Below are 113,022 nucleotides of genomic sequence, written 5' to 3' on the forward strand. Positions count from 1 at the left end.
TAACTGGTCTCAAAAATGGTGGGTCGTGTGGGATTCGAACCTACGACCAATTGGTTAAAAGCCAACTGCTCTACCAACTGAGCTAACGACCCAAATATGGTCGGGGTAGGGGGATTCGAACTCCCGACATCCTGCTCCCAAAGCAGGCGCGCTACCGGACTGCGCTATACCCCGGTTTGAAATTGGCTCCGTGACCAGGACTCGAACCTGGGACCCAATGATTAACAGTCATTTGCTCTACCGACTGAGCTATCACGGAACTACATATTTCAAAGTTACTGCTGTGTTGCTTCCTCTTCGGCCCTGTCCGTATCGCTACGTTAGCGTCTCTGAGGCGCGCTATTCTACAATCTTAAAAACCCCTGTCAACCCTTTAAATTGCTTTTAAGACAATGATTTGCGCTTCTTTCTGATTTCTTCTTGGGGAGAAGAAACCCGTGGGCTGACGTTGCTGCGGGGCGCACTTTACAAGCCTTTGCCTTACAGTTCAACGCCCTATCGAAAAAAAAGGCCCCGCAATGCGGGGCCTTCTATGGTTGCGCCAAGCGCAGGGCTTAATGGAAGACGATTTCGTCGTCTTTCACCGTCGCCGTGACGCGGGTGCCAGGCATAAAGCTGCCCGACAGAATCAGCTGCGCCAGTGGGTTCTCGATCCAGCGCTGGATCGCACGTTTGAGTGGCCGTGCGCCATACACCGGGTCGTAACCGACCGCGATCAGCTTGTCCAACGCTTCGCCGCTCAGCTCAAGGTCCAGCTCGCGCTCAGCCAGACGGCTACGCAGGCGGCCCAACTGGATCTCGGTGATGCCCGCGATCTGATCCCGCGCCAGAGGCTCGAAGATCACCACTTCATCGACCCGGTTGATGAATTCCGGACGGAAGTGCGTGGTCAACGCGTCCATCACCGCCGCACGCTGAGCTTCACGATCACCCACCAATTCCTGGATCTGTGCCGACCCCAGGTTGGAAGTCATCACGATCACCGTATTGCGGAAGTCCACCGTACGCCCGTGGCTGTCCGTCAAGCGACCATCCTCCAGCACCTGCAGCAAGATGTTGAACACATCCGGGTGCGCCTTCTCGACCTCATCCAGCAGGATCACCGAGTAAGGCTTGCGCCGCACGGCTTCGGTCAGATAACCGCCCTCTTCATAGCCTACATAGCCTGGCGGTGCGCCGATAAGGCGAGCCACCGAGTGTTTCTCCATGAATTCGGACATATCGATCCGCACCATGGCCTCTTCAGTATCAAAGAGGAACTCGGCCAGGGCCTTGCACAACTCGGTCTTACCCACACCGGTCGGGCCGAGGAACATGAACGAGCCGCTTGGACGGTTCGGGTCGGACAAACCTGCCCGGGAACGCCGTACCGCGTTGGACACCGCCACCACGGCCTCTTCCTGGCCGATGACGCGCTGATGCAACAGGCTTTCCATCTTCAGCAACTTGTCGCGCTCGCCTTCGAGCATCTTAGACACAGGAATACCGGTCCACTTGGAGACTACTTCGGCAATTTCTTCCTCCGTCACCTTGCTGCGCAGCAACTGGTTTTCAGGCTTGCCGTGCTGGTCGACCATCTGCAGGCTGCGTTCCAGGTCCGGGATCACCCCATACTGCAACTCGGCCATGCGGTTCAGGTCGCCTTTGCGGCGCGCCGCTTCAAGTTCCTGGCGGGACTGCTCGATCTTTTGCTGGATCTGCGCCGAACCCTGTACTTCGGCTTTTTCCGAGGTCCAGATTTCTTCGAGGTCCGAATACTCACGTTCCAGGCGGACAATTTCTTCCTGGAGTTTTTCCAGGCGCTTCTTGGCCGCTTCGTCTTCTTCTTTCTTCAACGCCTGGGATTCGACTTTCAGTTGAATCAGGCGCCGATCCAGGCGATCCAGCACTTCCGGCTTGGAATCGATCTCCATACGGATGCGGCTTGCCGCTTCGTCGATCAGGTCGATAGCCTTGTCCGGCAACTGGCGATCGGTGATATAGCGGTGGCTCAATTTGGCCGCCGCAATGATCGCACCGTCGGTGATCGCCACCTTATGGTGGACCTCATAGCGCTCTTTCAGGCCACGCAGGATCGCGATGGTGTCTTCTTCGCTCGGTTCTTCCACCAGCACTTTCTGGAAGCGACGCTCAAGGGCTGCGTCCTTTTCGATGTACTGACGGTATTCGTTGAGCGTAGTAGCGCCGACGCAGTGCAACTCACCGCGCGCCAAGGCGGGCTTGAGCATGTTGCCGGCGTCCATGGAGCCTTCGCCCTTACCGGCGCCGACCATGGTGTGCAATTCGTCGATAAACAGAATGATCTGCCCTTCCTGCTTCGACAATTCGTTAAGCAAGGATTTGAGGCGCTCTTCGAACTCACCCCGGAACTTGGCACCGGCAATCAGCGAGCCCATATCCAGAGACAGCAGGCGCTTGCCTTTGAGGCCGTCTGGCACTTCACCATTAATGATGCGCTGGGCCAGGCCCTCGGCAATCGCGGTTTTACCCACGCCAGGTTCACCGATCAACACCGGGTTGTTCTTGGTGCGACGTTGCAACACCTGGATGGTGCGACGAATCTCGTCGTCACGGCCGATCACCGGGTCCAGCTTGCCTTCTTCGGCACGCTTGGTCAGGTCGACGGTGTATTTGTCCAAGGCCTGGCGCGACTCCTCATGGTTAGGGTCGTTCACCGCCTCGCCGCCACGCAGGTTGTTGATGGCGTTTTCCAGGGCTTTCTTGCTCACGCCCTGGCCCAGCAACAATTTGCCGAGCTTGCTGTTGTCGTCCATGGCGGCGAGCAGCACCAGTTCGCTGGAGATGAACTGGTCACCTTTCTGCTGGGCCAGGCGGTCGGCCTGGTTGAGCAGGCGCGCCAGATCCTGGGACATATTCACGTCACCGGTGGGATTCTGGATTTTCGGCAGTTGGTCGAGCTCTTTGCTCAACTCCTTGCGCAGGCTGTTAACGTCAAAGCCCACCTGCATCAGCAAGGGTTTGATAGAACCACCTTGCTGTTCCAGGAGTGCCTGCATCAAGTGCGCAGGCTCAATGGCCGGGTGGTCGAGGCCCACCGCCAAGGATTGAGAGTCGGACAAGGCCAACTGTAATTTGCTGGTTAAACGATCAATACGCATTAGTCACCTTCCTTTTGAGCAGGCCGGAGCTATGAACAAACACATCCTGAATGAAGAAACCTGCCAGATACCCTTATAGATGGGGTGGATTCTGGGCGTTTCAAGCGGCGGACGGTTGATACAGATCAGGACAGTCTAGCGTTCAAGCCAGATAAGGGAGGCGAATCGGCCCGTACGCGGGCTGCGGCGATAAGAAAAGAAACGCGGGTCGGTCACAGTGCACAAACCGCCACCATACACAGCGGAAACACCGCGCACTCCCAGACGCAGACGCGCCAGCTGGTAGATGTCGGCCATGAACTTGCCAGGGTTGTGGCTGGGAACAAAGGCTTCAGCGGTGGCCGGCAGTTGCTGCATGAACACTTCACGCACTTCCGGGCCGACCTCGAAGGCTTGCGGGCCAATGGCAGGGCCGAGCCAGACCAGAACGTCTTCAGGGGCGGTATCCAGGCTTTCGAACGCGGCCTCCAGTACCCCAGCCGCCAAGCCACGCCAACCGGCATGGGCTGCGGCAACCCGGGTCCCCGCCCGATTACAGAACAGCGCAGGCAGGCAATCGGCGGTCATGGATGTGCAGGCGATGCCAGCGGTGCTGGTCCAACTGCCGTCTGCCTCGACAGTACGGCCCGGATCGGCCTCAACCACCTGAGTGCCATGGACTTGACGCAACCAGGCAGGCTGGATATCGAAGGCGTCACTCAGGCGACGACGATTTTCAAGGACGGCCTCAAGGCTGTCCTCGACATGATCGCCCAGGTTGAGGCTGTCGAACGGCGCCAGGCTGACGCCGCCCGCACGGGTGGTGACGCAGGCTTTTACCCGAGCCGGCGCGGGCCAGTCAGGTATCAGCCAGTCATTCATCCGACAAACGCCTCGCGATCCTGCTTGAGAAGCGAAAGCAGCCAGACCAGATCGTCTGGAAGTGGCGATTCCCAGCTCATGCGCTTACCGCTCGTCGGATGATCCAGTTCCAGGAAGCGTGCATGCAGTGCCTGGCGCGGGAACGTCTTGAGCGACTCAACCATGGTCTGGCTGGCCGCCGGCGGAATACGGAAGCGGCCACCGTAGGCTGGGTCGCCGACCAACGGAAAGTTGATGTGCGCCATGTGCACGCGAATCTGGTGGGTACGCCCGGTTTCCAGCTTGACCCGCACATGGGTGTGGGAGCGGAAACGCTCCAGCACACGGTAGTGGCTGACGGCCTGCTTGCCGCCCTCCATCACCGCCATACGCTGGCGCTGCTGGCCGTGACGACCAATGGGCGCGTTGATTTTGCCACCGGCCACAACGACGCCGATCACAATGCACTCATAGATGCGGCTGACGCTACGGCTCTGCAATTGCGTAACCAGTTGCGTCTGCGCCTGAATGGTCTTGGCTACCACCATAAGGCCGGTGGTGTCCTTGTCCAGACGGTGCACGATGCCGCAGCGCGGCACATTGATGATGTCCGGCACGTGGTGCAACAGGGCATTGAGCAAGGTGCCATCAGCGTGCCCGGCGGCCGGGTGAACCACCAGGCCCGCGGGTTTGTTGATGACCAGGATGTCATCGTCTTCATAGACGATATCCAGCTCGATGTCCTGGGCAACCCATTCTCCCTGGGCTTCCTGCTCGGCAGTCAGCTCAAGAATCGCACCGCCATGGACTATGTCTCGCGGGCGGATAACCGCTCCATCCACAGTCAGGCGGCCGTCTTTGATCCAGGCGGAAAGGCGCGAGCGCGAGTGCTCAGCGAATAATTGTGCGGCGACTTGATCGAGGCGTTGGCCGCCCAATTCGGACGGCACCTCTGCGCGAAGTTCAATTTTATCGGACATGCTCAGACTAGGCGTGGCGTAGCCTTTGGTTTCGGCTGCGCGCTTGTGGTTAAATACGGCGTCTTTTGCCCCGAGGCTTTCAACGGGGCGCTCATCATAACAGGACGGCCCCGCCCAAGACAGCGGCCGTCATAGGGACGCAAGCCGCCATGCAAGTGAAACACCTGCTGCTGATCGCCATCCTCGCCATGACTGCTGCTTGCTCGTCAACAAAGGACGTCGTCGACGAAAACCTGAGCGAAGTCGAGCTGTACCAGCAAGCTCAGACAGACTTGGACAATAATAGCTTCACCAGCGCCACAGCGAAGCTGAAGGCATTGGAGTCGCGTTACCCGTTCGGCCGCTATGCCGACCAGGCCCAGCTTGAGCTGATCTACGCCAACTACAAGAACGCCGAGCCGGAAGCTGCCAAGTCCGCTGCCGAGCGTTTCATCCGCCTGCACCCGCAGCACCCGAACGTGGACTACGCCTACTACATGAAGGGCCTGACCTCGTTCGACCAGGATGTTGGCCTGCTGGCGCGCTTCCTGCCGCTGGACATGACCAAGCGCGACCCGGGTGCTGCCCGCGACTCCTATAACGAGTTCGCCCAGCTGACCAGCCGCTACCCCAACAGCCGCTATGCGCCGGACGCCAAGCAGCGCATGATCTACCTGCGCAACCTGCTGGCTTCGTACGAGATCCACGTGGCCCACTACTACCTGACCCGTCAGGCTTATGTGGCCGCAGCCAACCGTGGCCGCTACGTGGTGGAAAACTTCCAGGAAACCCCGTCCGTGGGTGACGGCCTGGCCGTGATGACCGAGGCTTACCAGCGTCTGCACCTGGACACCCTCGCGACTACCAGCCTGGAAACCCTGAAGCTCAACTACCCTGACCACCCTAGCCTGAAAGACGGCCAGTTCGTGCCTCAGGTTGACGAAGCGGACAACCGTTCGTGGCTGAGCAAGTACACCCTGGGCCTGATCGAGTCCCGTCCACCGCTGCCGCCGGGTGAAACCCGCGCCAACCAGGACGTGATCAAGCAGTACCAGGACGCCAAGGACGCCATTCCTTCGGAGCTCAAGCCGCACGACGAGAACGGCGATGTGATCGAAGAAGAAGAGCCGCAAGCCCTGGGCGACAACCAGGACCGTTCGTGGTTCAGCTACATGACCTTCGGTGTGTTCGACTGATTGTTCGACGCAACGCAAAAGGGAGCTCTGAAGGAGCTCCCTTTTTTATGAGCGAGTATTTATTGCCCTGTGCGCCCGTGACCACCTTGGCTAAACTGGCGCATTCCTTTGCGAGAAACTGCCCATCATGCTTCGTCTACTGTTCTGGATTGCCGTCATTGCTGCCGCGGTATGGTTCTGGCGCAAATTCAAAAACCCTGCCTCCCGTCAGCAACGGCCTGCCGAGCCGGATGCAGCCCTGATGGTGCGTTGCGCTCACTGTGGCGTGCACCTGCCGCAGGATCGCGCACTGAGCTCACCTCAGGAATGGTACTGCACCCAGGCGCACCTGGAACAAGGGCCAAAGTCTATCCAGCGTTGAGGCGACCTGCGGGGGCGTAAGGCGCTGGATCGATGATCGGAGCCCGCGCCAGCAGCAAGTCGGTGAACAACTGGCAAGATGCCGGTGCGAGTACCAGACCATTGCGGTAATGCCCACAATTGAGCCACAGCCCCCTGAAGCCAGGGACCTCACCGATAAACGGTATACCTTCGGGTGAGCCAGGCCGCAAACCGGCCCAATGCCCGACCACTTCGGCGTCCGTCAAGGCGGGAATCAGTTCCTGCGCAGATGCCTTGAGGCTTTCAAGCGCGGTGTCGGTCGGCGTCTTGTCGAATCCCTCATACTCCAACGTGCTGCCGATCAGGATGTGCCCATCCCGCCGCGGGATCGCATAACGCCCCTTGGCCAGGACCATGCTGGATAAAAAATCGGACGCGCATTTGTACAGGATCATCTGGCCTTTAACCGGCTCCACGGGTAGCCCCAAGCCCAGCGTATCCAGCAGTTGCCCGCTCCAGGCGCCGGCCGCGAGCACCACGTGATCCCCCAAAACGTGGCCCGTAGCGGTATTCACACCCACCACCCTGCCGCCGCCGAGTACAAAGCCCGACACATCGCATTGCTCGCGAATCGTCACGTTCGGCAACGCCAGCAGCGCCGCCTTCAATGATTTGACCAGGCGCGGGTTGCGAATATTGGCCACGTTGGCCATGTAGATCGCCTGGGAGTAGCCGCCCCCCAGCACCGGCACCGCGTCATGGGCCGCCGATACATCCACCTTGCTCAACGGTCGCCCTTCACGGGCAGCCCAGGCCAGTGCTTGCGCTTCGTCATCCAGGTCGAGCCAATACAAACCCGTGGTATGTACCTCCGGATCGACGCCGGTAGCAGCAAATAGCCGTTGCGCCAGTTGAGGGTAAAAATCCTGGGACCAATGGGCCAAGGCAGTGACCGCCTGGCTATAGCGCCACGGGTACAACGGCGAGACAATCCCACCGCCCGCCCAGGAAGCCTCTTGCCCAAGCCCACCGCGCTCCAGCAGCGTGACCGCCTGGCCCTCACTGGCGAGGTTGTACGCCGTCAACAGCCCGATTACTCCGCCGCCGACAATCACCACTTGCTGTTGCTTAGCCATCATTTGATCCAGCCGATAAACAGGGAAAGGCGCGCCCGGCGCCCACGCTTCAAGTACGCTCATCCTTGCCCCCAGCAGACCTTGGGCGACATTTCAGGCCCTGCTCCCGGGTTGCCGCGCATACCGGTGCTGGTCAAGCTGAATGCTGCGCACGCGTCGTTCGCCATGACCGAGTCCGCAGCGGGTGTGGCGAGCAGGTCAAAATCCTGAGGGTTGAGGACGGCACTGATTCTATAATGATCATTGCCCGCGCTGACGTCGCCTGCATCAATAAAAGTGCCATTCCTCGTATAAGAACGCTCCAGTTGCTGGGCCTGTTCGCTCAACAACGCGACGATCTGCGCCCGATACGCCTTCTTCACCTGGCTGAGGTACCCGGGATACGCAATCCCGGCCAGCAACGCGATGATCGCCACGACGATCAGTAACTCAATCAGGGTAAAACCCTGGCTCTCCTTGCCCATCCGATTGCTCCTTATTGAAGTTGCCGCCATAAGACCCGTCGAAACCTGACGCGGCCGCCCTCCTCTACACGGGCATAGACCGTCTCCAGCACCGTGCGCGATTGCCCCGCGAGACCGACCGAAGTGACTCGAAAAAGCGTGGCCAGGGAATGGGACGGCAAATGAGCCAGCCCTTCACCCTCGCCGAGGGATTGAATGCCATAAAACCCATTCTTCAAGGCAAGCCAGGTGATCGCCGAGACAGGGTTCGTCCCGGCCGCCGTCAAGGAAAACGCTTCAGCAGGCGGCGCACAACGGGTGATCGAGTGGCAGACAGGCATCGCCTGGCCAACCTTTTGCACGGCCGATTCCCCCAACCTCAGGCCGCTTTCGGCAGATTGAAACGATTGATTGCGATGCCAGAGGCTGCTCGCGACTTTTTGCTGGGAGACCGCAGCCTGTATCGAGGACAGCCCCACCTGCGACAGCACCAACAGGAACACCAGACTGATCAGCAGCACCGTCCCGGCCTGCCGCATTTGGATACCGCCCTGCATGGTCATTGCCCCTACCCCAGCCGATTTCGCAGTGCCGCCACGACACTGTAGGTCTGGTCCTTCACCCGCCCAGAGGGATCTTGAAGGGTCATGAGAATGCGCACGCTGCGTATCAGCGACTCATCGGCCGGATGGCTGTCATAGCGCACCACAACTGTCGATACCGAGGTGGCCGCCATGCCGAAGCTGACGTCGAATGCCCGCACGTTATCCATCAATACTGCCTTGGCCGGTGCTGCCGGGGTACTGATCTTCAACTGACCCGATTCGTAGGTGTAGGTAAGTTGGCGTATGCCAAAGCGAAGTTGGCCGGGTTCGGCTCCGGGTGGTGTGCCTGCATAAGCCCTGGCCGCCTCCTTGCAGTCGGACAACACTGTCCAGTCAGTCTTGCCGACGCCATCGCCGACATTCGCGGTCACCAGCGTCAGTGACTTCGCACTCCCCGCAGCTTCCCAGCTTATCGGCCGATCAAAGGCAGCCGGAGCATTGTCGATAGCGGCCACGGCCAAACACCCCAGCATGCCTGCCTGGCGAATATCCTGGGTGATCTTGCTCAGCACAAACCGCGCATCATCCTGCAGCAGCATGGCGGCCTGCTGGCTGGCATGGGTCAACCGCGAACTGATCAGTATCTGGCTCGCCCCCAGTATCAAGATCAACCCGATGGCAAGCGCCAGCAACACTTCCACCAGACTGAAACCTCGCCCAAGACGCTTCATTGCGACACTCCCTGTTCATTACTGATTCGACTGGTCAGGGTGAAGGTTTCCCGCGCCCCTGGGCGGTTTGCTGCTCGGGCATCCGCCCAACTGATGCTGATGGTGACCTCTTGCCCGTTCACCACCACTGAACCTTTGGCATCCTCGCCGGCAAAACCCGTGATATTGGCCTCGAAATCGTGCAGGTCGAGGTCACGCACGCTGGCGGTGGCAGTGTTGGGCGGCGCCAGCTCCGCCCTGCCCCATGTGTAATCGGCGCCAGCATTGGTGCGAATGCGGTCGAGCATGTCATAGGCAATAAAACTGGCTTGGCTGGTCATCCTGGCGCTGTTGGTGTACTTGAGCGCGTTGAGTTGCAGCACCGCAGCGCCCATCAGGCCGATCGCCAAAATCAACAGCGCTACCAGCACCTCGACCAGCGTCATGCCGGATTGGCGCGAGTGCGCAACGCGCAGGAATCGGTTCTGGCAGGCTGGCATTTCCGTCGTCATCCATGTCGAAGGCCGGTGAAAAAAAGCAGGCAAGACCTGCTGTGCGACCCAAGACTAGCGTCGGTTTTCGAGCGGCGCTGCTCCCGGAACAAAGGGAAATACTTTGGACATAAAGGCCATCATCCAGCGCCAACGACCAAGCGCTATACCTAGAAAACCTACTCGTGCCCAAGGAGGGAACGCACATGAAACAACAAGGTTTCACCCTGATTGAGATGTTGCTGGGGCTGATCGTCACCAGTTTTCTCGCGCAACTGGCCGTACCCGGTTTCAAGGGTTTGCTTGAATCGCAGCAACGACAAAGCGCGGCCCAAGCACTTGCCTCCGGGCTGCGCTACGCACGCACCGAGGCCATCGCGCGTAACCGGGCGGTGGTCATTCATGCAAAGGACGAGGACTGGAGCCTGGGATGGCGCGTGATACTGGATGTGAGTGGGCGCGGCCACCTGGATGACGACAATCCGGTATTGCTGGAGCGCGAGAGCAATGGGCGCGTGCCGGTCGCCGGTAATGGCCCGGTTACGAGCCAGGTGCGCTTCAGCGGCCTGGGGGAGCCAGTGTTCGCCGGCGGGGGATTTCGTGCCGGCACCGTGCATGTGTGTGGCAAGGACCAGGCACAAAGCCTGTATCAGATCGTGCTGGCCCCCAGCGGGCGCGTCAGCCTGCGCAATGACAAGACCGAACAGGCATTATGCCGAGGCTATTCCAGCACCCTGGCCGTCAGAGCAACGAGCGGACCCGCAGTTCCTTGGGCATCGAGAACGTGATGTTTTCTTCACGACCCGCCAGCTCATCGGCGCCGGTAGCACCCCAGGCTTGCAACTGTTGGATCACACCGCGCACCAGCACTTCCGGAGCGGAGGCACCCGCCGTGATGCCGATACGCTCAACGCCATCGAACCAGCTGCGCTGCATGTCTTCGGCACCGTCGATCAAGTACGCCGGCGTGGCCATGCGTTCGGCCAGCTCACGCAAGCGGTTGGAGTTGGAACTGTTAGGGCTGCCGACCACCAGCACAACATCACACTCATTCGCCAGTTGCTTGACCGCATCCTGACGGTTTTGCGTGGCGTAGCAGATGTCATCCTTGCGTGGGCCGCCAATGGCCGGGAAACGCGTGCGCAGGGCATCGATGACGCGGCTGGTATCGTCCATGGACAAGGTGGTCTGGGTAACGAAAGCCAGGCGGTCGGGATTGTGCACCTGCAAGTTGGCGACGTCTTTTTCGTCTTCAACCAAGTAGATGGCGCCGCCGTTGCTGGCGTCGTACTGGCCCATGGTGCCTTCGACTTCCGGGTGACCGGCATGGCCGATCAGGATGCATTCGCGACCGTCGCGGCTATAACGCGCCACTTCGATGTGCACCTTGGTTACCAGCGGGCAAGTGGCATCGAACACTTTTAGGCCACGGCCGGCCGCTTCGGTACGTACGGCCTGGGACACGCCATGGGCACTGAAGATGACGATAACGTCGTCGGGTACCTGGTCGAGTTCTTCGACAAAGATCGCACCGCGTGCGCGCAGGTCTTCGACCACGAACTTGTTATGCACGACTTCGTGGCGCACATAAATCGGCGGCCCGAAGACTTCCAGGGCGCGGTTGACGATTTCGATCGCCCGGTCCACGCCAGCGCAGAAGCCACGGGGGTTGGCGAGTTTGATTTGCATGCTGTGCCTCGTGCCTTGCAGGCCAAGAAATTGGATCAACTCAGCTCTATAGAATAAGCGTCTGTATGAGCGGGCTTGCCCGCGATGCAAACGTCTCGATGTATCAGGTACACCGAGGTGATGCTATCGCAGGCAAGCCAGCTCCCACACAAGCCAGCCCCACAGGAACCGGTTTCGTCAGTTAGAGCGCTTTAACGTCGATGATTTCAACATCAAACGTCAAGGTTTTACCGGCCAACGGATGGTTGAAGTCGATGGTCACTTGCGTGTCATCGAAAGCTTTTACCACGCCGGGCAGTTCAGTATTCGCCGCATCATTGAAGATCACCAGCAAACCTTCCGACAGGTCCATACCCTCGAACTGCGAACGCGGGATGATCTGCACGTTTTGCGGGTTGGGTTGGCCGAAGGCGTTTTCCGGCAGGATCTGCAGGTTGCGCTTGTCGCCCGCCTTGAACCCGAACAATGCCGCTTCAAAACCAGGCAGCAGGTTACCGTCACCAACCTTGAAGGTCGCCGGGGCTTTGTCGAAGGTGCTGTCTACCGTGTCGCCATTCTCCAGGCGCAATGCGAAATGCAAAGTGACTTCCGTGTTCTGGCCGATGCGTTGCTCAGCCAATACCTGATCAGTCATTGACGGTTTCTCCGGTTTTCTTGCTCTTGAACATATCCAGCGCCAGCATGATTGCACCAACGGTGATGGCGCTGTCGGCAAAGTTGAACGCCGGGAAGTAGTGGCGGTTCTGCCAGTGCACTAGGATGAAGTCGATCACATGGCCCAGGGCGATGCGGTCATACAGGTTACCCAGCGCGCCGCCCAACACCAGGGCCAGCGCGATAGCCAGCCAGGTGTCGTCGCGACCCAGGCGCTTTAGCCACACCACCAGCACGGCACTGACCACCACGGCGATCACCGCGAACAGCCAGCGCTGCCAGCCGCCGCCGTCAGCGAGGAAGCTGAAGGCGGCGCCAGTGTTGTAGGCCAGGGTCCAGCTGAAGTAATCCGGAATCACCACGATTTGCTGGAACATTTCCAGGGAGCCCTCGAAGTGAGCCTTGCTGACCTGGTCAATAACCAGCACCAGCAGGCTCAGTACGAGCCAGCCCAGACGTCCGAAACGACTGGCTGCATTAGGCATAGTGGCGAACCTCGCCTTCACCGCTGATATTGTCGACACAACGACCGCAGATTTCCGGGTGCTCAGGGTTCACACCGACATCTTCACGGCAGTGCCAGCAACGGGCGCATTTAGGGAAGGCCGATTTCACCACCTTGAGCTTCAGGCCCGGTACCTCGGTGACCACGGCATCTGCCGGGGCCTGGGCGAAAGGTGCCAGGCTCGCGGTGGAGGTGATCAGCACGAAGCGCAGTTCGTTGCTCAGCTTGGCCAGGTCGGCAGTCAGGCCATCCTCGGCAAACAGGGTGACTTCGGCTTGCAGGTTGCCACCCACGGCCTTGGCCGCACGCTGGACTTCCAGTTCCTTGTTCACCGCAACCTTGACGGCCATGACGCCCGCCCAGTACTCGCGGCCCAGTTCGAAGTCGGCCGGCAGTTCGGTCAAGCCTTCGTACCAGGTGTTGAGCATGACGGACTCGTTACGCTCGCCCGGCAGGTATTCCCACAGCTCGTCGGCGGTGAACGCCAGGATCGGTGCGATCCAGCGCACCAGCGCTTCGCTGATGTGGTACAGCGCGGTCTGCGCCGAACGGCGAGCTTTGCTGTTGGCGCCGGTGGTGTACTGGCGGTCCTTGATGATGTCGAGGTAGAAACCGCCCAGCTCCTGCACGCAGAAGTTGTGGATCTTGGAGTAGACATTCCAGAAGCGGTATTCGCCGTAGTGCTCTTGCAACTCACGCTGCAGCAACAGGGTACGGTCCACGGCCCAACGGTCCAGCGCGAGCATGTCTTCGGCCGGCAGCAGGTCGGTGGCCGGGTTGAAACCGGTCAGGTTCGACAGCATGAAGCGCGCGGTATTGCGGATACGACGATAGGCGTCGGCGCTGCGTTGCAGGATCTGCTCCGAAACAGCCATCTCACCCGAATAGTCAGTCGAGGCCACCCACAGACGCATGATGTCGGCGCCCAGGGTGTCATTGACCTTTTGCGGCGCAATCACGTTGCCCAGGGATTTGGACATTTTGCGGCCGTTCTCGTCGACGGTGAAACCGTGGGTCAGCAGTTCGCGGTACGGTGCGTGGTCGTCGATGGCGCAACCGGTCAGCAGCGACGAGTGGAACCAGCCACGGTGTTGGTCCGAACCTTCAAGGTACAGGTCGGCACGCGGGCCGGTCTCGTGGCCCATCGGGTGCGAGCCACGCAGCACGTGCCAGTGGGTGGTGCCCGAATCGAACCACACGTCGAGGGTGTCGCTGATCTTGTCGTACAGCGGCGCTTCATCGCCCAACAGCTCGGCGGCGTCCAGCTTGAACCAGGCTTCGATACCTTCCTGCTCGACACGCTGGGCCACAAGCTCCATCAGTTCGACGGTGCGAGGGTGCAGCTCGCCGCTTTCCTTGTTCAGGAAGAACGGAATCGGCACGCCCCAGTTACGTTGGCGGGAGATGCACCAGTCCGGACGATTGGCGATCATCGAATGCAGGCGCGCCTGGCCCCAGGCCGGAACGAACGTGGTGTCTTCGATGGCCTTGATCGCGCGGTTACGCAGGGTATCGCCGCTGGTCGGCTCTTTGTCCATACCGATAAACCACTGCGCAGTGGCGCGGTAGATCAGCGGGGTCTTGTGGCGCCAGCAGTGCATGTAGCTGTGCTTGATGGTTTCGGTGTGCAACAGCGCGCCGACTTCCGAGAGCTTGTCGATGATCGGCTGGTTGGCCTTGAAGATGAACTGGCCGCCGAAGAACTCCAGGGACGGCGCGTACACGCCATTGCTTTGTACTGGATTCAGAATGTCGTCGTTGACCATGCCATAGGCTTTGCAGGTCACGAAGTCGTCTACGCCATAGGCGGGCGCAGAGTGAACGATGCCAGTGCCGGCGCCTAGCTCCACGTAGTCCGCCAGGTACACCGGCGACAGACGGTCATAGAACGGGTGACGGAAGTTGATCAGCTCCAGCGCAGAACCCGTGGTGGTAGCGATCACCGAACCTTGCAGCTCGTAACGCGCCAGGCACGACTCGACCATTTCCTCGGCCAGCACCAGCAGGCGATCACCAACGTCCACCAGGGCGTAGGTGAATTCCGGGTGCACGTTCAGCGCCTGGTTGGCCGGGATGGTCCACGGGGTGGTGGTCCAGATCACGATGGCCGCTGGCTTGCTCAGGCTTGCCAGGCCGAAAGCCTCGGCCAGCTTGGCGTCGTCGGCGATCGGGAAGGCTACGTCGATGGTCGAGGACTTCTTGTCTTCGTACTCCACTTCCGCTTCGGCCAGGGCCGAACCGCAGTCGAAGCACCAGTTCACGGGCTTGAGGCCCTTGAACACGAAACCGCCCTTGACGATTTCAGCCAAGGCGCGGATTTCACCGGCCTCGTTCTTGAAGTTCATGGTCTTGTAGGGATTGTCCCACTCGCCCAGTACACCCAGGCGGATGAATTCGGATTTCTGCCCTTCGATCTGCTCGGCGGCGTAGGCACGGCACAGTTCGCGGGTCTTGTCCGCGCCCAGGTTCTTGCCATAAGTCACTTCGACTTTGTGCTCGATCGGCAGGCCGTGGCAGTCCCAACCCGGGACATACGGCGCGTCGAAGCCCGACAGGGTCTTGGAGCGCAGGATCATGTCCTTGAGAATCTTGTTCAGCGCGTGACCGATGTGAATCGTGCCGTTGGCATAAGGAGGGCCGTCGTGCAGGACGAACTTCGGACGATCCTTGCCAATTTCGCGCAACTTTCCGTACAGGCCAATACTGTCCCAGCGCTGCAGGATCTGCGGTTCGCGCTGTGGCAGGCCGGCCTTCATTGGGAAGGCGGTGTCCGGAAGGTTTAGCGTGGCTTTATAGTCGGTCATTTAAGGCTCTTCGGTTAGCGATGGGCGCTAGGTGCGGCTAGTGCACGGGCGGCGGCGACATCCGCATTGATCGCCGTTTTCAACGCCTCCAGGGAGGCGAAACGCTGCTCTTCACGCAGCTTCTGGTGGAAAACCACCGTCAAACGCCGGTCGTATAAATCACCGGCAAAATCCAAAAGGTGAACTTCCAGGTGGGCCTTGCCATCACCTGCAACCGTGGGTCTGACGCCTATATTGGCGACTCCCGGCCACGATTGGCCATCGATGTCGACACTTACCAGGTAAACCCCGGTCAGCGGCACACGACGGCGCTTGAGTTGCACGTTGGCGGTTGGCGTGCCCAATTGGCGCGCCAGCTTCTGGCCGTGCAATACCCGTCCGGCAATGCGGAACGGGCGGCCGAGCAAACGCTCGGCCAGGTCGAAGTCGGCGGCGGCCAGGGCGTTACGCACCTGGGTGCTGCTCACGCGCAGGCCGTCCAGTTCGACGGTTTGCGCGGCCTCGACAGTGAAACCCTGATTCACACCGGCATGTTGCAGGAAATCGAAATCCCCGACCCGGTCACAACCGAAATGGAAGTCGTCGCCGACCTCCAGGTGCTGCACACCCAAGCCGTCCACCAGGATGCGGTCGACGAACTCGGCGGCGCTGAGGCTGCGCAAACGCTGGTTGAATGCCAGGCAGAGGACACGGTCCACGCCCTCCTCCGCCAACAGCTGCAACTTGTCCCGCAAGCGCGCCAAGCGTGCCGGCGCCGTTTCCGGGGTAAAGAACTCCCGCGGTTGTGGCTCAAAAATCACCACGCAGCTGGGCACGCCCAACTCGACCGCACGCTCGCGCAGCCGAGCCAGGATAGCCTGGTGGCCACGGTGAACACCGTCAAAGTTGCCAATAGTGGCGACGCAGCCCCGATGCTCGGGGCGCAGGTTGTGGAGACCTCGAACCAGCTGCATAACGCGCTTCTTGCTCATAAAGTGGTCGATTATAACCACACCCAGCCCCGGACGACAGGCAACAGCGCAGGCCAAATGGGTCGAATCGATAAAACAACTGTTTTATCGCGGCAAACTCGCTATCCCAGCGACTTGCGATTGAAATCGCGCAGGCGGAAGCCCTGCAACAGCAACATCCCGAAGTACACCACCACGCCCGCCACTACCAACGCGCCCAGGCGCATGAAGCGCTCCAGCATATCGCCATCACCCCAGGCCGGCATCACCTGCATCAGCCCCACCAGCACCGCGGACATTGCGGCCACCGCCACAAGCAACTTGAGCGTGAACATTCCCCAACCCGGCTGCGGCTGGTACATCTGCTGCTTGCGCAGCTGATAAAACAACAGGCCGGCATTGATACAGGCACCGGCACTGATCGCCAGCGCCAGCCCGGCATGGGCCAACGGACCGATAAACAGCAGGTTGAGCAACTGTGTGACGATCAGCGTGAAAATCGCGATCTTCACCGGCGTGCGGATGTTTTGCTGTGCGTAGAAGCCCGGCGCCAGCACCTTGATCACGATAATACCGAGCAGGCCGACAGAGTAGGCAACCAGCGCGTGCTGAGTCATCAAGGCGTCATGTGCATCGAATTGCCCGTATTGAAACAGCGAGACCGTCAGCGGTTCGGCGAGGATTCCCAAGGCCAGCGCGCATGGCAACACCAATAGAAAGCACAGACGCAGGCCCCAATCGAGAATGCGCGAATACTCCTGACGATCCTTGCTGGCATAGGTGCGCGCCAGGGTCGGCAGCAGGATCGTGCCCAATGCCACGCCAAGCACACCGGATGGCAACTCCATCAGACGGTCGGCGTAATACATCCACGATACCGACCCGGACACCAGCAACGAGGCAAACGCGGTGTTGATGATCAGCGAAATCTGACTGACCGACACCCCGAGGATCGCCGGCAGCATATTGCGCATCACGCGCCAGACGCCGGTGTCCTTGAGGTTCAGGCGCGGCAGTACGAGCATGCCGATTTTTTTCAGGTGCGGCAGTTGGTACAACAACTGCGCCAGGCCGCCGGCCAGCACCGCCCAACCCAGGGCCATGACCGGAGGGTCGAAATACGGCGTGAGGAACAGCGCAAAAATAATCATGCTGACGTTCAGCAAGGTCGGCACAAAGGCCGGTACCGAGAAACGATTCCAGGTATTGAGGATCGCCCCGGCGAGCGAAGACAGGGAAATCAGCAATATATAAGGAAAGGTCACCCGCAGCAGATCAGTGGTCAGCGCGAACTTTTCCGGCGTGTTGGCAAAACCGGGCGCCGTGGCCCAGATCACCCAGGGAGCGGCGAGCATCCCGACGATGGTTACCAGCATCAGCACCAGCGTCAGCAAACCCGAGACGTAGGCGATGAACGTACGAGTCGCCTCCTCGCCATGCTGGGTCTTGTATTCGGCCAGAATCGGCACGAACGCCTGGGAAAACGCGCCTTCGGCAAAGATCCGCCGCAACAGGTTGGGCAGTTTAAAGGCAATAAAGAACGCATCCGTGGCCATGCTGGCGCCAAAGATGCGGGCCAGCAGGGTGTCGCGCACGAACCCCAATACCCGGGAAATCATCGTGATAGAGCTGACGGCAGCCAACGATTTGAGCAGATTCATTGAAAGAGTTTGCGCCTATAGATAAAGAGCAGGCGAACTACGCGCCCACTTATGCGATACTGCGCGCCTGCAACAGCACAGAGCCAAAGCTCGCGAGTTTACAGGTCAAGCGCCGGAAATAAATCACCCGCCTCTTCAGATCGACCACTCAGCAGTTCGCATCAGCCGCCCTTGACAACCCGTCAAGTCATCGGCATGATTCGCGGCCTATTTTGTTTGCTATTTCCTAAAAAGTCTTTCGAGGAGCTCGACGGTGGCCAACACACCTTCCGCCAAAAAACGTGCAAAACAGGCTGAGAAGCGTCGCAGCCACAACGCCAGCCTGCGTTCCATGGTTCGCACCTACATCAAGAATGTAGTCAAAGCCATCGACACCAAAGACGCTGAAAAAGCTCAAGCAGCTTACGTTCTGGCTGTGCCTGTTATCGACCGTATGGCCGATAAAGGCATCATCCACAAGAACAAGGCCGCTCGCCATAAGAGCCGCCTGAATGGCCACATCAAGGCTCTGAGCGTTCCTGCTGCAGCCTAAGTGGTAACAACTGCAACGCAGCCCAGGCTGTGTAACAGTTAAGAAATGCCCCGTACCGAAAGGTCCGGGGCATTTTTGTTTGCCCCTGAAAACTGTAGGAGCGAGCTTGCTCGCGAAGATCGTTAACGATGACGCGGGAAGCCTGGCGCCCGGCGGGGCTCTCAGGTTTTTCGCGAGCAAGCTCGCTCCTACAGAAAGTTGACCGGGAATATTCTCAAGGCAAAAAAAACGCCCCGAACCAGTCGGGGCGTTTTTGCTACCACCTGATCAAAACATCAATCAATGGTGATGACCGCCTTCACCGTGGACGTGGCCGTGAGCCACTTCTTCCTGGGAAGCGTCGCGGATGGCCACGATCTTCACTTGGAAGTTCAGGCGCTGGCCAGCCAGAGGGTGGTTGCCGTCAACGGTAACGTCGTCGCCGTCCAGGTCGCGGATGGTGACGATCTGCATTTGGCCGTCCGGCGCGGAAGCGTGGAACTGCATGCCCACTTCCAGCTCATCGACACCTTCGAACATGCTGCGGCTCAAGGTGCTGACCAGTTCGGCGGAGTATTCGCCGTAGGCATCTTCAGGTTCTACGGCGACAGTCAGTTCGTCACCGACGTTCTTGCCTTCCAGAGCCTTTTCCAGGCCCGGGATGATGTTACCTGCGCCTTGCAGGTAAACCAGCGGCGCGCCGCCGGCGGAGCTGTCGATGACCTCACCAGCGTCGTTGGTCAGGGTATAGTCGATGGAGACAGCCTTGTTAGCGGCGATCGTCATGGGGCGAGACCTTTTGCATAAGAATGAAGAACGGACAAGTCTAAACAAGGATTTGCCCGAAAGCGAACGGAACCCGGACGGACGGGGCCGATCAACGGTCACGATCACAGGTTTTCATCAGGACGACGATGGGCACTGGGTGGCCGAGCTGTCTTGCGGCCACACCCAGCACCTGCGCCACCAGCCGCCCTGGCAGTCACGCGCCTGGGTGCTCGACCCCGCGCAACGCCTTGAAAAAATAGGCCAGGCCTTTGCGTGCGGCTGGTGTGCGCAAGGGCACGAATAACGATAACCTTGGCGCCTGATTCGCGGTAGGCACTCACCCATGGAGCGCCACCCAAGCCATGCACCTCCAGAGAATTCGCATGCAGACTTTTTTTATCGCGCCCACCGATTTTGGTGTGGGTCTGACCTCCATCAGCCTTGGGCTGGTGCGCACACTGGAACGGGCCGGCCTGAAAGTCGGCTTTTTCAAACCCATTGCCCAGCCACACCCTGGCGATACCGGGCCGGAACGCTCTACCGAGCTGGTGGCGCGCACCCACGGCCTGAAACCGCCGCAGCCCCTGGGCCTGGCTCACGTAGAGCGCATGCTCGGCGACGGCCAGCTCGATGAGTTGCTCGAAGAGATCATCACCCTTTACCAACAGGCAGCCGTAGGCAAAGACGTGCTGATCGTCGAAGGGATGGTGCCGACCCGCAGCGCCAGCTACGCGGCACGGGTCAACCTGCACCTGGCCAAGAGCCTGGACGCGGAAGTGATCCTGGTCTCGGCGCCGGAAAATGAAGTGCTCACCGAGCTTTCCGGCCGTGTGGAATTGCAGGCCCAACTGTTTGGCGGCCCCAAAGACCCGAAAGTGCTGGGCGTAATTCTCAACAAGGTACGCACCGACGAAAGCATGGAAGCCTTCTCGGCGCGCCTCAAAGAGCATTCGCCGCTGTTGCGCAGCGGTGATTTCCGGCTGCTCGGCTGCATCCCCTACCAACCCGAGCTGAATGCCCCGCGCACCCGCGACGTGGCCGACCTGATGGGCGCGCAGATCCTCAACGCCGGCGACTACGAAAGCCGGCGCATGACCAAGATCATCATTTGCGCGCGCACCATGCGTAACACTGTCGAGCTGCTCAAACCCGGTGTGTTGGTGGTAACCCCGGGAGATCGCGATGACATCATCCTCGCCGTCAGCCTGGCCGCCATCAATGGCGTGCCGCTGGCCGGGCTGCTGCTGACCAGCGACACCCTGCCCGACCCACGCATCATGGATCTGTGCCGAGGCGCCTTCCAGGCCGGGTTGCCGGTGTTGTCGGTGAGCACCGGCTCCTATGACACCGCCAACCAGCTCAATAGCCTCAACAAGGAAATCCCTATCGATGACCGCGAGCGTGCGGAAATCATCACCGACTTCGTCGCCAGCCACCTCGATGCGCGCTGGCTGCACCAGCGCTGCGGCACGCCAAGGGAGATGCGCCTGTCGCCGGCAGTGTTCCGTTACCAGTTGATCCAACGCGCCCAGGCCGCCAACAAACGCATCGTGTTGCCCGAAGGTAGCGAGCCGCTGACCGTACAGGCCGCCGCGATCTGCCAGGCCCGCGGCATTGCCCGTTGCGTGCTGTTGGCCAAGCCTGCGGATGTGGAGGCAGTCGCCCGCGCCCAAGGTATCGACCTGCCCGAAGGCCTGGAGATTCTCGACCCCGACCTGATTCGCCAACGCTACGTGGAGCCAATGGTCGCCTTGCGCAAGAGCAAAAGCCTCAACGCGCCCATGGCCGAGCAGCAACTGGAAGACACCGTGGTGATCGCCACCATGATGCTCGCCCTCGACGAAGTGGATGGCCTGGTCTCCGGCGTGATTCACTCCACCGCCAACACCATTCGCCCGGCGCTGCAGCTGATCAAGACCGCGCCGGGCTGCACCCTGGTGTCGTCGGTGTTCTTCATGCTGTTCCCCGAGCAGGTGCTGGTGTACGGCGACTGCGTGATGAACCCGCACCCAAGCGCTGCGGAACTGGCGGAAATCGCCCTGCAAAGCGCCGACTCGGCGGCGGCGTTCGGCATCACGCCACGGGTGGCGATGATCAGCTACTCCAGCGGTGACTCGGCCAGCGGCGAGGAGGTGGAAAAAGTCCGCGAAGCAACCCTGCTCGCCCACGAACAACAAAGTTCGTTGCTGATCGACGGCCCGTTGCAATACGACGCCGCCGCCAACGAAAACGTCGCCCGACAACTGGCGCCCAACAGCCAGGTGGCGGGCAAGGCCACCGTCTTTGTATTCCCGGACCTGAACACCGGCAACACCACCCACAAAGCCGTACAACGCAGCGCCGATTGCGTGAGCCTGGGGCCGATGCTTCAGGGCCTGCGCAAACCGGTCAATGACCTGCCACGTGGCGCCCAGGTGGACGACATCGTGTACACCATCGCCCTGACGGCGATCCAAGCCGCCAACCGACCCATGGATATCTAAATGCTGGATTTTCTACCTGCCGCCGTGCGCGGGGTGATCGCTTCGCTGTTGCTGGCGCTGAACACGATCCTGCTGTGTTCGTTCCTGTTTATCGTGGCGCTGTTCAAGGCGCTGCCGTTCGCCAAGCGCCTGAGCGAATGGCTGATGAACCACACCCACGAAGCCTGGGTTACCAACAACAAGGGCTGGATGAACCTGGTGCGCCGTACGCGCTGGCACCTGACTGGCCTTGAGGGCCTGGACTACCAGCACTCGTACCTGGTGACCAGCAACCATCAGAGCTGGGTCGACATCATGGTGTTGCAGTACGTGCTCAATCGGCGCATTCGCCCCCTGAAGTTCTTCCTCAAGCAAGAGCTGATCTGGGTCCCGGTGATTGGCCTGGCGTGGTGGGCACTGGGCTTTCCCTTCATGAAGCGCTACAGCAAGGCATATTTGGAGAAGCACCCCGAGAAGAAAGGCAAAGACCTGGAAACCACGCGCAAGACCTGTGCGAAGTTTCGCGACAACCCCGTGGGAATTTTCAACTTTGCTGAAGGCACACGCTTTACGCCGAGCAAGCATGCGCAGCAGCAGTCACCGTTTCGCTACCTGCTTAAACCCAAGGCGGGCGGCATTGCGTTTGTACTGGATGCCATGGGCGAGCAGCTCAAATCACTGATCAATGTGACCATCCACTACCCTGGCGGGCGCCCAGGTTATTGGGACTTGCTGTGCGGCAACGTGAAGGACGTGGTGGTGCACTTTGAAGAGGTGCAGATCCCGGCCGAGTTCATCGGCAAGAATTATGAGCAGGATGGGGAATATCGGTTAGCGTTCCAGGGCTGGATCAACCAGTTGTGGCAAGACAAGGATGCATTGCTGGAGCAGCTTCACAAAGACTTTCCGGCCAGCCGCTGATCACATGTCGAAGCAAGTTAATGTGGGAGCTGGCTTGCCTGCGATAGCGGTGGATCAGCTAAGGATAAATAAACTGACAGTCCGCCATCGCAGGCAAGCCAGCTCCCACATTGACCGAGTCCACATTTGAGAATATGTAAAAAGCCCGCCACCGATCACTCGGTGGCGGGCTTTTTTGTGCGGCTATAAAGCTTAGATCGCGCCGCGCTGACGCAACAGTTCCAGCACTTGCTTGACGCTGTCTTCCAGCGACAACGCCTGGGTGTCGATCACAAGGTCGGCATTCAGCGGCACGTCATACGGGAAGGATTCGCCAGGGATGTTATCCCCACCGGCCGCGTACAAACCTTGCGGGTCACGCTCGGCGCACACCAACGGCGATGCCTGCACGTAGACGGTCAGCAGTCGGTCCGCACCAATCAGCGCCTTGGCCTGTTCACGGCCTTCGGCATCCGGCGCAACGAAGGCTGCCAGGGTCAACAGGCCGGCTTCATTGAACTGACGCGCCACATGAGCCGCACGACGCCAGTTCTCGGTACGCCCGGCACGGTCCTGGGGCAAGCCCTTGTTCAGGTCGTGACGCAGGTTCTGGCCGTCCAGTACGAACACCGCCCGGCCCATGTCGAACAGCTTGCGCTCGACCGCATAGGCCAGAGTGCTCTTGCCAGCGCCCGACAAGCCGCTGAACAACACCGTGGCCGGCTGCTGGCCGAAACGCAGAGCGCGCTCTTCGGTGGCCACATGCGCCAGGCTGCCGTGCTGCGCAGCGCCGCCATGACCCACCGGTGGCGCAATGATCATGCCCGCGGCCACCGTGCCGTTGGTCAAGCGGTCGATCACGATGAACGCGCCAGTGGTGCGGTTGCTGTCGTAACCGTCCAGGGCGATGGCGGCGTCCAGGCTGACCTTGACCCGGCCAATCTCGTTGAGCTGCAGCGAACTCGCCGGGCCTTCGGCCAGGGTGTTTACGTCCACGCGGTGCACGATGCTGGTGATGGAACCCGGCACGTAGCTGGTGGCGCGCTTGATGTCGTATTTTTTGCCCGGCAGCATCGGTTCTTCGGCCATCCACACCAGCATGGCGTCGAAGGCGTCGGTCACTTGCGGCACGTTGTCAGCATGCACCAACAGGTCGCCACGGGAAATGTCGATCTCGTCTTCCATGGTCAAGGTCACGGCCTGGCCCGGGCCTGCGTGTTCCAGCTCACCTTCAAAGGTGACGATGGATTTGACGCGGCTGCTCTTGCCCGACGGCAATACCACCACTTCGTCGCCCTTGTGCACGATGCCACTCGCCAGGGTGCCGGCAAACCCACGGAAGTTCAGGTTCGGGCGGTTGACGTACTGCACCGGGAAACGCAGGTCGGTGTAGTTGCGATCATTGGCGATCTCGACAGTCTCCAAGATCTCCATCAGCGACTGCCCGGTGTACCAGGGCGAACGCTCGCTCTTGTTCACCACGTTGTCGCCCTTGAGCGCCGACATCGGCACGAAGGCCAGGGTGCTCGGCTTGAATGCGATACCTTTGGCGAACTTCAGGTAATCGGCCTTGATCGACTCGAATACGCTTTGGTCAAAGCCGTTGATGTCCATCTTGTTGATGGCTACCACGATGTGTTTGATACCCAGCAACGAGGCGATATAGCTGTGGCGACGGGTCTGGGTCTGCACGCCATAGCGGGCGTCGATCAGGATGATCGCCAGGTCACAGGTGGACGCACCAGTGGCCATGTTGCGGGTGTACTGCTCATGGCCGGGTGTGTCGGCGATGATGAATTTGCGCTTGGCGGTGGAGAAATAGCGGTAGGCAACATCAATAGTGATGCCCTGCTCACGCTCGGCCTGCAAGCCATCGACCAGCAACGCCAGGTCGATATCGTCACCGGTGGTGCCGGACTTTTTCGAGTCGCGGGTAATGGCTTCCAGGTGATCCTCGTAGATCATCTTGGAGTCGTGCAGCAGGCGCCCGATCAGGGTGCTCTTGCCGTCGTCGACGTTGCCGCAGGTCAGGAAGCGCAACATTTCTTTGCGCTCGTGCTGGCCCAGGTAGGCGAGGATGTCCTCGCTGATCAAATCAGATTGATGCGACATGACAGCCCCTTAGAAATAGCCTTGACGTTTTTTATCTTCCATCGAGCCTGCACCATCGTGGTCGATGACACGGCCCTGGCGCTCGGAAGTTCGCGTCAGGAGCATTTCCTGAATGATGTCCGTCAGCGTCTCGGCTTCGGACTCCACCGCGCCCGTCAACGGGTAGCAGCCAAGGGTGCGGAAACGTACTTTCTTTTTGACGATGCGGGCTTTGTCTTCCTCGGACAGGTGCTCGAGGATGCGATCGTCGTCGATCATGATCAACGTGCCGTTCTTCTCGATCACGTCGCGCTCGGCGGCGAAGTACAGCGGCACGATCGGGATGCCTTCCAGGTAGATGTACTGCCAGATGTCCAGCTCGGTCCAGTTGGACAGCGGGAACACGCGGATCGACTCGCCCTTGTTGACGTTGCCGTTGTAGACGTTCCACAGCTCCGGGCGTTGGTTCTTCGGGTCCCAACGGTGCTTGCTGTCGCGGAACGAGTACACGCGCTCTTTGGCACGGGATTTCTCTTCATCGCGACGGGCGCCGCCGAATGCTGCGTCGAAACCATGCTTGTCCAGCGCCTGCTTGAGGCCCTCGGTCTTCATGATATCGGTGTGCTTGGCACTGCCGTGGGTGAACGGGTTGATGTTCTGCGCCACGCCATCGGGGTTGATGTGGGTAATCAGGTCCAGGCCCAGCTCCTCGACCATCTTGTCGCGGAACTTGTACATCTCCTGGAATTTCCAGCGAGTGTCGACGTGCATCACCGGAAATGGCAGTTTGCCCGGGAAGAAGGCCTTGCGTGCCAGGTGCAGCATCACGGCGGAGTCTTTACCGATCGAGTAGAGCATCACCGGGTTATCGAACTCGGCGGCGACCTCGCGGATGATGTGGATGCTTTCCGCCTCCAGCTGTTTCAGATGCGTCAGTTTGTCGACCATGGTTACTCACGGAAAAACGATCTTATGGACGGCCAGCGGGCCGTGTTCGAGCGAGGCATGCTAGCACAGCAACTTCTTCTATTTAGGGCGCCAGCTAGACCGAAACGATATATGAATATGCCGCCGAGTTTGGCGCTCAACTCGGTCAATGGGGGAGCTGGCTTGCCTGCGATACAGGCGCCCCGCTCATTCAGGCTGACCGAGGTGATGCCATCGCAGGCAAGCCAGCTCCCACAGTGTTCAATGCTGTGCTTTAGATCGGATTGGGGCAGTCTATGAACAGATGCTCCAGGGCAAAGCGCCGCGCCAGGTAGTCGCCCAAGGCCTGCACGCCGTAGCGTTCGGTGGCGTGATGGCCGGCGGCGATGAAGCTGATGTCGTTTTCCCGGGCGCTGTGGAAGGTCTGTTCAGACGCTTCACCGCTCAGGTACAAATCGACACCCGCGGCAATCGCCTGGTCGATGTAGCCCTGGCCGCCACCGGTACACCAGCCGACGCGGCGAATCATCTCGCTGCCTTCGATCAGCAGCGGTTCGCGGCCCATCACGTCCTGCACGCGACGGGCGAAGTCACGAGGTGACAAGGGCTCGGCCAGGGAGCCGACCAGCCCGACGATTTTTGGGTTGCCCGGGTCCAGCGGGCCTTCGACGGTGATGTCCAGGTGGCGAGCCAGTTGCACGTTGTTGCCGACATCGGCGTGCAGGTCCAGGGGCAAGTGGTAGGCCAGCAGGCTGATGTCATGCTTGAGCAGGGTTTTGAGACGGCGTTGCTTCATGCCGGTGATGCACGGGTTTTCGCCCTTCCAGAAGTAACCGTGGTGCACCAGCACCAGGTCGGCCTTGGCTTCGATGGCGGCGTCCAGCAGGGCTTGGCTGGCGGTCACGCCGCTGACGATGCGCATCACTTGGGGCCGGCCCTCGACCTGCAGGCCATTGGGGCAGTAATCGGCAATTTTGGCGCTGCCGAGGTAGCGGTCGGCTTCCTCGACGAGGGTAGTAAGGGGCACGGCCATAAAAGACTCCTAAATATCCCGTTCGCAGGCGTCACAGCCTCGTATAATGCGCGACATTATGGGCGCTCTCCCGCCCCCTGCAACCTGTCAGGACTTACTTGATGCTCAAGGCACTGCGTTTTTTTGGATGGCCATTGTTGGCTGGCGTGCTGATCGCGATGCTGATTATCCAGCGTTATCCCCAGTGGGTGGGCCTGCCCACACTGGATGTGAACCTGCAACAGGCGCCGCAGACCAACACAGTGGTGCAAGGGCCGGTGACCTATGCCGATGCCGTGGTCATCGCCGCTCCGGCGGTGGTCAACCTGTACACCACCAAGGTCATCAACAAGCCCGCGCATCCGTTGTTTGAAGACCCGCAATTTCGCCGCTACTTCGGTGACAACGGCCCCAAGCAGCGCCGCATGGAATCCAGCCTCGGCTCCGGCGTGATCATGAGCCCCGAGGGCTACATCCTCACCAACAACCACGTGACCACGGGCGCCGACCAGATCGTGGTGGCCCTGCGTGACGGCCGCGAAACCCTGGCCCGCGTGGTGGGCAGCGACCCGGAAACTGATCTTGCGGTACTCAAAATTGATCTGAAGAACCTGCCGGCCATCACCCTCGGCCGCTCCGACGGTTTGCGCGTGGGCGATGTAGCGCTGGCCATCGGCAACCCTTTCGGGGTGGGGCAAACGGTGACCATGGGCATCATCAGCGCCACCGGGCGTAACCAGTTGGGCCTTAACAGCTACGAAGATTTCATCCAGACCGACGCCGCGATCAACCCCGGCAACTCGGGCGGTGCGCTGGTGGACGCCAATGGCAACCTGACTGGCATCAACACCGCGATTTTTTCCAAGTCTGGCGGTTCACAGGGCATTGGTTTTGCCATCCCAGTGAAGCTGGCGATGGAAGTGATGAAGTCGATCATCGAGCACGGCCAAGTGATTCGCGGCTGGCTGGGCATTGAGGTACAGCCCTTGACCAAGGAACTGGCCGAGTCATTTGGCCTGACCGGGCGTCCAGGCATCGTGGTAGCGGGGATCTTCCGCGACGGCCCGGCGCAGAAAGCCGGCCTGCAACTGGGCGATGTGATCCTCAGCATCGACGGCGCGCCGGCGGGTGATGGCCGCAAGTCGATGAACCAGGTGGCGCGGATCAAGCCGACCGACAAGGTGGCGATCCTGGTGATGCGCAACGGCAAGGAGATCAAACTATCGGCGGAAATCGGCCTGCGCCCACCACCGGCGACCGCGCCAGTGAAAGAAGAGCAATAACCGTCGCGATCCTAGCGCCCGTTCGCGGGCGCTGGTAAGGCTACATTTCTTAGCGATTCATTCTCATTAGGCATGTTATATTGTTTCAATATTGCTATTGGAACGCTCTATCATGCCGTCTCGAAAGTTTGTGCCCTTGGCCGGCCTGGCCCTGGGTTTGCTGCTCGACCCTGCCTACGCCGAAGAAAACACCCTGGAACTGGACACCATCAGCGTCACTTCCGACGCCTATGAATCCGCCACCGGCCCGGTCGACGGCTACCGCGCCACCCGCTCTGCCAGTGCGACCAAGACCGACACGGCCTTGCGCGACATCCCGCAATCGATCAGCGTGATTCCTGCCACGGTACTCAAAGACCTGGGCAGTACCAGCGTGGAGCGCGCCCTGGAATTCGCTGGCGGCGTATCCAAGCAAAACAACTTCGGCGGCCTGACCCTCTACGAATACAGCGTGCGCGGCTTCACCACGTCCGAGTTCTACCAGGATGGTTTCAGCGCCAACCGTGGTTACCCCAGTACCCCGGACGCGGCGAATATCGAGCGCATTGAAGTGCTCAAGGGCCCCGCCGCCAGCCTGTATGGGCGTGGCGATCCCGGCGGCACGGTAAATATCGTCACCAAGAAACCCCAGCCCGAGGCCTTCACCACGCTGCAAACCAGCGCCGGCAGTTGGGACCGCTACCGCACGGCGCTGGATGTGAATACGCCGCTGGACAGCGAGGGGCGCGTGCTGACGCGAGTGAACCTGGCCGTTGAAGACAACCACAGCTTTCGCGATCACGTGGACGCCAAGCGTGTGTTTGTCGCGCCCTCCTTCAGTTGGCAACTGGACCCGGACACCACCCTGCTGGTGGAAAGTGAGTTCGTGCGCCACAGCTCCACCTTCGACCGAGGCATCGTCGCCAATACCGGCATGTCCCATTCCACCTTCCTCGGCGAGCCCAACGACGGCAATATCCGCAACCACAACAACCGCATTCAGGCGGCGTTGGAACACCACCTCAACGACGCCTGGAAACTGCGCCTGGCCAGCCATTACAAGCAAGGCAGCCTGTGGGGCGATGCTTCGGAAAGCCGAGCGTTGAACGCAGACGGCCACAGCGTCAATCGCCGCTACCGTGAACGCTCCACCGGTTGGCATGACAGCATCACCCAGCTGGAACTACGCGGGGTGTTCGATATCGGCAGTTGGCAACATGAACTGTTGATCGGTACCGAGTACGAGGATTACCGCAAGAAAGAGCGCGTGACGGCGATCGCAGGCGACTATCCCATCGACATCTACAAGCCGGTGTACGGCCAGCCCAAACCCAACGGCAAACGCTCCGGTACCGACTTCTTCGAGCAGACCAAAAGCCACGCACTGAACCTGCAAGACCAGATCATCTTCACAGACCGCCTGCGCGGCATGATCGGTGCGCGCTTCGAACACTTCGAACAAAGCACCGACGACTTCACCCGCAACCACGCCAAGGGCCGCCAAACCCACGACGCCTTCACTCAGCGCGCCGGCCTGCTCTACCAGCTCACGCCGGAAGTCGGCGTGTTTGCCAACGCCTCCACGTCGTTCAAGCCCAATAGTGGCCTGGATGCCGGTGGCAAGTCCTTCAAGCCTGAAGAAGGCGTGGGTTATGAGGTGGGGGTCAAGAGCGAGCTGTTTGATGACCGCCTCAGCGCTACCTTGGCGGCCTTTCATATCGAAAAGGAAAACGTGCTGACCCTGGACCCGGCGACCAACCTCAACCGCGCCATGGGCAAGGCCCGCAGCCAAGGGTTCGACCTGCAAGTAACCGGGCAAGTGACCGACGCAGTCCGCGTGACCGGCGCCTTGGCCTACATCGACGCTGAAGTGACCAAGGGCGACAAAACCATTCCTACGGGCAGCCGCATTCTGGGCGTGGCCAAGCGCAGTGGCAGCGTGTTGGGCGTGTATGAATTCCAGGACGGCGCATTGCGTGGCTCAGACCTGGGCGCAGCGTTCACCTATGTAGGTGACCGGTCAGGCGAAGCCGGCACAGGCTTCGAACTGCCCGCCTACCACACCGTGGATTTGCTGGCCCATTACAAGGCCACGCAGAACGTGACGGTGGGGCTGAACCTCAACAACCTGTTCAATGAAAGGTACTACGAGCGATCCTACAGCAACTATTGGGTCAACCCGGGTGAGCCGCGCAACTTCACGGTTAGCTTGACCCTCAACCTCTGACAAACATAGAACTAAATGTGGGAGGGGGCTTGCCCCCGATTGCAGTGTGTCAGTCAGCATATCTGTCACTGACCCACCGCTATCGGGGGCAAGCCCCCTCCCACATTTTGATCTTAATCCGGTCCGGGTTACAGCGTCGTCGGCGCCCGTTCGCACAGGGTATTAAGCGCTGCCGCCCACTGCGGCTCGTCATTCAGGCAAGGCACCAACACCAACTCCTCGCCCCCCGCTTCACGAAATTGCTCGCGACCGCGATCGCCAATTTCCTCCAACGTCTCAATACAATCGGCGACGAACGCCGGGCACATCACCAGCAGCTTCTTCACGCCTTGCTGGGCCAATGCCTCAAGGCGCGCCTCGGTGTAGGGTTCGATCCATTTGGCCCGGCCCAGGCGGGACTGGAACGCCACCGACCATTTGCCCTCCGGCAAACCCAGCCGCTCGGCCACATCCCGCGCCACGCTGAAGCACTGCGCGCGGTAACAGGTGGCAAGCACTTCAGGGGATGCGTTCTTGCAGCAGTCGGCATCCTTGAAGCAGTGCTGGCCCGTGGGGTCGAGCTTGGTCAGATGACGCTCAGGCAAGCCATGGAAACTGAGCAGCAAGTGATCGTAATCCTGCTCCACATAAGAGCGCACACTCGCCGCCAGCGCATCGAGGTACTCAGGCTGATCATAGAACGGTTGCAGGATCGAAAACTGCACATTCAGTTGCTTGTCGCGCACCACTCGCTTGGCTTCCTCTATCACCGTGGTGACGGTGCTGTCGGCAAACTGCGGGTACAACGGCGCCAGTGTGATTTTTTGAATACCCTGGGCGGCCAGGCGTGTCAGGACCGTTTCCAGGGACGGCTCGCCATAACGCATCGCCAGTTCCACCGGGCCCTGGGTCCACTGCGCGGTCATCTGCTGCTGCAGGCGGCGGCTCAGCACCACCAACGGCGAACCCTCATCCCACCAGATCGACGCATAGGCATGGGCCGATTGCTCGGGGCGCTTGATCAGGATCAGCGATACCAGCAAGCGCCGCACCGGCCACGGCAAGTCGATCACATAAGGGTCCATCAGGAACTGATTGAGGTAGCTGCGCACATCGGCCACTGAAGTGGACTTTGGCGAACCCAGGTTGACCAGTAACAACGCGTGATCGGTCATGCAACATCCTATCTTTAGAGGCGGCTGGACAAGTCGTCCAGAGCCGCACGCAACTCAGTGAACTGGAAAGTGAAACCTGCGGCCTGCAGCCGTTCAGGCAAAGCCTTTTGCCCGCCCAGCAACAAGCCGGACAACTCACCCAGGCCAACCTTCAACGCAAATGCCGGCATCGGCATGAACGCCGGGCGGTGCAGCACCTGGCCCAAGGTCTTGGCAAATTCGCGGTTGCGCACCGGGTGTGGCGCGCAGGCATTATAAGGACCGTTGGCGTCTTGCTTGTGCAGAAGAAAATCAATCAGGGCGATTTGATCCTTGATATGCACCCAGGGCATCCACTGCCGTCCATTGCCAATCGGCCCGCCCAGCGCCAGTTTGAACGGCAGCAGCAGGCGCGACAAAAAGCCGCCCTCGGCAGACAGCACCAACCCCGTACGCACCAGCACCACGCGAATGCCCAAGGCTTCGGCACGCTGGGCGGTTTCCTCCCAGGCGATACACAACTGGCTGGGGAAGTCATCCAGCACCGGGCCGCTGGCTTCGGTCAGTTCGCGCTCGCCGCCGTCGCCGTACCAACCCACCGCAGAACCGGAGATCAGCACCGCCGGTTTTTGCTCCAGGCTTTCCATCCAGGCCAGCAAGGTTTCGGTGAGGTGAATGCGACTGTTCCACAACAATGCCTTGCGCTTGTGGGTCCAAGGCCGGTCGGCGATAGGCGCGCCTGCCAGGTTGACCACCGCGTCCACCGTGCCAATCACCTCTTGTAGGCGAGCCACTCCGAGCACCTGCGCACCGCACACCTGGGCGACCGTTTCCGGTTGCCGGCTCCACACCGTCAGGCGATGGCCTTGCGCGAGCCAGTGCTTGCAGAGTTGGCGACCGATCAAGCCGGTACCGCCGGTCAGCAAAATATGCATGGGACTCTCCTCATGTAACGTTCGCCGCCGCTCACTGGTCTATTTTATAAGCAGGGATCAATTTGATAATTGAGCGTGACGGGGGTTCAAGCCTTAGCTTAACCATAGGTCACGCCACACAATCAGGCACGCCAAAACTTATACCAAAAAACAATATTGTACAGCTATTGGTGTCGGCGTAGTCTGTACCCAACGGTAAAACGAGGCCTCCCATGACTGTTCCCATCGCGATCATTGGTACCGGCATCGCCGGTCTCTCCGCCGCCCGAGCGTTACAAGACGCCGGGCACGCAGTACAACTCTTCGATAAAAGCCGCGGCAGCGGTGGCCGCATGTCCAGCAAGCGCAGCGACGCCGGCGCGCTGGACATGGGCGCGCAATATTTCACCGCCCGCGACCGGCGCTTCGTCAACGAAGTGCAGCGCTGGCAAAGCAACGGCTGGGCCGAGCAGTGGAAGCCCCAGCTGTATAACTTCAAGTCCGGGCAATTGACGCCCTCCCCCGATGAGCAGATCCGCTGGGTGGGCACGCCGCGCATGAGCGCCATCACTCGCGCCCTGCTCGACGACTTGCCGGTGGAGTTCGGTTGCCGCATCACCGAAGTCTTCCAGGGCACGCAGCACTGGAACCTGCTCGACGCGGACGGCGGCAATCACGGCCCTTTCAGTCACGTGATCATTGCCACGCCGGCGCCCCAAGCCACCGCCCTGCTGGCCGCCGCGCCCAAGCTGGCGAGCGCCGCCGCCGGGGTAAAAATGGACCCGACCTGGGCCATCGCCCTGGCGTTCGACAAGCCCCTGGATACGCCGATGGAGGGCTGCTTCGTGCAAGACAGCCCCCTCGACTGGCTGGCGCGCAACCGCAGCAAGCCCGGGCGCGATACCACCCTCGACACCTGGGTGCTGCACGCCACCAGCGCCTGGAGCAAGGCCCACCTGGACCTGCCCAAGGAAGCGGTGATCGAACACCTGCACGGCGCCTTTGCCGAATTGCTGCACAGCGCCATGCCTGCGCCGTCGTTCAGCCTGGCGCACCGTTGGCTCTACGCGCGCCCATCGAGCAGCCATGAATTCGGCGTGCTGGCCGACGCCGACCTGGGCCTGTTCGTCTGTGGTGACTGGTGCCTCTCCGGCCGGGTGGAAGGTGCCTGGTTGAGTGGCCAGGAAGCGGCGCGACGCTTGATCGAGCACTTGCAATGAACCGCATCAACCCCGCCAAACTGCTGCTGTCAAAATGGACGGCAGCTCATCCCCGCCACAAGGAAAAACACTTCCTGGTCACCGAATTGTTCCGTGACGACGAGGGCACGGTGCTGGACATCGAACTGCAGGCCATCCTTACTCGGCGCGCCGAACGCCTGCCCTGGCAGACCCTGAAAAACGCTGAGGACTGGACAATCGGCTGGAAATAAAGCGGCGGCACAACCCTGTACAAAATATTTGACTTGTACAACATCGAGCCTATGATGAGATTTAGTTGTACAAGATTTGTAGCTTGTACAGGATTCTTGCAGAGGTTTGCTTATGTCCAGCCGTGTAAAACCGAAGATCGCCATCAGCGCCTGCCTTCTGGGTGAGAACGTGCGCTTCAATGGCGGTCATAAACAGTCCCTGCTATGCAGCCAGACCCTCAGTGACTATTTCGATTTCGTCCCGTTGTGCCCTGAAGTTGCCATCGGCCTGGGCATTCCTCGGCAAGCGATCCGCCTGGTCGGGGACCCCAACCACCCGCAGGCCGTGGGCAGCGTAAACCCTGCGCTCAATGTCACTCAGCCACTGGACGATTACGGCCAGCAAATGGCCCGGGAACATACCGACCTGTGCGGCTACATCTTCATGCAAAAGTCACCGTCCTGCGGCCTGGAGCGGGTCAAGGTGTACCGCGACAACGGCACGCCCGTCGACGGTGGCGGGCGCGGCATTTACGCCCAGGCGTTTTGTGCTCGACACCCCAACCTGCCGGTGGAGGAAGACGGTCGCCTGAACGACCCGGTGCTGCGGGAAAACTTCCTCACCCGCGTATTCGTGTACGCCAGTTGGCAGCAACTGTTGGCCGACGGCCTTACCCGTCACCGCTTGCTGACGTTTCACTCGCGCTACAAGTACCTGCTGATGGCCCACAGCCCGGCGCATTACAAAAGCCTGGGCCACTTGCTCGGCAGCATGGGCAAGGGCATTGACCTGCAAGCTTTGGCCGACGGCTATTTCAGCGAACTGATGGCGGGCCTGAAAAAATGCGCGACTCGCGGTACCCATACCAATGTGCTGCAACACATCAGTGGCTATCTCAAGCAAGCCATCAGTGCCGATGACAAACAGGAAATGCAGACCGTCATCGGCCAATACCGCCACGGCATCGTGCCACTGGTGGTGCCGCTGACCCTGCTCAAACACCACTTTCGCCAACATCCGGACCGCTACATCGCGCAGCAGGCCTACCTGCAACCGCACCCGGAAAACCTCAGCCTGCGTAATGCGATCTAACCCATGAAACCTGCCCTGCTCGACGAACCCGGCGAAGACCTCGCCCTGGCCCTGGAAAACGGCTGGCTGCCGATCCGCGAGGTGGCGCGCCAGACCGGCGTGAATGCGGTGACGCTGCGCGCGTGGGAGCGCCGCTACGGCCTCATCGTGCCCCAGCGCACGCCCAAAGGGCATCGGTTGTTCAGCGCCGAACATGTGCAACGCATCCAGGCCATCCTCACCTGGCTCAATCGCGGCGTGCCGGTCAGCCAGGTCAAAGGGCTGATCGACTCCGCCCAAGGTAGCCCGGAGCCGATGGAAAACGAGTGGCAGAGCCTGCGCCAGCATTTGGTGAGTGCCATCAGTGAACTGGCCGAGCGCCGGGTCGATGACGCCTTCAACCAGGCCATGGCGCTTTACCCGCCACGCACCTTGTGCGAGCAATTGATGCTACCGCTGCTCAACGAGCTGGAACAACGCTGGCAGGGCCAGTTCGGCGCGCAGATGGAGCGGGTGTTCTTCCTGTCCTGGCTGCGCAGCAAGTTTGGCGCACGGATCTATCACAACAATCGTCAACTCCACGGCGCGCCCCTGTTGCTGGTCAATCATTCCGACCTGCCCCTGGAACCGCACCTGTGGCTCAGCGCCTGGCTGGCCAGCAGTGCCGATTGCCCGGTGGAAGTATTCGATTGGCCACTGCCGGTCGGCGAACTGGCCCTGGCGGTGGAACACCTGCAACCACGTGCGGTGCTGCTGTATTCGAGCAAGGCGTTGCAAGTGTCGGCACTCAGCAAACTGCTGGGCGGCATCCATTGCCCAACGGTGATTGCCGGACCAACGGTGTGCATCCACCACGCCGAGTTGGGCGTATTAACCCAGGACATCCCTGAGTTGTCCGTGGCCGAGGACCTGTTGTCGGCCCATCAATTATTGATCCAGCGTGGAATTGTCTAAATGCATCTGATCTGGCTGCGCACCGACTTGCGCCTGCACGACAACACTGCCCTGGCGGCCGCGTGCCAGCGCGGCCCCGTCGCGGCTGTTTACCTGATCACGCCCGAGCAATGGCAGGCGCATGATGACGCGCCGTGCAAAGTCGATTTCTGGCTGCGCAACTTGCAGCACCTGAGCCAGGCACTGGGCAACCTCAACATTCCGCTGTTAATCCGCCACGCCGCGACCTGGGACCAGGCGCCGACGGTACTGAGCCAACTGTGCCGCGAGCTGTCGGTGGAGTCGGTACACGTCAACGAGGAATATGGCGTTCACGAGAGCCGCCGCGACCGCGCCGTGGCCCAGGCCCTGGAAGCTGACGGCGTGACCTTCCACAGCTACCTGGACCAACTGTTTTTCCAGCCGGGTAGTGTGCTGACCAAGACCGGCACCTACTTCCAGGTGTTCAGCCAGTTCCGCAAGGTCTGCTACAGCCGCCTGCACAGCGCCCTGCCCCGCGTGGTGCCGACGCCAAAGGCCCAGGCCAAGCCTGGCGTGAAAAGCGACCCTGTGCCGACGGCAGTCGAAGGGTTCCAGACACCCAGCGAAAACTTGCGTGCGCTCTGGCCCGCTGGCGAAGACGAGGCGCGCCGTCGCCTCGATGCCTTCGTTGATCAGCAGATCAGCTATTACAAGGACGAACGCGACTTCCCGGCCAAGCCCGGCACCAGTCAGCTTTCTGCCTACCTGGCCGCCGGAGTGGTTTCGCCGCGCCAGTGCTTGCACGCCGCGCTGCAAGCCAACCAGGGCGAGTTCGAAAGCGGCGACATCGGCGCCATCACCTGGATCAACGAGCTGCTGTGGCGCGAGTTCTACAAGCACATCCTGGTCGGCTACCCACGGGTTTCCCGCCACCGCGCGTTTCGCCCGGAAACCGAAGCGCTGGCTTGGCGCAAGGCGCCCGAAGACCTGGCCGCCTGGCAACAGGCGCGCACCGGCTTGCCGATCATCGACGCGGCCATGCGCCAATTGCTGGAAACCGGCTGGATGCACAACCGCCTGCGCATGGTGGTGGCGATGTTCCTGACGAAGAACCTGCTGATCGACTGGCGCGAGGGCGAGCGCTTCTTTATGCGCCACCTGATCGACGGTGATCTGGCGGCCAACAACGGCGGCTGGCAATGGAGTTCGTCCACGGGCACCGACTCGGCGCCGTATTTCCGGATATTCAGCCCGCTGAGCCAATCGGAAAAATTCGACGGTGACGGCGTATTCATCAAACGCTGGCTCCCGGAACTGGCCGCGCTGAATAAAAAACAAGTGCACAACCCCGAAGCGGCTGGGGGCCTGTTCGGCGTGGCGGATTACCCGCGTGCCATCGTCGATTTGAAACAGTCTCGCGAGCGCGCCTTGGCCGCATTTCGCCGGCTGCCTTCGCGTCAGGAGATGGCCGAACATGAGTGACTTCCTGCACCAGTTTGCCCACACCTTCGCCACGCTGGACAAGCACAACCTGCACCTGCTCGGCCGCCTGTACAGCGAGGACACCGCCTTTGCCGACCCCCTGCATGAAGTCCAGGGCCTGCCAGCGTTGCGGCGTTACTTTGCCGACTTGTACAGCAACGTCAGCGAGCTGCATTTTGACTTCCACGGCTTCGATACCGTGGCCGAAGGCGAGGGCTACCTGCGCTGGACTATGCGTTTTCGTCACCCACGCTTGGCCAGCGGCCAGGTGATCGAGGTGCCAGGCTGTTCTCATTTGATGTGGCACGACAAGGTTTACCGCCATCGCGACTATTTCGATGCCGGCGCCCTGCTCTATGAACATGTCCCCCTACTGGGTCGCGTTATTCGTTGGCTGAAAAGGAGAATGGGATGAGCCTTACACCGCCCCGTCGTTATTGGCTGACCGGCGCCAGCAGTGGTATCGGTGCGTCGCTGGCCGTGGAGTTGCTCGAGAGCGGCGCCCAAGTGGCCCTGAGTTCCCGCACCCAAGGCCCGCTGGATGCCCTCGCCCTTCGATATCCAGGCCAGGTTCTGGTGGTGGCCGGCGACCTGACCAACAGCCAGACCGTGCGCGAGATCGGCGAGCGTATCAGCGAGGTCTGGGGTTCGCTGGACACGGTGATCCTCAACGCCGGCACTTGTGAATACGTCGACGCCCGGCAATTTGACGCCTCGATCATCGAGCACGTGGTGCGTACCAATCTGCTGGCCAGCAGTTATTGCATCGAGGCCGCGCTGCCACTGTTGCGCGCAGGGCGCACCCCGCACCTGGTGGGCGTGGCCAGTGCCGTGACCTACCTGCCCATGCCCCGCGCCGAAGCCTACGGCGCGTCCAAGGCCGGCCTGCGTTACTTGTTCGAATCCCTGCGTATCGGCCTATCGCCGGAAAACATCGATGTCACTGTGATCAGCCCAGGCTTCGTCGACACGCCGCTGACCGAGCGCAATGATTTCCCGATGCCCCTGAGCTGGCCGGCCGACAAAGCCGCGAAACACATTTTCGCCAAGCTGGAAAAACGCCCGCTGGAAATCGCCTTTCCGGCCCTGTTCATTGCCACCTTGTGGCCGCTGTCGAAGCTGCCCAACCGCGCGCAACTGATCATCGGCAAACGCATGCTGCGCAGCCCGCCACCGAAGAAGGACGACCTGTGAAGATCGCCATTATCGGCAGCGGCATCGCCGGGCTGACCAGCGCCTACCTGCTCAGCCGTCGCCACGACATTACGCTGTTCGAGGCCAATGACTGCATTGGCGGGCATACACACACGGCCAACGTGACGGTCGACGGCAAAAACTATGCGGTGGACACGGGCTTCATTGTGTTCAACGACTGGACCTACCCGAACTTCATCCGTCTGCTGGAGCAGATCGGGGTCAGGTTCAAACCCACCGAGATGAGTTTTTCGGTGTGCGACCAAAGCACAGGCTTCGAGTACAACGGCAACAACCTCAACAGCCTGTTTGCCCAGCGCCGCAATATTCTGTCGCCGGGATTCTGGGGCATGTTGCGCGATATCCTGCGCTTCAATCGCCAGGCGCCCCTGGACTTGCAAGAACAGCGCATCAGCGCCGACATGACCCTGGGCGATTACCTCACCGCTGGCGGCTATGGCCCCAGGTTTATCCGGCATTACATCGTGCCGATGGGCGCTGCCATCTGGTCGATGTCCCTGGCCGATATGCTCAAGTTTCCGCTGCAGTTTTTTGTGCGCTTCTTCAAGAATCACGGCTTGCTCTCGGTGAGCAACCGCCCGCAATGGTGTGTGATCGAGGGCGGCTCCAGCTGTTATATCGAGCCGCTGACCCGCAGCTTTCGCGAACAGATACGGCTCAACTGCCCTGTGCATAAGGTGCAACGCAACGACGAGGGTGTGGTTATCCACAGCCCGGCCGGCAGCGAAACCTTCGACCGCGTGGTATTCGCCTGCCACAGCGATCAGGCCCTGGCCTTGCTCGATGACCCCAGCCAGGCCGAACAGCAGATCCTCGGCGCCCTGCCCTACGCCGAAAACGACGTGGTGCTGCACACCGACACACGCCTGCTGCCCGACCGCAAACTGGCCTGGGCCAGCTGGAACTATCGGCTGACGGGCAACGTGCAACAACAGGCCGCCGTCACCTATGACATGAACATCCTGCAAGGCATCGACAGCGCCACTACCTTTTGCGTCAGCCTCAACCAGACGCCGATGATCAACCCACTGAAGATCCTGGCGCGCTACACCTACGCCCATCCGCAATACAGCCTGGCCGCAGTCGCCGCACAGGCACGCTGGGAAGAATTGAACGGCGTGCGCAATACCTTTTACTGCGGGGCCTACTGGGCCAACGGCTTTCACGAAGACGGCGTGGTCAGCGCTCTGCGCGTGGCCCAGGCGTTTGGGGAAACCCTGTGAACAGCGCCCTCTACAGCGGCTGGATCGCCCATCGCCGGTTTACGCCCAAGGCCCACGCCTTTCGCTACCGCATCGGCCTGTTGTATCTGGACCTCAGTGAAGAGGATGAAGTACTGGGGCTCTCGCCGCTGGCCGGCACGGGTCGCCTGGCGCCTTTCGGTTTCCGCCAGCAGGATTACCTGCGTGAATTCACGCGCCACGGCATGAGCCTGAGCGATGCCGTGCGCCAGGAAGTCGGCAAGGCCCTGGGGCAAACACCCCAGGGCGCTATCTGCCTGCTGACCCAGGCCCGCAGTTGGGGCCTGGCTTTTAACCCGGTGAGTTTCTTCTACTGCTTCGAGGCTGACGGGCAACTGGCCGCGATCCTGTGTGAAGTGACCAACACCCCATGGCGCGAGCGCTATCACTACGTGCTGCCCGCCCAGGCACTGGGCGCCGATGAGCACCAGCATTTCGCCGTGGCCAAGGCCTTCCATGTGTCGCCGTTTTTGCCTCGCGAGCTGGAATACCGCATGAGTTTCAGCCCACCCGCCGCCAGGCTCGGCGTGCACATGGCCGATTGGCAAGGCACGCAAAAAGTCTTCGACGCCACCTTGAGCCTGGAAAAACAGGCACTGAACCGCGCCAGCCTGCATCGCTATTTGTGGCGCTTTCCCTGGATGACCGCCAAGACCGGCCTTGCGATCTACTGGCAAGCCTTGCGCCTGCTGCTCAAACGCACACCGATTTTTTCCCACCAGGCCGCCGATGGCGCCTCTCGCACCGCAGTCGGGTATACCAAGGATCGCCACCATGAAATCCCCTAGCTTATCGGTCAAGGCTAACCGCCTGAACGTCAACGGCATGACCGCTGCGCTATTGCGCAAAGGCGTGTTGCGCCAGCTCAGCCAATTGCGCCACGGCCAGTTGGTGATCATCGAGGATGGCGAGCGGCAAGTCTTCGGCGCGCGGGAAGCGCACCTGCTGGGCGAGATCCAGATTCTCGACGCGGCGGTATGGGGGCTGGTGGCGGCCAATGGCTCGATCGGCGCCGGCGAAGCGTTTATCCATGGTTATTGGACCAGCCCCGACCTCACCGCCGTGGTGCGGGTGATGGTCAGCAACCTGGAGGTGCTCGACGCCATGGAGGGTGGCTTGGCTCGCCTGGCCCGGCCGTTCACTCAGGGACTGCACTGGCTCAACCGCAACACACGCAAAGGCTCGCAAAAAAACATCGCCGCCCATTACGACCTGGGCAACGACCTGTTCGAAGAATTTCTCGACCCCACCATGATGTACTCGGCGGCGCAGTTCCTGACCCCCGATGACACCCTGGAACAGGCACAACTGAACAAATTAGCGCGCATCTGCCAGAAACTGGCGCTCAAGCCCAGCGACCATCTGCTGGAAATCGGTACCGGCTGGGGCAGCATGGCGCTGTATGCGGCGCAGCATTACGGCTGTCGGGTCACCACCACGACCCTGTCCAAGGAGCAGTTCGCCTACACCGCGCAGCGTATCCAGGCGGCGGGCCTGCAAGATCGTGTGACCGTGCTGCTGAGCGATTACCGCGACCTCACCGGTGAGTACGACAAGCTGGTGTCGATCGAAATGATTGAAGCGGTGGGCCATCGTTTCCTGCCCACCTATTTCAAACAATGCGCCCAGTTGCTCAAGCCCGACGGCCTGATGCTGCTGCAAGCCATCACTATTCGTGAACAACGCTTTGAGCAGGCCAAACGCAGCGTCGACTTTATCCAGCGCTACATCTTCCCTGGTGGCGCGCTGCCCTGTGTACAAAACATGCTGCAGATCGTCAGCCGTGACACCGACATGAACCTGCTGCACATGGAAGACTTCGGCCTGCACTACGCCCGCACCCTGCGCCTGTGGCATGAAAACTTTCGCCGCGCCCATGGCCGTCTTGCCGAACTCGGTTATGACGAATACTTCCTGCGCCTGTGGGAGTTTTACCTGTGCTACTGCGAAGGTGGCTTTATGGAGCGCACCATCGGCACCGCGCAGTTGCTGCTGGCCAAACCGGCGGCCATCAATCCGCCGCTGCTCGGGCGTTTCAGTGCTTAAATCCCTGGCCAACGCCGTGCTGTTTCAGTGCGGCTGGTTTGCCTGCGTACTCGGCGGCGATAGCCGTTGGTTGCTGATCGGCGTCGCGGTACTGGGCGCACACTTGCTGTGGATAAGTTCTTGGGCAAGAGAGGGGCAAGTGATTCTGGCCGTGACGGTGCTGGGAACACTGGTCGATACGGCACTGCGTGGGCTCGGCGTGTTTGAGTTCAATACGCCGGGGCCACTGATTCCGCTGTGGCTGATACTGTTATGGGCCTTGCTGGCCACCACCTTGCGCCATTGCCTGGCCTGGAGCGCACGGCCCTGGTGGCTCGCCAGCCTGCTAGGCGCGGTGGGCGGGCCGTTGTCTTATTACGCCGGCAGTCAATTGGCAGGCGTGAGTTTTGCGTACGGCACCGCCCCAACACTGATCGGCCTGGCGCTGTTATGGGCCATGCTCTTTCCGCTGTTACACGGGGTTGCGCAGAGGCTGGAACACTGACGCCCGTCCGAGCATTCATACGCATCTGACGCACTTGCCTTACACTGCGCGCCTATGACCAACATCCCTCACATTCAAATCACCGAACCCGTCACGTGCTCGACGTGCGCGGCTTGTTGCTGCCAGCTGGAAGTCATGCTGATCACCGACACCGGCGTACCACAACGCTTTATCGATACCGACGATTGGGGGGGCGAGGTGATGCTGCGCCTGGACGACGGCTGGTGCGCAGCGCTGGACCGCGACACGATGATGTGCACGATCTATGAGCTTCGGCCGTTGATTTGCCGGGAGTTCGAGATGGGGGCGCCGGAATGCCTTGAAGAGCGTGAAGGCATTACCACGGCCTACCGCTGATTCTGTAGGAGCGAGCTTGCTCGCGAAAACCTGAGAACGCCGCGTTAAACCTGATTCGCTGCGTTATCGTTGAGGTTCTTCGCGAGCAAGCTCGCTCCTACAGTGCATTACAGCGGCATGGTGTAGTGCAGCGAGTAACTCTCTACACCATCGTTATTGCTGCTAATGCCGGCGTTGGAATAATGCGTGGCACGAATGCCCACTTCATGCCCGCCGTTGAACCGCAGGCCGAAACCCAGGCGGTCTTCGAACTGGAAGGACTGGCCGATGTTGTTGTCTTCCAGCCGAGTGCGAGAGAACAACGCCACGCCGATACCGGCTTCGATGTAGGGTTTGACCGACTCGCCGGCAAACTCATACACAAACACCGGCGAGAACGACAGGCTGCTGGCGCCCGCACGATCATCCCCTTCCCAATAGGTATAGGCGCCGCTCCAGTAGCCGGTCAGTCGGCCGACATTGCTCTGCATCCAGCTCTTGTCCCAATCGGAGGTCAGGCCTAGGCGGTAGGTCAGCGTCGAATCGCTGGTGCTCCCCAAGCCGAACTCCAGGCCGGCGGCCTGGGCTGAAACAGAGTGTCCCAACATAGCGGCCGCAATCGCAGCCAAACAGAACAAGCGCTTCATGTGAAACATCCTTTGCAAACGGAATAATTGGGTTGTGTACAGGCTAACGGGCTATAGAAGCCGACGCATAGCCAGAAGTTCAGCTTTTTTCAGGCTGATTTCACGAAATTTTCACGAGCCAAAGCTTCGCACAACTCCAGGATGTTTCCAAAGTGTCGGTAGGATATTTCTTAGGTGACACAGATCGCCGCTGGTCCAGAACTGTGCAGGTTCAGGTTCGCCAATGGCCAGCAGGTCGCGCTCACCCAGCAAGCGCTTGAGCTGGCGCGCTACGGCGGCGCCGGTATCAATGAGGATGATGCTGGGGGGCAGCATCTGCGCCAGGAGTGGCTTGAGGAAGGGATAATGAGTGCAACCCAGGATGATGGTGTCGCAACCGGCGCTAAGCAGCGGCTCAATATAGCCTTGCAGCAGGGAGTGCAAGGCGGGGCTGTTGAGGTCGCCGGCTTCAATCAGCTCCACCAGGCCCGGGCACGGCTGGGTAATCACCCGCACATCGGTGGCAAAACGGTCGAGCAAGGCGGCGAACTTGGCGCTTTGCAGTGTGCCCGTAGTGGCGAGCACACCCACCACACCACTGCGCGTGGCCGCGGCAGCAGGTTTGACCGCAGGCTCCATGCCTACCAGCGGCCAGTCGGGGTAGTCCTGGCGCAAATCGGCCACCGCGGCGACCGTCGCCGTGTTGCAGGCAATCACAAAGGCCTTGGCGCCCCGCTCGCGGAAAAACTCAGCGACCGAGCGAGAACGTTCAAGAATGAACGCCGGCGTTTTCTCACCATAGGGAATGTGCCCGCAGTCCGCCACGTACAGCAGTGACTCGTGGGGCAACAACTGCTGGATTTCTTCCAGCACCGTCAGGCCGCCGATACCGGAATCGAACACACCAACAGGCGCGCCCTTAACCATGCTTTGCCCCGCAGACGCTGCAGCCTGGGTCACGCTTGACGCGCAACTCGCGAAAACGCGTGGTCAGCGCATCGATCAACAACAGGCGCCCTACCAACGACTCACCAAAACCGGCCAGCAGCTTCAAGGCTTCCAGCGCTTGCAGGCTGCCAACCACACCGACCAACGGCCCGACAACGCCGGCTTCGCTGCAGGTCAGTTCAGTGTCGCTGCCGTGCCCATACAAACAGTGGTAGCAGGGACTGTCAGCGCGGCGGGGGTCGAATACCGACAATTGCCCCTCAAGGCGAATGGCCGCGCCACTGACCAACGGTTTGCCGGCGGCAACGCAGGCTACGTTGACCGCCTCGCGGGTAGAGAAGTTATCGCTGCAATCGAGCACCAGATCCACTGCGTTGACCGCAGCAGCCAGCGAGTCGGCATCCAGCGCAGCACGATGGGCGACCAGGGCGACTTCAGGGTTGATCGCTCTCAGGCGCCCCATGGCCGAATCGACCTTGGTCTGCCCCACGCTGTTAGTGTCATGGATGATCTGGCGTTGCAGGTTGGTCAAATCGACCGTATCGAAATCCGCCAGGTGCAATTCGCCCACCCCAGCAGCGGCCAGGTAAAGCGCCACCGGAGCGCCCAGGCCACCCAGGCCGACGATCAACGCGCGGCTCTGTTTCAGGCGTAATTGACCATCAATGTCGACATGCTGCAACAGAATCTGCCGGCTATAGCGCAACAGCTCCTGGTCGGTCAGCACGGGCGGCGCCCCAAGGTGATGCGTTCGTGACCGCCGAGGTCGATGCGACTGTGTACGCCGTCAAAGCCTTGGTTGAGTAACAAATCGCGCACGACCTGGGCCTGATCGTAACCGTGTTCGAGCAACAGCCAGCCGCCGTCGTTCAGGTGAGCAGGAGACTTTGCAATGATGAGGCGCAAATCGTCCAGGCCATCGTGCCCCGCCACCAGCGCACTGGCCGGTTCGAAGCGCACATCGCCGGCCACCAGGTGCGGGTCATTGTCGGCAATGTAGGGCGGGTTGCTGATGATCAGGTCGAAGCGCTGGCCTTGCAGGGCGCTGAACCAGTGGCTGTTGAGCACCGTGGCGTTAGTGAGGTGCAGGCGTTGACGATTGCGCTCGGCCAGGGCCACGGCCTCCAGCACACGGTCGACCGCCGTGACCTGCCAGGCCGGACGTTCGCTGGCCAAGGCCAAGGCGATGGCGCCGCTACCGGTGCCCAGGTCCAGGACCTGGGCGGGCGTGGCGGGCAGCAATTCCAGGGCAGCTTCCACCAGCAACTCAGTTTCCGGGCGGGGGATCAAAGTGTGCGGTGCTACTTCCAGGTCGAGTTTCCAGAAGCCTTGCTGGCCGAGGATATAGGCCACCGGCTCGCCGCTGCGGCGGCGCTGCAGGTAGCCGGAAAAGGTCAGCGCGTCTTCGCTGCTGACGATCTTTTCCGGCCAGGTATGCAGATAGCTGCGTGATTTGCCCAGGGCAGCGGCCAGCAGCAACTCCACGTCCAGGCGCGCCGTCGGCGAGTCGGGCAGGTCAGCGGCGCGCAGCAGGCTGGCGATGATGGTCATTTAGTCACCTATCGCCGCCAGTTGGTCGGCCTGGTATTCGGCGAGCAACGGCTCGATCACCGCATCCACGCCCCCGGCGAGAATTTCGTCGAGAGAATACAGGGTGAGGTTGACCCGATGGTCCGTGACCCGGCCCTGGGCAAAGTTGTAGGTACGGATACGCTCGGAGCGGTCGCCGGAGCCCACCAGCAGCTTACGTTCGCTGGCAATTGCGTTGGCCGCGGCGCTGGTCTGCTGGTCGTTCAACTTGGCCGACAACCAGGACATGGCCCGCGCACGGTTCTTGTGCTGGGAACGTTCTTCCTGGCACTCCACCACAATGCCCGACGGCAAGTGTGTGATACGGATCGCCGAGTCGGTCTTGTTAACGTGCTGGCCACCCGCGCCGGATGAGCGGTAAGTGTCGACACGCAAATCCGCCGGGTTGATCTCGATGGCTTCCTGTTCGTCCGGCTCAGGCAACACGGCGACGGTGCACGCCGAGGTGTGGATGCGGCCCTGGGATTCCGTCGCAGGCACCCGCTGTACGCGGTGCGCACCGGATTCGAACTTCAGCTTGCCGTAGACATTGTCACCTTCAACCCGGGCGATGACTTCTTTATAACCGCCGTGCTCGCCCTCGTTCTCGGAGAGGATCTCCACGCGCCAGCCGCGACGCTCGGCATAGCGCGAATACATGCGGAACAGGTCACCGGAAAAAATCGCCGCCTCGTCGCCACCGGTACCAGCGCGGATTTCGAGGAAAACGTTGCGTCCGTCGTTAGGGTCCTTGGGCAGCAACATGCGTTGCAGGTCACCCTCAAGCTCAGCGAGTTTTTCCTTGGCTTCGCGGACTTCTTCCACGGCCATTTCGCGCATGTCCGGGTCGCTGTCCTTGAGCAGGGCCTGGGCGCCTTCGAGGTCGGCCTGGACTTTCAGCAGGTGTTTATAAGTGGCCACAATGGGCTCAACTTCGGCGTATTCCTTGGAATAAGCACGGAATTTGGTTTGATCGGAAATGACCTCGCCATCGCCGAGCAAGGCGGTCAGTTCTTCGAAACGGTCCTGGAGCACGTCCAGTTTATTGAGCAGTGACGCTTTCATTGCGGTTTTTTATCCGAAGAGCTGTCTGACGCGCCCTCACCGAGGGCAAAGAGTTCCTGGGCCATGGCCAGCGCATCGAGGCGGCCTTCGGCGGTAAGCTTTTTCAACTGGACACTAGGCGCGTGGAGCAGTTTGTTGGTCAGGCCACGGGCCAATTGCATCAGCACTTCCTCGGCGCCGCTGCCGTTGGCCAGCATGCGTTGGGCCTTGAGCAACTCTTCATCACGCAGGCGTTCACCCTGCTGACGATACGCCTTGAGCACATCCACTGCCGCCAGCTCACGCAGGCGCACCATGAAATCTTCGGCGCCGGTGCTGACCATTTCCTCGGCGGCCTGGGCGGCACCCTGACGACTCTTGAGGTTTTCAGCGACCACTTCATGCAGATCGTCGACGCTATAAAGGTAAACGTCGTCCAACTCGCCGACTTCGGGCTCGATATCCCGTGGAACGGCGATATCTACCATGAAGATCGGCTTGTGCTTGCGCAGCTTCAACGCGCTCTCGACCGCGCCCTTGCCCAGAATCGGCAATTGGCTGGCGGTGGAACTGATGACGATATCACTGCGCACCAGTTCAGCGGGAATGTCCGACAGCAGCACCGCATGGGCACCGAACTGCTCGGCCAGAATGCTGGCGCGCTCCAGGGTGCGGTTGGCGACCACGATGCGCTTCACGCCAAGATCGTGCAGGTGACGGGCCACCAGGGTGATGGTTTCACCAGCGCCGATCAGCAGGGCCTGGCTGCGCTGCAAGTCGCTGAAAATCTGCTTGGCCAGGCTCACTGCGGCAAAGGCCACGGACACCGGGTTTTCGCCGATGGCCGTATCGGTACGCACTTGCTTGGCGGAATTAAAGGTGGCCTGGAACAGGCGGCCCAGCAATGGGCCGACGGTGCCGGCCTCACGCGCCACGGCGTAGGCAGACTTCATCTGGCCGAGAATCTGCGGTTCACCCAACACCAGCGAGTCGAGACCGGCCGCCACGCGCATCATGTGACGAACTGCCGCATCCTCTTCATGCACATAAGCGCTGGCACGCAGGTCATCGAGGCTCAAATGGTGATAATCGGCCAGCCAGCGCAGCACCACATCCGCCGAGAGATGTTCCTGCTCTATATAGAGCTCGCTGCGATTGCAGGTCGAAAGGATCGCAGCTTCGCGGCTGTCGGTAAGTCGGCAGAGCTGCTGCAAGGCCTCAACCAACTGCTCTGGCGTAAACGCCACGCGCTCGCGCACGTCTACGGAGGCAGTCTTGTGGTTAATACCGAGTGCGAGGAAGGCCATTCAATATCGCTGATGATGTCGGGAAGCCGACAATTGTCCTACTTCGAAAGATTCAGAACAACCACCGTCGTCTATTGTCCCTATACCTTATGCCTATCAATGCACTTTTGCAGGAGCGAGCTTGCTCGCGAAAATCGTCAACGATAACGCGGCAAGCCGGGCGCCCAGCGGCGCTCTCAGGTTTTTCGCCAGCAAGCTCGCTCCTACAAAGGAAAGGCAAAAGGCAGCAATAGTCGTATTCCGAGTGCCCCGGTTATGTTTGGCCGAAGGCTTGTGTCATGATGATCCGACCGCAGGTTAGTCGTCCTCTTCCTATATGAATAGATCTTCCGCGTTGCTCCTCGCTTTTGTCTTCCTCAGCGGCTGCCAGGCCATGGCACCCGTGTCGCCGGACGCTACGTCGCCGGTGGAAGACAACACTCCCGCCCCTGAAAAACCCAAGGTTTATTCCTCGTTCAGTGAAGAAACGATCTACAGCCTGCTGACCGCTGAACTGGCCGGCCAGCGCAATCGCTTTGATATTGCACTGGATAATTACGTGACCCAGGCCATCAACACCCAAGACCCCGGGATTTCCGAGCGAGCGTTTCGCATCGCCGAATACCTGGGCGCCGACCAGGCAGCGCTGGACACCTCGCTGATCTGGGCCAAAAATGCCCCGGATGATCTGGAAGCCCAGCGCGCCGCAGCCGTGCAACTGGCGCGTGCCGGGCGCTATGACGACTCCATGGTTTATATGGAGAAGGTCCTGCAGGGCAAAGGCGACACACATTTTGACTTTCTTGCGCTGTCGGCCGCCGACACCGACCAGGACACGCGCAACGGCCTGATGAAGAGTTTCGATCGCCTGCTGCAAAAGCACCCGAAGAACAGCCAGTTGATTTTCGGCAAGGCCCTGCTGCTGCAACAGGACGATGAAGCCGACGCCGCGCTCAAGCTGCTGGAGCAGAACCCGCCGGAAGAAGGTGAAATCGCGCCCATCCTGTTGCGTGCACGCCTGCTGCAAAGCCTTAACCGCGGCAAGGAAGCGATTCCGCTGCTGGAAAAAAGCATCAAGAAATACCCCGGCGACAAGCGCCTGCTCCTGACCTATGCACGTATGCTGGTTGAGCAGGACCGTATGGAAGACGCCAAAGTGCAGTTCGCCAACCTGGTCCAGCAATACCCGGACGACGACGAACTGCGTTATTCCCTGGCATTGGTGTGCCTGGAAGCCAAAGCCTGGGACGAGGCCAAGGGCTACCTGCAAGAGCTGATCGAACGTGACAGCCACGTGGACTCGGCGCACCTGAACCTGGGCCGCATCGCTGAAGAGCGCAACGACCCGCAGGCGGCCCTGCTTGAATACGCCCAGGTCGGCCCCGGCAATGATTATCTGCCAGCGCAATTGCGCCAGGCCGATATCCTGATGAGCAACGGCCGCACCGACGAAGCGGAAAAACGCCTGGCCGCGGCCCGCGATGCCGAGCCGGATTACGCCATCCAGCTGTACCTGATCCAGGCCGAGACCTTATCGGCCAACAAACAGGGCGAACGCGCCTGGAAACTGTTGCAACAGGCGTTGCTGCAATACCCCGACGATTTGAACCTGCTGTACACCCGCGCCATGCAGGCAGAAAAACGCAATGACCTGGCGCAGTTGGAAAAAGACCTGCGGCTGATCATCAAGCGCGACCCGGACAACGCCATGGCACTTAACGCCCTGGGCTACACCTTGTCCGACCGCACCACGCGCTACGCCGAAGCCAAGGCGCTGATTGAACAAGCCCATGCGCTCAACCCGGAAGACCCTGCCGTGCTCGACAGTCTGGGCTGGGTGAATTACCGCCTGGGCAACCTCGACGAGGCCGAGCGCTTGCTGCGCCAGGCCCTGGAGCGTTTCCCGGACCAGGAAGTTGCCGCACACTTGGGCGAAGTGCTCTGGGCCAATGGCAAGCAGCGCGAAGCCCGACAAATCTGGGAAAAATTCCTCAAGGAACAACCCGACAGCCCCATCCTGCGCAGCACCATCAAGCGCCTGACCGGATCCGAGACCCTTTAAATTTATGTTCTTGCGCCACGTTATCGTTTTCAGCTTCATCGCCCTGCTCGCCGGTTGCGCGGGTATTGGCAGCCGTGAATCCGTTGAAGGCCAGGGCAACCCGGCACAATGGAAACAACACAAGGACCAGCTCAGCAGCATTGATGGCTGGCAGATCGAAGGCAAGGTCGGGGTGCGTGCGCCGAAAGACTCTGGCAGCGGCACGCTGTTCTGGCTGCAGCGCCAGGACTATTACGACATTCGCCTCTCGGGCCCCCTGGGCCGTGGCGCGGCCCGCCTGACTGGCAGGCCAGGGCAAGTGAGCCTGGAAGTGGCCAACCAAGGCCGCTACGAGGCAACCTCCCCGGAAGAACTGCTGGAGCAGCAGATTGGCTGGAAGTTGCCCGTCTCGCATCTGGTCTGGTGGGTGCGCGGCTTGCCGGCGCCTGACAGCAAGAGCCGTCTGAGCCTCAATGGCGACAGCCGCCTCGCCACCCTGGAGCAGGATGGCTGGCAGGTCGAATATTTGAGCTACGTGGAGCAAAGCGGCTATTGGCTGCCCGAACGTATCAAGCTGCATGGCACCGACCTTGATGTCACGCTGGTGATCAAGGACTGGCAACCGCGCAAGCTGGGGCAATAACGTGTCCGTACAAAAATTGACCCTGCCCTCCCCGGCCAAGCTCAACCTGATGCTGCACATCCTTGGCCGCCGTGAAGATGGCTACCACGAGTTGCAGACGCTGTTTCAGTTTCTCGACTACGGCGATGAGCTCACCTTTGCCGTGCGTGACGATGGCGTGGTTCAGTTGCACACCGAATTCGACGGTGTGCCCCACGACAGCAATCTGATTGTGCGGGCGGCCAAAAAACTTCAGGAACAATCCGGCTGCCCACTTGGCATTGATATCTGGATCGACAAAATCCTGCCCATGGGCGGTGGTATCGGTGGCGGCAGCTCAAATGCCGCGACCACTTTGTTGGGCCTCAATCACTTATGGCAACTGGGCTGGGACCACGATCGCCTTGCTGCGCTGGGCCTCACGCTGGGCGCCGACGTCCCGGTTTTCGTGCGGGGGCACGCCGCATTTGCTGAAGGCGTCGGGGAAAAACTCACCCCTGTAGAGCCCGAAGAACCTTGGTATGTCGTGTTGGTGCCGCAAGTATCTGTAAGTACAGCAGAAATTTTTTCAGATCCGTTGTTGACACGTAACTCTTCTCCCATTAAAGTGCGCCCCGTTCCCAAGGGAAACAGTCGAAATGACTGCTTACCGGTTGTAGCAAGGCGTTATCCAGAGGTACGTAACGCTTTGAATTTGTTAGGTAAATTTACCGAAGCAAAATTAACCGGAACTGGAAGTTGTGTGTTTGGGGGCTTCCCAAGCAAAGCTGAAGCTGATAAAGTCTCGGCCCTTCTTACAGAGACCCTTACAGGGTTTGTAGCAAAAGGAAGCAACGTTTCGATGTTGCATCGCAAGCTGCAAAGTCTGCTCTAAAAGGAACCGAGTGTTAGGCACTCGTTGCAACAGATACAGGGGCGTCGCCAAGCGGTAAGGCAGCAGGTTTTGATCCTGCCATGCGTTGGTTCGAATCCAGCCGCCCCTGCCATTTTCTAATACTCATCCAGGTTACCCTCAGCCTCTAGGTACTGCGCGTGTCCAAGATGATGGTCTTTACGGGGAATGCCAACCCCGATCTGGCTCGACGTGTCGTACGTCAGCTGCATATCCCTCTCGGTGACATCTCTGTCGGTAAATTCTCCGACGGCGAAATTACAGCCGAGATCAATGAAAATGTCCGCGGTAAAGACGTCTTCATTATTCAGCCGACCTGCGCTCCGACCAACGATAACCTGATGGAACTCGTCGTGATGGCTGATGCCTTCCGCCGCTCCTCAGCGACTCGAATCACAGCTGTAATCCCTTACTTTGGTTATGCCCGTCAGGATCGCCGTCCGCGCTCCGCACGTGTAGCTATCAGCGCGAAAGTCGTTGCTGACATGCTGACCGTGGTAGGTATCGACCGTGTGCTCACGGTTGACCTGCACGCTGACCAAATCCAGGGGTTCTTCGATATTCCAGTAGATAACATCTACGGCTCCCCCGTCCTGGTGGATGACATCGAAGACCAGCGCTTTGAAAACCTGATGATCGTGTCCCCGGACATTGGTGGCGTCGTGCGTGCACGGGCTGTTGCCAAATCCCTGGGCGTGGACCTCGGGATCATCGACAAACGCCGTGAGAAAGCCAATCACTCTGAAGTGATGCATATCATCGGTGATGTCGAAGGGCGCACCTGTATTCTGGTTGATGACATGGTCGACACCGCCGGCACCCTGTGCCACGCGGCGAAAGCCTTGAAAGAGCACGGTGCAGCAAAAGTCTTCGCCTACTGCACACACCCTGTGCTGTCGGGCCGAGCGATCGAGAACATCGAGAACTCCGTGCTGGACGAACTGGTGGTGACCAACACCATCCCGTTGTCCGCCGCAGCTCAAGCCTGTGCACGTATCCGCCAACTGGATATTGCACCGGTCGTTGCCGAAGCGGTTCGCCGCATCAGCAATGAAGAATCGATCAGCGCGATGTTCCGTTAAGGGTCAAACCAACGGATCACCTCACTGACGAAAAGCGCCCCGCCCCAGCATTCCGCTGGGGCGGGGCTTTTTTGCCCATATCGAGTTCGGCGCTGGTCGCAAACGCCCCTCGATGATGGCTATTTTGGAGATACAACATGAACGAATTTACTCTGAACGCCCAAGCGCGTACTGACCTGGGGAAAGGTGCGAGCCGCCGCCTGCGTCACGCCGCCAACATCCCAGCCGTTGTCTACGGTGGTAACAAGCCTGCTGAATCCGTGACCATCCTGGCCAAGGAAATCGCCAAGCTGTTCGAAAACGAAGCTGCCTACAGCCACGTTATCGAGCTGAACGTCGACGGCGCCAAGCAGAACGTCATCGTTAAAGCAATGCAGCGTCACCCTTCCAAGCAGTTCATCATGCACGCTGACTTCGTTCGCGTTGTAGCTGGCCAGAAACTGACCGCCATCGTGCCTGTGCACTTTGTGGGTGAAGAAGCTCCGGTCAAGAAAGGCGGCGAGATCTCTCACGTCCTGAACGAAATCGAAGTGACCTGCCTGCCGAAAGACCTGCCTGAGTTCATCGAAGTCGACCTGTCGGCTCTGGAAATCGGCGCCATCGTTCACCTGTCCGACCTCAAGGCCCCTAAAGGCGTTGAGTTTGTTGCACTGGCTCACGGTGATGACAAAGCTGTTGCCAACGTTCACGCTCCACGCGTTGCTCCAGAAGAAGCTGAAGAAGGCGCTGCAGAGTAATTCACTCTGTATTGCCGGAGCTTGAGGAAACATCGCGGACCGAAACGTAGCGAGAAAGCGGGCGATAACGCGGCGTTTACTCTTGAGTAAATGATGTAGTGTCGTCCACTTTCGCCGCATCTGGGTACGGCGATGTTATCCACAACTCCAAAGGAAGGGCCCCTGTCGTGACTGCCATTAAACTGATCGTTGGCCTGGGAAATCCAGGCGCCGAATACGAACAGACCCGGCATAACGCGGGGGCCCTTTTTGTTGAGCGTATCGCCCACGCCCAAGGCATCAATCTGGTGGTCGATCGCAAATATTTTGGCCTGACCGGGCGCTTCTCGCATCAGGGTCAGGATGTTCGTCTGTTGATTCCCACCACCTACATGAACCGCAGCGGCCAGGCTGTCGCGGCGCTTGCGGGCTTCTTCCGGATCAAACCCGAAGAAATCCTGGTGGCCCATGACGAACTGGACCTGCCACCCGGCGTAGCCAAGCTCAAGCTCGGCGGCGGGCATGGTGGGCACAATGGCCTGCGTGACATCATCGCGCAGTTGGGCAATCAGAATAATTTTTACCGTCTGCGGCTCGGCATTGGCCACCCAGGCGTTGCCAGTATGGTTTCAAATTTCGTCCTGGGTCGTGCGCCACGCGCCGAACAGGAAAAACTCGATGCCAGCATCGATTTTGCCCTCGGCGTGCTGCCGGATATCTTCGCCGGTGAATGGAACCGTGCGATGAAAAACCTGCACAGCCAGAAGGCTTGACTCTTATCCGAGGGGAAACACCATGGGATTCAATTGCGGCATCGTCGGCCTGCCCAACGTCGGCAAGTCCACCCTGTTCAACGCCCTGACCAAGTCCGGTATTGCGGCGGAGAACTTCCCCTTCTGCACCATCGAACCCAACAGCGGCATCGTACCAATGCCGGACCCGCGTCTTGACGCACTGGCGGCCATCGTCAATCCCAAGCGCATCCTGCCGACCACCATGGAGTTCGTCGACATCGCGGGCCTCGTCGCCGGCGCCTCGAAAGGTGAAGGCCTGGGCAACAAGTTCCTGGCCAACATCCGCGAAACCGATGCTATCGCCCACGTGGTCCGCTGCTTTGAAGACGAGAATGTGATTCACGTCTCCAACAGCGTAGACCCCAAGCGCGACATCGAGATCATCGACCTGGAACTGATCTTCGCCGACCTCGACAGCTGCGAAAAGCAACTGCAGAAAGTCGCGCGTAACGCCAAGGGCGGCGACAAGGATGCAGTGGTCCAGAAGGGCCTGCTGGAGCAGTTGATCGCGCACTTTACCGAAGGCAAACCGGCGCGCAGCCTGATGAAGAATATGGGGGCCGATGAGAAGGCCGTGATCAAGGGCTTCCACCTGCTGACCACCAAGCCTGTGATGTACATCGCCAACGTTGCCGAAGACGGCTTTGAGAACAACCCGCTGCTCGACGTGGTCAAGGCCATTGCCGACGAAGAAGGCGCCATCGTTGTTCCGGTGTGTAACAAGATCGAAGCGGAAATCGCCGAGCTTGATGACGGCGAAGAAAAAGACATGTTCCTCGAGGCCCTGGGCCTGGAAGAGCCGGGCCTGAACCGCGTGATCCGCGCCGGCTACGAAATGCTCAACCTGCAGACCTACTTCACCGCCGGTGTCGAAGAAGTCCGCGCCTGGACCGTCAAGGTCGGTGCTACCGCGCCACAGGCGGCTGGCGTGATCCACACCGACTTTGAGAAAGGCTTTATCCGCGCTGAGGTGATCGCTTACAACGACTTCATCCAGTTCAAGGGTGAAGCCGGTGCCAAGGAAGCCGGTAAGTGGCGCCTGGAAGGTAAGGATTACATTGTCAAAGATGGCGATGTGATGCACTTCCGTTTCAACGTGTAAGCGTTAGCTGAACCTCTGCCCGATACAAAAAAACCGACGCATTGCGTCGGTTTTTTATTGCCTCCTGTTTCTACCTGCCACCCAACTAAAAGCCCCACACATAGAAAACTTAATCACTCATAACCCTTGATCGATTTAAACGATGAATCCTTCAAGCCTTAAGTCTTCTCCTACACTAAAGATTCAACAACCATCAAGAATGCACTTGAACAATACAGCGCCCTGACATAGTTAATATTTGACACGCTCTCGCGCAGTGTTTTCATACTAATAAGCACGATGACATTTTTGATTATTTGCGCTCTACTGACCGCACGCCAACAGCGTTCTATCAACAGTGAAGTGATAGCGATAGTGGAGCACCCTGACTATGTCAGCCTCTTACAAGACAACAAATGAGACATACTTCCCTTCTGTTGAAACCTTGGATATCGAACGTACGCTCAAGAGTACCGCAGCGCTCGATATCGATATTTTGTTGTTGGGGGAGACGGGTACTGGCAAGGATACCCTGGCCCAACGAATCCATCGTTTGTCGAGGCGACGAGGTCATTTTGTCGCAGTGAACTGCGCCGCCATCCCGGAAAGCCTCGCAGAGAGCCAACTGTTCGGCGTCAACAGCGGCGCCTATACAGGAGCAGTGCAATCACGTGCGGGTTTTATCGAAACCGCACACCTGGGCACCTTGTATCTGGATGAAATCGACAGCATGCCGCTTTCCATGCAGGCCAAACTGCTACGTGTGCTGGAGTCACGTGGCGTCGAACGCCTGGGCTCAACCCGGTTTATCCCGGTGGACATGCGAGTCATCGCCTCTGCGCAACAATCCCTGCATGAGATGGTCGAGCAGGGAAAGTTCAGGCGCGACCTGTATTTCCGCCTGAACGTCGTAAATATCAATCTGCCTGCGCTGCGCAATCGCCGTGACCGAATCGTCCCGTTGTTCCTGAGTATGATTCAAGAGGAAGCCGAGCACTATAAGTGTCTCGCCCCAAACCCTTGCAGTGAGCTAGTCCAACAGTTGCTGTGCCATCCATGGCTGGGGAATGTGCGTGAACTGCGCTCGACTGCCAAACGTTTCGTGCTGGGTCTGGCGCCATTATCAAGCTCGCCCTCGAACGCTACAAACCAACCCACCAACCTGAAAGAACGCCTGCAACAAATCGAGAAAGCTCTGATTGAAGAGTCGCTGCGGCGTCATACCTACTGTGTGGATGAGGTGGCTGTAGAGTTGGGCATGGCAAAGAGAACGCTTTACTACCGAATGAAACAACTAGATATACAGTAGCCCGCTGCTCAGCCCACACCGAAGACACCTTCAGACACACCCTTTAAGTAAAAGCGGGAACCATATTCGAGCCTGAACCACACAAGGATGAGCCTGATATATTTAGTGCCTATCGGCAGCAACACTATTGCAACTACGCATCAAGGCTCAAATGTCATTTCTTAGATAGCGGAGCATCACTATGAGTATTTCTGGCATCAACCCGCAAAGCTACCACCCCCCGGTCACCGGTGGCGAGAACGCAGACCTTAAGGCAGAAAGGAAGCAACTGCTTCGCGAATCCATGAAAGAAAGCAATGAGGCGTTCAGGATCAGTGAGCAGAAAAAGAACAACGACGCGCTGCGTTAAATAGCTTCACCGCCCTTGGTCATCAAAGGGCGGGTTTCCCCTTAGAGGTCCATATGCAAATAGAAGAAGTCGACGTATTACGCGAATATCAAAACGGCCTTACAGCCCACAGGTCCCCTACCCAACCTACGCACCACAGCGAAGATGCGAGCTTTTTCAGCGCGTTATTGGCCCCCTCGATGCAACGGGTTACCGCCACGCCATCCGCGAACGCACTGACCGACGCTTTGCAGTATTTGGACAAGGCTAAAAGTGGTATGAGTCGAGGTCTCAAGGACTTCAACAATGAGTTCAAAGAAAAAAATCGGCTCAACTACACCCCCAATCTTTCAGACTCCATTCTACTGACCCAAACCCTGGTGAAGTGCGTCGGCAAGGGCGCGCAATGCCTAGAAAAAATCAGCAACCTGCAGTAGGAAAAAATGACTCGTTTTCTATCCGTCGGATTAGTTTTCTCGCTGGCGCTGATGCTGGGCGGCTGCGGCGAAAGTGTCGAACTGCATCGCCAACTCTCCGAGCAGGATGCCAATGAGGTCATCGCGGAACTGGCTGACAAACACATACGCGCACAAAAAGTGCCTGCCAAGGACGGCGTCGTGGTGCGTGTCAATGCAGCCGATATCAGCCGCGCCGTTCGCACACTGGAAGCGGTCGGATTGCCCAAGGTCGCCCGTGCCACGATGGGGGACACCTTCCGCAAGGAGGGCGTCATCTCTACGCCACTGGAAGAGCGTGCCCGGTATATCTATGCCCTGTCCCAGGAGTTGGAGGCGACCCTGTCAAACATCGATGGGGTCATCGTCGCTCGTGTGCACGTGGTGCTGCCCGAACGCGTGGCTCCCGGTGAGCCCGTCCAACCCGCCTCCGCCTCAGTGTTCATCAAACATGACCCACGACTGGAGCCCGACAGCATCCGCGCGCGCGTACGCAGGATGGTATCCAGTAGTATTCCTGGCATGACCACTGCACTGGATAACGCGCAGAAGCTCACGGTGGTTTTTGTACCGGCAACGGCTTACCAGGAACAACAACGCCTGAGCTACTTCGGTCCGTTCCTGATCCCTGAGGAAGACGTCGGTTTTTGGCGTACCGCTATGAGCGCTCTGGTTATCGGCGCGATACTGACACTCGCCTTGGCGCTGTTCTGGCGCATACGAAGCCAACGATCCAGGCAGGAACCTGTCGCCCCAGCGCCTCTAGCGAATGAGTGATCATCTGGCCTGGGCCCAATGGTGGGCCAGTCCGTGGCAGTTTTCGCACCCGGACGCGACCAGCGCTCACGCCTACCACGCAGTACCCGCCTTGTGCCGCAGCCAACCCGCGCTGGCGTGCGCAGCGTTGGGCATCGAGCCATGCCTGCCTCCCCCTCCCTGTGCAACGGTGCTTGGTTTGGCCCTGGCTTCACGGGAGCAGTTCGATCTGGCGATAGCACTGCTGGAGCTTACGTGCCATCCCAACCTCGACAGCCCCTTGTGCGATGAACACCGCAAGTGGTGTGAGCGCCTTGCCAAGGCGCTACACCCTGACGCCCTGTTGCAGCCGGAGGATGATCCAATGCAATTGCTGAGGGCCTGGGTCGAGCCTGCTGTCTGGCAACGCCTTCGTCTGCGCTTGCCGCCTGACCGGGTGCAGGCACTTGAAACCACACACCTGCCATTTGACGATGCGCATGGCCGGCTCAATACGCTGTGGCAGGCGATTGTCTGGCGTATCGACGCAACGGGTAGTGAAACAACTCGTCGTTAACGGCAACACACCAGAGCATTGTCTATGTTGACCCAACGTAAAATCGAATTGCACGACGGCGCTTCCGGGCAGCCAAAAGTACTGATTACCCGGGAGATGCTCGCCGATTGCTTTCAGTCCGCGCAGTTGCTAGATAGCGCACGGGCCCAAGCTGAAGAGCTGCTGCGCCAGGCGGTTGAGCATCGTGAAGAAATGCTTGAGCAGGCCCGCCTCGACTTCTGGTCACGCGCCCACGCGCAACTCAGTGCGTGGGAGCGCCAACGCAAGGCGATGTGTGACAACCTCGAACACTACGCAACATCCATCGCCAACCGAGCCTTCCACTGCCTGTTGGAGGAAGTGCCTCCCCCAAAGCGCCTTTCGGCATTGGTCAAACAGTTGGTAACGACGCAAATTCCACCTATGAAGGCCACCCTGGTTTGCAACCCGCTCGAGCATGAGCAGATAGCCCAAGCCTTGGTCCAGCTGGGCTCTACACCTTGGAAGCTTCGCCCCGATGACCAGGTCAAACCTCAATCGCTGTTACTGGAAACAGATGAAGGCGATTTTCGGATCGACTGGGCCTCGATGCGAGAAATATTGTTTACAAACGTGTAGGAACATAGCGGTAGAGGCAGGCGATATCTTTAAAAAAATTTCTTCCGATGGAACTGGTGGCAATCAACCCGCCACACAGTTCAGACACATCTGGAGTAAAAATCATGGACTTTCACGGAAACCTGAAAAACCATCTATTGAGGCAAGTTCAGGCTGATATCAAGCGGGTGAATACGGCCTATAAAGATCCGGAAGCGCTCGATGCAGATATCGATTACTTCAGCAACCTCATGAAACAACAGAAGCTCTCTGTCATCGCGTTCAACGAACACACGCGCTCCAGACATACACTGCTCAAAACAGCGCTGGATGGCGTGCAATAAGTTGCAAGCACTCCTTGCCGGTTGGCTGAATGGCCACGAAGAGCAGCTCACCTTGTTTGAGAGCGACGACGAAATCATCTTTCAACGCGTTTCGAACAGACTGCTGGTAAAGGTCCAGTTGACCCAGGCGGGTGACCACAAAGCCCAGTTGCGCACCTGGATGCGCTTGGGAGGCCCTAGCCTGAGCTATTTTCACGGTGCAGTTGCATTGGCGCCGACCACCGGTGCGCTTTGGCTTATTCAATGCGTGGAGAGGGGGCACGGCGAAGCGCTGGCGAAGTGTCTCGAGTCCCTCCTCAACCAACGCGACACCTGGCGCGCCGTCGTCGCGCGCCAGGCGCGGCCTGTACGCACATTCATATCCACGTCGCTGCGCTCGACACCGTACTAACCAGAGACTTTCCCATGCCTGATAAAAACGACAAGCACAAACGCTTGCGCCCTCACGTACCTGCTTTTACTCCCCGCGCCGCCTGGTGTTGGCTCATTATGCTGCCTGGGTGGCTGCTACCACTGGATAGCGCGCTGGCCGCAATACCTCCTGAGTGGAAGAACACGGCCTACGCTTATGAAGCCCAGCACAAGCCAGTGCGCGAAGTGCTGGAGGATTTTGCCCAGACATTTGGTACTCAGCTCCAGGTCGAGGGCCTGCTCGAAGGTAACGTCAACGGCAAGATACGCGCAAATACGCCGCAATCATTGCTCGACCGGTTGGGGGTCGAACACCGTTTCCAATGGTATATGTATAACAACACCCTCTATATCAGCACCCTGGACCAGCAAGAATCCGCGCGCCTGGAAGTCTCCTCCGAGACCATCGCGGACCTCAAACAAGCGCTGACCGATATAGGCTTGCTCGACAGTCGTTTCGGCTGGGGCGAGTTGCCGGAAGACGGTGTTGTGCTGGTCTCCGGCCCGAAGGTTTATATCGAACAGATCAAGCGCTTCAGCAGCCAGCGCCGTTCTACGGATGAAAAACAGAGCGTGCTGAGCTATCCACTGAAATTCGCCAGCGCGGCGGATCGCCAAATGGAATACCGCAACGAAAAAATCATCATCCCCGGTGTAGCCACCATGCTAAGAGGGCTCCTAGAACCGCGCTCACCCTCATCGTCTTCGGCGCAGTCTCAACGCTCCATCACCCAGCCCCCGTTCATCACACCGGTGGTGCCACGCTTGAGCAACCCGTTGCTGGGGCAAATGCTCGGCTCCACGCCGACAACCGGGTTGAACGACTCGACCGATACGGGCATGTCAATCACCCGGCGGGTCCCCCTCAGCCCTGCCCGTATCCGCGTCGAAGCCGACTTGCGCAATAACGCCATCCTGATTTATGACGTGCCGGAACGGCAGGCAATGTATCGCGAACTGATCACCCAGCTCGACGTGGCACGCAAACTGGTGGAAATCGATGCCATCATCCTCGACATCGAGCGCACGCAACTGCGAGAATTCGGGGTGAGATGGGGCTTTCAGAACAGTCGCTTCAGTGGCGCAGCCAACATGATTTCCGGCAACGCTCAGCTGACAATTGAAAACCGCGGTCGTTTCGACGCGGAGATACGCGCGCTGGAAGCCAAGGGCCTGGCAACCATGGTGTCCAATCCGTCAGTCCTGACACTGGAAAACCAGCCAGCGGTAATTGATTTCAACCGGACCCAATACCTGACTCGCGGTCGGCAGAACGCTACGATTTTACCGATCACCGTGGGTACCAGCTTCCAGGTCGTGCCCCGCGTCATCACGAGCCGTGGTGGCCATCAGATTCAGCTGTTGGTAGATATCGAGGACGGTAACTTCGAAGAGGCCAACCCTACTCCCGGCAGCTTCGATGTACGCCGAGGCAAAGTCAGCACCCAAGCCATCATGGCCGAAAAACGTTCGCTCGTGGTCGGTGGTTTCCATGTCACCGAAAGCACCGACAAGCACAGCAAAGTACCCCTGCTGGGGGATATTCCGCTGTTGGGCAAGGCGTTGTTTTCCTCCACTGAACGACAGAACAATCGGCGCGAACGGCTATTTATCCTCACGCCACGCGTTATCGGCGACCAGACCGACCCGTCACGCTACCTGCCCCAGGCAGACCAGGTCGAATTGCAAGCCGCTCTCACCCCCCTGGCCAGGCGCTACGACCCTCACCAGCCAGTGATCAAGCGCAGCGACATTATCAGTACCCTGGCGCACCTGGTCACCGGGCAAGTGCCCAAAGCCTTCAAGGTAGCGCCGATGCCCCTGGGGCTGAACACCTTGTGCAGTACCCGCAACTTGCTGGCGCTGAACACCGAGCGCAGCCAGTGGTACGCCGGCCCGCAGTACAACGTAGCCGTGGTGGTGCTGCGCAACCAGTTCAATCGCAATGTGCGCATCGACGAAAAGGAATGCAGTACTTCGCAAACCCTGGCCGTGAGTGTCTGGCCCCGCGCCTGGCTCAAGCCGGGCGAGGAAGCAGAAGTGTTTATCGCCATGCGCCCGGTGGTCAAGGATGAACACATCAGCGTGCCCCGTCCCTCCCTGATCACTCCAACTCAAAAGGCCAAGCCATGAAACATCGCTCGCTGTACGTCACCCTGATCGGCGCGGCGCTGCTCGTCGCCGGTTGTACGCCCACGTGCAAGGGCGACTCCTGCTCACGTCCGCAATCGTCCAAGGACAAGCTGGTGATTTGGTGGCCCTCACAAACGCGCGTCGAACCCGGCCCTGCCGGAGAGCGTCCGGACTATCAGACGGTGTCGCTGGAACGATGAGCGCCCAGGGAACCCCGGCCGATGAACGCCAGGTCTTCCTCGACAGCCTGGTGGGCGGCTCTGCCGCCCACCTGACGCTTGGCCCGGGGGTAACAGCCAGCAACATGCAAGCCGGAACCCGTCAGGGTCTGGCCCTGCACGTGGCTCGCGAGGCGCTGCAAGCCTCACAATTGCAGAACGCGCTGGAGCGGCGTTTCGAGCAGGCCGTGGCATTCGATGGCTGCTTTATCTACATTGACGCACAGGACGCGCTGGTGATCTGGCATGCACTGCCCCCACAGCCCAACCTGCTCGACAGGCTCCTCAGCCGAATGTTGTCGTTGGCCAACCTTGAAACCCTGGATGCGCGTACCCGGCGCTGATCAACGCAGATCAAGCTCCGGCAATTCCAGGGTTTCACGCTTGGCCTCATCATCAAGCTCGCGCAGGGTGCGGTAGATCAATGCCACGGCCTGCAGGGTTTCACGAGGAATTGTCGCCCCCAGCTTGTTCGTATACAGCGTACGGGCCAGCCACACGCACTGGATCACCGGTACATCAGCCGCTTTGGCGCGAGCGATCAACGCACGGGCGTCATCATCAGTCCCTTTGCTCACCAGCAGGGGCAGCGGCGTTTTGCCGGGGCGGTAATACAAGGCCACGGCAAAGTGCGTCGGGTTGACCACCAGCATATCGGACTCCTCCAGCTTGGGCAGCTTGACCTTCGGCTCCTCCTGGGCCAATTGCTGCGCCAGGGCGCGGCGCTGCCCCTTCACGTGGGGATCGCCCTCCATGTCCTTGTACTCTTTCATGACCTCGACCTGGGTCATGCGCATGCGCTTGGCAAAGAAGTATTTCTGCATCGCCAGGTCGATAAGCGCCAGCACCAGCAATAACCCGAGACAGGCATGCAGCAGATAGCGGAACAGGGCGATCAATCCCAGGAGGTAGCTTTGCAGATCGCTGGTGGCCATATTGATCAACGCCCCCAGGGAAGGCCAGATCACCACGTACAGGATCAGGCCCAGCAGTGTTGCCTTGACGATGCTCATCAACAGGTTCATTACCGACTGGGCAGAAAACATTTGCTTGAGTTGGCTGAGCGGGTTGAGACGATTGAAGTCGAGCTTCAAGGCGTCCGGCGCGAACAGAATCCCGAACTGTATCCAACTGCTGACCAGCTTCGTGATAATCGCCACCGCGGCCATCAACAGGGCGAAGGAGAAAAACAACATCAAACCTTCGACCATCACTTCTTCCAGCGCCTGCGGGAAAGGCAAGGACAGACGCGTGATCGGCAGCAGCATCAACTGCTGGAAACGTTGCAGGCTGCTCTCGGCGGTGAACAAGGCGATTTCGCTGATAGCTGTCAGCACCAGTAGCTTACCCACATCCTGGCTTTGGGCGACTTGGCCTTTCTTACGCTGATCACGCAGCTTCTTGGCTGATGCGGGGTGCTTCTTTTCCCCCGAATCACTCATGACAGCGAGACCTTGAAGAACACGCCCAGGGAGTGCTTGAGGTCTTTAAGCAAGCCCATGCGCCCGACGATCAGGTCCTGCAGCAACGCAAAATACAACAACAGCACACCGATACCCGCCAGGCTCTTGAGGGGCGGCGCCAGCGTACTCACTTGCAATTGCTGACTGTAGACCCCCAGCAGCGCGATGCCGAACTCCAGCAACAGCAGCACCGCAATAAAGGGGGCAGCGTAGAGCATCATGTGCGTGAAGGTATCGCCAAGCAGGCCGACAAATACATCGAACCCATCGGCAGCGGGCAGTGGAAACCACACCGTCGGTGGCCAGAGCAGATAGCTGTCCCAGATCACCTGCGTCAACGCCCCGAGGCCCATACTGGCCATCAGCAAAAAAATCGCCAATTGTTTGAACAGATGCCCGGCCGGCGTCGCGTCTGGCCCAAGCGAGGGGTTGAGCTGACCACCGGCCAAAGCGCCCCGCTGGTTATCCAGCAACGCCCCGACCGACTCGAACAGCCAGAACGGCATCGACAGCAACACGCCCAGCAATAACCCCAGGGCCAACTCTTTGAGGACCAGCCCTCCGAGCATCAGCGCCGAGTGTTCCTGGCCCTCCAGCAAGACATGAATGGCAGGTGCAGGCAGCAGTGCCATGACCACCACAATGGTGTGCCGCAGCATGCCGCGTATATGTTGAAAACAGAATGCCGCCACGAGGAAAGCGCAGGGGTAGATACGCGCCATGGCGACCAGCAGGGAGGGCAAATATTCAAGATATAACAGCACAGGCAGACCTCAGTGCAGGGCCGATCGACCGATCATGTCAAAGGTCAAGTTCATCAACTGGATCAACTCCACACCGATCCAGCGACCGGTCATGATCAGGGTGATCCCCACTGCCACCAGCTTGATACCGAAGGGCAACGTCTGGTCCTGGACCTGCATCAGTGCCTGCACCAGGGAGGTCATGACCCCCACCACCACCGCCACGATCAGCGGCGGCGCCGTCAGCATGACTACCAGCAACATGCCCTGCTTGAACAGTACGATGGGTTCCATAGGTCACTCAGAGATAGGAAAAGAACAGGCTGTCGAGCAACCGCGACCACCCGGAGACCATCACGAACAAGAGCAATTTGAGCGGCAGGGAAATGGTCATGGGCGAGACCATTTGCATACCCAAAGCCAAGAGGAGATTGGAAACGATCAGGTCAATCACGATGAAAGGGATATAGATCAGGAAGCCGATTTCGAACCCCGCCTGCAACTGTGACAGCACAAAGGCCGGCGCCAGCAGGATCAGGTCCTCACGTTGGACCTCCTGCACCATCTGCGCCGGCCACATGCGCATGGCATTTTCCAACAGGTGGGTAAGAATATCCGGGTCACTGTTGCGCAGCATGAAGGTGCGCAATGGTTTGATCGCCTCCATTCCCGTCTGTTGGAGTGCGCCTACGCTGGTCAGGTCCAGGGGCGACACCTTGACGATCTCGGCCATCTCATAGCCTACAGGCGCCATGATGAACAGGGTTGCCGCCAGGGCAATACCATTGATGGCCATGCCCGGAGGCACCTGCTGCACACCGATGGCATTGCGGGTGATCATCAGCACAATCACGATCTTCAGGAACGCCGTGCAGACGACCAACAGCATGGGCATCAACGACAGTGCCCCAAGAAATATTGCCAGGACGACCGGATCTATTCCCTGGAAACTATTCATCGAGAAAAGATCACGCGAGACATCTGCAGCCCCAGTCGCCCGTCCACTTCAACCAACTGGCCCAGGCCGAGGGGGCGGTCGCCGTAATAGAGACCGGCAGTGCCGGGGGCATAGCCGGCAACCCCCAACACCGCGCCGGGCGCAAGGTTGCGTAATTCGCCGAGGGTCAGGTTCAGCGTACCGCACCGTACATTGAGCGCCATGCTCAGCTCGTCGAATGGTTCATGCCCGAACACATCCATCACCGCTGTTTCATCCTCATGCTCTGAGTAGGGCTGTGTTGCAAAATCCTCATCCACAAACATATCCTCGATAGAAGTAAGGGTCAGGCGCATCGGCCCGGATTCAGCGTCGATCCAGCCCACCAGGCGCTGTTTGCCAACCTGCACGTGGCCGGTTCCCGACGCACTGAAAAAGGCTCGCTCAAGCACCAGCACGTCACCAGTCCGCAAGCCGCGCAGCTGGTGCATGGACAACCGCAGGTGCCCAAGCGTTACGTCAACCGCCAGCCGAAACTGCGCCGGCATCGGCTCAGCCCTGGATCGCCACGGCCCCGCCTTGCATAGCGCCAGAAAGCTCTCGACAGACAGCCACAGATAGCCCGCCACGCGAGAGGCCCCAAGCGTCACGCAGAGTCGACAACCAAAGTTCATGGGGCGAGCGCCTGGCAGCAAACGCAGGTACCCAAACAACGCCTGCACCTGAGGGCTCAGATGATGCTGGAACAACTCCCAGAACCAGGCGTCCGGATCATTCCCGGCCTGCTCGAGCGTCACGGGGCATTCACCCATCAAGCTGAACTGTGGTCCTGGCTCACTGAAGGCCAAGACGCCACAGGCGGTTTCGAAGCAGAGCGGCTGGATGCCCACAGGAGCAGTACCAGGCTCCATTCTCAACTCGCCACTCGACCCAGCGACCTCGAACGGCATACACAACCCTTGCCCCAAGCGCTGCCGGGCAACCGCAATATCGGTTTTGAATCTGGGAAGTATCAAAGGTGGCAGCATCATGCCTACGTCGATTTTGCCAGATACAAACTGACAGGCTGGCGCAGGCTCTGCGCCAACCGTTGCTCACATTGTTGGCGTACACCACTGAGCCAGTGCACCGTATTGTCTTGCTCTGCATGCAGCTCGACGTTCCAGCCCCCCTGCTCCCGGCGGATACTGGCGTTGATCCGCCCCAGGCGGCCCAGGTGAAAAACAGCCATCAACGGCCATTGCGAACCAACGAGCATTCGCGGCGCCAACTGCTCGGTCAGTGCCCCGATCATGGCGACATCGCCCGAGGCTTTGATTCCATTCAGAGACGCTCCATATCCCCCGCTGTCCTGGCCCCCATCGTCAAACAACCGGGCGAACAATCGCCCTTGCTCCCAAGGCACCAGGGTACCGAATTCAGGTGCACGATCATCGCGAGACTCGCGCGGACGCTGACGTTCAGGCGGACTAACTGAAACCTGTTTCATATCGGCTCCTGCCTCAGTAACTCAGATAACTCTTGTATTTTTTCTACCTGGCGCAAGCACAAGGTGACGTGTTTCTGCGCCTGGCCGACCCGTGCAGCCCGCTCTTGCTGCTGCTCTTGGAGTTGCAACAATTGGCCTTCTTCACGCCGGGTACCCGCCGATAATTGCCGCTCCTTGGCACTCCAGTTTTTCAGCGCCTTGAACGTCACCACCTGCCCCTGGTGCTGACTCAACAGCTGCGCGCATTGCCGGGCCTCTTCCAGGCGGGTTTGCTCGAGGATTTCCTGCGCTTCCCGGATATGCGCGACCAGCGCTTGCTGCGCCCTTTTTGCCTCACGCAGCGCACGCTCGGCGCGGTCTGCACGGTGTCGGCGCAAACGTCGCAGGGTATCGATTTCAGCCGGTAACACTTCAGAATGGGACATGGGCGGTCAGCTCAGCCAATTGGTCCATGGTGGCGGCAAGCGGCGAAGGTTCGCGCAAGTCCTGGCGCAGAAAGCCATCTACCGCCTGCCGACTGTCAACAGCCAGGTCGGTGAGTGCATCGTTGCCGGGCTGATATTCCCCCAACTTGAGCATCAGCTCGATCTGCTGGTAAGCCGACAGCAAGCGTCGTAGCGCCGTGCCGGCACGGATATGCACGGGCTCGGCAACATTGCTTAGAATCCGCGAAAGGCTGGCCAGGACATCGACCGCCGGGTAATGGCCGCGCTCGGCCAGCTTGCGCGACAGGACGATATGACCGTCGAGCAGAGAGCGCACCTCATCCGCTACCGGATCGTTCATGGAGTCCTGTTCGATCAACACTGTATAGATGGCCGTGATCACGCCTTCACGGGTCAAGCCGGCACGCTCCACCAGACGTGGCAGCAAACTGTAGACCGACGGCGGCAGACCACCGCGCCCCAAGGGTTCACCGGCAGCCAGGCCGATTTCACGTTGGGCCCTGGCAAAACGGGTCAGAGAGTCGATCAGCAACAGCACCCTCTGGCCCTTGCGCCGGAAACCTTCGGCCAGCGCAGTTGCCGTGAACGCAGCACGCGCGCGCTCCATGCTTGAGCGGTCGGAGGTTGCACACACCAACACGGCCTTGGCACGCAACTGCTCATCCAGTTCATGATCGAGAAACTCGCGCAGTTCCCGGCCCCGCTCCCCGATGAGACCGAATACGATCACATCGCACTCCACGTTACGGGCGATTTCGGCCAACAAGGTGGTCTTGCCACAACCGGCTCCGGCAAACAGCCCGACACGCTGGCCCTCCCCCAGAGTCATCAGGCCATCAATCGAGCGCACCCCCGTAGCCAGTGCGCGGTTGATCCGCGGCCGTTCGGTAGGAAGAGGCGCCTCGCATAACACTGTGGTCGCCCCAGGGGTGTCCGCTTCCACGAACGCGCTCACACCATCGCCCGCAATCGGGCGGCCAAAACCATCCAGCACCTGCCCCAACAACTCATCACCGACCCGGACCTGATGCGGAACCCCCAACCGCTCGACGCTGGCGCCTACACGCACGCCTTCAAGGTTGCCCAGGGCACTGAGCACCGCATCGCGCTGATCGAACCCGATGATCTCGGCGAGCATGTAGTCGCCCGGCCCTTTTTCGACTTTGCATAGGTCACCAATACGTGCCTGCGGCAACCGGCACTGCAGCAGCATGCCGTTCACGCGCTGGATACGACCGAGCATCGTCACCGGCGCGAAACTGCTCAACGCCTGTGACTGGTTCAGTTGCCAGGCCTCCAGACGCTCCTGCAGCGACCCCTTCACCAGCCCACCTCATAGCGTTGCTCGCCGTCAAAAACCACTTTGCTGTTATCGATCAAAACCAGGCGCAGGCCATCCACTTCATCACCCACGAATAAGCGGCTTCCTTCCTCCAGCACCACGTGGCCATTCGGGCCACCCACTATCTGCGAGATCTTGAACGGTAGCCTGCCTTCGCGTACCCGTACGCGACTGAGCACCGGCACCACAGTGTCGAATTGCTCGGCAAAACGGTCGAGCATGCGCGCAATCAGTTCCACTTCATCCTGGGAAACAACACCATTGAGGGCAATCTGACCATTGACGATCTGCAAGCTGACGCGCTGGAGCAATTCACGTTCGTTGAGCATCTTCATGAGTTGCTGACGCACCTCAGCGGGTGAGTCCAGCCCGGGTTTCTGAATGACCGCCGGCATCAGCGATGCCTGGGCCTCACGCTCACCGCTGAAGATAATGCCGACCGCAGCGATGATCACGGCGCATAGCAGAACCAGGCTGACCAAGCGTTTTTGCTGCAACAAGGGAATGGAAGACAGCGTCAGCGGCAATGGCGCCTGGGGCAAGGGCTCCGTTGCCGGCCGGGGCGGCTTGAGCACCGATGCCTGCCGCCAAGGATGATCGGCAGGGCAGACACACAAGCTGACGGGGCCAATCATAAACGGCGTGTTGAGTGCCAGATCGCCGATCTGCGCCAACATTTGCCCATCGCCGTTTTTCAGCAGCCCCGCTTCAGCCTGCACCGACCAGCGCCCTTCGAGCAATAGCAGGCGCGCGTGGTGCTCGGCGATACCGGGATCATCCAGCAAGAGATCAGCGTCCGCGTTGGCGCCAAGGCTCCACTGCTCACCAAACAGAGGCAGCGCGGCCCCTTGATGCAAACCATCCAACACTCGGAGTTCGAACATCAGTACGTCCCCCCGTACTCTGCAAGTAGCGCTGTGTTCATGCCAATGTCCCGTGCATCAACTCATCCTGGCCAAGGTCAAAACGCCCCAGCACCTTGACCTTGGAAGTGCTCCCCAGCTCGGCGAAAGACAACACCGGCACATGGTTGAACTCCTCAAGCAACAAGGTGCGCAAGGGGCTGCGCAAATCCTGCGCCACCAACAACACACTTTTTATTTTTGCCCGTGCGCTGAAGGCCTGGTTGAGCAGGTTGACCAGCGCAGCGCTATTATCGCCGTCGAGTGCAAAGAACACCCCGGTCTGGGTCTGGCGCAGCGCCTCGCGCAGGATGTTTTCGGTATGCGGTGACAACAGCCAGGCATGCAGCCCATCGGCCTCGCTGTACTGGTGGTAGATCTGCGACTTGAGGGCAATGCGCGCATAGTCAGCCAGTGCTTCCGGCTCGCGTTCGTGCTGGCCGTATTCGATCAGCGATTCGACAATCAACCTCACGGCGCGCAGCGGAACCCCTTCGCTGGCCAGGCGTTGCAGCACCGCCGAAAAGCGCGAGATCGGCATGATGCGTTGCAGTTCCTGCACCAGCTCGGGTTGGTTGTTCTCAAGCCAACTGAGGATCGACTTGCTCTCTTGAATCCCCAGGAACTGCGGCCCGCTGAGCATCATCGCCTTCTTCATGCGGTCGACGATCAGGCTCGTCGCCGTGAAGCGCTCCAACTGCGTGTCATTGAGCAGTGGGTCGTCGGGTGGCAGCCAGAGCCAATCCTGTTCATTGCGCTCGGCCAATCCCGGTACGCCATGCTCAGGCTCAACCGTCAGGGCGCTGCGCTCCACGGCAACGTGCTGGACCACCGACGCCTTGACCATGGGTACCTCATGGACGCAGAAGCGCATTTCATCATCGTCCAGCGAGTCATCGATCTCGACTTCAAACGGCGGCAACGTCAGGCCAATATTGGCAACCAGGGAGTTTCGAACCTGACGGATTCCGTGAATAAGATCGGTCACCTCAGGCGTACCGCGCAAAGCCGAGGGAAATTGCAGCAGATAGGGCCGGGACGGATCAAACCCGCGCAGATCCTCTTTGCCATTTTCTTCAGGCCGCACGGCTTCGACGGCTTCGGCTTCTGGCTGCGCTTCACGTCGGCGCCGACGGTCGAGGTAATAACCCAAGGCGCCGGTCATCATCGCCAGCAGAATAAACACCAGGGTCGGCATACCAGGCACGATCGCAAACACCAGCATGGCCACCGAGGCGATCATCCAGCTCTTGGGCTCACTGGTCATCTGGCGTGCGATCTCGGCGCCCATGTTCGTGATGCCCTTGCGCCCTTCCGGCGCCACGCGGGTAATGATCATGCCGGCGGTGAGAGAGATCAACAGCGCCGGTATCTGCGCAATCAGACCATCGCCAATCGTCAGCACCGAATACAGCGCCATTGAATCGGCGGCGCTCAAGCCGTGCTGGAACATACCTGTGGAGAAGCCGCCCAACAGGTTGACCACAACGATGATCAACCCCGCGATGGCATCCCCCTTGACGAATTTCATGGCACCATCCATGGCCCCGAACAGCTGACTCTCGCGGGACAACTGCTCACGCTTGTCCCGCGCTTGCACGCCGTCAATCAAGCCGGCACGCAAGTCACTGTCGATGGACATCTGCTTGCCCGGCATTGCGTCCAGGCTGAAGCGCGCCGCCACTTCGGCAACCCGCTCAGAGCCCTTGGTGATCACCAGAAAGTTGACCAGAGTCAGGATCAGAAAGATCACCATCCCAACAGCCAGGTTGCCGCCCACTACGAAATTACCGAAGGCCTCAACGATATCGCCGGCGTCCTGTTCGAGCAGGATCAAGCGCGTCGTTGCGATCGACAACGCCAGGCGGAACATGGTGGTCAGCAACAAAATCGACGGGAAGGAAGAGAACGCCAAAGGCCCGGGCAAGTAAAGCGCCAGCATGATCAGCAGGCAGGCAATACAGATATTCAGCGCAATCAGAATGTCCACCAGCCAGGTAGGCAGCGGCACGATGAAAATGAACACAATGGCCATGATCACCACCGCGCCCAAGACCTCGGCACGCTGCGCCACCTTGAGCAGTACACCGTTGAGGGTGGACAGCACGCTCACGCCAGGATAGTCGAATTAGGAAAACCAGGGCGTATGCGTTCGAGGCGAGCAAGCTCGTCCATCACCAGCAGAAAATTGTGCAGCGCCTCTTGGCGTGATTTGCTATCCGGCCACAAGGCCTCGGGCAACTTTTGAAACAGCTTATAAAGCGCATTGAGAGACACGAGTTTTGATGTGCTGGCCCCCATATCTTCAGCCAGGCGCATGACTTCATTTGTCACGATGCCGGTGTCTGCATAACCCAGCATGCGTCGCAGCAGGCTTACCGCATGCATTTCGATTGCAAGGTTCTGAATCAGCTCACGACAGCTGCATAACACCCCGCTCAATGCGCCACATTTGCCCAGTCCTGTCAGCAAGGTGCGCAACATTGCCGTAGGGACGGAGGACACATGGGCGGCAATGTCGGCCGTCAGGGCGCTGGACATCATTTTCAACCCATGTGCAAAACGGTCGTCACTGTAGATGCCGAGCAGCGCGTGCATCATGGTCGCCAGGGATTGCCGTGTCACCACACTGGCGTAATAGAGCGCGCGCAGCGCCTGGAGCTCTTCTGGATCGCCACTCTTCTTATGCAAGGCCATGGCAATATTCAGGCCCGCCTGGATCTCCCCTTTGAAGCGGATCTCCAGCTTGGCAATTGCATCCCGCGCCAGGTCGGCTTCGGAGTTGCGCACGTCGGCCTCGGCCTGCCCGCACACCGCCTTGAGTACCACGAAGGTGCGCGCCGGATCACCGCCAGTGAGCTCCAGCAATGTATCGATGCTGGGTTGCGTGAGTAATTTCTGCCTGATTCGACGTACTACCGCGGCAAAGCTTTCCTGGGCCGGATGCCCCAACTGCTCATAGAGCTGCGCGAGCACCTGGACAGGAGGCACACGCACGTCAATTACACGCTTATCCAACGTACGACTGCTGGATTCCACCTCCTGACTGAAGTGCAGAGAAAGATCATCGACACCTTGGCCTGGCTCAGGTTTGGCGGCCGGGCTAGCGGTGGGGAGTTCCACCCGCGGGGTCATTGGCACTTCGTTGGTAGATTCGACTTTCATGGGCAGGCCAGTACAGGAAGAGAGTGTCCATATGTGGTCAGGCCCGCCCAGATGGTTCCACTGAAACTCACTCATCCAACAAGATGAAAAAACCCGCACAGGTCCCTGGTGCCTTTTGCAAATTACTGCACAAAACCACCACGACCATAACGTATTTATTTATATAAATCATATGGTTACACAATGATTCTCCTTTGGCACAGGCAGTGCAAAAGAGGTAACCGCCGAAACTATTTCGACTGCGTCTACCTTAAGGAAAAATCATGAATATCCCTATTGAAGCCCTCGTTCACCTTGGTGGCAGTTCGCCTCAATTCATGCTCCATCTGACAGACGATCAACAGAAAAAACTTCGCCGTTTCATTCACAAACGGGTCCTGAACCCGGAAGACGCGGATGATCTTTTGCAATTGACTTACCTGGAGGCCTGGCGCAATCGCGAACGTTTCAGTGGTACCGCGACACTCAGTACCTGGATGTGCGGCATCGCGCAGAACCTGATCCGCAATCACTTCCGGCGCCTGTATGCCAAGCCTGCACATTGCGAATTCGACGAGTCGCTGTGGCATGGCCATGAAGAAAACCACAGCCTGGACTGGGAGTTCGAAGTCAACCGGCGCTTGGAAAATACCCTGAGTGCGATTGACCACTTGCCGACCGAGATGCGCAGAACACTGTACGCCTCGCTGGAAACCGACGGCAGTTACCAGGACACCGCCGATGTACTGGACATTCCTATCGGCACCGTGCGCTCGCGCTTGTCACGGGCCCGCGAACAGCTCAAGCGCGTCACCCACCCCCCACTGCATCGGTAAGTTGAGTTAGCCAGTCACGTGTTGGGCGACAGGGATATCTGCCCAACACTGTCGGACATGGCCTGCGAGTAAACCTTCGAAAACGCCAAGCGCTTCCACTCCCCTCATCCACAACGCATTCGTCACCGCCCGTCGCCAAAACCAGCGCTTTGGCTTAAACAGTTGAAAGCGTAGAAAAAAATTCTACAAAAACGCTTGACGCATTGCCGTTCCAAGCGAATAATGCGCGCCACTTGGCTACATAGCTCAGTTGGTTAGAGCATAGCATTCATAATGCTGGGGTCCGGGGTTCAAGTCCCTGTGTAGCCACCAAGTACTAAAAACGGCTTACCGAAAGGTAGGCCGTTTTTTTATGCGCGCAAAAAACTCCCTAACTGTATTTTGACGCCCCCCTACCCCACTGTTAGTGTCCAGCCTCCCCTGAACACGGAGTGCCCCCGATGCAACTGGACATCTACCAAGTCGACGCTTTCAGCCACCATCCCTTCGGCGGCAACCCGGCAGCAGTGTGCCCGCTCACCGAGTGGCTGCCCGACGAGCAACTGCAGCAGATCGCGGCCGAGAATAATCTTTCGGAAACCGCATTCTTTGTACCCCGTGGCGAGTTCTATGAGTTGCGCTGGCTCACGCCGGAAGTTGAGGTGGACCTGTGCGGCCATGCCACGTTGGCAGCCGCGTGGGTATTGATCCACAAATTGGCGGACGCCCCGCAGGTTCTTCGCTTTGCCACCCGTAGCGGCGAGTTGCGGGTAACGCGCAACGGCGATGAGCTGGCGATGGATTTTCCGGCAAAGAAACCCGAACGCTGCGAGCCGCCCCACGGCATGTTGAGTGCCCTGGGGCTTGAAACCGCCGAGGTGTTTGGCACCGACGACTATATTGTGCTGGTGGAGGATGAAGCGCAGGTAGCGGCCCTGGCACCGGACTTTGCGCGACTCAAGGGCCTGCCTAAACGCGGCATTGCGGTGACCGCCAAGAGCACGCGGTTTGATTTTGTCTCGCGCTGGTTCGGCCCGAATGTGGGCGTCAATGAAGACCCGGTTACCGGCTCGGCGCACACCTCGCTGGCACCGTTCTGGGCCGAGCGCCTGGGCAAGCCGCAATTGAGCGCCGAACAAGGCGGCCAGCGTAAGGGCCAGTTGCGCTGTGAACTCCAGGGTGACCGGGTGATTATTTCCGGCAAGGCCGTGCTGTACATGCAAGGCACGATTTACCTGTAAAAAACGCAGTAGCCCAAGGACCACAGCACCTTCTCAACATGAACGGAGTTCAGCGCGTGTTTTTGATTTCCCGCCGCAGCCTGACAGTCATCGCCGCAACCCTGGCCCTCGCAGCCTGCCACACGCCCGTCAACGAACAGCCTGCGGCGCCAGAGCTGGGTTCGGGCTATCGCACCGACCTGAGCACCCGCCACGCCGAGCGCCATATGGCCGCCGCCGCCAACCCACTGGCCGCTGAAGCCGGGCGTGAAATGCTGCGTCAAGGCGGCTCAGCCATTGATGCGGCGATTGCCATGCAAGCGGTATTGACTCTGGTGGAACCGCAATCGTCCGGCATCGGCGGCGGTGCATTCATCATGCTGTGGGATGGACAACAGGTGCAGGCTTATGACGGCCGTGAAACAGCACCGGCCGGGGCGACAGAGCGTCTGTTCCTGAAGGCCGACGGTACGCCGATGGCGTTCACGGATGCGCAGATTGGCGGGCGCTCGGTGGGTACGCCGGGCGTACTGCGCGCCCTGGAGATGGCGCACAAAAAGAGCGGCCACCTGCAATGGGCCAAGCTGTTCGAGCCGGCAATTCGTCTGTCGGAGCAAGGCTTTGCCATTTCCCCACGCTTGCACAGCTTGATCGCCGCTGACCGCTTTATCGCGCAATCACCCGACATGGCGGCGTACTTCCTGAATGCCGACGGCTCGCCAAAAGCCACCGGTACACGATTGAAAAACCCGGCACTGGCCGCGGTGTTCAAGCGCATCGCCAAGGAAGGGCCGGATGCGCTATACCAAGGCCCGATTGCCGATGAAATCGCACGCAAGGTACAGGGCCATCGCAATGCCGGCAGCCTGTCCCAGGCCGACCTCAAGGGCTACACCGCCAAGCAGCGCGCACCGCTGTGCACCGACTACAAACAATGGAAGGTCTGCGGCATGCCACCGCCGTCCTCGGGCGGGATTGCCGTGGCGCAGATCCTGGGGACATTGCAGGCGCTGGAAACCCGCGACCCACGCCTGGCCATCGCCCCCATGACACCGGTCAAGAGTGTTTCGCCGGCCGGGCTTGAGCCGACACCCGAGGCCGTGCACCTGCTCGCCGAAGCCGGGCGCCTGGCCTTTGCCGACCGCGCGCTGTACGTGGCCGATGCAGACTTCACCCCCGTCCCGGTCGCCGGCCTCGTCGCGCCAGGTTACCTGGCACAACGCGCCACGCTGATCGGCGAGCGCAGCATGGGCATCGCCAAGCCCGGCCAACCCGCCGGTATTCAGGTGGCGTACGCACCAGACCGCTCGCCGCTGCGCATCTCCACCTCACAGGTAGTGGCGGTGGACGACCAGGGCGGCGCCGTGTCGATGACCACCACGGTTGAAGCGGCATTCGGCTCTCACGTGATGGTCCAGGGCTTTTTGCTCAACAACCAGATGACCGACTTCTCGTTCATCCCCGCAGAAAACGGCCAGCCTGTGGCCAACCGCGTACAACCGGGTAAACGCCCACGCTCGGCCATGGCGCCGACCCTGGTGTTCGACCGCAAGACAGGCGAACTGCTGGCTACCGTCGGCTCCCCCGGCGGCTCGCAGATCATCGAGTACGTGAGTAAATCCCTGGTGGCCATGCTCGACTGGAAGCTCGACCCGCAGGCGGCCATCAGCCTGCCTAACTTCGGCAGTCGCAATGGTGCTACCGAGTTGGAAGCTGGGCTGTTCAGCCCGGCGCTGAAACAGGTGCTCAAGGACAAGGGCCACGCCCTGAGCGAGATCGAGATGACCAGCGGCGTGCAGGCCATCGTGCGCACACGGGATGCCCAGGGCAAGGTGACGCTCAGTGGTGGCGCTGATCCTCGGCGTGAAGGTGAGGCGTTGGGTGATTAAGGTGTTGATCTATCCGTACAGGCTTATAAAAAAAGACCTGCAACCTTACGCCTTAAATCCTACGCGGAGCGCCAAAACTCAAAGTGCCATGTCATCTTTTGCGATAAAAACCTTCTTGAGCAGCCCCATCTCACCTGCGATTTTCTGGCCCGCTCTTTCTTGCCAGAGGCTACGTCAAGGACGTAGAATTTCGCGTGTTCACTCTCATAGAATCCCCTCTCTTCAGCAGGCAATGGCCTGACTATTGGACTGAAGATGAAAAAGGTATCTTCATGGCGTTTCTCGCCAGCCATCCTGATGCTGGAAATGTCATTCCGCGCTCGGGAGGTTGCCGAAAGATACGCTGGAGCATGGAGGGCCGGGGTAAAAGTGGATCAGTGCGGGTCATCTACACCACACAACTGGAGTGCGGAGCAGTCGTCGCGCTACTGATTTATGGCAAGAGCGCCACGGAGAATATTCCGGCACATATCCTGTACAAAATCGCAAAGGAAATGAACCATGCCACTCACTGATAAAGAACTGAAGGAACGTGACGCCAAACGCAATATAGGCGAAGAACTACTCACAGCCATTCAGGATGTCAAAGCGGGACGTTACGGTGCCGTGCAGCACGTTGAGGTCACTCAGGCTGCCGAAGCAAGAAGCAAGACAGGGCTCTCACAACCCAAATTTGCCGAGCTTCTGGGCGTGTCAGTAAGAACCCTTCAAGAATGGGAGCAAGGGCGTCGCGCACCTTCCGGAGCAGCACGTTCGCTACTGCATATTGCGGCCATAAGGCCGGACGTTTTTCGCGAAGTACTCAGTAACGCCTGATCGCGTTACTGCTTCGGGCCAATCACTGGCGGTTGATCTTCAAGCCCTTGCGCCCCGCATGCCGCTCCAGCGCCAGCTCGATCAACCGGCTCACCAGCTCGCTGTAGCTCATGCCTGCCGCCTGCCACAGCTTGGGGTACATGCTGATGCGGGTAAAACCGGGCAGTGAGTTGATCTCGTTGATCAGCACTTCGCCGTCCTGCGTCAGGAACACATCCACCCGCGCCAACCCGGCGCAGCCCAACACTTCAAACGCCTCAATGGCCAGGCTGCGGATCCGCTCGCTGGCGTCATGACTGATCGCCGCCGGCACCACCACCTGGGCGGCCTGGCCATCGATGTATTTGCTGTCGTAGGAATAGAAACCACTGCTCACCACGATCTCGCCACAACCACTGGCGATGGGCTCGTCATTGCCCAGCACGGCGCATTCGATCTCACGGCCCTGGACGGCGGACTCCACCAGCACCTTCTCATCAAACCCCAACGCCAGTTCAACGGCAGCGCGGTACTCGGCTTCGCTGCCGACTTTGCTTACCCCCACCGACGAACCCTGGTTGGCGGGCTTGACGAACATCGGCACACCGAGCTTGCCAGCGGCCGTTTCAAATGAGGTGCGCGCCGCATTAGCTCGCGTAAGGGTGATGAACGGCGTGACCGCAATACCCGCGTCGCGCAGCAAGCGCTTGCTGATGTCTTTGTCCATGCACACCGCCGAGCCGAGCACGTCGGAACCGACGAAGGGCAAGTCCGCCATACGCAGCAAGCCTTGCAGGCAACCGTCTTCACCGAGGGTGCCGTGAACAATCGGGAAGATCACGTCGATGTGTTCCAGCATGCCCTGCCCGGAGGTTTCCACCACTTGCTGGCTGGCCTTGCCGGGCACCACGGCCAATTCACGGTTGGACTGGTTGAGGGCGATGAGTGCCGGGTTTTCCTGGTTGAGCAGAAAGTTCGAGGTGTCATTGAGGTGCCAGTGACCGGCCTTGTCGATACCGATCAAAACCGGCTCGAAGCGTGAGCGATCAAGGGCATCGACAATGTTGCGCGCCGATTGCAGCGAGACCTCATGCTCAGCCGAACGGCCACCAAAAATAATCCCTACCCGCACCTTGCTCATGACCCGGCCTCACTGTTGAAAGTAAGGCTTCTTACCATGGGTGGTTAGCGATTCGCTACCCGATGTGCATTGCCCCACACCTGCACAATCGTACAAGACCCCAGCAGACAACCGGTGCAGACTCAGTTAACGTGTTTCCACTTCCTTTTGTGACAAGTCACCATGGGCAACCCCATCCACTCCCTCGACTGGCTGCACCGCGCGCCCCACGCCAGTGGCCTTGACCGTATCGAGGCGTACTTTGCCGGCTTCGCCTTCGACCCTCATCGCCATGACACGTACGCCATAGGGCGCACGTTGTTCGGCGTACAGAGTTTTCATTATCGCGGCGGCACAACCCACAGCCTGCCCGGCACCACCATGGTGATCCACCCCGATGAAACCCATGACGGCCGTGCCGGCAGCGATGAAGGCTTCAAGTACCGGATGATCTATGTGGAGCCGGCGCTGATCCAGCAGATCCTCGGTGGGCAGCCGTTGCCGTTTATCCCCGGCGGCTTGTCCACCGACCCACGGCTGCACCGCGCCAGCGAAGTGTTGCTGCAAAGCCTGGATTGCCCGATTGACCCGATGCAAGAGCAAGATGCCCTGTTCGACCTGGCCCACGCGCTGAGCGCTGCGTCCGGGGCCATCATCCGCCGTAAATCCTTCGACTACATCGCGGCCGAACGCGCCCGTGAATTCATCCACAGCGCCCTGGGCCGCAGCATCACCCTGGATGAAATTGCCGACCACGCCGGCCGCGACCGGTGGGCGTTATCGCGGGATTTTCGTTTGTTATTCGGCACCAGCCCCTACCGCTACCTGACCATGCGCCGACTGGACCTGGTGCGCCACTTGTTGGCCCAGGGCCAATCGTTGGTGGATGCGGCGATGACCGCAGGCTTCACCGACCAAAGCCACATGACCCGCCAATTTCGCAGCACCTACGGCATGCCGCCATCGCGTTGGGTGAAAATGCTCGGACGCTGAGTACTGGGTTGGAATACGTTCAAACTGTGGGAGCTGGCTTGCCTGCGATGCACACACCTCGGTACATCAGATACACCGAGGTGATGCCATCGCAGGCAAGCCAGCTCCCACAGTTGATCTTCGTGGCTTTGCGCCTCTGTCAGAGCTGGCGCCCGACAATCGGTTGGCCAATGGCCAGGAAATTCCCGCCCGCCACATGGTGCAACGTGCGCAGTTCATCATGCCCGTCAAAATGCCAGCGGCCCTCGCTGAATACCCGCTCATCAGCATAGGCCGCGACCACTTCGCCCAGGAACAGGTCATAGGTCTGCTGATTATGCGGCTCGGGCAGCAGGCGGCATTCCAGCCAAGCCACGCAGCCTTCCAGCATCGGCGCCTCGGTGTGCTCACCGCTGAAAGTGTGCAGGCCGTAGGCTGCGAATTTGTCGGTTTCAACGCCGCGGGTATTGCCCACCGTCTGCACCAGATCAGCCTGCACAACACAAGGCACCTGCAGCACAAAAGTGCCGGCGCCTTCAAGTAGCTGGCGGGTCCAGGTGGCCTTGTCGAGCACCACCGCGACTTTCGGTGGTTCGAAATCCAACGGCATGGCCCAGGCAGCGGCCATGATATTGCGCTGGCCGTTGTGGGCTGCACTCACCAACACGGTCGGCCCGTGGTTGAGCAAACGGTAAGCCTTGGACAATGGGACGGGGCGACGGAACGTAGGGCTCATGGTCGATCAGCTCTGCAAGCGAGAAAAGACCTACGATACCTCAAGCACAAGCCCGACAGGTCAGCTCGACAGCTGATTGGCAAACTGCCCGACCGCACTCACTACTTTTTGCGCACCGTCCTGAATCTCGACGATCACGGTACCCGCCTCCGCCGCCAGGGCCAGGCCCTGCTCGGCTTGCGCACGACCGTCGGCCATCAAGGCCACCGCGTCGCGGGCCATGTCCTGGTTCTGGCGCACCACACCAACAATTTCCTCGGTGGCTTTGCTGGTACGTGACGCCAATTGCCGTACTTCATCGGCCACCACCGCAAAGCCACGCCCCTGCTCACCGGCACGCGCCGCTTCGATGGCGGCGTTGAGCGCCAGCAGGTTGGTTTGCTCGGCAATGCCGCTGATGGTCTTGACGATGCTGCCGATCACTTGGGACTGGGCATTCAACGCCTCGATGCCTTCACCGGCCTGTTGCATGTGCTGGGCCAGGTCGCGCATAACGTCCACGGCCTGGGTGACCACGGTGGTGCCGCGCTGGGCGCTGTCGTCGGTTTGCAAAGAGGTGCTGTAGGCAATATTGGCGGCCTCGGCCACTGCCTGCTCGCGGTTGACCTGGTCGGTAATGACCGTGGCGAACTTGACCACTTTGTACAGCCGCTCATTGGCGTCCAGCACCGGGTTGTAGGTGGCCTCCAACCACACCAGGCGGCCGTGGCTGTCCACACGTTTGAAGCGCGCGGCGACGAACTCACCGGCGTTCAGGCGCTTCCAGAACTGTTGGTATTCGGCACTGTTGTATTCCTGTGGCTCACAGAACATACGGTGATGCTTGCCTTCGATCTGCGCCAGGCTGTATCCCATGGCGCCGAGGAAGCGGTCATTGGCGGTGAGTACATGCCCCTCCAGGTCGAACTCGATCAACGCGGTGGAACGCATCAGTGCAGTGATCAGGTTTTCATGTTCACGCGAGCTCTCGATGGTGCGGGTAAGGTCGCTGGAAAAAATCGAAAACTGCTTGATGCGCCCCTCCGAACTGCGCACCGGCTGCACGATTGAGCGCAACCAGGCTTCCTTGCCATTGCCGCGCATCAGGCGTACGGCGCCGGCAAAGTGTTCGCCGCGGGCCAGCGCGTGTTTGAAGCGCAGTTGGAACTCGTCCTGGCGCACATGTGCCGGCACCAGGTCTTCGATAGCACGCCCGACAATCTCGCCCAGCGAATAAGCCAGTTCCTGCAGGAAGTTGGCATTGGCCCACTCCACACGGCCTTCAGGGTCCAGTGTCAGGCAGAGCATTTCGCTTTCCAGGCTCTCTTTCACCTGGAGCAAGCTCGACAATTCTTCGCGCAGAGCGGTCAGCTCCTGCTTCAGGCGGGTATTGAACATGGGGCACCGTTAGGCAAGTGAGGTAGGTGTACTCACTTGCATCGGCGCTGCCGGGGTTTTCTGAAGAGCGCTTGAGCCCTGGGCCGAACTATATTTTCAACCACCATTGTTACGGCATACGCCCATGACCTGATATTCCAGGGTATTGAGCTTGCCGCTGGAGTCTTCGTAGGTCATGCGCGACGGCACGGCGTTGCACGAGCGGATCGGCGGCGTCACGTTGACGACCTTGGCAATGTCCAGGTCCATGCCATAGCGGTACGCCTGGACCTCAGGCACCGGCTTGCCTTTTTTGATGGCGTACGCGGCCATGGCTTTCTCATTGCGCTCCATCATCAGGGCAAAGGTGCGGTCCCCACCCCCTTCGGCCAGTGCGCCAAATGACAACACAGCCGTTAATACAGCCAAACCTGCTTTATAAAAGTTCATCGCGGTTTCCTCGACTGAAAAGTTCAGTGTCGAGATTAACCAACCCACCCTGACGGCAGGTTCACCAGAACATTACTTATTTGTTAGATGGTCGTTAGTTTCCAGAATTGTAATGTGCAAGCCATGCAGTTGTTATCCGCCATTTGCAACTATCAGCCAGGGCCAGATCAATAAAAACGCCCGCCTCTATAAGAAGCCGATAACTGCCATCACCGAGGAGCGCATCATGAGCATTCGTCATTACACCCTTCCCTTTTCACTGATGGCTGCACTGCCCATGGCCGCCATGGCAGTGGAGGACAAGCCCGAGGGTTTTATAGAGGGCAGCCGCATCAACGTGCTGGCACGCAACTTCTACTTCAACCGCGATGACCGCAAAGGCCAGTCCAGCCCCACTGGCAATGGTTACTCCGAAGCCTGGGCCCAGGGCTTCATCGGCAAATTCGAATCCGGTTTTACCCAGGGCACCGTGGGTTTTGGCCTGGACGCATTCGCCATGTACGGCCTCACACTTGACTCGGGCAGCGGCCGCAGCGGCGGCAAAGGCTCGTTCGGCGTGCTGCCGGTGAACAGCGACAACCAGCCGGAAAACAGCTACAGCAAAATCGGCGGCGCGGCGAAACTGCGCGTGCTGGACACCGTGATCAAGGCCGGCGACGTGTTCCCACTTACGCCGGTGGTGGCCTACGGCGACTCTCGCCTGTTGCCCGAGAGCTTTCGCGGCGTCACCCTGCAAAACACCAGTCTGGAAGGCTTGAGCCTGCAAGGCGGGCGCCTGAGCGGCATGAGCCAGCCCAGCGAAAGCGGCATGAACAAAGGCTTTGCCACCTTCTATGCAGGCAAGGTCGGCTCGCCCTGGATCGCCTACTTCGGCGGTGACTACCAGCTCAACAGCCATCTGGGCTTTAGCCTGTACAGCAGCCGCTTGAAGGACGCCTGGGATCAGTACTACTTCGGCAGCAATGCCAATTACGCATTGACCGACGACGTGTCATTGTTCGGCGACTTCAACTACTACAAGGCCGTGGACGAAGGCCAGAAACGGCTCGGCGAGTTCGACAACAACATCTGGAGCGCCAGGCTCGGGGTCAAGGTCGGTGCCCACAGCGTGGCCGTGTCGCACCAGCGTAACAACGGCGACGATGACTTCGACTACCTGCGCCAATCAGACTCGATCTTCCTCAATAACTCGATCCAGTACAGCGACTTCAACGCGCCCAAGGAGCGCTCATGGATGGTGCGCTACGACCTGGACATGCAAGCGTTCGGCATTCCCGGCCTGTCGTTCATGACCCGCTACGGCAAAGGCACCGGCGCCGACTATAGCAACGCCAATGCCGTGTATATGCGCCGCGATGCAGCGGGTAACCCCTTGACCGATCAACGCCGCTGGGAACGGGATATCGAGGCCAAATACGTGGTGCAAAGTGGGCGTTTGAAGGATTTGTCCCTGCGCTTGCGCCAGGCCACCGTGCGCTCCAGTGCGTTTGAATCAGACCTGGAAGAAGTTCGTCTGATTGCCGAATACCCATTGGTCGTGCTGTAGCCCTTACATTCGCTCGCGATTAACTAACATCTGTTCACAAATAGCCAGTTATCAAAATTGTAATATTGGCCTCAGCTTCTCGTTAAGTGGAACTTTCTATACTCGCTTCAACTTATTCACCCGAGCACATTCATCTCTGAAGCTTTTGTGTAGCTCCTTTGGAAAGAGATGAATTTTTAACGCCCCGCTTGGGGCGTTTTTTTTGCCGGCGACACATGCGACCGACGGTCGCAGTTGACCCTAAAGCTACTTTAGCCTTCAGACTTTTCCCACTTCCGAACCCGCCGCCATAGGGACATGGGCGCCTTCTCTCCCCTAATTCAAGAGGTAACCCCCATGCGTATTCTTGTGGTTGAAGACGAGCAGAAAACCGCCGACTACCTGCAACAGGGCCTGAACGAAAGTGGCTACGTGGTCGACTGCGCCGCCAATGGCGTCGACGGCCTGCACCTGGCCGGGCAACACGCCTATGAACTGGTGATTCTGGACGTGAACCTGCCGGGCAAGGATGGCTGGCAAGTACTGGAAGAATTGCGCCGCAACGGCACCCAGCGCGTGATGATGCTCACCGCCCGTGGCCGGCTGGCTGACAAGATCAAGGGCCTGGACATGGGCGCCGACGATTATCTGGTCAAGCCGTTCGAGTTTCCCGAACTGCTGGCCCGCGTGCGCACCCTGATGCGTCGCAGCGAACACATTCCACAGCCGGAAGTGTTCCGCGTCTCGGACCTGGAACTGGACCCGCGCCGCCACCGCGCTTATCGCGGCACCCGGCGCATCGACCTGACCACCAAGGAGTTCGCGCTGTTGCAAGTGCTCATGCGCCAGGCCGGCGAAGTGCTGACCCGCACACAGATTATTTCCTTGGTCTGGGACATGAATTTCGACTGCGACACCAACGTGGTCGAAGTCTCCATCAGCCGCCTGCGCGCCAAGGTGGATGACCAGAGCGAGGTCAAGCTGATCCACACTATTCGCGGCGTAGGCTACGTGCTGGAAGCGCGCCCATGAAGACCGGCAGCCTGTCGATGCGCCTGGGCCTGACGGTCAGCCTGATGGGCGCGGGCCTGGTGTTGCTGCTGGCGACCCTGGCCTACTTGGCCCTCACCCATGAGCTGGAAAAACTCGCGCGAAAAAACCTGGAAAGCAAGATGGAACAGATCCAGCACAGCCTGGCCCTGGGCCTGGACGCCCATGCCATCCGCGCCCGCCCGCACTCGCTGATGGACCTGGTGATCGGCCACGACAATTTCCACCTGACCATCGTCGGCACCGCGCCCGATAACAGCGTGCTGCTGAACGTCGGCAGCAAGCCCCAGGAACCACTGCTCACCGACTTCAAGCCACGGGAAACCCTGGGCTACCTCAATTGGGTCGACAGCTACGGCAACCAGGTACTCAGTGCCTCCAGCTTGATGCGCCTGGCCAACGGTGAACGTGTGCGGGTGCTGCTGTCCCTGGACCGCATGGACGACCAGGCATTGCTCAGTGCCTACCTGCGCGCCACGCTGATTGCGCTGCCGCTACTGCTGATACTGATTGGCATGGGCGCCTGGTGGCTGGTTCAACGGGGCCTGGCGCCGTTGAAGCAGTTCAGCCAGGTGGCGGCGAAAGTCACCACCCAGGACCTCACCCATCGCTTGTCTGTGGACAACCTGCCCCACGAACTGGGTGAACTCGCCCACGGCATCAACGTGATGCTCGACCGCCTGGATGCCGGTGTGCAGCAACTCTCGCAATTCTCCGATGACCTGGCCCACGAACTGCGCGCCCCCTTGACCAACCTGATGGGCAAGGCCCAGTTGACCCTGTCGCGCCAGCGCCCGCCGCAGGAATACAAGGCGGTGCTGGAATCCAACACCGAAGAACTCGAACGCCTGGCGCGAATTGTCAGCGACATGCTGTTTCTGGCGCAGGTCAGCCATCCGGCGGCGCGGGCCTCATTCACCGAGGTGTCCCTGGCGCAGGAAGCCCAGCGCGTGATGGAGTTGTTTGCCCTGAGCGCCGAAGATAAAGGCGTCACCCTGAACCTGCGCGGCGATGCCTGGGTGACCGGCGACCGCCTGATGATCCAGCGGGCGATTTCCAACTTGCTCTCCAATGCCATTCGCCACACACCCGAGGCCTCTACCGTGTTGCTGTTGGTGGAGACCTACGAGCAGAGCGTATCGCTGTCGGTGGGCAACGCGGGGCGAGGCATTGAAGCGCACCACCTGCCGCACCTGTTCGAACGTTTCTACCGCGCCGACAGCAGCCGTACCCGTGCCGAGGGCGGCACCGGGCTGGGGCTGGCCATCGTGAAATCGATCATGCATTTGCATCAGGGGCATGCTCATGTCACCAGCCAGCCTGGGCGTTTTACGCGGTTCAGCCTGGTGTTTCCTTCAAAGCCAGCCTAGGCCCAATGTAGGAGCGAGCTTGCTCGCGAAAACGTCAACGATAACGCGTGTTTCCTGAATAAACGCGGCGCCTGTGGGTTTTTCGCGAGCAAGCTCGCTCCTACAGAGGGTAAGCCCGCACATTGCGGCGTTTTCGCGGTTGTCAGGCAGCCTCTTCATCGCGGCGATGAGCCCATTGGTACAACGCCGGCAGCACCAGCAAGGTCAGCAAAGTCGAAGAAATAATCCCGCCAATCACCACCGTCGCCAATGGGCGCTGCACTTCGGCGCCGGTGCCGGTGGCGAGTGCCATGGGGATAAACCCGAGGGACGCCACCAGCGCGGTCATCAGTACCGGGCGCAAGCGGGTCAACGCGCCTTCGTGGATCGCCACCGATAACGAGCGGCCTTCCTCGCGCAGGTTTCGGATGAAGGCGATCATCACCAGGCCATTAAGCACCGCGACGCCCGACAAGGCGATAAAGCCCACACCCGCCGAAATCGACAGCGGAATATCACGCAGCCACAAGGCCATGATCCCGCCGGTGAGCGCGAAGGGGATGCCGGTAAACACCAGCAGGCCGTCCTTGAGGTTGTTGAACATCATGAACAGCAACCCGAACACCAACAGCAACGCTACCGGCACCACGATGCGCAAGCGTTCGGAAGCCTCCTTCAACTGTTCGAACTGGCCGCCCCAGGTGGTCCAGTAACCGGCAGGGACTTTCACCTGGGTAGTGATGGCGGCTTCGGCCTCCTCGACAAACGAGCCGATATCGCGCCCGCGCACGTTGGCGCTGACGATCACCAGGCGCTTGCCGTTCTCGCGGCTGATCTGGTTGGGGCCCAACACCAGGTCGAGGCTGGCAACCTGGGACAAGGCGATAAAGCCCAACTGCCCCGAGGTACTACTCGCCAGCGCCGGCACCGGGATCAACAGCCGTGACAAGCCGTCGATATCGGTGCGCAACGTGTCGGACAAGCGCACCACCATGTCAAAACGCCGATCACCCTCGTACAGCGTACCGGCCTGGCGCCCACCGACAGCGACGGCGATGGTGTCCTGCACATCACCCACATTCAGGCCGAAGCGAGCGGCCTTGTCGCGGTCGATATTGATGGTCAGCACCGGCAGGCCGGAGGTCTGTTCCACCTTCACTTCCGAGGCGCCGTTGAGCTTCTGCAAGGTCTCGGCGATTTCCCCGGCAGTCTGGTTGAGCACCGCCATATCATCGCCGAACACCTTCACCGCCACATCGCTGCGCACTCCGGAAATCAGCTCGTTGAAGCGCAACTGGATCGGCTGCGAGAGCTCATACACGCTGCCCGGCACAATCGCGCTGGCCCGTTGGATATCGGCGATGATTGCCTCGCGGGACTTCTTCGGGTTCGGCCATTGGTCCTTGGGTTTGAGCATCACGTAGCTGTCGGAAATATTCGGCGGCATCGGGTCGGAGGCGATTTCCGCCGTACCGGTGCGCGCAAACACCCGCTCGATTTCCGGCACTTGGGCCAGTAAGGTTTTTTCCAGTTGCTGCTGCATCTGCACTGATTGGGTCAGGCTGGTGCCAGGCACACGCAGCGCCTGTTGGGCAAAGTCACCTTCGCTGAGGCTGGGGATAAATTCACTGCCCATGCGGCTGGCGACCAACCCCGACACGACGATGGTCAGTGCGGCCAGGCCGAACACCAGGGGCCGACGCACAATCACCCAGTTGAGCACCGGGCCATACACCCGACGCGCACTGCGCATGACGAAGTTTTCTTCTTCCTTGACCTTGCCGGTGACGAACAACGCAATCGCCGCCGGTACGAAGGTCACCGACAGAATCATCGCGCCGAGCAAGGCAATCACCACGGTGAATGCCATGGGGTGGAACATCTTCCCGGCCACGCCCGTGAGAGCGAAGATCGGCAGGTACACCACCATGATGATCAACTGCCCGAAGATCAGCGCGCGTCGTGCCTCCTTGGCCGCGGCGAACACTTCGTGCAGGCGTTCACTGCGGGTCAGCAACCGGCCGTGGCGCTGCTGTGCGTGGGCCAGACGGCGGATGGCGTTCTCGACGATCACCACCGCACCGTCAACGATAATGCCGAAGTCCAGCGCGCCCAGGCTCATCAGGTTGGCGCTGACTTTGTTGGTGAACATGCCGGTGAAGGTGAACAGCATCGCCAGCGGAATCACCATCGCAGTGATCAGCGCTGCACGGATATTACCCAGGAACAGAAACAACACCGCCACCACCAGCAACGCACCTTCGAAGAGGTTTTTCTTCACCGTGGCGATGGCTTTTTCCACCAGGTTGGTGCGGTCGTAAACAGTGACCGCCACCACGCCTTCGGGCAGCGAGCGGTTGATCTCCTCAAGCTTTTTCGCCACCGCCTGGGACACGCTGCGGCTGTTCTCGCCGATCAACATGAACACCGTGCCCAGCACCACCTCACGGCCATTTTCGGTGGCGGCGCCGGTACGCAGCTCACGACCAATGTCGACCTGGGCCACATTGCGCACGCGGATCGGTGTGCCGTCCGAGGTGGTGATGACAATGTTGGCGATGTCGTCGATAGACGCCACCTGGCCCGGCGCGCGGATCAACAACTGTTCGCCGCTGCGCTCGATATAGCCGGCGCCGACGTTGGCGTTGTTGCGCTCCAGCGCCGTGACCAGATCGTTGAGGGTCAGGTTGTAAGCGGCCAGGCGCTTGGGGTCTGGCGCAATCTGATATTCCTTGGCGAAGCCGCCGATGGTATTGATCTCGGCCACGCCTGGCACGTTGCGCAGTTGCGGTTTGATGATCCAGTCCTGGATCACCCGCAGGTCGGTGGGGGTGTAAGGCGTACCGTCCTCTTTGCGCACACCGTCCTCGGCTTCGACGGTCCACAGGAAAATTTCCCCAAGGCCAGTGGAAATCGGCCCCATGGCGGTTTCGATGCCGTCAGGCAATTGCTCACGGGCCACTTGCAGGCGTTCGTTGACCAATTGGCGGGCGAAGAACAGGTCGGTGCCGTCCTTGAAAATCACCGTGACCTGGGACAAACCGGAACGCGACAGCGATCGCGTCTGCTGCAGGCCCGGTAGGCCGGCCATGGCGGTTTCGATGGGAAAGGTGACGCGCTGCTCGGTTTCCAGCGGCGAAAAACCGGCCGCCGCCGAGTTGATCTGCACCTGTACGTTGGTGATGTCAGGCACTGCGTCGATGGGCAGTTTCTGATAGCTGGCGATGCCGACACAGGCCATCAACAGCACCGCCAGCAACACGATGATGCGCTGCTCGATGGCGAATTGGATAAGGCGCTCAAACATGGGGAATCACTCGCAGGATCAATGGGCGTGTTCGGCCGAGCCTTTGCCCAGTTCGGACTTGAGGATGAAGCTGCCAGCCGTCGCCACCTGCGCGCCGGCCTCCAGGCCTTTGCGCACTTCGACGTAGCCGTTTTCACTGACGCCCAGTTCAAGATGGCGGGTGATAAAGCCGTCCTCGGTACGCACAAACACCGAGGGTTTGTCCTCGACGGTCTGGACAGCGGTTTGCGGCACGGTGACCTTGGCCTGGTAGGTGTCGGTGGCCACTTGCACGGCCACAAACAAGCCCGGGCGCCAGGCGTCGTCAGGGTTGGGGACCGTTACGCGCACGGTGGCGGTGCGCGTCTGCTCACCGAGCAAGTTGCCCACATAGGCCACGGTGCCCAGCACTTCGGTGCCCATTTCCGTCGAGCTGACTTTCACTGGTTTGCCCACGCGAACCTTGTTCAAGTCCTTGGGAAATACGCCGAAGGTGACCCACACCTGGGACAGATCCGAGAGGGTAAAGGCATTGCTGGTTTCACTGACCACCTCGCCCACCCCCAGGTGTTTTTCCACCACCACACCGGCGAAGGGCGCACGCAGTTCATAACGATTGCCGCCGGCCAGTACCGCGCTGCCGCTGAGCGCAGTCATTTTTTGCCGCGCATTGTTCAGGGCGATTTCGGCTTCTTGCAGAGTTTGCCGCGCCAGCAGGTAATCCTGTTCGGCAGAAATTTTGTCCTGCCACAACTGACGCTCGCGCTGGAAGGTGGTGCGCGCCAGTTCGACTCGGCGCTCGCTGGCGGCCAATTCGCTGCGCTGGTCGGAAATCTGCTGGCTGGCGATCACCGCCAACAGCTCACCCTTCTTCACCGACTGGCCCAGGTTGACCTTCACCGCCTCCACCACGCCTGCCGCACGGGGCACGATATGGGAGGTACGGTCTTCATCAAAACGCACTTCGCCCGGCAGCGTCAGCACGGTGCTGATGGCACGCGGTTGCGCCTGGGCCAACTGGATGCCGGCGGCTTGAATCTGCTGCTCGGTGAGTTCGAGCTTGCCTTCTTCTTCCTCGGCGTGGGCGAAGCCGGAAAGCATCAGGCCCAGGGCGACGGCGAGCGCCATGCCATGTTTTTTGTTCATCAGGAGACTCCAGGAAAAATCAAAAGCGGGCGAGGTCGCCGTAAATGCGTTCGATGCGTACCCAGGCCTCGGTGGCCTGGGCGGTGGCCGCAAGGTATTGGGTGCGGGCCGCGATCAAGGTGCGCTGGGCGTCGAGCACGTCGAGGAAGTTGAACTTGCCCATCTCGAAGCCACGGGTGGCGCTGTATACCGCACTTTGTGCGGCGGGCAGGATCTGCTGGTTGAACGCGCGCACTTCGGTATTTGCCGTTTGCCATAGGTCCAGGGCCTGGCGGGTTTCGGTGCGCAGGCGCAGCTCGGCGGCGTTGCGCAGGTCGCGGGCCTGGTCGGCGCGTCGGGTGGCCGCGAGAATGTTGCCCTGGTTGCGGTTGAACAGCGGGATCGGCATCGACACGCCCACCAGGTTCACCCGTTCGCGCACACTGGCGTCGTATTGGCTGCCGATCGACACGTCCAGGTCAGGAATGCGCTGGGCTTTTTCCAGGCCCACGCTGGCTTCGTTCTGCACAATGCTGAGTTCGGCCAGGCGCAATTCGGCAGTTTGCTCAAGACGTGCCAGCAATGGCGCGGCGGCGGGTAACGCCGGTACCGAGGTGCTTGGCGTGGCGACGGCCTGGAAGTCGGTGGCGGCGCTGCCGGTACTGGTGGCGAGGCGACGGTAGGCGTCAGTGAGGCCAATCTGTGCGCGGTTCAATTCCAGACGGATTTGCGACACCTGCACCTGGGCGCGAGTGGCTTCCACCGGCGACGACTTGCCAGCGGTGACGCGCCCATTGGCGACCACCAGGCCGCGCTCGGCAAGCGTCATGGAGCGTTGCGCCAGGTCAAGGCGTTCCTGGGCGCGCAGGGCGCCGTAGTAGCTGTCGATGACCTCGGCACGCAACTGGTTGCGACGCTGCTCCAGGGTCAGCGCGGCGGCATCCTGGGCGCGGGTGGCCACCTCGATGCGTGCACCGCGCTTGCCGCCCAGTTCAAGGGTCTGGCTGAGTTTGATGCTGGTGGTGCGGCTGTTGCGGCGGGTGTCTTCGGCGTCCCAGGAGGCCACCGGGTTGGGGATCAGGCCGGCCTGTTGCCGGCCGCCTTGGGCGATGTCGATTTCCCATTGTGCGGCCGCCAGGTCCGGGTTGTTGGCGAAGGCGGTTTGCAAGGCTGCATCGAGGGTGAGGGGTTGTGCCTGGGCGGCGTTTGCGGATATCCACACTACCAGTGCCGCCGCCCCCAACAGTGTTCTAACGAAAATTGCCATAACGAGAGTTCCACGCCCATGAAGTCGCTGAGGTTTCCCAGCGGGGGCAATGTAGCTTTCGGTACTTATCAGGGCCGTGGGCGAAAGATTACAAATCCGTTAGCCAGGCTCAGGCATGCACTTCGTCGTGATCGTCATGTTGAAAACCCTCGCCCTCGACCTGGATCGTGGCGTGGGAAATATCGAACTGTTCGTGCAGTAACTCCGTCACTCGACTGAGGATCTGTTGCTCAGTGCCCTGGGACGCATCCGCGACCAGATGCGTACTCAGCACGTTCTTGCCACTGGTGAGGGCCCAGATATGCAGGTCGTGCACGTCCCTGACCCCCGGCACGCTGCGGATGGCCTGCTCCACCTGCTCGATGTCCACACCCTCCGGCACACCTTGCAGCAGGATGTTCATGCTCGCCTTAAGCAACGTCCAGGTGCGCGGCAATACCCAAAAGCCGATGGCGGCCGCGACCACGGAGTCAACCCAACCCCAGCCAGTGAACATGATCACCAGCGCGGCAATGATCACGCCGACGGAGCCCAGCATGTCGCTCCAGACTTCCAGGTAGGCGCCCTTGACGTTAAGGCTCTCGCCACTGGCAGCGCTGAGCAGGCGCATGGAGATCAGGTTGACCACCAGCCCCAGCAGCGCAATCACCAGCATGCCGGTGGACTGGATTTCGGCGGGCGCCTGCAGCCGCTGGTAAGCCTCGTACAAGATGTAGAACGCCACGGCGAACAGCAGTAATGCATTCAAGGCGGCCGCCAGGATCTCGAACCGCGCATAACCGAAGGTGCGCTTGCGATCTGCCGGGCGCTTGGCGACTTGGATCGCCACCAGGGAAATCGCCAGGGCCAGGGCGTCGGTCATCATGTGCGCCGCGTCCGACAACAGCGCCAGGCTGCCGGTGATAAAAGCGCCGATGACTTCGGCCAGCATGAAGCTGCCGGTCAGCCCCAGGGCGATCCATAACTTGCGTTCGTGGCCGGCGCGTACTTGGGCGTGGCTGTGTCCTGCGCTCATGAAATGTCCTCGTGGGTTGGGATGGGGCGGATCATAGAGCTATAGGCCAGATCCACTGGCATGGTTTGCAAAATTGTCATCTGAGCGCCAGAGGGTCGTTAGCTTCGGGCGCACCAAAATCGTTCATGCACGCGTTGGGGAAGATGTATCAGGTATGCTTTTCGGGCCGAAACAAAAAGAAACATATTAGCCAACCTGCTCGATAAGGAGTCCCGTCTTGGAGTTATCGACTGCCGCGTGGATGGTTCACGACACCCGCCTCATGCTCTGCGTGCTGTTGGCGATCGCCAGCATCATTGTGCTAATCAGCGCGACCAAACTGCCGCCCTTCCTGTCGATTTTGATCGGCACCTTTATCGCCGGGGTCGGCGCTGGCCTGCCGCCGGAAGAAGTGGCAAAGGCGTTCAGTAAAGGCGCCGGGGCGATTCTCGGCGAAGCCGGGATCATCATTGCCCTGGGTGCGATGCTCGGCGCGCTGATGGCCGAATCCGGCGCGGCCGACCGTATTGCCACCACGTTGCTCGGGCTGGGCAAAGGCAAGTCATTGCCCTGGGTGATGGCGTTGGTCGCCATGGTGATCGGCCTGCCGCTGTTCTTCGAAGTGGGCCTGGTGATGATGGTGCCGATCATCTTTGTGATGGCCAAGCGTTCGAACCAGCCGTTGCTGAAGATCGCCATCCCTGCACTGGCGGGCATGACCACCTTGCATGCCTTGATGCCACCTCACCCTGGGCCGCTGATTGCCGTAGGCGCATTGCACGCCGACCTGGGCCTGACCATGTTGCTGGGCTTTTGCCTGGCGGTGCCGGCAGTGATCCTGGCCGGGCCGCTGTATGGCAACTGGCTGTCCAAGCGCCTGCACGTGGATGAGCCGGCCGATATCGGCGCCTTGTTCAGCGCACCGCCCAAGGCCCCGCGCCAGCCGAGCTTCGGTGTGTCGCTGCTGATCATTCTGTTGCCGGTAATCCTGATGCTCGGCAGCACCTTGGCTAAAGTCGCGTTGGCGCCGGAAAGCACCCTCGCCCTGGCCTTGAAGTTCCTCGGTGAACCGCTGGTCGCCCTCGGCCTGGCCGTAATCGCCGCGGTCGTCTGCCTGGGTTGGGCGGCGGGCATGCCACGCGCCGACGTCGGCAACACCCTGCGCAAAGCCCTGGCGCCCATCGCCGTACTACTGCTGACTATCGGCGCCGGCGGCGGCCTCAAGCAAACCCTGCTGGACGCCGGCGTCAGCCAGACCATCAGCAAAGTCGCCGAAGGCGCGCACATGCCCTACCTGCTGCTGGCCTGGCTGATCGCCGTGGCCCTGCGCCAGGCCACCGGCTCGGCCACCGTCGCCACCACCACGACCGCCGGCATCCTCGCGCCGATGATGGCCGGGTTGGCGGCGACGCAAAGCTCATTGGTCGCCCTGGCCATCGGCGCCGGCTCGGTGTTCTTCTGCCACGTCAACGACGCCGGGTTCTGGATGGTGCGTGAGTACTTTGGCTTGCAGTTGAAACAGACGATCTGGGTGTGGTCGGTGTTGCAGACGATTGTTTCGGTGGTTGGGTTGGTGGGCACTTTGTTGCTCTGGCACTTCCTGACCTGATCCTCAGGCGGCCAGGCTGTGGCGTTTGCCAAACAACGCCACACTCGCCACCCCCACCGCCCCCATCACCACGCAATACCCCACGCAGATCCACGGGCTGGTCGGCATCAGCGCGATCAATAACAACGGTGTAGTACTTGCCCAGAGTGCATAGGCAATGTTGTAGGTGAAGGAAATGCCCGACACCCGCACCTGCGCCGGAAACAGCCCGACCATCACCGACGGCACCGCGCCCACCACGCCGCAACTCAGGCCCGCCACGGCATACGCCGCACCGAGCCACACACCGCCGGCGATCAGGCTGGCGTACAGCAGCGCAATGCCTACCGGCAGCAACAGGCTGTAGACCAATACCGCGCGCCATGCGCCGATGCGGTCCACCAGCAGGCCGGCGAGCACGCAGCCAATATTCAGGAAGACGATGCCCAGGGCGCTGAGAGCGAAGGTGTGGCTGGGGCTCATGCCGAAGGTTTTCTGCATCATGGTCGGGGTGATGACCACCAGCACTACCACGGCAGACGTCAGCACGCAGGTAAGGATCATCGCCGGCAGCAGCACGGCGCGATGGTCGCGCAGCACGGTGCGCAAGGGCATTTCGGCGGCGGCCTGGCGACGCGCCTGCATCTCCAGGAACACCGGGGTTTCAATGAGCCAGCGGCGCAGCCATACGCCGATCACACCGAATACGCCGCCGAGCAGGAAGGGGAAGCGCCAGGCGTAGTCGAGGATTTCGGCAGGGGTGAAGACTTGCGCGAGCAAGGTGGCGGTCAGCGCCCCCAGCAGGTAACCGAAGGTCAGGCCGGCCTGCAAAAACCCCAAGGCATAGCCACGATGGTGACGCGGTGCGTGCTCGGCGACGAAAGTCCAGGCGCTGGGCACCTCGCCGCCCACCGCTGCGCCTTGCAGTACGCGCAACGCCAGCAGGATCAGCGGGGCGAAATAGCCGATTTGCGCGTAGGTCGGCATGACGCCGATCAGCAGGCAGGGCAAGGCCATCATCAGGATGCTCAAGCTGAATACGCGCTTGCGTCCCAGATGGTCGGCAAAGTGCGCCATCAGGATGCCGCCCAGTGGACGGGCGAGGTAGCCGGTCACGAAAATGCCGAAGCTTTGCAACAGGCGCAGCCACTCGGGCATTTCCGGCGGGAAGAACAGTTGGCTGAGGGTCAGCGCAAAGAACACGAAGATAATGAAGTCGTAGATTTCCAGGGCGCCGCCGAGGGCGGCCAGGCCCAGGGTTTTGTAGTCGGAGCGGGAAAAACGCTGCGCCCGTGGGGAAAAGGTGGCAGTCATGTGCAGGCTCGGCAGGCAAACAAAATGGCGTGCAGGTTATGAGCTGAGCCCATCGATGGCAATCGTGACGGATATATTTGTTTTACTCATTGATCGTTGAAGATAACAACATTCCCAAATCAATGGCCGTAGAGGAACATGCCGTAAAACTGCCAAACCCCATAATAACTACAAGAGGAAAGACTCGTGGCCGATGCTATCGAAGACAGCCGCTATGCCCGATTTGCCCTGCGTTGCTCCAACTTCGCCGAGCGCTGGTTTCCTGACTCCTGGGTGTTTGCCGCCCTCGCCGTGATCATCGTCGCCGTGGCGACCCTGGGCATGGGCGCCGCACCGGCCGAAGCGGCCAAGGCATTTGGCGATGGGTTCTGGAGCCTGATCCCGTTCACCATGCAGATGGCCTTTGTGGTGATCGGCGGTTACGTGGTCGCCAGCTCACCGCCGGCAGTGAAGTTGATCGACCGCCTGGCGCGCATTCCCAAGAATGGCCGTTCGGCTGTGGCCTGGGTGGCGTTGATTTCCATGGTGGCGTCGTTGCTTAACTGGGGCCTGTCCCTGGTGTTCGGCGGTTTGCTGGTGCGGGCATTGGCCCGGCGCACGGATTTGCGCATGGACTACCGTGCCGCTGGCGCTGCAGCGTACCTGGGCCTGGGGGCCGTATGGGCGCTGGGGCTGTCGTCGTCGGCCGCGCAGTTGCAGGCCAACCCGGCCAGCTTGCCGCCGTCGATTCTGTCGATCACCGGCATGATCCCGTTCACCGAGACTATTTTTTTGTGGCAATCCGGCGTGCTGTTGCTGGCGCTGATCGTAGTGTCGCTGATCATCGCCTACGCCACCGCGCCTGGCCCCAACAGCGCCCGGGATGCCAAGGCCTGCGGCATTGACCCGGCCTTCAACCTGCCCAAGCCGCAGGCGCCGACGCGCCCCGGTGAATGGCTGGAACACAGCCCGTTGCTGACGATTCTGCTGGCGTCGCTGGCGGCCGGCTGGCTGTTCCATGAGTTCTCGACCAAGCCGGCGATCAGCGCCATCTCGGGGCTCAATACCTATAACTTCCTGTTCATCATGGTGGGCGCGCTGCTGCACTGGCGCCCGCGCAGCTTCCTCGATGCCGTGGCCCGTGCGGTGCCGACCACCACCGGCGTGCTGATCCAGTTCCCGCTGTACGGCTCGATTGCCGCACTGATGACGGTGGTCAAGGGCGGCGACGGCCAGACTCTGGCGCACCATATCTCGACGTTCTTCACCTCCATCGCCTCCCACGACACCTACGCCCTGCTGATGGGCGTTTACTCAGCAGTGCTGGGCTTCTTCATCCCCTCAGGTGGCGGCAAGTGGATCATCGAAGCGCCGTATGTGATGCAAGTGGCCAATGATCTGCAATACCACCTGGGCTGGGCGGTGCAGATCTACAACGCCGCCGAGGCGCTGCCGAACTTGATCAACCCGTTTTATATGTTGCCGTTGCTGGGTGTGCTGGGGCTGAAGGCACGGGATTTGATCGGGTTTTCGTTCGTGCAGTTGCTGGTGCATACGCCGCTGGTGTTGTTTCTGCTGTGGGCGTTGGGAACGACGCTGAAGTATTTGCCGCCTGTGATGCCCTGAATAACGGGTGACCGCAACTGTTGGTAAACAGTTGCGGTCAAGGATTTACAGGAAGGCGTGCCAATAGATCAGGTAATGCACTCTGTACAAGGAATATGTGAATGGCGTGCCGCGAAGTCCGGATGCTGATCCATGATTTTCGTCGACACTTCACCAATGATGATCAGGCTCATGACCACAGCTTGTTGTGTTCGCCGGTCCTCCAAAAACTCTTCTTTGCTCAAGCCCTCTACAAAAGTGATCGCGTCAGTGGCAGCTTGCCAGATAATCCCCTAGCCGACTTTCCGTCATACTGGCCGGGCCTCCGCTAGCACTTTATCGCGAAACTTCAAAGGCAAGTCGCCAGGCGTAAGCAGGTCGACATTAACGCCGAGCAAGTCCTCAAGCTCGACCTGCAACCCACCGAGATCAAAGAGCGTTGTGCCCGGCGGCGCGTCTACCAGCAAATCAAGATCACTGCCTTCTTGGTCAGTCCCCATCAGTACCGACCCAAATACTCTGGGATTGGAAATACGGAAACGTCCGACCACTTCTCGTACAGCCGTTCGTTGCAGATCAAGTGCAGTTGAAGGTCTCACGACTCACCTCAGTGATGTGCATTAGAAGGGCAGTCTAGCAGCGCTTGAGCCGTGTAGACACGCCCCGCCCATTACACGCGTGTCTTTGTTCCGTCACATTCCATTGCTACCGTCCTGCGAAATATCTTGCAACATCTCGCCAAGGATTCCTCGCAATGAGTGACGAGCACAACGACCACCCTGCGCACGACTGCGCCCCCAAAACGCCGGTAGACACCAGCCGTCGGCGCTTCCTCGGCGGTGCGGCGGTGTTGGGGGTGGGGGCGACCTTGAGTGCCTGCGGCAATACCAGCGAAGCACCGAGCCCACCCGTGGCGCGGCCGCTCACGCCCCAGGAACTGGACAAGGCGCTGCGCGAGCAGGTGAAAACCGTGGTGGTGATTTATGCCGAGAACCGCAGCTTCAACAACCTGTTCGCAGATTTCCCCGGGGTGGAGAAACCGCTGTCGGCGTTAACCGCCAAGGACTTCCAGCAGCGCGACCGCGATGGCAGCGTATTGCCTGCCCTGCCACCGAGCTGGGGCGGTGTGTTGCAGGTCGGCCCACAAACGGTGGACGGGGTGACTTACCCCAGCGAAGTGCAATTCCAGCAAAACCTGCCCAACGCGCCGTTCGCCCTCAAAGGCCCGCAGGGCGAAGACCTGCCATTGAGCCTGGTGACCCGCGACCTATGGCACGTGTTCTACCAGAACCAGATGCAGATCAACGGCGGCAAGAATGATGGTTTTGTCGCCTGGGGCGATTCCGGTGGGCTGGTGATGGGCCATTACGCCCAAAGCCGTTATGCCCTGCGCCTGTGGGACGTGGCCAAGGAGTTTGTGCTGTGCGATAACTTCTTCCAGGGCGCGTTTGGTGGCTCGTTCCTTAACCACCAGTACCTGATCAGCGCCACCGCGCCGTTTTATCCCAATGCCGCGCAGTCGGTGGCCAAGGCGCAGATCGCCACGCTGCAAAGCGATGACCCCAGCGACACGCGCCTAAAGCCCTTGGACACGTCACCGGCCAGCGCCATGACCGGCCCACCACAATTCGGCCCCAGCGCACTGACACCCGATGGTTACGGCGTAAACACCCTGGCCCCACCCTACTGGCCCACCTGGATCCGCGACCCGCAAAACCCGGATTACTCCAAGCCCGACCTGCCCAATGTGCTGGTGCCGCAAACCCACGAGCATATTGGCGACAAGCTGTCGAAGAAGAACATCGACTGGGCCTGGTACGCCGGTGCGTGGCAAGCCACCCTGGAGCAGTTCAAGGACTCCGGCGGCATCCCCAAGATTCCGAATTTCCAGTACCACCACCAGCCGTTCAATTACTTCAAGCAGCAAGGGCCGCAAAACCCGGCAGAACGTGCCAGGCGTCTGCGTGACGGCGGTTTGGGCGATGAGTCAAGCACCAACCGGTTCTTCGCCGACGCCCAGGCCGGCAAGCTGCCCGCCGTGAGCTTCTACAAACCCCAGGGCAACTTGAACATGCACGCCGGTTATGCCGACGTGGCCTCGGGCGACCGCCATATCGCCCGCGCCTTGAAGGTGCTGCAAGAAAGCCCGCAGTGGAAAAACATGGTGGTGGTGGTGACCGTGGATGAAAACGGCGGCTGGTGGGACCACGTGGCGCCGCCCCAGGGTGACCGCTGGGGCCCGGGCTCGCGGGTTCCGGCGCTGGTGGTGTCGCCGTTTGCCCGCAAAGGCACGGTGGACCATACGGTGTACGACACGGCATCGATCCTGCGTTTGATCACCCGGGTGTTCCAGTTGGAAACCCTGGACGGCCTCAAGCAGCGCGATGACGCGATGATCGCGCGCGGCCAGAAACCCATGGGCGATCTGAGCAATGCCTTGCAGTTCAGCCTGTAGGGGCTTATCCAATAACGACATGCCGGGCGATTTAACACGCGATTTTCCCGGTCAGCCGCTACTGTGTGCAGGTGGGCTTCCATCCCGCGCAGACGGGCTTCGCTGACAAGGAATCGACTATGTTTAAACCGACCAGGCTGTCCTTCACCCTCGCCGCACTACTGGCGAGTGCGGTCGTACAGGCCGACATCGAGGTGCCACTGGGCAGCACGCAGCGCGTCACCCAGTTGTTCGCGTACCCCAACAACTGCAATGTGATCTGCTTCCGGCCATGGTCACTGGAGCAGACCGCCGAACACTATTTGAACCAGAGCCTGCAACGTGACGGTTACAGCCGGGCCAAGGTCAGTGTGAAGACCCACGACGGTCAGGTCACGGCGACCTTCAGCGGCGTGCCCGACAGTTACGGCCAGCCACTGACCACGCTGCTCAATACCGCCGACCTGGCTTACCAAGGCGCCAGCCAGCTCAACAGCGATGGCAAATGGGCCTACAACTGGTACCTGTTCCTGCCGTTGGGCATGGCCCTGGAAAACCGCAAAAGCATCGAGCTGTTGCACTTCCCTCCGGATTACTCGCTGACCCAGGCCCAGGATTACCTGGAATCGGCCACCACCGACCGCTGGGCCACCTTGTTAAGCGAAAATGGCGTACCGGCCACGGAAACGCCGGCGTACCAGACCATCATCGATATCGCGCCCATCGCTGCGCCGTCCAATGCCGGCAAAGACCTGGAAACCGTCTACGGATATTTCACCGACTACCAGACCCGCATGGTCAAGGAACTGAGCCTGCGCCCTGGCGGCGCATTACCCATGGTGGCCTTCGGCGCGCCAGTGCGTAGCTGGATCAAGCAACAATACGGGCAAACCGTGGGCGTGCTGAGCCTGGCGCAGATCAGCCCGGAGCCTGGCAAAACCGTCGCGGTATTGGGCGCCAACCACCCAAGTTACATTTGGTATGCGGCCAGCCCCGACAGCTATGACGGTGATGAACAAAAGGCTGATGACGCCGGTTTGAAAGTGATGGGCCAGGACTTGAGCGCCGCCTGCTGGCAAGCAGGCATGGGCCAGAAACCCGCCAGCGATGCGAACGTATTGCTCAAGGCCTGCCTGAACACTTGGCAAGTCACGCGCAAGGAGCAGACGTGTGAATTGTTCTACACCTCGGTGCGCCACCTGACGCCCGAGCAGGCCAACGCCAAGTGCGCCACAGCGCCTATCAAAGCGCAGTTGAAACTGTTGAGAAATGCCGCTCCCACGCCCACCGTCATAGCCCCCGCGCTTTAAGGCGAAGAAACCGTTTCTACTGTCAACTTTGACAGTAGAAACCGGATCCCACTTCGGCGAATCTAGGGCCGCGCCCATTTGCTGCAAGACTGGCCGTCACACCCGCAGGTCCATGCAGCCCCGCTCAGGAGAGTGATGAAAACTCGAGCCATGGATAAGGCTGAAACGGCTGTGAATGACTGCCTCTATCCCTTCAAGACGCTGCTCGTGGAACAGGGTTACCCCTCGACCGAGCACTTTGAGGTCAAGCAAGAGGCTGAAGGGGTTGCGGCCAGGGTCACGGCGCGCGTGGCCTTTGAGAGTCGCACGCGCATTGCTAAGGTTTCCGGTTATGCCGTGAGCGAACGGCGCCCGTACACGCTGCAACTGTCACCCCGCATCCACTTGTACGATTGTTGGCTCTGCGGCCTGTTACAGCACTCCTGCAACCCGAACGTGTTTCTAGACACGACGTACCTGGAGCTATGGACGGTGCAACCCATCGGCGCCGGCAGCTTGCTGACGCTGGATTACGCCACCACCGAAGACACACTGGCCCGGCAGTTCGCTTGCCATTGCGGCGAGCTGAACTGCCGGGGCTGGATCACCGGCAGCAAGGAGCCGCTGAACGCCGAAGGCCAGGCCTTCATGGCCTGGTGGCGTGAGCACAAACGACCTTAGGCTTCGCCCAACGGACGCAGGCGGTATTGCGGCGGCAATTGCTCGAAGCCACTGATGGTGGTGTTCAAACTCTTCCAGCGACCGTCCTTGATGCCATAGATGCAGCCATGGATCGACAGGCTCTGCCCACGATGCCAGGCATTTTGCACAATGCTGGTGTGGCCGACGTTGGCCACCTGCTGGATCACGTTGAGCTCGCACATGCGGTCCACACGCTCTTCTTCGGTCGGCAACTGGGCCAGCACATCGCGGTTTTCGTAGTAAAGGTCGCGAATGGTGCGTAGCCAGCCGTCGATCAGGCCGAACTGGCGGTCCTGCATCGACGCACGCACGCCGCCACAGCCGTAGTGACCGGTGACGAGGATGTGTTTGACCTTGAGCACGTCCACCGCGTACTGGATCACCGACAGGCAGTTGAGGTCAGTGTGCAGCACCACGTTGGCCACGTTGCGATGCACAAACAGATCACCGGGCAACATGCCGACGATCTCGTTGGCCGGTACACGGGCATCGGAGCAGCCGATCCACAGGTATTCCGGGGTCTGCTGGCGGGCGAGCTTGGCGAAGAATTCGGGATCTTCCTGTTTGATCGCGTCCGCCCAGCGTTCGTTGTTATCAAGCAGGTCTTGTAGTTCGTTCATCAGGGAAGCCTCAGGAATGATGCGCAGGTTTGTGACTGACAAGCCCTCGTCCGGGTCACGCCAGGCGCTAATTAGCTTGAATTTTTTGGCTGCCATGCCTGTCCACACACTATAAGCCCCACAGTATGAGGATTGGCCATGACTGAATCACGACGTCCCTACGGCGCAACGCAGCCGGAACCGATCGATGACAACGAAGACCGCATGGGTGAGATGCGCGAGCTGGATTTTGACGAGCAGGACCAGACTGCGGAAATCGGCGACGAGCTGCCCCGCCGTGAGCGCGACCATCTGATGCCCGACGAACGGGTGCGCGAAGCCGGGCTGACCGGCGCATCGACGGATGATCATGAATCCACCGACGACGATATGAGCCCGGAGACGCTGATCCGTGAGGACGGCGCGCGGGATGCGCAGGAGGAAGGCGAAGACAATGCCGCCGACTATGACTTGAGCGTCGTGGGAGAGAATGACATTGGTGGCGGGAATGGGTTGGATGAGGCGGAACTGGCTGATCTGGACCCGCTGAACCGCAAGCGCTGATCGATCATCACCCTATGTAGGTGTAGGAGCGAGCTTGCTCGCGAAAAACCCACCGGCGCCGCGGTCATCCAGGAAGCACGCGTTATCGTTGACGTTTTTCGCGAGCAAGCTCGCTCCTACAGCTCACGGTTGTTCAGTCGACGAGGGTGCAGGCCATCACGACTGCATCTTCGCGGCCACCCACCGCCGGGTAGTAATCCCGGCGACGGCCGATCTCGTTGAAGCCATAACGCTCATACAGGCGAAACGCGCCGGTATTGCTGTCGCGCACTTCCAGGAAGCACTCCCGGGCATTGGCCGCATAGGCACGGGACATCAGGTGCTCCAGCAAAGCAAGGCCCAAACCACGGCCCTGGTTTTCCGGCTTCACAGTAATGTTCAGCAAGTGCGCTTCATCGAGAATGATCTGCACCACCCCGTGCCCCACTTGCTGCTCGCCTTCGAACATCAGCCAGATCTGGTACTTGCCCAGCCCGTCGAGAAAAATCCCGCGGGTCCAGGGGTGGCTGAACGCCGCGTATTCGATTTTCAGCACGGCCTCGAGGTCGGCCTCGGTCATCGGGCGAAAGGATAAAGCCTCACTCATCAGTTGTTTTCCAGCGCGCCATCAGCCGGCGCATGGCTTGCCAGACATCAGCCTTACGCTGTGGCTCTTCCATTAATAATTCCAGGCCCGGCAGGGCCCACACCGAACCCAGGCCTTCAACCTGCAGCTCGCGGTACCAGGCCTCGGCGTTTGCTTCACCGGCAAACCGCACAGCGGGCAGGCCGATCAGCCACAGGCACACGCAAGGCTCGTCTTCCAGGCGTGCCGAGACAAACCCCTGGACGAAATCTCGTGCGGCCTCGGGGCCCTGGTCCATGGTGCCGCGCACCAGCAGCGGCCAGCGCACCGGCTCACCGACGATTTGCGGGCTGTCGGGCAGGCCGGCGGCGCGCAGCATGTCCTTGAGCAAAAGGTAGGCCGGGTCGCGGGACTGGAAACGTTCGCCGGTCGGCAGTTCCACCAGCAACAGGCAACGCCCGGCCCGCAGCAATTGCAGGGCAAAGCGTGGCGGCGGCACGACCGGCGCCTTGGCCACCGGCGCAGCCTCCTCCAGCACCTTGGCAGCTTTGGTCACCGGCGCAGGGCGCGGCACTTCGATCTTGGCCCGTTCGACCACCGGGCGCGTCTCAGGGGTGGGCTTGACCACCGCCACGGGCAGGGCCGCTTCTTCCCCCGACGACTCGAAAGCCTCATAAGGCTCAAGCGCCTGCAACAACTCGGGCCGCGACGGCGCGGCAAACGGCAGTTCGGTGCGGGGCAGCCAGTTGACCACCTGCATGGCGGTCAAGTAAGCGCGACGTCGGGACTCGATAAGCACAGCTCGGCCACTTGTGGATAAGTAAAGAGCGGGGATTCTACCGCTGTTCGGCAACAATCGCCCACTGCGCACTGACCGGCTGTGGATAAATCCCGCGCCTGATGCAGTACAATCGCGACTTTTAATCGCCAACCAGCCGGCCATTCCCATGATCGAACCCAAGCGCGTCCTGCGCGCCCTCGCCGAACACTGGGCCTTACTTGAGCCTCTGTGCGAACACTTCGACCAAGGCACCCTGAGCCTGGCCGAGCTGCGCGCACAGTTGGCCGCCCAACAACTGGACAGCACGCCCCAGGACATCACCAGCCTACTGGACGTGTGGATTCGCCTGGATATCCTGGTACCTGTCGCCAAGAGCCCGAACCGTTTCGAGCTCAACGCGCAGATCCACGACTTCCTCGCCTATCTTCGCAAGGAGCACCGGCTTGGCCTGTGCCTGGAAATCGAAGCCTACCTGCGCCACCTGGAGCGTCTGGCCGGTTACATCCAGGACGCCTTCGACATCCGTGACGGCCACGACCTGGCCCGGCAACTGCGCCTGCTGGATATGCGCGTGCGCGATGTGCTCAAAAAACTCGCCAACGACGAACAGGCCCTCGCCGCCGTGGCCGACCGCGCCAAGACCAGCGACCGCCAGATCCCGTTGCGCCAGCGTTACGCCGAGGTATTGGCGACCTGGGACGAATACGTCGAGCCGATGATCCAACTGGTGAACGCCGACGGCGCCTTCGAGCAAGGCGTACGCAAGGTGGAAAACGTGCTGCTGCGCATGCTCACCGAGCAACAGCGTCTTGGCCACCTGGTAGATGACGACATGCTGCTGCGCACCCATGCGCGCATCCTCGAGATGCAAACCAGCGCCCAGCTGACCTTGCGCCATGCGCGGGAGTTGCTGCTGCCGCTGCGTGAAGAAGCACGCCGGCATAACGCCGTGACTCGCGGTGCGGCGCTGGCCCTGTCGGCGATTCGCCGCAAAGGCCTGGACGCGGTGCCGCAAGCGGCGATGCCGATGTTCACCCGGCCGCAAAGCACCTTTTTGGGCAGTGCGAGCCAGGTCGAGGCCTATGTGTATGCCCTGGCCAATTTCGAACCCAAGCCGGCGCGTTTCCCCAAGGCGCACAAGTCCCACAAAGGCGAAGCCCAGCGCGCACCGCGTACGGTCAAGGAAATGCTCGAACGCTGCGAAGACGCGCTGCCGATGCCCGACCTGATGACCTGGCTGCTGGAGCAGGAACCGGACGGCGCCACCGATGAATTGCTGTACTGGTTCTCGCGCCTGTCCCGGGAAAAACGCTTCAAGCGCGAGCGCCTGGAACGTCGCGATTACCACACCCACGAGCACCAGGTCAGCCTGCGCTCCTTCGCCCTGCTCCCGGCCGGCGTCGATGCCACCGAGAATTCTGCGAGCACGCCTTATGCATCTTGATCTATCCGAACTGTCCCAGCTGGCGCCGATCTTTCGCGAGCTGTTCAAGGGTTACCACGTCAGCCGTCGCGACCCGGAGCTGTACGCGCAATTGTCGAACTTCCAGGACCAGTACCGCACGCTGTTCAAGGCCCTGGGCTTTGAGCTGGTGTGCGATACCCGCGGCTTCTATTACTTCGTGCCGGACACTGCCGTGGCTGCCGCGCAGGTGAACAAAACCGCCCAGCGCCTGGCCCTGTTCACCTTCATCATCGTCGAACACCTGGCCGACCAGGGTCGCGACCCGATTGCTGTGCTCGACGGCGGCAGCCTGGGCCGCGATGAATTGCCTTCGTTGCTGGAGAAATACCGTGACCTGTTTATCCAGGCCGAGGTACAGACCCAGGAAGAGCTCGAAGAAAAAATCATGCGCCGCATGACCCAACTGGGTTTTGCCAGCGAAGACAACGGTATCTACCGCTTCCTGCCGCCGATGCACCGCTTCCTGGATGTGTGCCTGTCGGTGCAGCAGGACCGCGACCTTGCCGCCAGCGTACACAGCGTACTGCCGCTGCCGGCACCGGTGATATTCGACGAAGACAGCGACGAGAAACTGCTGAAGACCGATGACCCGCTGGATCTGAGCGCCTTCACCGAAGAAAGCGAAGAAGATGCCCTGGCCCGTGCCATTGCCGAAGAACAGGAGACCGACGCATGAGTAAGGAACGCTACGGCATCCGCCGCTTCGCCCTATTGAACACCGCCGGTTACAGCCTGGGCTTGTTCCCGCTGGAAGAACCGCTGTCGGTGTACGGCGCCAACAACCTGGGTAAATCCGCCTCGATCAACGCCTTGCAATTCCCGATCCTGGCACGCATGTCGGACATGAGCTTCGGCAAGTACACCCTGGAACAATCGCGGCGTTTCTACTTTGCCACCGACACCAGCTACATCCTGGTAGAAGTCTCTCTGCCCCACGGCCCGCACGTTATCGGCGTGGTCGGCCGCGGCCCGGGCGGCGGCTTTGGTCACCAGTTCTTTGCCTACGCCGGCAAGCTGGACCTTACCCACTACCAGAAAAACGACACCTGCCTGCGTCAGAAAGAGCTGTTCACCAACCTTGAGCGCGAGGGCCTGAAAGCCTACGAGCTCAAGCCCGATGAACTGCGGCGCTTGCTGGTGGGCGGGCATACGTCGGTCCCGCTGGACCTGACGCTGATTCCGCTGCGCTCCACCAGCGAGCAGAGCCTGAAGACGTTCCGCGCGCTGTTTATCAACCTGCTGCACATGCGCGAAATCACCGCGGCCAAGCTCAAGCAACTGTTCCTTGATGCCTTCGAACACAGCCTGCGTTCGGGCAGTGTCGACTACATCGCGGCCTGTGAAGAAGCCTTCCGTGATGTGCGACGCATGGAGCAGGACTACAACTCGCTGGTGGCTGCCGGCCCCTTGGTTGAAGCCCTGGCCAATGGCGTGAAACAGCGCGACGCCCTGCGCGGCAAACTGCATCGCCTGTCGCCGCTGCTGGATTCGTTGCTGGGCACCTGGTCGGACTACGCCAGTGCGCGCAAGGAAGAGCTGACCATCCAGGCCGAACACTACCGCAACGAGCAGGACGCGCTGCAAAACGACCAGCGCGGCGGCACACAGGAGCTGATGCGCCTGGAGCGGGAAATCAGTGGCATCCAGCGTTGGTTGGGCGAGTTGTCCGTGCTCAAGCACCGCTTTGCCCTGGTGGATGACGTCAAGATGCTGGAGCAGCAATTGCTCGCCGCCAAGGATGCCCACGATGAACTGGCGGGCGCCTTGGCGCAGTCGCGGCAGTTCAGCGCCGAGGACTTGGAAGAACGCCTGCGCGACCTGGAAAAGCGCTTGAAGTCGGTCAAGCAGCAACTCGATCACGCGGACAACAACAGCTACGCCAAGCTGCGCGAAGAATTTTCGCAGCAGGATGTCGAGCGCCTGATGCGCCTGTTCAACAGCTCGCTGTTCAGCTTGCCGCTGGGCGAACATGGCATCACGCTGGACGAGGACGGCCAGTGGGTCAAATCCCTGGAGCAGATTCTCGATGGCTTCAAGGGCGAGCGCTTTGAGGTGCCGGGGCTGTCCATCGACATCTCGCACATCGAGCCGCCGGCACTGCAAGCCCTGGCGGATCGCGCCGCGTTGCGTGACCAGAAAGAGCGCCTGGAAAAAGAGCTCAAGCAACTGAAAACCCAGCAGGCCGTGGCGTCCGACCGCGCCGCAAGCAAGACCCAGACCGAAGCGCTGTACCAGCAGGTACTGGATGCCCAAAAGGCCCTGGAAGACTTCCGCCGCACCCAGACCCTGAGCGCCGAAGAAGGCGAGAAGCTGGAAAACCTGGCGCAGATGGAAGCGGCCCAGGACGAGTTGAAGCGTTCCAGCGATGCCTTTACCGAGCGCGTCCAGCAACTGTCGGCCAAGCTGCAACTGGTCGGCCGTCAGATCGGCGATATGGAAGCCAAGCAACGCACGCTGGATGACGCGTTGCGCCGTCGTCAGCTGTTGCCGGCGGACCTGCCGTTCGGCACGCCGTTCATGGACCCGGTCGACGACTCCATGGACAACCTGCTGCCGCTGCTCAATGACTATCAGGACAGCTGGCAGGGTTTGCTGCGCGCCGATGGCCAGATCGAAGCGCTGTACGCCCAGGTACGTCTCAAGGGCGTGGCCAAGTTCGACAGCGAGGATGACATGGAGCGTCGCCTGCAGCTGCTGATCAACGCTTACGCGCATCGCACCGATGAGGCGTTGACACTGGGCAAGGCACGCCGTGCCGCGGTGACCGATATCGCGCGTACCCTGCGCAATATCCGTAGCGACTACGACAGCCTTGAACACCAGTTGGCGTTGTTCAACCGCGAGATCAACAAACGCCAGGTGTCCAACCTGCAGAGCTTTCGCATTGTGCTGGCGCCGAACAAGGAAGCCCTCAAGCATATCGACCAGATCATCCACAGTGCCGGTCAGTATGAAGAAGGCGAGACCCTCTCGGTGTTCGACCTCAGCCAGAGCGCCGAACAGGACAACAAGAACGAAGAAGCCAAGGAATACCTGGCTCGCCTGGTAGCCGCCAACCATAACCAGTTGGGCCTCAAGGACTTGTTCGAATTGGCGTTCGAGATCACCAAGGTCAACGGCCAGCCGGTGATCCATACCGACATCGACGGCGCTGCGTCCAATGGCACCACCATGACCATCAAGGCGCTGACCAACATGTACCTGTTGCTGCACTTGATGGACCGCGACCAGGCCGGCCGTGTGCGCTTGCCGTACTACCTCGATGAGGCGGCGGACATCGATGAGAAGAACCAGGCCGCCTTGCTGGAAACCAGCTTGCAGCTGGGCTTCGTGCCGATCCTGGCGAGTGTAAAGCCGCAGGTCTCTGCCCAGGTGGCTATCGACCTGGAAGGCGGCAGCGGGCCGAACGGGATCTACATTGATGAGGCGGACTGGAAGTACATCCGTCGCCATGATGTGGTGAAGGCGACGATGAATGTGCAGGCGGACGAGCCGGAGCTGGATGAAGTCTGACGGGCTGTACTGAAAGGCAAAAAGGCCGCGATCTTTTGGGATCGCGGCCTTTTTTTCGGCTTGGGATTTGCGGTGTGTTTGTGGGCCTCATCGCGGGCAAGCCCGGCTCCCACAGTTGGAATGCATACTTGCTGAAAATGCATATCCCTGTGGGAGCCGGGCTTGCCCGCGATAGCCGCGCCTCGGTTTATTTACCGAGTGGAATCTTAGGCGCCCAGGTCAGCCATTCATCCTCAAACTTGTCGAACAACGGGAACGTCTGCTGCGGCCGTGCCGGGTTACCCATGCGCTCGCCATCCGGGGTGGCAAAGGCGATGCCGCCGGCCACCAGCGTTTCAAGGGACTCGGTACGCACGGTCGCGCCCTTGAACAAGCCGAAGTCGAGGCCAAAGCCGCTGGTGTTCCAGAAGCGGCTGCCACTGCGTACCAGAGGTGCGTACTTGGGCTCGATCAGGATGTGCACCAACACACGGTCGGCGGTCTGGCCCAGCTCATAGCCGGTGACTTTGCCGACCGTCACTTCACGGTAGGTGACCGGCACCCCTTCCTTCAACGAACCACGGCGGGCGGCGCTGAGTGTGAGGCTCAGGCCAGCTTCCTGATGCACGGTTTCAGGCGGCTGGGTCAGGGCGACAAAGCTCTTCTGCGGGCCGGCGTTTTTCGCGGCCGGTTGCACCTCGATGTATTGGCCAGTGACCAGGGTCTCCAGGTTAGCCGTCTTCATCAGCCCCAGTTCCGGCTTGACCACCCAGAACTGGCTGCCCGTACGCGCAATGCGGTCCGCAACCTGAGTGATACGCGCCTTGAGCAGCACCGACTGCATGTCGGCACTGAGGTCGACACTTTCGATCTTGCCCACATCCAGCCCCTTGAAGCGCACCGGTGTGCCGGCGCTCAGGCCGTCGGCGCGGTCGACTTTGATGGTCACCAGAGTGCCGTGCTGGTTGGCGGCATCACGGTCGGCATACAGGCGAAAGCGCGGGATGCGATGTTTCAATGGCACGTTCGGTTCCGGCGTTTCGAAGGCGATACCGCCCGCCATCAGGCTGGCCAGGGATTCGCTTTTGACCTGGATACCGCCGGTGAGCCCGCCCGTAAGGGTGACGCCGCTGGCATTCCAGAAGCGCGTCGAGCCGTTGACCAGGCTTTCGTATTCCTTCTCGATATGAACGCCGATCACTAGTTGTTTTTTCTTGCGTGAAAACTGGTAACTCTGCACCGAACCGACTTTGACCTGTTTGTACAGAATCGGGCTGCCGACATCCAACGAGCCCAGGCTGTCGGTGAGCAACACCATGTGCAGGCCCGGGGAACGCAGGTCCAAAGGTGGCGCCTTGGCGCGGGCTACGTATTCGCGTTGTGGCGGGGTGCCTTTGTCGCCTGGGCGAATCGCGATGTAGTTGCCCTTGACCAAGGCCTCCAGGCCGGTGATGCCCGCCAGGGAGATGGACGGTTTGACCACCCAGAATTGCGTGTCTTCGACCAGGTAGTCTTCAGCCAATGGATCGAGGGTCAGCTCGGCACTGGCGCTGGACAGGTCCGGGTCGATCTTCAGGGTTTTCAGGCTGCCGACCTGGATGCCTTTGTACATGACCGGCGTACGCCCGGCCTGCAGGCCTTCAAAGTCGGTGAGTTTGACCTTGACCTTGATGCCCGCTGCGGCGGCGTCGAAATCTTCGTATAGGCGGAAAGGCAGACTCGGGTCGGTGGGCGGGCTGTCTTTGCGGTTTTCAGGAGTGGCGAAGGCGATACCTCCGGCGACAATGCTGGAGAGGGATTCGCTGCGCACTTTCAAGCCGGAAAGGTTGGCGTCGATACTGATGCCGCTGGCATTCCAGAAACGCGTGTGTTTGCGCACCAGGTTGGCATAGGTCGGCTCGATATAGACCTTGACCTCGACGGTGCTCTGGTCTTCAGACAGCAGATAGCTTTTGACCTGACCGACCTGAATCTGCTTGTAGAACACCGGACTGCCACGGTTCAACGAGCCCAGGCGATCGGCCTTGAGGGTCAGGTGCAAGCCGGGCTTGGCGTCGGATAACGGCGGCTCTTCGGAGAGCGCCTTGAACTTGCGCGTGGGCTCGCCATCACCGGGGCTGGCGGCGATGTAGTTACCTGAAACCAGGGTTTCCAGGCCGGTGATACCGGCAAGGCTGACGCTGGGCTTGACCAACCAGAAGCGGGTGTTGGTCTTGAGGTACTGCTCCACGTCCTTGTTCATCTCGATGGTGGCGATCACCCCGCGATTGCTGCCTTCGTCATCCAGGGCCAGGGTTTTGACCTTGCCCACGGTCATGCCTTTGTAGACCACTTCGGTCTTGTTGACCTGAATACCTTCGCCGCTTTCAAAGCGAACTTGAATCTCGATACCTTGCTGGGAATAGGCACGCCACCCCAGCCAGCCACCGATGATCAGGGCAATCAGGGGCAGCACCCAAATGGCCGACCAGTTAGAGGCTGGGCGGGTTTTAGCTTTAGGCAAATCACTCATGGTCGTCGTCCGACTCCGTGTTATCCCAAATCAGTCGGGGATCGAAAGTTACTGCGGCAAACATCGTCAAGATCACCACACTGGCGAACGCCGCAGCGCCGAGGTTGGCCTCGATACTGGCTAGCCGCCCAAAGTTAACGAGCGCCACCAGGATGGCGATCACGAAGATATCCAGCATGGACCAACGCCCAATGAACTCGATAAAGCGATACATCACAATGCGTTGTTGCGCGGACAGCGGTTGGTGACGCTGCACCGAGAACAGCAGCAGGCCAATGCCGACCAACTTGAAGGTCGGTACCAGGATACTGGCGATGAACACCACGGCAGCGATAGGAAACATCCCGTGCTGCACCAGCTGGATGACACCCGACATGATGGTGCTGGGGTCGCCTTGGCCGAGGGAGCTGACCGTCATGATGGGTAACAGGTTAGCGGGGATATACAGGATCGCCGCGGTGATCAACAGCGCCCAGGTACGTGTAAGGCTATTGGGGCGACGGGCATGGATCAACGCGCCACAACGGGTGCAGAGTTGCTCCTCGCTATCCGCTTCCTGCTTGTTCAACTCATGGCATTCTGTACAAATCAGAATACCTGCATCAATCGCCCGCATGGTCATCCTCTCCTGACAGCGCTTGCCAGATCTGATGGGGCGACATCACCACCTCAAGCAGAACTTGAACCATTAATAGACTCACGAAGCAGACCAGACCCAGGCCAATTGTGATGGAGGCCATGTCGGCGAGCTTTACGATCGCCACCAGCACACCCATCAAGTAGACCTCCAACATCCCCCAGTCCTTCATGTGGTGGTAGATGCGATATAGCAGCAGCCCGTAATTGCGCCCTATGTTCCAGCGAATACTGAGCAGCACTGCCAACTGGCACAGAAGCTTGAGCAAGGGGATGCCCATGCTGCACAGGAACACCACGGCGGCAACGCCTTGCATGCCCGTATCGAACAGGCCAACGACGCCGCTCCACACGGTGTCCTCCGAAGACTGCCCGAGTAGATTGAGCTGCATGATGGGCAAAAAGTTCGCGGGGACGTACAGCAGCAGGGCTGCCAGTACCAAGGCGAGACTGCGCTCGACCACATTGTGACGGTGAGCGTATAGCTCGTAGCCGCAGCGTGGGCATTGGGCTTTTTCGCCGAGGGCGAGCGTTGGTTTGCGCATCAGCAAGTCGCACTCATGGCATGCCACCAGATCGTCTAGCGGTAAATCCGATACCTCGTGGGCATCAACCGGATCGGGCATAGATAGGGCTCTGACTCTAAAAATGATTAGGTGGCTATTCTAGTGGTGTCGCTCAGAAATAACTGTGCAAATTTGTCGGGGCAGTCAGGTCGGAGGTTGGGGCGCACAGGTGTACGGGGACAAGGTGGACACTTTTCGAGCGCCCAAAACAAAACCCCAACTGCTTTCGCAATTGGGGTTTCGGAATTTAATCTTGACGATGACCTACTCTCACATGGGGAAACCCCACACTACCAT

At 60.1% G+C, this 113,022-nt stretch carries 111 protein-coding genes, 5 tRNA genes and 1 pseudogene; 59 read left to right on the forward strand and 58 right to left on the reverse strand.

The genetic code is table 11. The features are described 5' to 3' along the window. Positions 1 to 16: 16 nt before the first annotated feature. From OC445_RS16650 to rluD, 6 genes are all read right to left on the reverse strand, one after another. A tRNA-Lys gene (locus OC445_RS16650) sits at positions 17 to 92 on the reverse strand. 5 nt (positions 93 to 97) lie between these two features. Next, positions 98 to 174, reverse strand: a tRNA-Pro gene (locus OC445_RS16655). A gap of 9 nt (positions 175 to 183) precedes the next feature. Beyond that, a tRNA-Asn gene (locus OC445_RS16660) sits at positions 184 to 259 on the reverse strand. A 295-nt stretch (positions 260 to 554) separates the two neighbouring features. Beyond that, the gene (gene clpB, locus OC445_RS16665; RefSeq protein ID WP_003188426.1) at positions 555 to 3,119 is read right to left on the reverse strand and encodes an ATP-dependent chaperone ClpB; all 2,565 of its coding nucleotides are present in this window, start codon (positions 3,117 to 3,119) and stop codon (positions 555 to 557) included. A 135-nt stretch (positions 3,120 to 3,254) separates the two neighbouring features. Beyond that, a complete protein-coding gene (pgeF, locus tag OC445_RS16670; RefSeq protein WP_072447010.1) occupies positions 3,255 to 3,980 on the reverse strand; it encodes a peptidoglycan editing factor PgeF in 726 nt (241 codons plus the stop codon). Beyond that, positions 3,977 to 4,939 (reverse strand): 23S rRNA pseudouridine(1911/1915/1917) synthase RluD, encoded by a 963-nt coding sequence (gene rluD / locus OC445_RS16675; protein WP_003188422.1) that lies wholly within the window; start codon positions 4,937 to 4,939, stop codon positions 3,977 to 3,979. Before rluD ends, pgeF begins: the two co-directional genes overlap by 4 nt. Before the next feature lie 149 nt (positions 4,940 to 5,088). On the opposite strand from rluD, the gene OC445_RS16680 reads away from it, so the two are divergent. Next, the gene (locus tag OC445_RS16680) at positions 5,089 to 6,114 is read left to right on the forward strand and encodes an outer membrane protein assembly factor BamD (protein WP_034128050.1); all 1,026 of its coding nucleotides are present in this window, start codon (positions 5,089 to 5,091) and stop codon (positions 6,112 to 6,114) included. Between the two features lie 127 nt (positions 6,115 to 6,241). Further along, positions 6,242 to 6,475, forward strand: coding sequence for a PP0621 family protein (locus tag OC445_RS16685; protein WP_054896887.1), 234 nt, complete (start codon positions 6,242 to 6,244; stop codon positions 6,473 to 6,475). Here the strand turns inward: OC445_RS16685 and thiO are convergent. From thiO to pilV, 5 genes are read right to left on the reverse strand one after another with little or no spacing between them, the layout of a single operon-like run. Beyond that, positions 6,462 to 7,571 carry a glycine oxidase ThiO gene (gene thiO, locus OC445_RS16690; protein ID WP_054896886.1) on the reverse strand — a complete coding sequence of 370 codons (1,110 nt, stop codon included), beginning with the start codon at positions 7,569 to 7,571 and terminating at the stop codon, positions 6,462 to 6,464. The genes OC445_RS16685 and thiO overlap by 14 nt on opposite strands. Positions 7,572 to 7,630: 59 nt before the next feature. Continuing rightward, positions 7,631 to 8,035 carry a type IV pilin protein gene (locus tag OC445_RS16695; protein WP_054896885.1) on the reverse strand — a complete coding sequence of 135 codons (405 nt, stop codon included), beginning with the start codon at positions 8,033 to 8,035 and terminating at the stop codon, positions 7,631 to 7,633. 11 nt (positions 8,036 to 8,046) lie between these two features. Next, complete coding sequence (locus OC445_RS16700; protein WP_034128054.1) at positions 8,047 to 8,577, reverse strand: PilX N-terminal domain-containing pilus assembly protein; 531 nt, start codon at positions 8,575 to 8,577, stop codon at positions 8,047 to 8,049. Positions 8,578 to 8,582: 5 nt separating this feature from the next. Next, the gene (locus tag OC445_RS16705) at positions 8,583 to 9,290 is read right to left on the reverse strand and encodes a PilW family protein (protein WP_072447008.1); all 708 of its coding nucleotides are present in this window, start codon (positions 9,288 to 9,290) and stop codon (positions 8,583 to 8,585) included. Further along, the gene (gene pilV, locus OC445_RS16710) at positions 9,287 to 9,769 is read right to left on the reverse strand and encodes a type IV pilus modification protein PilV (RefSeq protein ID WP_034128056.1); all 483 of its coding nucleotides are present in this window, start codon (positions 9,767 to 9,769) and stop codon (positions 9,287 to 9,289) included. The genes OC445_RS16705 and pilV overlap by 4 nt, the downstream gene beginning before the upstream one ends. A gap of 197 nt (positions 9,770 to 9,966) precedes the next feature. On the opposite strand from pilV, the gene OC445_RS16715 reads away from it, so the two are divergent. After that, entirely contained in the window at positions 9,967 to 10,548 is a 582-nt protein-coding gene (locus OC445_RS16715) for a GspH/FimT family pseudopilin (protein WP_054896883.1), read from the forward strand. On the opposite strand, the gene ispH is transcribed toward OC445_RS16715, so the two are convergent. From ispH to murJ, 6 genes are all read right to left on the reverse strand, one after another. Then, positions 10,502 to 11,449 (reverse strand): 4-hydroxy-3-methylbut-2-enyl diphosphate reductase, encoded by a 948-nt coding sequence (gene ispH / locus OC445_RS16720; RefSeq protein ID WP_032893637.1) that lies wholly within the window; start codon positions 11,447 to 11,449, stop codon positions 10,502 to 10,504. The two genes, OC445_RS16715 and ispH, sit on opposite strands and share 47 nt — an antisense overlap. Positions 11,450 to 11,630: 181 nt before the next feature. After that, positions 11,631 to 12,068, reverse strand: coding sequence for a peptidylprolyl isomerase (locus tag OC445_RS16725; protein ID WP_169918885.1), 438 nt, complete (start codon positions 12,066 to 12,068; stop codon positions 11,631 to 11,633). Positions 12,069 to 12,075: 7 nt separating this feature from the next. Next, entirely contained in the window at positions 12,076 to 12,588 is a 513-nt protein-coding gene (gene lspA, locus OC445_RS16730; RefSeq protein WP_003188406.1) for a signal peptidase II, read from the reverse strand. Next, positions 12,581 to 15,412 carry an isoleucine--tRNA ligase gene (ileS, locus tag OC445_RS16735; RefSeq protein ID WP_054896881.1) on the reverse strand — a complete coding sequence of 944 codons (2,832 nt, stop codon included), beginning with the start codon at positions 15,410 to 15,412 and terminating at the stop codon, positions 12,581 to 12,583. Before ileS ends, lspA begins: the two co-directional genes overlap by 8 nt. A 14-nt stretch (positions 15,413 to 15,426) precedes the next feature. After that, the gene (ribF, locus tag OC445_RS16740; protein WP_003188404.1) at positions 15,427 to 16,365 is read right to left on the reverse strand and encodes a bifunctional riboflavin kinase/FAD synthetase; all 939 of its coding nucleotides are present in this window, start codon (positions 16,363 to 16,365) and stop codon (positions 15,427 to 15,429) included. Positions 16,366 to 16,484: 119 nt separating this feature from the next. Next, entirely contained in the window at positions 16,485 to 18,023 is a 1,539-nt protein-coding gene (gene murJ, locus OC445_RS16745; RefSeq protein ID WP_034128060.1) for a murein biosynthesis integral membrane protein MurJ, read from the reverse strand. Positions 18,024 to 18,276: 253 nt separating this feature from the next. On the opposite strand from murJ, the gene rpsT reads away from it, so the two are divergent. Further along, positions 18,277 to 18,555, forward strand: a complete 279-nt coding sequence (gene rpsT / locus OC445_RS16750) for a 30S ribosomal protein S20 (RefSeq protein WP_003188401.1) — start codon at positions 18,277 to 18,279, stop codon at positions 18,553 to 18,555. Between the two features lie 279 nt (positions 18,556 to 18,834). Here rpsT and OC445_RS16760 read toward each other — a convergent pair whose 3' ends face one another. After that, on the reverse strand, positions 18,835 to 19,320 hold the full coding sequence (locus OC445_RS16760) for a peptidylprolyl isomerase (protein ID WP_003188398.1): 486 nt from the start codon (positions 19,318 to 19,320) through the stop codon (positions 18,835 to 18,837). On the opposite strand from OC445_RS16760, the gene OC445_RS16765 reads away from it, so the two are divergent. The 3 genes from OC445_RS16765 (at position 19,319) to OC445_RS16775 (ending at position 22,685) form a co-directional block, all read left to right on the forward strand. Beyond that, positions 19,319 to 19,606, forward strand: a complete 288-nt coding sequence (locus tag OC445_RS16765) for a DUF3565 domain-containing protein (RefSeq protein ID WP_102666761.1) — start codon at positions 19,319 to 19,321, stop codon at positions 19,604 to 19,606. The genes OC445_RS16760 and OC445_RS16765 overlap by 2 nt on opposite strands. Before the next feature lie 79 nt (positions 19,607 to 19,685). Further along, positions 19,686 to 21,785 (forward strand): phosphate acetyltransferase, encoded by a 2,100-nt coding sequence (pta, locus tag OC445_RS16770; protein ID WP_003188396.1) that lies wholly within the window; start codon positions 19,686 to 19,688, stop codon positions 21,783 to 21,785. Further along, positions 21,786 to 22,685, forward strand: a complete 900-nt coding sequence (locus tag OC445_RS16775; RefSeq protein WP_034128062.1) for an acyltransferase — start codon at positions 21,786 to 21,788, stop codon at positions 22,683 to 22,685. It begins immediately after the preceding gene. A gap of 192 nt (positions 22,686 to 22,877) precedes the next feature. On the opposite strand, the gene cysN is transcribed toward OC445_RS16775, so the two are convergent. The 3 genes from cysN to OC445_RS16790 form a co-directional block, all read right to left on the reverse strand. Beyond that, entirely contained in the window at positions 22,878 to 24,776 is a 1,899-nt protein-coding gene (cysN, locus tag OC445_RS16780) for a sulfate adenylyltransferase subunit CysN (protein WP_198791015.1), read from the reverse strand. 9 nt (positions 24,777 to 24,785) lie between these two features. Next, positions 24,786 to 25,703, reverse strand: a complete 918-nt coding sequence (cysD, locus tag OC445_RS16785) for a sulfate adenylyltransferase subunit CysD (protein ID WP_054896879.1) — start codon at positions 25,701 to 25,703, stop codon at positions 24,786 to 24,788. Positions 25,704 to 25,956: 253 nt separating this feature from the next. Continuing rightward, positions 25,957 to 26,715, reverse strand: a complete 759-nt coding sequence (locus tag OC445_RS16790) for a Nif3-like dinuclear metal center hexameric protein (RefSeq protein WP_054896878.1) — start codon at positions 26,713 to 26,715, stop codon at positions 25,957 to 25,959. 101 nt (positions 26,716 to 26,816) lie between these two features. Between OC445_RS16790 and algW the strand changes: the two genes are divergently transcribed. Continuing rightward, positions 26,817 to 27,977 carry a Do family serine endopeptidase AlgW gene (gene algW / locus OC445_RS16795; protein ID WP_003188388.1) on the forward strand — a complete coding sequence of 387 codons (1,161 nt, stop codon included), beginning with the start codon at positions 26,817 to 26,819 and terminating at the stop codon, positions 27,975 to 27,977. A 112-nt stretch (positions 27,978 to 28,089) separates the two neighbouring features. Further along, complete coding sequence (locus OC445_RS16800; protein ID WP_198791013.1) at positions 28,090 to 30,183, forward strand: TonB-dependent siderophore receptor; 2,094 nt, start codon at positions 28,090 to 28,092, stop codon at positions 30,181 to 30,183. Between the two features lie 128 nt (positions 30,184 to 30,311). Here the strand turns inward: OC445_RS16800 and hemH are convergent, their stop codons facing one another. Continuing rightward, positions 30,312 to 31,337, reverse strand: a complete 1,026-nt coding sequence (gene hemH, locus OC445_RS16805; protein ID WP_057977384.1) for a ferrochelatase — start codon at positions 31,335 to 31,337, stop codon at positions 30,312 to 30,314. 14 nt (positions 31,338 to 31,351) lie between these two features. Next, positions 31,352 to 32,251 carry a TIGR01777 family oxidoreductase gene (locus tag OC445_RS16810; protein WP_072446999.1) on the reverse strand — a complete coding sequence of 300 codons (900 nt, stop codon included), beginning with the start codon at positions 32,249 to 32,251 and terminating at the stop codon, positions 31,352 to 31,354. Positions 32,252 to 32,463: 212 nt separating this feature from the next. Between OC445_RS16810 and OC445_RS16815 the strand changes: the two genes are divergently transcribed. The 12 genes from OC445_RS16815 to OC445_RS16870 all read left to right on the forward strand — a co-directional run bounded on the left by OC445_RS16815 (position 32,464) and on the right by OC445_RS16870 (position 42,453). Next, entirely contained in the window at positions 32,464 to 33,450 is a 987-nt protein-coding gene (locus OC445_RS16815; RefSeq protein ID WP_014716849.1) for an NAD(P)/FAD-dependent oxidoreductase, read from the forward strand. Further along, a complete protein-coding gene (locus OC445_RS16820) occupies positions 33,447 to 33,662 on the forward strand; it encodes a TIGR02450 family Trp-rich protein (protein ID WP_054896873.1) in 216 nt (71 codons plus the stop codon). Before OC445_RS16815 ends, OC445_RS16820 begins: the two co-directional genes overlap by 4 nt. A gap of 112 nt (positions 33,663 to 33,774) precedes the next feature. After that, positions 33,775 to 34,734 carry a YbgA family protein gene (locus OC445_RS16825; RefSeq protein ID WP_054922531.1) on the forward strand — a complete coding sequence of 320 codons (960 nt, stop codon included), beginning with the start codon at positions 33,775 to 33,777 and terminating at the stop codon, positions 34,732 to 34,734. 3 nt (positions 34,735 to 34,737) lie between these two features. Further along, positions 34,738 to 35,667 carry a MerR family transcriptional regulator gene (locus OC445_RS16830; RefSeq protein WP_198791011.1) on the forward strand — a complete coding sequence of 310 codons (930 nt, stop codon included), beginning with the start codon at positions 34,738 to 34,740 and terminating at the stop codon, positions 35,665 to 35,667. Next, positions 35,668 to 37,110 (forward strand): deoxyribodipyrimidine photo-lyase, encoded by a 1,443-nt coding sequence (gene phrB, locus OC445_RS16835; RefSeq protein WP_198791010.1) that lies wholly within the window; start codon positions 35,668 to 35,670, stop codon positions 37,108 to 37,110. After that, positions 37,103 to 37,525, forward strand: a complete 423-nt coding sequence (locus OC445_RS16840; RefSeq protein WP_054896870.1) for a nuclear transport factor 2 family protein — start codon at positions 37,103 to 37,105, stop codon at positions 37,523 to 37,525. Before phrB ends, OC445_RS16840 begins: the two co-directional genes overlap by 8 nt. After that, positions 37,522 to 38,304 (forward strand): SDR family NAD(P)-dependent oxidoreductase, encoded by a 783-nt coding sequence (locus OC445_RS16845; protein ID WP_054896869.1) that lies wholly within the window; start codon positions 37,522 to 37,524, stop codon positions 38,302 to 38,304. The genes OC445_RS16840 and OC445_RS16845 overlap by 4 nt, the downstream gene beginning before the upstream one ends. Then, entirely contained in the window at positions 38,301 to 39,548 is a 1,248-nt protein-coding gene (locus OC445_RS16850) for an NAD(P)/FAD-dependent oxidoreductase (RefSeq protein WP_054896868.1), read from the forward strand. Before OC445_RS16845 ends, OC445_RS16850 begins: the two co-directional genes overlap by 4 nt. Then, complete coding sequence (locus OC445_RS16855) at positions 39,545 to 40,354, forward strand: DUF1365 domain-containing protein (protein ID WP_054896867.1); 810 nt, start codon at positions 39,545 to 39,547, stop codon at positions 40,352 to 40,354. The genes OC445_RS16850 and OC445_RS16855 overlap by 4 nt, the downstream gene beginning before the upstream one ends. Continuing rightward, on the forward strand, positions 40,341 to 41,612 hold the full coding sequence (locus tag OC445_RS16860) for an SAM-dependent methyltransferase (RefSeq protein ID WP_054896866.1): 1,272 nt from the start codon (positions 40,341 to 40,343) through the stop codon (positions 41,610 to 41,612). Before OC445_RS16855 ends, OC445_RS16860 begins: the two co-directional genes overlap by 14 nt. After that, entirely contained in the window at positions 41,605 to 42,096 is a 492-nt protein-coding gene (locus tag OC445_RS16865) for a DUF2878 domain-containing protein (protein ID WP_054896865.1), read from the forward strand. The genes OC445_RS16860 and OC445_RS16865 overlap by 8 nt, the downstream gene beginning before the upstream one ends. A gap of 54 nt (positions 42,097 to 42,150) precedes the next feature. Next, complete coding sequence (locus tag OC445_RS16870) at positions 42,151 to 42,453, forward strand: YkgJ family cysteine cluster protein (protein ID WP_003188364.1); 303 nt, start codon at positions 42,151 to 42,153, stop codon at positions 42,451 to 42,453. A gap of 107 nt (positions 42,454 to 42,560) precedes the next feature. Here the strand turns inward: OC445_RS16870 and OC445_RS16875 are convergent, their stop codons facing one another. The 6 genes from OC445_RS16875 to hemA form a co-directional block, all read right to left on the reverse strand. Beyond that, entirely contained in the window at positions 42,561 to 43,079 is a 519-nt protein-coding gene (locus OC445_RS16875; protein WP_014716838.1) for an acyloxyacyl hydrolase, read from the reverse strand. Between the two features lie 111 nt (positions 43,080 to 43,190). After that, positions 43,191 to 43,985, reverse strand: a complete 795-nt coding sequence (gene murI / locus OC445_RS16880; RefSeq protein ID WP_034128078.1) for a glutamate racemase — start codon at positions 43,983 to 43,985, stop codon at positions 43,191 to 43,193. Next, positions 43,978 to 44,733 carry a molybdopterin-synthase adenylyltransferase MoeB gene (locus OC445_RS16885; protein ID WP_034128079.1) on the reverse strand — a complete coding sequence of 252 codons (756 nt, stop codon included), beginning with the start codon at positions 44,731 to 44,733 and terminating at the stop codon, positions 43,978 to 43,980. The genes murI and OC445_RS16885 overlap by 8 nt, the downstream gene beginning before the upstream one ends. Continuing rightward, positions 44,727 to 45,557 (reverse strand): peptide chain release factor N(5)-glutamine methyltransferase, encoded by an 831-nt coding sequence (gene prmC / locus OC445_RS16890; RefSeq protein WP_034128080.1) that lies wholly within the window; start codon positions 45,555 to 45,557, stop codon positions 44,727 to 44,729. The genes OC445_RS16885 and prmC overlap by 7 nt, the downstream gene beginning before the upstream one ends. Beyond that, positions 45,558 to 46,640: a peptide chain release factor 1 gene (gene prfA, locus OC445_RS16895; RefSeq protein WP_054896862.1), complete on the reverse strand. Its 1,083-nt coding sequence runs from the start codon at positions 46,638 to 46,640 to the stop codon at positions 45,558 to 45,560. After that, positions 46,637 to 47,926, reverse strand: a complete 1,290-nt coding sequence (gene hemA, locus OC445_RS16900) for a glutamyl-tRNA reductase (protein WP_003188356.1) — start codon at positions 47,924 to 47,926, stop codon at positions 46,637 to 46,639. Before hemA ends, prfA begins: the two co-directional genes overlap by 4 nt. Before the next feature lie 316 nt (positions 47,927 to 48,242). On the opposite strand from hemA, the gene OC445_RS16910 reads away from it, so the two are divergent. The 19 genes from OC445_RS16910 (at position 48,243) to OC445_RS17000 (ending at position 62,563) form a co-directional block, all read left to right on the forward strand. Then, complete coding sequence (locus OC445_RS16910; protein ID WP_198791009.1) at positions 48,243 to 49,967, forward strand: tetratricopeptide repeat protein; 1,725 nt, start codon at positions 48,243 to 48,245, stop codon at positions 49,965 to 49,967. 4 nt (positions 49,968 to 49,971) lie between these two features. Beyond that, positions 49,972 to 50,589, forward strand: coding sequence for a lipoprotein insertase outer membrane protein LolB (lolB, locus tag OC445_RS16915; RefSeq protein WP_032893661.1), 618 nt, complete (start codon positions 49,972 to 49,974; stop codon positions 50,587 to 50,589). A gap of 1 nt (position 50,590) precedes the next feature. Further along, the gene (ispE, locus tag OC445_RS16920; protein WP_034128083.1) at positions 50,591 to 51,442 is read left to right on the forward strand and encodes a 4-(cytidine 5'-diphospho)-2-C-methyl-D-erythritol kinase; all 852 of its coding nucleotides are present in this window, start codon (positions 50,591 to 50,593) and stop codon (positions 51,440 to 51,442) included. 37 nt (positions 51,443 to 51,479) lie between these two features. Next, positions 51,480 to 51,554 (forward strand) — tRNA-Gln (locus OC445_RS16925). Between the two features lie 46 nt (positions 51,555 to 51,600). Further along, on the forward strand, positions 51,601 to 52,542 hold the full coding sequence (locus tag OC445_RS16930; protein ID WP_003171603.1) for a ribose-phosphate pyrophosphokinase: 942 nt from the start codon (positions 51,601 to 51,603) through the stop codon (positions 52,540 to 52,542). A gap of 137 nt (positions 52,543 to 52,679) precedes the next feature. Beyond that, positions 52,680 to 53,279 carry a 50S ribosomal protein L25/general stress protein Ctc gene (locus tag OC445_RS16935; RefSeq protein WP_003188351.1) on the forward strand — a complete coding sequence of 200 codons (600 nt, stop codon included), beginning with the start codon at positions 52,680 to 52,682 and terminating at the stop codon, positions 53,277 to 53,279. 167 nt (positions 53,280 to 53,446) lie between these two features. Further along, positions 53,447 to 54,031 (forward strand): aminoacyl-tRNA hydrolase, encoded by a 585-nt coding sequence (pth, locus tag OC445_RS16940; RefSeq protein ID WP_054921813.1) that lies wholly within the window; start codon positions 53,447 to 53,449, stop codon positions 54,029 to 54,031. A 22-nt stretch (positions 54,032 to 54,053) separates the two neighbouring features. Next, entirely contained in the window at positions 54,054 to 55,154 is a 1,101-nt protein-coding gene (gene ychF / locus OC445_RS16945) for a redox-regulated ATPase YchF (RefSeq protein ID WP_014716830.1), read from the forward strand. A gap of 370 nt (positions 55,155 to 55,524) precedes the next feature. Continuing rightward, on the forward strand, positions 55,525 to 56,442 hold the full coding sequence (locus tag OC445_RS16950) for a sigma 54-interacting transcriptional regulator (protein WP_054921811.1): 918 nt from the start codon (positions 55,525 to 55,527) through the stop codon (positions 56,440 to 56,442). A gap of 181 nt (positions 56,443 to 56,623) precedes the next feature. Beyond that, a complete protein-coding gene (locus OC445_RS16955) occupies positions 56,624 to 56,791 on the forward strand; it encodes a hypothetical protein (protein WP_034128085.1) in 168 nt (55 codons plus the stop codon). A gap of 53 nt (positions 56,792 to 56,844) precedes the next feature. Next, entirely contained in the window at positions 56,845 to 57,207 is a 363-nt protein-coding gene (locus OC445_RS16960; RefSeq protein WP_057977397.1) for a hypothetical protein, read from the forward strand. Positions 57,208 to 57,213: 6 nt separating this feature from the next. Beyond that, positions 57,214 to 58,002 carry a type III secretion system inner membrane ring lipoprotein SctJ gene (sctJ, locus tag OC445_RS16965; RefSeq protein WP_054897135.1) on the forward strand — a complete coding sequence of 263 codons (789 nt, stop codon included), beginning with the start codon at positions 57,214 to 57,216 and terminating at the stop codon, positions 58,000 to 58,002. Further along, positions 57,995 to 58,537 carry a hypothetical protein gene (locus tag OC445_RS16970; RefSeq protein WP_034128088.1) on the forward strand — a complete coding sequence of 181 codons (543 nt, stop codon included), beginning with the start codon at positions 57,995 to 57,997 and terminating at the stop codon, positions 58,535 to 58,537. Before sctJ ends, OC445_RS16970 begins: the two co-directional genes overlap by 8 nt. Before the next feature lie 24 nt (positions 58,538 to 58,561). Then, on the forward strand, positions 58,562 to 59,134 hold the full coding sequence (sctL, locus tag OC445_RS16975) for a type III secretion system stator protein SctL (RefSeq protein ID WP_034128089.1): 573 nt from the start codon (positions 58,562 to 58,564) through the stop codon (positions 59,132 to 59,134). Between the two features lie 104 nt (positions 59,135 to 59,238). Then, a complete protein-coding gene (locus OC445_RS16980; protein WP_034128090.1) occupies positions 59,239 to 59,457 on the forward strand; it encodes a hypothetical protein in 219 nt (72 codons plus the stop codon). A gap of 1 nt (position 59,458) precedes the next feature. Next, a complete protein-coding gene (locus OC445_RS16985; RefSeq protein WP_034128091.1) occupies positions 59,459 to 59,848 on the forward strand; it encodes a type III secretion system chaperone in 390 nt (129 codons plus the stop codon). A gap of 14 nt (positions 59,849 to 59,862) precedes the next feature. Further along, entirely contained in the window at positions 59,863 to 62,001 is a 2,139-nt protein-coding gene (gene sctC, locus OC445_RS16990; protein WP_054921807.1) for a type III secretion system outer membrane ring subunit SctC, read from the forward strand. After that, on the forward strand, positions 61,998 to 62,201 hold the full coding sequence (hrpT, locus tag OC445_RS16995) for an HrpT family type III secretion system protein (protein WP_054897139.1): 204 nt from the start codon (positions 61,998 to 62,000) through the stop codon (positions 62,199 to 62,201). The genes sctC and hrpT overlap by 4 nt, the downstream gene beginning before the upstream one ends. Beyond that, positions 62,198 to 62,563, forward strand: a complete 366-nt coding sequence (locus OC445_RS17000) for a hypothetical protein (RefSeq protein WP_034128094.1) — start codon at positions 62,198 to 62,200, stop codon at positions 62,561 to 62,563. Before hrpT ends, OC445_RS17000 begins: the two co-directional genes overlap by 4 nt. Here the strand turns inward: OC445_RS17000 and sctU are convergent, their stop codons facing one another. From sctU to OC445_RS17055, 11 genes are read right to left on the reverse strand one after another with little or no spacing between them, the layout of a single operon-like run. Then, complete coding sequence (gene sctU, locus OC445_RS17005; protein WP_198791005.1) at positions 62,564 to 63,661, reverse strand: type III secretion system export apparatus subunit SctU; 1,098 nt, start codon at positions 63,659 to 63,661, stop codon at positions 62,564 to 62,566. Then, positions 63,658 to 64,446, reverse strand: a complete 789-nt coding sequence (sctT, locus tag OC445_RS17010) for a type III secretion system export apparatus subunit SctT (protein ID WP_057977401.1) — start codon at positions 64,444 to 64,446, stop codon at positions 63,658 to 63,660. Before sctT ends, sctU begins: the two co-directional genes overlap by 4 nt. A 9-nt stretch (positions 64,447 to 64,455) precedes the next feature. Continuing rightward, complete coding sequence (sctS, locus tag OC445_RS17015) at positions 64,456 to 64,719, reverse strand: type III secretion system export apparatus subunit SctS (RefSeq protein WP_034128097.1); 264 nt, start codon at positions 64,717 to 64,719, stop codon at positions 64,456 to 64,458. Positions 64,720 to 64,726: 7 nt separating this feature from the next. Further along, positions 64,727 to 65,383 (reverse strand): type III secretion system export apparatus subunit SctR, encoded by a 657-nt coding sequence (sctR, locus tag OC445_RS17020; protein ID WP_262020224.1) that lies wholly within the window; start codon positions 65,381 to 65,383, stop codon positions 64,727 to 64,729. Then, positions 65,380 to 66,393, reverse strand: coding sequence for a FliM/FliN family flagellar motor switch protein (locus OC445_RS17025; RefSeq protein WP_034128099.1), 1,014 nt, complete (start codon positions 66,391 to 66,393; stop codon positions 65,380 to 65,382). Before OC445_RS17025 ends, sctR begins: the two co-directional genes overlap by 4 nt. A 2-nt stretch (positions 66,394 to 66,395) precedes the next feature. Then, positions 66,396 to 66,851, reverse strand: coding sequence for a type III secretion system HrpP C-terminal domain-containing protein (locus OC445_RS17030; protein WP_054897141.1), 456 nt, complete (start codon positions 66,849 to 66,851; stop codon positions 66,396 to 66,398). Continuing rightward, positions 66,848 to 67,276, reverse strand: coding sequence for a type III secretion system stalk subunit SctO (sctO, locus tag OC445_RS17035; RefSeq protein WP_054921802.1), 429 nt, complete (start codon positions 67,274 to 67,276; stop codon positions 66,848 to 66,850). The genes OC445_RS17030 and sctO overlap by 4 nt, the downstream gene beginning before the upstream one ends. Then, a complete protein-coding gene (locus OC445_RS17040; RefSeq protein WP_034128102.1) occupies positions 67,263 to 68,621 on the reverse strand; it encodes a FliI/YscN family ATPase in 1,359 nt (452 codons plus the stop codon). Before OC445_RS17040 ends, sctO begins: the two co-directional genes overlap by 14 nt. Then, positions 68,618 to 69,523, reverse strand: a complete 906-nt coding sequence (locus OC445_RS17045) for an FHA domain-containing protein (protein WP_034128103.1) — start codon at positions 69,521 to 69,523, stop codon at positions 68,618 to 68,620. Before OC445_RS17045 ends, OC445_RS17040 begins: the two co-directional genes overlap by 4 nt. A gap of 37 nt (positions 69,524 to 69,560) precedes the next feature. Then, positions 69,561 to 71,654: a type III secretion system export apparatus subunit SctV gene (gene sctV, locus OC445_RS17050; RefSeq protein WP_072446975.1), complete on the reverse strand. Its 2,094-nt coding sequence runs from the start codon at positions 71,652 to 71,654 to the stop codon at positions 69,561 to 69,563. Further along, on the reverse strand, positions 71,651 to 72,706 hold the full coding sequence (locus tag OC445_RS17055) for a TyeA family type III secretion system gatekeeper subunit (protein ID WP_054921795.1): 1,056 nt from the start codon (positions 72,704 to 72,706) through the stop codon (positions 71,651 to 71,653). The genes sctV and OC445_RS17055 overlap by 4 nt, the downstream gene beginning before the upstream one ends. Before the next feature lie 263 nt (positions 72,707 to 72,969). Between OC445_RS17055 and OC445_RS17060 the strand changes: the two genes are divergently transcribed. The 6 genes from OC445_RS17060 (at position 72,970) to OC445_RS17085 (ending at position 77,425) form a co-directional block, all read left to right on the forward strand. Then, positions 72,970 to 73,521, forward strand: a complete 552-nt coding sequence (locus tag OC445_RS17060; protein WP_054897146.1) for an RNA polymerase sigma factor — start codon at positions 72,970 to 72,972, stop codon at positions 73,519 to 73,521. Positions 73,522 to 73,756: 235 nt separating this feature from the next. After that, positions 73,757 to 73,833 (forward strand) — tRNA-Met (locus OC445_RS17065). A 128-nt stretch (positions 73,834 to 73,961) separates the two neighbouring features. After that, complete coding sequence (locus OC445_RS17070; protein ID WP_072446973.1) at positions 73,962 to 74,741, forward strand: PhzF family phenazine biosynthesis protein; 780 nt, start codon at positions 73,962 to 73,964, stop codon at positions 74,739 to 74,741. A 38-nt stretch (positions 74,742 to 74,779) separates the two neighbouring features. Beyond that, positions 74,780 to 76,609, forward strand: a complete 1,830-nt coding sequence (ggt, locus tag OC445_RS17075) for a gamma-glutamyltransferase (protein ID WP_198791003.1) — start codon at positions 74,780 to 74,782, stop codon at positions 76,607 to 76,609. Between the two features lie 194 nt (positions 76,610 to 76,803). After that, positions 76,804 to 77,124: a hypothetical protein gene (locus tag OC445_RS17080; RefSeq protein WP_019817026.1), complete on the forward strand. Its 321-nt coding sequence runs from the start codon at positions 76,804 to 76,806 to the stop codon at positions 77,122 to 77,124. Next, positions 77,111 to 77,425, forward strand: coding sequence for a helix-turn-helix domain-containing protein (locus OC445_RS17085; protein WP_019817027.1), 315 nt, complete (start codon positions 77,111 to 77,113; stop codon positions 77,423 to 77,425). The genes OC445_RS17080 and OC445_RS17085 overlap by 14 nt, the downstream gene beginning before the upstream one ends. Positions 77,426 to 77,447: 22 nt before the next feature. Here OC445_RS17085 and ddlA read toward each other — a convergent pair whose 3' ends face one another. Further along, positions 77,448 to 78,545, reverse strand: coding sequence for a D-alanine--D-alanine ligase (gene ddlA, locus OC445_RS17090; protein WP_073845001.1), 1,098 nt, complete (start codon positions 78,543 to 78,545; stop codon positions 77,448 to 77,450). 162 nt (positions 78,546 to 78,707) lie between these two features. Here ddlA and OC445_RS17095 point away from each other — a divergent pair, with 162 nt between their 5' ends. Further along, positions 78,708 to 79,517 (forward strand): AraC family transcriptional regulator, encoded by an 810-nt coding sequence (locus tag OC445_RS17095; RefSeq protein WP_034128111.1) that lies wholly within the window; start codon positions 78,708 to 78,710, stop codon positions 79,515 to 79,517. Between the two features lie 139 nt (positions 79,518 to 79,656). Here the strand turns inward: OC445_RS17095 and OC445_RS17100 are convergent, their stop codons facing one another. The 4 genes and pseudogenes from OC445_RS17100 to OC445_RS17110 all read right to left on the reverse strand — a co-directional run bounded on the left by OC445_RS17100 (position 79,657) and on the right by OC445_RS17110 (position 82,038). Continuing rightward, the gene (locus tag OC445_RS17100; protein WP_057977418.1) at positions 79,657 to 80,232 is read right to left on the reverse strand and encodes a flavin reductase family protein; all 576 of its coding nucleotides are present in this window, start codon (positions 80,230 to 80,232) and stop codon (positions 79,657 to 79,659) included. A 60-nt stretch (positions 80,233 to 80,292) separates the two neighbouring features. After that, positions 80,293 to 80,724: a methyl-accepting chemotaxis protein gene (locus tag OC445_RS27160; protein WP_370712620.1), complete on the reverse strand. Its 432-nt coding sequence runs from the start codon at positions 80,722 to 80,724 to the stop codon at positions 80,293 to 80,295. A 108-nt stretch (positions 80,725 to 80,832) separates the two neighbouring features. Beyond that, positions 80,833 to 81,609 (reverse strand): annotated as a pseudogene (locus OC445_RS27165) (PAS domain-containing protein); the annotation flags it as partial. 96 nt (positions 81,610 to 81,705) lie between these two features. Further along, positions 81,706 to 82,038: a DUF2790 domain-containing protein gene (locus tag OC445_RS17110; protein ID WP_014716799.1), complete on the reverse strand. Its 333-nt coding sequence runs from the start codon at positions 82,036 to 82,038 to the stop codon at positions 81,706 to 81,708. Positions 82,039 to 82,264: 226 nt separating this feature from the next. Here OC445_RS17110 and OC445_RS17115 point away from each other — a divergent pair, with 226 nt between their 5' ends. The 3 genes from OC445_RS17115 to OC445_RS17125 all read left to right on the forward strand — a co-directional run bounded on the left by OC445_RS17115 (position 82,265) and on the right by OC445_RS17125 (position 85,983). Next, on the forward strand, positions 82,265 to 83,584 hold the full coding sequence (locus OC445_RS17115; RefSeq protein ID WP_054897183.1) for an OprD family porin: 1,320 nt from the start codon (positions 82,265 to 82,267) through the stop codon (positions 83,582 to 83,584). A 336-nt stretch (positions 83,585 to 83,920) separates the two neighbouring features. Further along, positions 83,921 to 84,595, forward strand: a complete 675-nt coding sequence (locus OC445_RS17120) for a heavy metal response regulator transcription factor (protein ID WP_014716797.1) — start codon at positions 83,921 to 83,923, stop codon at positions 84,593 to 84,595. Beyond that, positions 84,592 to 85,983 (forward strand): heavy metal sensor histidine kinase, encoded by a 1,392-nt coding sequence (locus tag OC445_RS17125; protein WP_198791001.1) that lies wholly within the window; start codon positions 84,592 to 84,594, stop codon positions 85,981 to 85,983. Before OC445_RS17120 ends, OC445_RS17125 begins: the two co-directional genes overlap by 4 nt. Positions 85,984 to 86,125: 142 nt before the next feature. Here the strand turns inward: OC445_RS17125 and OC445_RS17130 are convergent, their stop codons facing one another. The 4 genes from OC445_RS17130 to OC445_RS17145 form a co-directional block, all read right to left on the reverse strand. Then, positions 86,126 to 89,269, reverse strand: coding sequence for a CusA/CzcA family heavy metal efflux RND transporter (locus OC445_RS17130; protein ID WP_198791000.1), 3,144 nt, complete (start codon positions 89,267 to 89,269; stop codon positions 86,126 to 86,128). An 18-nt stretch (positions 89,270 to 89,287) separates the two neighbouring features. Further along, a complete protein-coding gene (locus OC445_RS17135) occupies positions 89,288 to 90,394 on the reverse strand; it encodes an efflux RND transporter periplasmic adaptor subunit (RefSeq protein ID WP_054897168.1) in 1,107 nt (368 codons plus the stop codon). Between the two features lie 19 nt (positions 90,395 to 90,413). After that, a complete protein-coding gene (locus tag OC445_RS17140) occupies positions 90,414 to 91,640 on the reverse strand; it encodes a TolC family protein (protein WP_262020225.1) in 1,227 nt (408 codons plus the stop codon). A 109-nt stretch (positions 91,641 to 91,749) separates the two neighbouring features. Continuing rightward, a complete protein-coding gene (locus OC445_RS17145; RefSeq protein WP_262020226.1) occupies positions 91,750 to 92,655 on the reverse strand; it encodes a cation diffusion facilitator family transporter in 906 nt (301 codons plus the stop codon). A gap of 217 nt (positions 92,656 to 92,872) precedes the next feature. Between OC445_RS17145 and OC445_RS17150 the strand changes: the two genes are divergently transcribed. Beyond that, positions 92,873 to 94,243, forward strand: coding sequence for a gluconate:H+ symporter (locus tag OC445_RS17150; RefSeq protein WP_105225643.1), 1,371 nt, complete (start codon positions 92,873 to 92,875; stop codon positions 94,241 to 94,243). Between the two features lie 3 nt (positions 94,244 to 94,246). Here OC445_RS17150 and OC445_RS17155 read toward each other — a convergent pair whose 3' ends face one another. After that, positions 94,247 to 95,536: an MFS transporter gene (locus OC445_RS17155; RefSeq protein WP_262020227.1), complete on the reverse strand. Its 1,290-nt coding sequence runs from the start codon at positions 95,534 to 95,536 to the stop codon at positions 94,247 to 94,249. A gap of 186 nt (positions 95,537 to 95,722) precedes the next feature. Between OC445_RS17155 and OC445_RS17160 the strand changes: the two genes are divergently transcribed. Then, entirely contained in the window at positions 95,723 to 97,141 is a 1,419-nt protein-coding gene (locus OC445_RS17160) for a short-chain fatty acid transporter (protein WP_034128121.1), read from the forward strand. A gap of 68 nt (positions 97,142 to 97,209) precedes the next feature. Here OC445_RS17160 and OC445_RS27045 read toward each other — a convergent pair whose 3' ends face one another. Beyond that, on the reverse strand, positions 97,210 to 97,365 hold the full coding sequence (locus OC445_RS27045; protein WP_365691595.1) for a DUF86 domain-containing protein: 156 nt from the start codon (positions 97,363 to 97,365) through the stop codon (positions 97,210 to 97,212). A 63-nt stretch (positions 97,366 to 97,428) separates the two neighbouring features. After that, the gene (locus tag OC445_RS17170; RefSeq protein WP_032893707.1) at positions 97,429 to 97,719 is read right to left on the reverse strand and encodes a nucleotidyltransferase family protein; all 291 of its coding nucleotides are present in this window, start codon (positions 97,717 to 97,719) and stop codon (positions 97,429 to 97,431) included. 155 nt (positions 97,720 to 97,874) lie between these two features. Between OC445_RS17170 and acpA the strand changes: the two genes are divergently transcribed. The 3 genes from acpA (at position 97,875) to OC445_RS17185 (ending at position 101,524) form a co-directional block, all read left to right on the forward strand. Continuing rightward, positions 97,875 to 99,575, forward strand: coding sequence for an acid phosphatase (gene acpA, locus OC445_RS17175; protein WP_198790999.1), 1,701 nt, complete (start codon positions 97,875 to 97,877; stop codon positions 99,573 to 99,575). 119 nt (positions 99,576 to 99,694) lie between these two features. After that, on the forward strand, positions 99,695 to 100,864 hold the full coding sequence (locus tag OC445_RS17180) for a hypothetical protein (protein WP_034128123.1): 1,170 nt from the start codon (positions 99,695 to 99,697) through the stop codon (positions 100,862 to 100,864). A 135-nt stretch (positions 100,865 to 100,999) separates the two neighbouring features. Next, positions 101,000 to 101,524, forward strand: coding sequence for a hypothetical protein (locus tag OC445_RS17185; protein WP_034128124.1), 525 nt, complete (start codon positions 101,000 to 101,002; stop codon positions 101,522 to 101,524). On the opposite strand, the gene can is transcribed toward OC445_RS17185, so the two are convergent. Further along, the gene (gene can / locus OC445_RS17190) at positions 101,521 to 102,165 is read right to left on the reverse strand and encodes a carbonate dehydratase (protein WP_003188288.1); all 645 of its coding nucleotides are present in this window, start codon (positions 102,163 to 102,165) and stop codon (positions 101,521 to 101,523) included. The two genes, OC445_RS17185 and can, sit on opposite strands and share 4 nt — an antisense overlap. Positions 102,166 to 102,303: 138 nt before the next feature. On the opposite strand from can, the gene OC445_RS17195 reads away from it, so the two are divergent. After that, on the forward strand, positions 102,304 to 102,708 hold the full coding sequence (locus OC445_RS17195) for a serine kinase/phosphatase (protein WP_096144133.1): 405 nt from the start codon (positions 102,304 to 102,306) through the stop codon (positions 102,706 to 102,708). A gap of 133 nt (positions 102,709 to 102,841) precedes the next feature. Here OC445_RS17195 and rimI read toward each other — a convergent pair whose 3' ends face one another. Both rimI and OC445_RS17205 read right to left on the reverse strand, forming a co-directional pair. Further along, positions 102,842 to 103,294 (reverse strand): ribosomal protein S18-alanine N-acetyltransferase, encoded by a 453-nt coding sequence (gene rimI / locus OC445_RS17200; RefSeq protein WP_054897177.1) that lies wholly within the window; start codon positions 103,292 to 103,294, stop codon positions 102,842 to 102,844. Next, the gene (locus OC445_RS17205; protein ID WP_197901327.1) at positions 103,287 to 104,033 is read right to left on the reverse strand and encodes an energy transducer TonB; all 747 of its coding nucleotides are present in this window, start codon (positions 104,031 to 104,033) and stop codon (positions 103,287 to 103,289) included. Before OC445_RS17205 ends, rimI begins: the two co-directional genes overlap by 8 nt. 187 nt (positions 104,034 to 104,220) lie before the next feature. Between OC445_RS17205 and mksB the strand changes: the two genes are divergently transcribed. The 3 genes from mksB to mksF are packed head-to-tail and all read left to right on the forward strand — an operon-like array spanning position 104,221 to position 109,032. Further along, on the forward strand, positions 104,221 to 105,498 hold the full coding sequence (gene mksB / locus OC445_RS17210) for an Mks condensin complex protein MksB (RefSeq protein ID WP_032893713.1): 1,278 nt from the start codon (positions 104,221 to 104,223) through the stop codon (positions 105,496 to 105,498). Next, a complete protein-coding gene (gene mksE / locus OC445_RS17215) occupies positions 105,488 to 106,195 on the forward strand; it encodes an Mks condensin complex protein MksE (RefSeq protein ID WP_054921767.1) in 708 nt (235 codons plus the stop codon). Before mksB ends, mksE begins: the two co-directional genes overlap by 11 nt. Further along, positions 106,192 to 109,032, forward strand: a complete 2,841-nt coding sequence (gene mksF, locus OC445_RS17220; RefSeq protein ID WP_198790998.1) for an Mks condensin complex protein MksF — start codon at positions 106,192 to 106,194, stop codon at positions 109,030 to 109,032. Before mksE ends, mksF begins: the two co-directional genes overlap by 4 nt. Positions 109,033 to 109,219: 187 nt before the next feature. Here mksF and OC445_RS17225 read toward each other — a convergent pair whose 3' ends face one another. The 3 genes from OC445_RS17225 to OC445_RS17235 are packed head-to-tail and all read right to left on the reverse strand — an operon-like array spanning position 109,220 to position 112,785. Continuing rightward, positions 109,220 to 111,523, reverse strand: coding sequence for a PqiB family protein (locus OC445_RS17225; RefSeq protein WP_054921763.1), 2,304 nt, complete (start codon positions 111,521 to 111,523; stop codon positions 109,220 to 109,222). Then, positions 111,516 to 112,139, reverse strand: a complete 624-nt coding sequence (locus OC445_RS17230; protein WP_054897181.1) for a paraquat-inducible protein A — start codon at positions 112,137 to 112,139, stop codon at positions 111,516 to 111,518. Before OC445_RS17230 ends, OC445_RS17225 begins: the two co-directional genes overlap by 8 nt. Next, positions 112,126 to 112,785, reverse strand: a complete 660-nt coding sequence (locus tag OC445_RS17235; RefSeq protein WP_034128130.1) for a paraquat-inducible protein A — start codon at positions 112,783 to 112,785, stop codon at positions 112,126 to 112,128. The genes OC445_RS17230 and OC445_RS17235 overlap by 14 nt, the downstream gene beginning before the upstream one ends. Positions 112,786 to 113,022: the final 237 nt, after the last annotated feature.

The organism is Pseudomonas sp. Pse35, assembly GCF_024519715.1.
In the GTDB taxonomy this organism is placed as follows: domain Bacteria; phylum Pseudomonadota; class Gammaproteobacteria; order Pseudomonadales; family Pseudomonadaceae; genus Aquipseudomonas; species Aquipseudomonas paracarnis.

Coding starts and splice junctions, on each gene's coding strand:
- clpB (WP_003188426.1), bottom strand. CDS start 3,119: ATGCGTATTGATCGTTTAACCAGCAAATTACAGTTGGCCTTGTCCGAC.
- pgeF (WP_072447010.1), bottom strand. CDS start 3,980: ATGAATGACTGGCTGATACCTGACTGGCCCGCGCCGGCTCGGGTAAAA.
- rluD (WP_003188422.1), bottom strand. CDS start 4,939: ATGTCCGATAAAATTGAACTTCGCGCAGAGGTGCCGTCCGAATTGGGC.
- OC445_RS16680 (WP_034128050.1), top strand. CDS start 5,089: ATGCAAGTGAAACACCTGCTGCTGATCGCCATCCTCGCCATGACTGCT.
- OC445_RS16685 (WP_054896887.1), top strand. CDS start 6,242: ATGCTTCGTCTACTGTTCTGGATTGCCGTCATTGCTGCCGCGGTATGG.
- thiO (WP_054896886.1), bottom strand. CDS start 7,571: ATGGCTAAGCAACAGCAAGTGGTGATTGTCGGCGGCGGAGTAATCGGG.
- OC445_RS16695 (WP_054896885.1), bottom strand. CDS start 8,035: ATGGGCAAGGAGAGCCAGGGTTTTACCCTGATTGAGTTACTGATCGTC.
- OC445_RS16700 (WP_034128054.1), bottom strand. CDS start 8,577: ATGACCATGCAGGGCGGTATCCAAATGCGGCAGGCCGGGACGGTGCTG.
- OC445_RS16705 (WP_072447008.1), bottom strand. CDS start 9,290: ATGAAGCGTCTTGGGCGAGGTTTCAGTCTGGTGGAAGTGTTGCTGGCG.
- pilV (WP_034128056.1), bottom strand. CDS start 9,769: ATGCCAGCCTGCCAGAACCGATTCCTGCGCGTTGCGCACTCGCGCCAA.
- OC445_RS16715 (WP_054896883.1), top strand. CDS start 9,967: ATGAAACAACAAGGTTTCACCCTGATTGAGATGTTGCTGGGGCTGATC.
- ispH (WP_032893637.1), bottom strand. CDS start 11,449: ATGCAAATCAAACTCGCCAACCCCCGTGGCTTCTGCGCTGGCGTGGAC.
- lspA (WP_003188406.1), bottom strand. CDS start 12,588: ATGCCTAATGCAGCCAGTCGTTTCGGACGTCTGGGCTGGCTCGTACTG.
- ileS (WP_054896881.1), bottom strand. CDS start 15,412: ATGACCGACTATAAAGCCACGCTAAACCTTCCGGACACCGCCTTCCCA.
- ribF (WP_003188404.1), bottom strand. CDS start 16,365: ATGCAGCTGGTTCGAGGTCTCCACAACCTGCGCCCCGAGCATCGGGGC.
- murJ (WP_034128060.1), bottom strand. CDS start 18,023: ATGAATCTGCTCAAATCGTTGGCTGCCGTCAGCTCTATCACGATGATT.
- OC445_RS16765 (WP_102666761.1), top strand. CDS start 19,319: ATGGGGCGAGACCTTTTGCATAAGAATGAAGAACGGACAAGTCTAAAC.
- OC445_RS16760 (WP_003188398.1), bottom strand. CDS start 19,320: ATGACGATCGCCGCTAACAAGGCTGTCTCCATCGACTATACCCTGACC.
- pta (WP_003188396.1), top strand. CDS start 19,686: ATGCAGACTTTTTTTATCGCGCCCACCGATTTTGGTGTGGGTCTGACC.
- OC445_RS16775 (WP_034128062.1), top strand. CDS start 21,786: ATGCTGGATTTTCTACCTGCCGCCGTGCGCGGGGTGATCGCTTCGCTG.
- cysN (WP_198791015.1), bottom strand. CDS start 24,776: ATGTCGCATCAATCTGATTTGATCAGCGAGGACATCCTCGCCTACCTG.
- cysD (WP_054896879.1), bottom strand. CDS start 25,703: ATGGTCGACAAACTGACGCATCTGAAACAGCTGGAGGCGGAAAGCATC.
- OC445_RS16790 (WP_054896878.1), bottom strand. CDS start 26,715: ATGGCCGTGCCCCTTACTACCCTCGTCGAGGAAGCCGACCGCTACCTC.
- algW (WP_003188388.1), top strand. CDS start 26,817: ATGCTCAAGGCACTGCGTTTTTTTGGATGGCCATTGTTGGCTGGCGTG.
- OC445_RS16800 (WP_198791013.1), top strand. CDS start 28,090: ATGCCGTCTCGAAAGTTTGTGCCCTTGGCCGGCCTGGCCCTGGGTTTG.
- hemH (WP_057977384.1), bottom strand. CDS start 31,337: ATGACCGATCACGCGTTGTTACTGGTCAACCTGGGTTCGCCAAAGTCC.
- OC445_RS16810 (WP_072446999.1), bottom strand. CDS start 32,251: ATGCATATTTTGCTGACCGGCGGTACCGGCTTGATCGGTCGCCAACTC.
- OC445_RS16815 (WP_014716849.1), top strand. CDS start 32,464: ATGACTGTTCCCATCGCGATCATTGGTACCGGCATCGCCGGTCTCTCC.
- OC445_RS16820 (WP_054896873.1), top strand. CDS start 33,447: ATGAACCGCATCAACCCCGCCAAACTGCTGCTGTCAAAATGGACGGCA.
- OC445_RS16825 (WP_054922531.1), top strand. CDS start 33,775: ATGTCCAGCCGTGTAAAACCGAAGATCGCCATCAGCGCCTGCCTTCTG.
- OC445_RS16830 (WP_198791011.1), top strand. CDS start 34,738: ATGAAACCTGCCCTGCTCGACGAACCCGGCGAAGACCTCGCCCTGGCC.
- phrB (WP_198791010.1), top strand. CDS start 35,668: ATGCATCTGATCTGGCTGCGCACCGACTTGCGCCTGCACGACAACACT.
- OC445_RS16840 (WP_054896870.1), top strand. CDS start 37,103: ATGAGTGACTTCCTGCACCAGTTTGCCCACACCTTCGCCACGCTGGAC.
- OC445_RS16845 (WP_054896869.1), top strand. CDS start 37,522: ATGAGCCTTACACCGCCCCGTCGTTATTGGCTGACCGGCGCCAGCAGT.
- OC445_RS16860 (WP_054896866.1), top strand. CDS start 40,341: ATGAAATCCCCTAGCTTATCGGTCAAGGCTAACCGCCTGAACGTCAAC.
- OC445_RS16870 (WP_003188364.1), top strand. CDS start 42,151: ATGACCAACATCCCTCACATTCAAATCACCGAACCCGTCACGTGCTCG.
- OC445_RS16875 (WP_014716838.1), bottom strand. CDS start 43,079: ATGAAGCGCTTGTTCTGTTTGGCTGCGATTGCGGCCGCTATGTTGGGA.
- murI (WP_034128078.1), bottom strand. CDS start 43,985: ATGGTTAAGGGCGCGCCTGTTGGTGTGTTCGATTCCGGTATCGGCGGC.
- prmC (WP_034128080.1), bottom strand. CDS start 45,557: ATGACCATCATCGCCAGCCTGCTGCGCGCCGCTGACCTGCCCGACTCG.
- prfA (WP_054896862.1), bottom strand. CDS start 46,640: ATGAAAGCGTCACTGCTCAATAAACTGGACGTGCTCCAGGACCGTTTC.
- hemA (WP_003188356.1), bottom strand. CDS start 47,926: ATGGCCTTCCTCGCACTCGGTATTAACCACAAGACTGCCTCCGTAGAC.
- OC445_RS16910 (WP_198791009.1), top strand. CDS start 48,243: ATGAATAGATCTTCCGCGTTGCTCCTCGCTTTTGTCTTCCTCAGCGGC.
- lolB (WP_032893661.1), top strand. CDS start 49,972: ATGTTCTTGCGCCACGTTATCGTTTTCAGCTTCATCGCCCTGCTCGCC.
- OC445_RS16935 (WP_003188351.1), top strand. CDS start 52,680: ATGAACGAATTTACTCTGAACGCCCAAGCGCGTACTGACCTGGGGAAA.
- ychF (WP_014716830.1), top strand. CDS start 54,054: ATGGGATTCAATTGCGGCATCGTCGGCCTGCCCAACGTCGGCAAGTCC.
- OC445_RS16950 (WP_054921811.1), top strand. CDS start 55,525: ATGTCAGCCTCTTACAAGACAACAAATGAGACATACTTCCCTTCTGTT.
- OC445_RS16955 (WP_034128085.1), top strand. CDS start 56,624: ATGAGTATTTCTGGCATCAACCCGCAAAGCTACCACCCCCCGGTCACC.
- OC445_RS16960 (WP_057977397.1), top strand. CDS start 56,845: ATGCAAATAGAAGAAGTCGACGTATTACGCGAATATCAAAACGGCCTT.
- sctJ (WP_054897135.1), top strand. CDS start 57,214: ATGACTCGTTTTCTATCCGTCGGATTAGTTTTCTCGCTGGCGCTGATG.
- OC445_RS16970 (WP_034128088.1), top strand. CDS start 57,995: ATGAGTGATCATCTGGCCTGGGCCCAATGGTGGGCCAGTCCGTGGCAG.
- sctL (WP_034128089.1), top strand. CDS start 58,562: ATGTTGACCCAACGTAAAATCGAATTGCACGACGGCGCTTCCGGGCAG.
- OC445_RS16980 (WP_034128090.1), top strand. CDS start 59,239: ATGGACTTTCACGGAAACCTGAAAAACCATCTATTGAGGCAAGTTCAG.
- sctC (WP_054921807.1), top strand. CDS start 59,863: ATGCCTGATAAAAACGACAAGCACAAACGCTTGCGCCCTCACGTACCT.
- hrpT (WP_054897139.1), top strand. CDS start 61,998: ATGAAACATCGCTCGCTGTACGTCACCCTGATCGGCGCGGCGCTGCTC.
- OC445_RS17000 (WP_034128094.1), top strand. CDS start 62,198: ATGAGCGCCCAGGGAACCCCGGCCGATGAACGCCAGGTCTTCCTCGAC.
- sctU (WP_198791005.1), bottom strand. CDS start 63,661: ATGAGTGATTCGGGGGAAAAGAAGCACCCCGCATCAGCCAAGAAGCTG.
- sctS (WP_034128097.1), bottom strand. CDS start 64,719: ATGGAACCCATCGTACTGTTCAAGCAGGGCATGTTGCTGGTAGTCATG.
- sctR (WP_262020224.1), bottom strand. CDS start 65,383: ATGAATAGTTTCCAGGGAATAGATCCGGTCGTCCTGGCAATATTTCTT.
- OC445_RS17025 (WP_034128099.1), bottom strand. CDS start 66,393: ATGATGCTGCCACCTTTGATACTTCCCAGATTCAAAACCGATATTGCG.
- OC445_RS17030 (WP_054897141.1), bottom strand. CDS start 66,851: ATGAAACAGGTTTCAGTTAGTCCGCCTGAACGTCAGCGTCCGCGCGAG.
- sctO (WP_054921802.1), bottom strand. CDS start 67,276: ATGTCCCATTCTGAAGTGTTACCGGCTGAAATCGATACCCTGCGACGT.
- OC445_RS17045 (WP_034128103.1), bottom strand. CDS start 69,523: ATGTTCGAACTCCGAGTGTTGGATGGTTTGCATCAAGGGGCCGCGCTG.
- OC445_RS17055 (WP_054921795.1), bottom strand. CDS start 72,706: ATGAAAGTCGAATCTACCAACGAAGTGCCAATGACCCCGCGGGTGGAA.
- OC445_RS17060 (WP_054897146.1), top strand. CDS start 72,970: ATGAATATCCCTATTGAAGCCCTCGTTCACCTTGGTGGCAGTTCGCCT.
- OC445_RS17070 (WP_072446973.1), top strand. CDS start 73,962: ATGCAACTGGACATCTACCAAGTCGACGCTTTCAGCCACCATCCCTTC.
- ggt (WP_198791003.1), top strand. CDS start 74,780: ATGAACGGAGTTCAGCGCGTGTTTTTGATTTCCCGCCGCAGCCTGACA.
- OC445_RS17085 (WP_019817027.1), top strand. CDS start 77,111: ATGCCACTCACTGATAAAGAACTGAAGGAACGTGACGCCAAACGCAAT.
- ddlA (WP_073845001.1), bottom strand. CDS start 78,545: ATGAGCAAGGTGCGGGTAGGGATTATTTTTGGTGGCCGTTCGGCTGAG.
- OC445_RS17095 (WP_034128111.1), top strand. CDS start 78,708: ATGGGCAACCCCATCCACTCCCTCGACTGGCTGCACCGCGCGCCCCAC.
- OC445_RS17100 (WP_057977418.1), bottom strand. CDS start 80,232: ATGAGCCCTACGTTCCGTCGCCCCGTCCCATTGTCCAAGGCTTACCGT.
- OC445_RS27160 (WP_370712620.1), bottom strand. CDS start 80,724: ATGCGCGACCTGGCCCAGCACATGCAACAGGCCGGTGAAGGCATCGAG.
- OC445_RS17110 (WP_014716799.1), bottom strand. CDS start 82,038: ATGAACTTTTATAAAGCAGGTTTGGCTGTATTAACGGCTGTGTTGTCA.
- OC445_RS17115 (WP_054897183.1), top strand. CDS start 82,265: ATGAGCATTCGTCATTACACCCTTCCCTTTTCACTGATGGCTGCACTG.
- OC445_RS17120 (WP_014716797.1), top strand. CDS start 83,921: ATGCGTATTCTTGTGGTTGAAGACGAGCAGAAAACCGCCGACTACCTG.
- OC445_RS17125 (WP_198791001.1), top strand. CDS start 84,592: ATGAAGACCGGCAGCCTGTCGATGCGCCTGGGCCTGACGGTCAGCCTG.
- OC445_RS17130 (WP_198791000.1), bottom strand. CDS start 89,269: ATGTTTGAGCGCCTTATCCAATTCGCCATCGAGCAGCGCATCATCGTG.
- OC445_RS17135 (WP_054897168.1), bottom strand. CDS start 90,394: ATGAACAAAAAACATGGCATGGCGCTCGCCGTCGCCCTGGGCCTGATG.
- OC445_RS17140 (WP_262020225.1), bottom strand. CDS start 91,640: ATGGCAATTTTCGTTAGAACACTGTTGGGGGCGGCGGCACTGGTAGTG.
- OC445_RS17145 (WP_262020226.1), bottom strand. CDS start 92,655: ATGAGCGCAGGACACAGCCACGCCCAAGTACGCGCCGGCCACGAACGC.
- OC445_RS17155 (WP_262020227.1), bottom strand. CDS start 95,536: ATGACTGCCACCTTTTCCCCACGGGCGCAGCGTTTTTCCCGCTCCGAC.
- acpA (WP_198790999.1), top strand. CDS start 97,875: ATGAGTGACGAGCACAACGACCACCCTGCGCACGACTGCGCCCCCAAA.
- OC445_RS17180 (WP_034128123.1), top strand. CDS start 99,695: ATGTTTAAACCGACCAGGCTGTCCTTCACCCTCGCCGCACTACTGGCG.
- OC445_RS17185 (WP_034128124.1), top strand. CDS start 101,000: ATGAAAACTCGAGCCATGGATAAGGCTGAAACGGCTGTGAATGACTGC.
- can (WP_003188288.1), bottom strand. CDS start 102,165: ATGAACGAACTACAAGACCTGCTTGATAACAACGAACGCTGGGCGGAC.
- OC445_RS17195 (WP_096144133.1), top strand. CDS start 102,304: ATGACTGAATCACGACGTCCCTACGGCGCAACGCAGCCGGAACCGATC.
- rimI (WP_054897177.1), bottom strand. CDS start 103,294: ATGAGTGAGGCTTTATCCTTTCGCCCGATGACCGAGGCCGACCTCGAG.
- OC445_RS17205 (WP_197901327.1), bottom strand. CDS start 104,033: ATGCAGGTGGTCAACTGGCTGCCCCGCACCGAACTGCCGTTTGCCGCG.
- mksB (WP_032893713.1), top strand. CDS start 104,221: ATGATCGAACCCAAGCGCGTCCTGCGCGCCCTCGCCGAACACTGGGCC.
- mksE (WP_054921767.1), top strand. CDS start 105,488: ATGCATCTTGATCTATCCGAACTGTCCCAGCTGGCGCCGATCTTTCGC.
- mksF (WP_198790998.1), top strand. CDS start 106,192: ATGAGTAAGGAACGCTACGGCATCCGCCGCTTCGCCCTATTGAACACC.
- OC445_RS17225 (WP_054921763.1), bottom strand. CDS start 111,523: ATGAGTGATTTGCCTAAAGCTAAAACCCGCCCAGCCTCTAACTGGTCG.
- OC445_RS17230 (WP_054897181.1), bottom strand. CDS start 112,139: ATGCGGGCGATTGATGCAGGTATTCTGATTTGTACAGAATGCCATGAG.
- OC445_RS17235 (WP_034128130.1), bottom strand. CDS start 112,785: ATGCCCGATCCGGTTGATGCCCACGAGGTATCGGATTTACCGCTAGAC.